Source organism: Halomonas sp. AOP25-F1-15, assembly GCF_052378675.1.
GTDB classification, from domain to species: Bacteria; Pseudomonadota; Gammaproteobacteria; order Pseudomonadales; family Halomonadaceae; genus Vreelandella; species Vreelandella casei.
In genome coordinates this window covers 57,672-168,155 of the sequence record NZ_JBQSXV010000007.1, presented here as the reverse complement: position 1 = coordinate 168,155, position 110,484 = coordinate 57,672, and the positions used below count along the sequence as shown (strand labels likewise).

Below are 110,484 nucleotides of genomic sequence, written 5' to 3'. Positions count from 1 at the left end.
CACAAAGTGGGTGAAGTGCACGACGGTGCTGCGACGACAGACTGGATGGAGCAGGAGCAGGAGCGTGGTATCACTATCACCTCTGCTGCTGTTACTACCTTCTGGCAAGGCATGAGCAAGCAGTTTCCTGAGCACCGTATCAATATTATCGACACCCCAGGGCACGTTGACTTCACGATTGAAGTTGAGCGTTCTCTGCGCGTACTCGATGGTGCCGTGGTTGTACTGTGTGGTTCTTCCGGCGTTCAGCCCCAGACCGAAACTGTATGGCGTCAAGCCAACAAGTATGAAGTTCCGCGCATGGTGTTCGTCAATAAGATGGACCGTACCGGCGCTGACTTCTTCATGGTTGTTGAGCAGCTCAAAGAGCGTCTAGGTGCTAACGCTGTGCCGATCCAGATTAACTGGGGCACGGAAGAAGACTTTAAAGGCGTTATCGACCTTCTCCAGATGAAAGCCATCCTTTGGGATGAGGCAAGTCTGGGTATGAACTATGAGCTCGTCGATATTCCTGCTGACTTGCAAGAAACGGCTGAGAAGTATCGCGAAGAAATGGTTGAAGCCGCTGCCGAAGGCTCTGATGAGCTGATGGAGAAGTATCTCGACGGTACTGAACTCAGCATCGAAGAGATCAAGGCTGGTCTGCGCGCGCGTACTCTGCGTAACGACATCGTGCTGGTCACCTGTGGTTCTGCCTTTAAGAACAAAGGCGTTCAAGCAGTGTTGGACGGCATTATCGAATACATGCCTTCGCCGACTGAAGTTAAGGCGATCGAAGGTGAGCTTGACGATAAAGACGGTACCATTGCCACACGTATCGCCGATGACAGCGCGCCGTTTGCGGCGCTGGCGTTCAAGATCGCGACCGACCCCTTCGTTGGTACGCTGACCTTTATCCGCGTCTATTCGGGTGTTCTGAAATCTGGTGACGGCGTTTATAACTCCGTTAAACAGAAGAAAGAGCGCGTTGGTCGTATCGTTCAGATGCACGCCAACTCACGCGAAGAGATCAAAGAGATCCTGGCTGGCGATATCGCTGCTTGTATCGGTCTGAAAGACGTCACCACCGGTGACACACTGTGCGATATCGACAACAAAATTGTTCTCGAGCGTATGGAGTTCCCGGATCCGGTTATTTCGGTTGCTGTTGAGCCGAAGACCAAGAGTGACCAAGAGAAGATGGGTGTTGCTCTGGGCAAATTGGCTCAGGAAGATCCTTCCTTCCAAGTTAAAACCGACGAAGAAACCGGCCAGACGATTATTTCTGGTATGGGCGAGCTTCACTTGGACATTATCGTTGACCGTATGCGTCGCGAGTTCAAGGTTGAAGCTAATATCGGTAAGCCTCAAGTAGCCTACCGCGAAACGATTCGCGGCAGCGTTGAGCAAGAAGGCAAGTTCGTGCGTCAGTCCGGTGGTCGTGGTCAGTATGGTCACGTTTGGCTGCGTATCGAGCCGCTGACTGCAGCAGAAAAGGGTGAAGGCGAAGATGAAATTTTCTTCAAATTCAACTCTGAAGTCGTGGGCGGTACGGTTCCTAAGGAATACATCCCCGCGGTTGAGAAGGGTGCTTATGAGCAGCTCAAAAACGGCGTCATCGCGGGTTACCCGATGATCGACGTTAAAGTGTCGCTGTTCGATGGCTCTTTTCACGACGTGGACTCTAACGAGACTGCGTTCAAGATTGCTTCTTCTATGGCCGTTAAAGAAGGTGCCAGGAAGGCCAAGGCCGTGCTGCTGGAGCCGGTGATGAAGGTCGAAATCGTGACCCCCGAAGAGTTTATGGGTGACGTCATGGGCGACCTGAGCCGTCGTCGCGGTCTGGTGCAGGGCATGGATGACTCTTCCGCAGGTAAAGTCATTCGTGCAACGGTACCGCTGGGTGAGATGTTCGGTTACGCAACCGACCTACGCTCGCAATCCCAGGGCCGTGCGAGCTACTCTATGGAGTTCTCGAAGTACGAGGAGGCGCCCTCCAGCGTCGTTGAAGCCGTCATCAATCAAAACGGTTAACCGTTAGCTAACGTAAAGAGGTTATAGCAGTGGCTAAGGAAAAATTTGAACGTTCCAAACCGCACGTCAACGTCGGCACCATTGGTCACGTCGACCACGGTAAAACGACTCTGACAGCGGCCCTAACCCGCGTGTCTGCTGAAGTTTTCGGCGGCGACTGGAGCGAGTTCTCGTCTATCGATAACGCTCCTGAAGAGCGCGAGCGCGGTATCACGATCGCTACGTCGCACGTGGAATACCAGTCTGAAATGCGCCACTACGCGCACGTTGACTGCCCAGGACACGCTGACTACGTCAAGAACATGATCACCGGTGCTGCGCAGATGGACGGCGCGATCCTGGTATGTTCTGCCGCTGACGGCCCGATGCCGCAAACTCGCGAGCACATCCTGCTGTCTCGTCAGGTTGGCGTACCGTACATCGTTGTGTTCCTGAACAAAGCGGACATGGTTGATGACGAAGAGCTGCTCGAACTGGTAGAGATGGAAGTTCGTGAACTCCTCGACCAGTACGACTTCCCGGGCGACGACACGCCGATCATCACAGGTTCTGCGCTGATGGCGTTGAACGGTGAAGATGAGAACGGCATGGGCACCACCGCCGTTGCTAATCTGATCAAAGCTCTGGATGATTACATTCCTGAGCCGGAGCGTGCGATCGACCAGCCGTTCCTGATGCCGATCGAAGACGTGTTCTCTATCTCTGGCCGCGGTACTGTTGTAACCGGTCGTGTAGAGCGCGGTATCGTGAAAGCGGGCGAAGAAGTTGAAATCGTCGGTATTCGTGACACCACTAAAACGATCGTTACTGGCGTTGAAATGTTCCGCAAGCTGCTCGACGAAGGTCGTGCTGGTGAGAACGTTGGCGCCCTGCTACGTGGTACTAAGCGTGATGACGTCGAGCGTGGTCAGGTACTGGCCAAGCCAGGCAGCATTCATCCGCACACTACCTTCGAAGCAGAAGTTTACGTTCTGTCCAAAGAAGAAGGTGGTCGTCATACGCCTTTCTTCAAGGGCTACCGTCCTCAGTTCTACTTCCGTACCACCGATGTAACGGGTACTTGTGAACTGCCGGAAGGTGTTGAAATGGTTATGCCTGGTGACAACGTGCAAATGGTTGTTACCTTGATCGCTCCGATTGCCATGGACGACGGTCTACGCTTCGCAATTCGCGAAGGTGGTCGTACTGTCGGTGCTGGCGTTGTAGCTAAGATCGTCAAGTAAACTATTTGCTTGAATGATGAAGGGGGCTCTGATGAGCCCCCTTTTCTGCGCACCATCAGCAAATGTTTGACATGGGCTTGTGGCGTGCCTATAATGCGCATCCTTTGAATGCGTGGGTAGACGGCTCGCGCCGTCGACATCCATTGGAGTTTAGGGCAAATGCAGAACCAAAAGATTCGCATTCGGTTGAAAGCGTTCGACCATCGCCTGATCGATCAGTCCACAGCGGAGATTGTTGAAACCGCTAAGCGTACTGGTGCTCAGGTTCGTGGGCCGATCCCGCTGCCAACCAACCGTGAGCGCTTCACCATTCTGATCTCGCCGCACGTCAATAAAGATGCGCGTGACCAGTATGAGATTCGTACTCACAAGCGTGTGCTCGACATCGTTGAGCCGACTGAGAAAACTGTTGATGCACTGATGAAGCTCGATCTCGCTGCTGGCGTTGACGTGCAAATCAAGCTCAACTAATTACACTAGTCACTTTGCGGCCCAGCGTTCATCGCTTGTTTTAAACAAGCTTAGTATGATCAGCAGCCGCCACGCCGTGAGGCGCCATACAATGTGCTAGTGGAATGCTCTGGAAAGGGCAGCCATAGCGGGTGATAGCCCCGTACACTATAGGAGACTGAGTATGACTATCGGTTTAGTCGGTAAAAAGGCCGGGATGACCCGTGTCTTTACCGAAGACGGCGCGTCTGTGCCCGTAACCGTTATTGAAGTTGATCCTAATCGTGTTACACGCGTTAAATCTGTCGAGTCTGACGGTTACGCAGCGATTCAGGTCACATCTGGTTCTCGTAAAGCCAAGCACCTCACCAAAGCGCAAGCTGGACAGTTTGCCAAGGCGGGTGTTGAGGCTGGTCGTGCACTGATGGAATTCCGTCTTGCAGAAGGCGAAACAATTCCTGAGGTGGGTGGCGAAATCACCGTATCCCTCTTCGAAGCTGGTCAAATGGTTGACGTGACTGGCACCTCTAAAGGTAAGGGCTTCCAGGGTGCTGTTAAGCGCTGGAATTTCCGTACCCAAGACATGACTCACGGTAACTCTCTGTCGCATCGCGCGCCGGGTTCTATCGGCATGTGTCAGACTCCGGGTCGCGTTTTCAAAGGCAAAAAGATGGCCGGTCAAATGGGTAATGCCCGTTGCACCGTTCAAAGCCTTGAGATCGTCCGTGTCGACGCCGAGCGTAACCTGCTGCTGATCAAAGGCGCAGTGCCGGGTGCTCCCGGTAGTGACGTTATCGTTCGCAGCGCCGTGAAAGCTGGCTGAAGGGGATAATTACCAATGAATCTGAATCTTGCTGCAGGCGCGGGTACCGTTGAAGTAGCCGACGCCACTTTTGGCAAAGAATTCAACGAAGCGCTCGTTCACCAAGTGGTTACTGCCTATTTGGCTGGTGGCCGTCAGGGAACTCACGCACAAAAGAGTCGTTCCGATGTTCGTGGCGGTGGTAAAAAGCCTTGGCGTCAGAAAGGCACCGGTCGTGCACGTGCCGGTACTATCCGCTCTCCGCTATGGCGTGGCGGCGGCGTAACCTTCGCGGCTCGTCCGCAAGACTACACTCAGAAGGTTAACCGCAAGATGTACCGCGCAGCGATGCGCTCCATCCTGTCTGAGCTGGTACGTCAAGAGCGTCTAGTCGCGATTGAAGAGTTCAGCGTCGATGCGCCTAAGACCAAGCAGGTAGCTGCCAAGCTGAAAGAGCTCAACCTTGAAAAAGTGTTGATCGTCACTGAAGAAGTTGACGAAAAACTCTATTTGGCCGCACGCAACCTTCCCCACGTTGATGTGGTGGATGTCGCGGCAGCTGACCCGGTAAGTCTGGTAGCCTTTGATAAGGTCCTGATTACCGTCTCCGCCCTGCGTAAATTCGAGGAGAAGCTGGCATGAACCAGGAACGCGTATTCAAGGTTCTGCTTGGGCCGCACGTGACCGAAAAGGCCGCGATGGCAGCCGAGCGCAACCAGTACGTTTTCAAGGTGGCACGCGATGCTACCAAGCCCGAGATCAAGAAAGCCGTAGAAGCACTTTTCGGCAAGAAGGTCGGCAGTGTTCAGGTACTGAACATGAAGGGTAAAACGAAGCGTACTGCGAACGGTGTTGGCCTACGTAAGGGTTACCGCAAAGCGTATGTGACCCTGGCTGCGGGTGAAACGCTCGAAGACTTCACAGGCGCCGAATAGGGCAGGAGTACGGATAATGGCAATCGTCAAGACCAAACCCACTTCCGCCGGTCGTCGCCACGTCGTCAAGATCGTTGGCGAGGAACTGTTCAAGGGCCGTGCTTATGCACCGCTTTTGGAAAAACAGTCCAAGTCCGGTGGCCGTAATAATAACGGTCGCATCACCACTCGCCACATAGGCGGTGGTCATCGTCACCACTATCGGTTGATCGATTTCAAACGTACCAAGGATGGCGTTCCAGCCACCGTTGAGCGTTTAGAGCACGATCCCAATCGCAGTGCGCACATTGCACTGCTGATGTATGCCGATGGTGAGCGTCGTTACATCATTGCACCGAAAGGTGTCAGCGCGGGTGACGTGCTGGAATCTGGTGTTAATGCGTCGATCAAGAAAGGCAATGCATTGCCGCTGCGCAACGTCCCATTGGGTTCTACGGTGCACTGCATCGAACTCAAGCCGGGTAAAGGTGCGCAGATTGCACGCAGTGCCGGTACAAGCGCCCAGTTGGTAGCTCGTGAAGGTAACTACGCCACGCTACGTCTTCGCTCTGGCGAAATGCGTAAAGTATTGGCTGAGTGCCGCGCGACGTTGGGCGAGGTGAGCAACTCTGAGCACAGCCTGCGTCAACTTGGCAAGGCCGGTGCGAAGCGCTGGAGAGGCGTGCGTCCGACTGTTCGCGGTGTCGCGATGAACCCGGTGGATCACCCACACGGTGGTGGCGAAGGCCGCACCAGTGGTGGTCGTCACCCGGTCTCCCCTTGGGGTGTGCCGACTAAGGGTCACAAGACGCGTAAGAACAAGCGCACCGACAAGCTGATCATCCGTCGTCGTAATAAGACGCGCTGATCTAAATTGCCCAGACACTAAGAGGTAACGGCTGTGCCACGTTCACTAAAGAAAGGTCCCTTCATTGACCTTCATCTTTTGAAGAAGGTAGAGGCTGCAGTGGAGAAGAACGATCGCAAACCAATTAAGACTTGGTCGCGCCGTTCAATGATCCTGCCAAACATGGTAGGCCTCACTATCGCTGTCCATAATGGTCGTCAACACATCCCGGTGCACGTATCCGAGGAAATGGTTGGCCACAAATTGGGCGAATTCGCTGCTACTCGCACTTATCGCGGGCATGCGGCGGATAAAAAAGCCAAACGGTAAGCCAGAGAGGATTGAGAGATGGAAGTCACAGCTAAGCTGCTTGGCGCTCGTTTATCCGCCCAGAAGGCCCGTTTGGTGGCTGACCAGGTGCGCGGTAAACCTGTCGCCGAGGCACTCGACCTGCTGACCTTCTCACCGAAGAAGGCTGCTAAGCTGGTTAAGAAGGTGCTGCAATCCGCCATAGCAAACGCGGAAGAAAATAACGGCATGGATATTGACGAGCTGCGTGTCTCGACCATCTGCGTCGATGAGGGCATGACGCTCAAGCGTATCAAGCCGCGTGCCAAAGGGCGTGCGGATCGTATCTTGAAGCGCACGTGCCACATCACCGTCAAGGTAGCCGAGAAGTAGGAGTCGACCGATGGGTCAGAAAGTCAATCCAACAGGCATTCGACTGGGCATCGTCAAAGACCATGCTTCTGTCTGGTATGCTGAGCGCGGCGCTTACGCCGATAAGCTCAATAACGATCTCGAAGTGCGTAGCTTCTTGGAAGAGCGTCTTAAAAGCGCTTCTGTGAGCCGCATCCACATCGAGCGTCCGGCGAACAACGCCCGCATCACCATTCACACCGCCCGTCCGGGTATTGTGATTGGTAAGAAAGGTGAAGATGTCGACCGTCTGCGTCGCGATCTCACCCAGATGATGGGTGTCCCCGTGCATGTGAACATCGAAGAAGTTCGCAAGCCGGAGCTGGATGCCAAGCTAGTCGCTGCTAACGTAGCGGGTCAGCTTGAGCGTCGCGTGATGTTCCGTCGTGCTATGAAGCGCGCGGTACAAAACGCAATGCGTCTTGGCGCTGGTGGCATCAAGATTCAGCTGTCAGGTCGTCTTGGTGGCGCTGAAATCGCACGTACCGAATGGTACCGCGAAGGTCGCGTTCCGTTGCACACGTTGCGTGCGGATATCGACTACGCCACTTACGAAGCTCACACCACCTATGGCGTTATCGGCGTCAAAGTGTGGATCTTCAAGGGTGAAATCCTCGGCGGTATCGAGGAAGTACGTGCCAAGGCCAAACAGCCTGCCGGCAACGCGCCCAAGAAGAAAGGTTCCAGGTAAGGGGAGAGCGAGTCGATGTTACAGCCCAAGCGTATGAAATTCCGCAAGATGATGAAAGGCCGCAACCGTGGCCTGGCGCATCGCGGAAGCAAGATCAGCTTCGGGGAATATGGCCTTAAAGCTACCGGTCGCGGCCGCATCACTGCGCGTCAGATCGAAGCAGGCCGTCGTGCGATCACACGTCACGTTAAACGTGGCGGTAAGATCTGGATCCGCGTCTTCCCTGATAAGCCGATCTCTAAGAAGCCGCTCGAAGTTCGTATGGGTAAAGGTAAAGGTTCTGTTGAGTACTGGGTAGCCCAGATCCAACCGGGTCGGGTCCTTTATGAAATAGAAGGCGTGTCGGAAGAGCTCGCTCGTGAAGCGTTTGAGCTCGCCGCACAGAAAATGCCCTTATCCACCACCTTTGCGAAACGGACGGTGATGTGATGAAAGCCCAGGAAATTCGTGAAAAGTCCGCAGGAGAGCTCCAGGAGCAACTCCTCGAACTCCTCCGCGAGCAGTTTAACCTGCGCATGCAGAAGGCCACTGGCCAACTGAGCCAGACTCATCTGCTCAAGCAGGTCCGTCGGGATATCGCCCGCGTTAAGACTATGCTCAACGAGAAGGCAGGTGATTGAGATGGCCGAAGAGAAAACAACGCGTACGCTCACCGGTAAAGTGGTGAGCGATAAGATGGACAAGTCCATCGTCGTTATGATCGAGCGGCGCGAGCGTCACCCGATCTACGGAAAATACGTTAAGCGCTCCACCAAGCTGCACGCCCATGATGAGGCGAACCAGGCAAAGGCAGGCGATACGGTTTCCATTCAGGAGTGCCGTCCGCTTTCCAAGAAGAAAGCCTGGACGCTCGTCGAGGTGGTTGAACACGCCAAGGGTTAATCCCGAGGCTGTCCAATCAGTGTAGTCAGATTAGGTTTGGAGAAAACCGATGATTCAGACTCAGACAATGCTGGATGTCGCCGACAACAGCGGAGCGCGCCGGGTGCAATGCATCAAGGTGCTAGGCGGTTCACACCGTCGCTACGCTCGTATAGGTGATGTCATCAAGGTCACGGTTAAGGAAGCGATTCCGCGTGGCAAGGTCAAAAAAGGCCAGGTGCTAAAAGCGGTCGTGGTCCGGACCCGTAGTGGCGTCCGTCGTCCCGACGGTTCGCTCATCCGTTTCGATGGAAATGCGGCAGTTTTGTTGAATAACACCAACGAACAGCCCATCGGTACCCGTATTTTTGGGCCGGTGACTCGTGAACTTCGTAATGAAAAGTTCATGAAGATCATTTCCTTAGCGCCTGAAGTGCTGTAAGGAGCGAGGCGGATATGCAAAAGATCAAACGTGACGATGAAGTCATCGTCATCGCCGGGAAGGATAAAGGCAAACGTGGCACTGTTAAGCGGGTATTAGAAAGCCGCTTCTTGGTGTCCGGTGTGAACATGATTAAACGTCACACCAAGCCAAATCCCATGGCGGGTAATCAGGGCGGTATCGTCGAGCGTGAGGCTCCGATTCACGCGTCCAACGTAGCCATCTTCAATTCGGAGACCGGTAAGGCGGATCGCGTCGGCTTCCAAGTTAAGGAAGACGGTACCAAGGTACGTATCTACAAGTCGACGCAGACGCAGATCGACGCCTAACGCGAGTCGGGTAGCAAAATGGCGAACTTGAAAGAACGTTATCAAAACGAGGTAGCAGCTGAACTTAAAGAACAGTTTAGCTATGCCAACGTTATGCAGGTACCCCGGATCACGAAAGTGACTCTGAATATGGGTATCGGCGAAGCAGTCAACGATAAAAAGTTGATTGACAATGCCATCGGCGACCTAGAGAAACTCTCTGGTCAAAAACCGTTGGTGACCAAGGCACGTAAGTCCATCGCGGGCTTTAAGGTGCGCGAAGGTTGGCCAATCGGCATCAAGGTAACTCTGCGCGCTGAGCGTATGTGGGACTTCTTGGACCGTTTGGTTTACATCGCAATTCCCCGCGTGCGTGACTTCCGTGGTCTCAACCCGAAGTCCTTCGACGGTCGCGGCAACTATTCTATGGGTGTGCGTGAGCAGATCATCTTCCCGGAGATCGAGTATGATAAAATCGATCGCATCCGTGGGTTGGACGTCACTATCACTACTACCGCCAAAACCGATGAGGAAGGTCGTGCGCTGCTAGCGGCGCTGAACTTCCCCTTCAAGAAATAAGGGTGGGATCATGGCTAAGAAAAGTATGATAGAGCGTGAGCTCAAACGTACGCAATTGGTGGCGAAGTATGCCACCAAGCGTGCCGAGCTCAAGAAGATCATCTCAGGCGTTGATTCGTCTGAGGAAGACCGCTTCGAGGCGACGCTGAAGCTGCAGCAACTGCCGCGCGACTCAAGCCCGGTGCGTCAGCGTAACCGCTGCCGCATCACTGGTCGTCCGCACGGTTTTTACAACAAGTTCGGCCTCGGCCGTAACAAGCTGCGTGAAGCCGCCATGCGTGGCGACGTCCCTGGACTCAAAAAGTCCAGTTGGTAACGCCACGTAGAATCATCAGGAGCGCACATTAAATGAGCATGCAAGATACTCTAGCGGATATGATAACTCGTCTCCGCAATGCGCAGATGGCCACCAAGGAGACGGCTACCATGCCGTCCTCCAAGTTGAAAGTGCAAGTGGCCCGAGTGCTAAAGGAAGAAGGCTACATTGCCGACTTTACGGTTGCAGAGGGTGTTAAGCCTGAGCTGACCGTGACTCTCAAATACTTTGAGGGTAAGCCGGTTATTGAGCATATTCAGCGGGTTTCCAAGCCGTCCCTGCGCCGCTATATGGGCAAGGACAACCTGCCTAAGGTCGCCGATGGTCTTGGTATTGCGATTGTCACTACGTCAAGTGGTGTCATGACCGATCGTGCCGCGCGCCAAGCCGGTGTGGGTGGCGAAGTCATCTGCACCGTATTCTAGGAGGCTGGAATGTCCCGCATAGCGAAATATCCGGTTAAAGTGCCCGCCGGTGTTGATGTTAAAATCAATGCTGACCAGCTGACCGCCAAGGGCGGCCAGGGCACGCTATCTTTGACCATCCACTCAGATGTAGTGGTCGGTCAAGAAGATGGCCAGCTGACCTTCGCCCCGAGCGAATCTGCCAAGAGCTGGGCCATGGCCGGTACTACCCGCGCCTTAGTTCAGAACCTGGTAACGGGCGTATCCGAGGGTTTCACAAAGACTCTCGAAATTGTTGGCGTCGGTTATCGTGCCCAAGCTAAGGGCCAGACGCTCAATCTTTCACTGGGCTTCTCGCACCCGGTCGACTACGAACTGCCTGAAGGTGTCTCAGCGGAAACGCCGAAAAACACCGTGATCGTGCTGAAAAGCGCGAACAAGCAGCAGCTCGGTCAGTGCGCCGCGGAAATCCGCGCTTTCCGTCCGCCTGAGCCATATAAAGGCAAGGGTGTACGGTACGCCGACGAGCAGGTGCGTCGCAAAGAAGCCAAGAAGAAGTAAGGCAGGGTTATGAACGCGAAGAAAGAATCTCGTCTCCGTCGTGCCCGCCGCGCTCGCGCAAAGATCCGCGAGCTGGGCGTGTATCGCCTGTGCGTCAACCGTACCCCGCGTCACATCTATGCGCAGATTATCTCGCCGGATGGTGGCAAAGTGTTAGCCAGTGCTTCTACGCTGGACAAAGCACTGCGCGAGGGTGCGACCGGTAACTCAGATGCTGCCTCTAAAGTAGGTGCACTGATTGCCGAACGCGCTAAAGAAGCAGGCATCACCCAGGTGGCCTTCGACCGTGCTGGCTTTAAGTATCACGGCCGCGTCAAGGCTCTGGCCGACGCCGCACGTGAAGGCGGCCTGGAATTCTAAAGGGTTTTACGATGGCGAAGAACGAACAGCAAAGCGGTGATCTGCAAGAGAAGTTAGTGCAGGTCAACCGCGTCGCCAAGGTGGTCAAGGGTGGTCGTATTTTCGGCTTCACCGCACTGACCGTCGTTGGTGATGGTAAAGGTCGTGTCGGTTTCGGTCGTGGCAAGGCGCGTGAAGTGCCGGTCGCAATCCAGAAAGCGATGGATCAAGCTCGTCGCAATATGGTCAAGGTGAACCTTGCTGGCCACACGCTGCAGTACCCGATTAAAGCCCGTCACGGTGCTTCTAAGGTGTACATGCAGCCGGCTTCCGAAGGTACCGGTATTATTGCCGGTGGCGCCATGCGCTCTGTATTAGAGCTCGCTGGTGTCCACGATGTACTGGCCAAGTGCTACGGTTCCACCAACCCGGTTAACGTGGTACGAGCGACTGTTAAAGGTCTCTCCTCCATGCAAGCACCGGAAGACATCGCCGCTAAGCGCGGTCTGTCTGTCGACGCGATCACGGGGTAAGACACCATGGCAGCAACGATCAAGTTTACTCAGATCCGCAGCACCATCGGCATTTTGCCTAAGCACAAGGCCACTATGAAAGGCCTGGGTCTGCGTCGCATCGGTCAGACGGTTGAACTGGAAGACACCCCAGCCGTACGCGGCATGATCAACAAGGTTAACTACCTTGTGCGCGTTGAGGGAGAGTAATCCATGAAACTTAATACCTTAAGCCCGGCACCGGGCTCCAAGCACGCTGCAAAGCGCGTTGGTCGTGGTATCGGTTCCGGTCTTGGTAAGACCGGTGGCCGTGGTCACAAAGGTCAGAAATCACGCAGTGGCGGTAGCGTCAAGCCTGGTTTCGAAGGCGGTCAGATGCCTTTGCAGCGTCGTTTGCCGAAATTCGGTTTTACGTCTGCAAAATCATTAGTATCTGAAGAAGTACGCCTGGCCGAACTTGCTAAAGTAGCCGGTGGCGAAGTCACTATGGCGACATTGAAGCAAGCCAACGTGCTGAAGGACTCTACGCTACACGCGAAGATTATCCTTTCTGGCGAATTGAAAACGGCAGTTACCGTTCGCGGAATCAAGGTCACCAAAGGTGCCCGTGAAGCGATCGAAGCTGCTGGCGGCAAGGTAGAGGACTAAATGGCCAAGTCAGGAAAAATGCCGGCGATGGGCAGCGGTCTGAGTGAACTGTGGGCGCGTTTGCGCTTCGTGCTCCTCGCCATCGTGGTGTACCGTATTGGTGCCCACATTCCCGTTCCCGGTATCAATCCTGACCAGCTTGCTGCCTTGTTTAGGGAGCAACAGGGTACTATCTTAGGCATGTTTAACATGTTCTCGGGTGGTGCCCTGGAGCGCATGAGTGTCCTCGCCCTGGGTATAATGCCCTATATTTCGGCGTCGATTATCATGCAGCTCATGACTGCGGTCTCCCCTCATCTTGAGCAGCTCAAGAAAGAGGGTGAGGCTGGCCGCCGCAAGATCAGCCAGTACACCCGCTACGGCACGGTGATACTGGCATTTGTCCAGGCTACCGGCATGTCCGTCGGTCTGGCTAGCCAAGGTATCGCGTACAGCGCTGACTTCAGTTTCTTCTTCACCGCCGTGGTTACGTTTGTATCAGGCGCGGTGTTTATGATGTGGCTGGGTGAGCAAATTACCGAGAAGGGCATCGGCAACGGTATTTCGCTGCTGATCTTCTCCGGTATTGTCGCTGGGCTACCGAGTGCCGTGGGCCAAGCCTTTGAGCTTGCCCGTAACGAAGGCGCCTGGAATGTTCTGCCGCTGTTAGCGTTGTCTGTGTTAGGTATTGCCACTGTCGCTTTCGTGGTTTTCATTGAGCGCGGCCAACGCCGTCTTAAGGTTAACTACCCGCGGCGTCAGGTGGGCAATAAGATGTATGCAGGCCAAAGCAGTTACCTGCCTTTGAAGGTTAATATGGCTGGCGTTATTCCAGCTATCTTTGCCTCCAGTATTCTACTCTTCCCGGCCTCTATTGGTCAGTGGGTAGGTGCCGGTGAAGGTATGGAGTGGTTGCAGCGTGCATCCCAGGCATTAGGTCCAGGTCAACCGCTTTACATCTTGCTTTTCGCGGCGGCAGTGGTATTCTTCTGCTTCTTTTACACAGCGCTGGTCTTCAACCCCAAGGATGTGGCTGACAATCTTAAAAAGTCAGGCGCTTTCCTGCCGGGCATTCGCCCCGGCGAGCAGACCGCTCGCTATATCGACAAGGTCATGACACGCTTGACCCTGTTCGGTGCCTTGTATATCACTGCGGTTTCCTTGATGCCCCAGTTCTTGATTGTGGCGTGGAACGTGCCGTTCTTTTTCGGCGGTACCTCGTTGTTAATCGTAGTCGTGGTCATCATGGACTTCATGGCCCAGGTGCAATCGCATCTCATGTCGCATCAGTATGACTCAGTGATGAAGAAGTCCAACCTGAAAGGCTACGGTAGCGGCGGTATCATGCGCTGAGAGGCGCCGCCCACCCCTATTAAGTTAGTTAAGGTGGCGAGCCGCGAGCCGGTTTTTGGAGAAAGATCGATGAAAGTTCGAGCTTCCGTAAAGAAAATGTGCCGTAACTGCAAGATCATTCGTCGCAATGGCGCTGTCCGCGTCATTTGCAGCGAACCACGGCACAAACAGCGCCAGGGTTAATACCCCTGGGTTGTTTTAAGCGGGTGCCAGCATACCCCTTGCCCTCGGGCAAATGAAGGGGTATGCTGTTGCGCCTTTTGTAGATGAATAAACGAGCAAGCCGCTCAAATTTCGGAGTAAGCTGATGGCCCGTATTGCAGGCGTCAATATCCCGGACAACAAGCATGCGGCGATCTCGCTGACCTATATCTTCGGGATTGGCCGTACTCGTGCTGAGCACATCTGTGCAGCAGCCGGTATCGCCACTACTGCCAAGATCCAGGATCTGTCTTCTGAAGAAGTCGACACCCTGCGTTCTGAAGTTGGCAAGTACACCGTAGAAGGTGACCTTCGTCGTGATGTTACGCTTAATATTAAGCGTCTCATGGACTTAGGTTGCTACCGTGGTCTGCGTCATCGTCGTAGTCTTCCGCTGCGTGGTCAGCGGACTAAGACTAACGCGCGCACCCGTAAGGGCCCGCGTAAGCCGATCCGCAAATAATACGCAGGCTCTTTAATAGAGAGCCGGCGTAACGACAGGAATAGACATCAACATGGCTAACCCGCGTAGTAACCGTAAAAAGGTTAAAAAGCAGGTAGTGGACGCGATTGCGCACATCCATGCCTCTTTTAACAACACGATCGTGACGATCACAGACCGCCAGGGCAATGCGCTTTCTTGGGCAACTGCCGGTGGTTCGGGTTTTCGTGGTTCTCGCAAGAGCACCCCGTTCGCTGCTCAAGTGGCAAGTGAACGTGCAGCAACTGCTGCAGCCGAGTATGGTGTGAAAAACGTAGACGTACTGGTTAAAGGCCCCGGTCCTGGTCGTGAATCCGCCGTGCGTGCACTTAACGCCGCCGGCTTCCGCGTGCAAAGCATCACAGACGCGACGCCCATTCCTCACAATGGCTGCCGTCCGCCTAAGAAACGCCGCGTTTAAGGAGACAGATTCATGGCTCGTTATATTGGACCGAAGTGCAAACTGTCTCGTCGTGAAGGCACCGATCTCTTTTTGAAGAGTGGTGTGACTCCCTTCGAGAAAAAGTGTAAATCCGAGCAAATCCCGGGTGTACACGGCCAACGTCGTCAGCGTCTTTCAGACTACGGCTTGCAGCTTCGCGAGAAGCAAAAAGTACGTCGCATGTATGGCGTACTCGAAAAACAGTTCCGCAACTACTACAAAGAAGCTGCTCGCCTGAAAGGCGCGACCGGTGAAGTATTGTTGCAGTTGTTAGAATCCCGACTGGATAACGTCGTCTATCGTATGGGCTTTGGCTCGACTCGCTCTGAAGCGCGTCAGCTAGTAAGCCACAAGGCGATTTCAGTGAACGGACGTACCGTTAACGTGGCTTCCTATCAAGTTAAGCCGGGTGACGTTGTTTCCATTCGCGAAAAGGCGAAGAACCAAGCACGTATTCAAAGCGCACTGTCCATTGCGGCAAACCGTGGCGATATTGTTTGGATCGAGATCGACGCCAAGAAGATGGAAGGCACTTTCAAGGCTCTGCCTGAACGCGGTGACCTGACTGCCGACATCAACGAAAACCTGATCGTCGAGCTGTACTCCAAGTAAGCAGCGTTAATTAAGTAAGAGTCTGCTTCTTGAAGCCCGGACGGGTAGCGTAGCTCTCCGTCCGGTTGCTCTTGAGTACATGCTCTTGAGCCTATGCTCTTGAGACTGAGTATCCGTTTGGCAGCCTGAAAGGTGTTCATATGCAGCGTTCAGTGACAGAGTTTCTCCGCCCTCGCGACATCAAGGTCGAAGAAATCAGCGCACATCACGCCAAAATCGTACTCGAACCATTCGAGCGCGGATTTGGTCACACCCTTGGGAATGCACTGCGTCGCATTCTGCTTTCGTCTATGCCCGGCTGTGCCGTGGTAGAGGCTGAAATTGCCGGTGTAGAGCATGAGTACAGTGCGCTCGAAGGGGTGCAGGAAGATGTTATTGAAATCCTCCTGAACTTGAAAGATGTTGCGATCAAGATGCACAGCCGCGATGAGGCGGTGCTCACGCTGAACAAGCAGGGCCCAGCCGTCGTCACCGCTGGCGACATTGCGCTTGATCATAGCGTCGAAATCGTCAACCCGGACCACATCATTGCTCATGTCAATGAAGGTGCCGAGCTGAAAATTCAGCTTAAGGTAGCGCTGGGTCGTGGCTACGAACCGGCTGACGCCCGCGGCTCTGATGAAGAGTCACGTGCTATTGGCCGCCTGCAGCTGGATGCCACCTTCAGCCCTGTCCGCCGTGTTTCCTACTCGGTTGAGGCCGCTCGTGTTGAGCAGCGCACCGACCTCGATAAGCTAATTATCGATTTGGAAACCGACGGTACCCTGGATCCGGAAGAGGCTATCCGTCGCAGTGCGACCATTCTGCAAGAGCAGCTGGCCGCCTTCGTCGACCTGGAAGCTGATAAAGAACAGGAAGTCGAAGAAGAAGAGGATCACGTTGATCCAATTCTATTGCGCCCCGTAGACGATCTTGAGTTGACCGTTCGTAGCGCGAACTGCCTAAAAGCCGAGAATATTTACTACATTGGTGATTTGATTCAGCGCACAGAAGTTGAGCTGTTGAAAACACCTAACCTCGGTAAAAAGTCTTTGAATGAAATCAAAGATGTATTGGCGGCGCGCGGCTTGTCCCTCGGCATGCGGTTGGAAAATTGGCCACCGGCAAGCCTGAAGGACGACAAGGCCTCCGCGTGAGTGTCGACTTGAGTCCCAGTTTGGTAAGGAATTACAACCATGCGTCATCGTAAGAGTGGTCGTCATCTGAATCGTACCAGCTCGCATCGCCAGGCAATGTTTAAAAACATGTCTGTCTCGCTGGTCGAGCATGAAGTCATTAAGACAACCCTGCCGAAAGCCAAGGAACTGCGTCGCGTTATCGAGCCGCTGATCACCTTGTCTAAGCAGGATAGCGTTGCAAACCGTCGCTTGGCGTTTGCCCGTACGCGTTCTAAAGAAGCGGTCGGCAAACTGTTCAACGAATTAGGTCCGCGTTACGCTGAGCGTCCGGGTGGTTACATCCGTATTCTTAAGTGCGGTTTCCGCACCGGCGACAACGCGCCTATGGCGTATGTTGAGCTAGTTGATCGTCCCGTTGTTGAAGAAGCCGCAGCAGAAGAGTAATCCTCTGTCGTCAGCGTCTTGAATAGCGAATGAAAACCGACCCTTTGGGTCGGTTTTTTTATACCTCTCAGCTAACACTCTCTAGGTGAGCCGAACTGGGTATATACTGCGCCTATTATAGATAGCCATAATGACTACCTTGCCGCCATGGGAAAGCCTTGCGTTGCGCCTTGAGTGTGGCATGGTAGTGGAACAGTACGAGCGCGTTGATAACGAGCAAGGGGCAGAGGCATGTATGCGAGGGTAAAACACGCTGTCGGTAAAGCATCGGCAGCATGGGCAGTGAGTATGGGGCTACTACTCATGCTGTCGTTGATCACCAGCGCTCACGCTGATAATCCGCGCTACGCGGGCATTGTGGTCGACTTGGATAATGGTGAAGTGCTGTATGCCGAAAATATTGATGATCAGCGTTATCCTGCATCGCTGACGAAAATGATGACGCTGTATTTAGCCTTCGAGGCGCTTCAAGCCGGTACCCTGCGTATCGACCAGCCCTTACCCGTTTCTAGCGTTGCCGCTGCTAAGCCTGCCGTAAAACTCTGGCTGGCGGCGGGCAGCTCTATTCCTGTTGATACGGCGATACGTGCACTGGCGGTGCGTTCAGCTAACGATGTCGCTGCGGTGATAGCGGAAGCGCTGGGCGGCACCGAAGAGCGCTTCAGTGACATGATGACGACCAAAGCCCGCGAATTAGGCATGCACGCCACGACCTTTCGCAATGCATCCGGTTTACCAGATGACGGCCAGGTGACAACCGCGCGCGATATGCTGACGCTTTCTGTACGCGTGATGCAGGATTTTCCTCAGTACTATCATTATTTTGGCCTGCAAGAGTTTACTTACCGTGGCACCCGGCATACCAGCCACAACCGCTTAGTGCGTGATTACCCCGGGGCTGATGGCCTGAAAACTGGATTTATCCGCGCCTCTGGTTTTAACGTGGCGACGACGGCCGTGCACGGCAATCGCCGGCTGATGGCTGTGGTGATGGGCGGCTTTTCCGCTCAGTCTCGTGATACCCATATGGCTAACTTGCTCGATCGCGGCTTTTTACGCGCGTCACTACGCGACCAGTCAACCTGGATGGCCAGCACCAATGTCGCGCAGGAATTTATGACATTTGGCCCGGCTGCTTTGACGCCGCCTCAACCGGCTACGCCGCCGGCGCAGCGCCAGCCCATGCTGGCCGTCGTGGAAACCACGCCGGCAGCATCCCCATCGCCCTCACTGTCGTCAACGCCTGCTCAAGATCTCGATGCTCAGCTGGCTGATGTGTCGAATATACAGCGCCCCAATGAGCAGCAAGCCGCGCCGCAGCAAGATCCCTTACAGACGTTTATTGAGCGTGAGCAGCAGATGGCCTCGGTATCTGAATCCGGTGGCAGTTGGGGAATTCAGGTAGGCGCCTTTAGCCAAGAAATGCAGGCAAGACATCTTGCCCAGCAGGCGGCGCAGCGGGTAGACCAAAGCGTCGGTGGCCGTGTTGAAGTAGATACCATTGCTGGTCAAACGCCTGTTTACCGTGCCCGTGTAGTCGCGCTTGATGAGCAGCGCGCGCGTCAGGCATGCCGCCAACTGCACTCTCAAGGCATGGACTGCATGGTGGTCAACGCCAGCTTATAGCGCATTTCACTGGCATATCACCCCGCCAATCTGCATTGGCGGGGTTTTTTTTGGGCGATTAATAAATAGGAGGCTGCGGTGACAACGTCGCTAAAGGGCATACTCAGCATGTGTATCGGCGTATTTTTTCTAGCGCTGGGTGACGCCGTCGCCAAGTGGCTTGGTGAGGTGCACTCGCCCCTGCAGATTATTTTCTTTCGTACACTGATATCGCTGCCGCTGATTGCGCTGCTGGCCCATTTTTCGGGAGGGCTGCGTAAACTGGGTACTCGAAGGCCAGGGGTGCATGCCGTTCGAGGTTTGATTTATACCGGCACCATGGTGTTCTTCGTGGTGGGCTTAACACTGCTTCCGCTGGCTGAGGCGACGGCGATTGCCTTTGTCGCTCCGCTGTTTGTCACACTGCTGTCGGTGCCTTTGCTTGGCGAGCGAATTGCACCGCCGGTGCTCGCTGCCTCATTGGTGGGTTTTATCGGTGTGCTGGTCGTGGTTCGTCCTGGCGAAGGTGCGTTTCACATTGGTACGCTCAGCATGATAACGGCGGCCCTGTTTTATGCACTGATGATGATTACGGCGCGTCGCTACGGCGCTCGCGAGAATCTCTGGGCTATGGTGTTCTATGTCACGCTAGTGCCGTTTATAGTGACCGCGGTGAGCCTGCCTTGGGTGTGGCAAACGCCCCAACTCTGGCACTGGGCAGGTTTTATGGCATCGGGCGTGCTTGGCGTGGCGGCAACGGTGTTTATCACGTTGGCCTTTCGGTTTGCTCCGGCGGCCATCGCCGCACCGTTTGATTACACCGCCATGCTGTGGGCAGTGATACTGGGCTGGTGGTTTTGGGGTGAAATGCCGGACATCTGGGTGTGGGTGGGCAGCGCCTTGATTGTGAGTAGTGGGATTGCCGTGGCGTACTACGACCGTCGGACTACCTTAAAACGCCGCCCAACCTCTTAATCTGCCCTCAAGCAAACTGGTAGACATCCATCGCCAGCACGCCGTGCTCAACGCTGTGATGCAGCTGAGTTGCCTCGTTACCGGCGCCCATCGCGACAAGCAGCGGTTGAAAGTGCTCAGGCGTAGGGTGATTTCTATTGGCCTGCGGCGCCTTTTCCCAGTGCAGCAGCGCGTCACGATCATTGGCGACTATATGGGTCGTCACCCAGCTTGAAAATTCATCTACCCAGGTAGGCATTTGACTGCCCATCGGCATCAGCTCATACAAGTTATGGGTCAGGCTGCCTGAGCCGATAATCAAAATACCTTCTTCTCGCAGTGCCGACAGCTGTTCGCCGAGTGCGACAAGCTCGCTATTACGCCAGTGCACGGGCAATGATAGTGACACGACGGGCACATTAGCAGCTGGAAACATCAACGAAAGTGGCACCCAGGCACCGTGGTCCATGCCACGCTCTACTCGCTCGGCATCGAGTAACAGCGCCAGCCGTTCGGCAAGCTCAGGGTCGCCTGAAGCAGGGTACTGACATTCGAAAAGCGCCCGCGGAAATCCTCCGAAGTCATGAATCGTTTCTGGCTTGGCGGTGGTGTTTACTTTGAGTGACGAACTCTCCCAATGTGCCGATATCACGATGACGGCTTTAGGCGAGAGACGTTTGCCCAGTTCGCGTAAAAAAGCATGAGCGGGAGTTTTGTTCAGCGCCAGCATAGGCGAGCCGTGGGATATAAACAGGCTAGGTAACATGAGTGACTCTCCATCGCAGTGCCAGCGCTAGCGGTAAGCAAGCGCCGGCGATAACGTTAGGCAAAGCGGCGATCTAACACCCAGCGCCCACTTCCTAGGCCGGCTTGAACCATCAGCGCCAGCGTCCAAAATACTGGGAATTCCCAACCGCCTCCGGCATTAGAGAACATCCAGCCGTTGCCGAGGTGTACCCAGGTGGCGCCCAGTAGCACCGGAATTAACGCCAGACTCACCCAGCGGGTATACACACCCAGCAGCAGCGCAGCGCCGCCGCCAATTTCCGCAGCGATAGTCAGGTAGGCCAAAAACCCCGGTAACCCAAGTGACTCAAAGTAGCCGACAGTGCCGGGCAGGGTAAATACAAATAGTTTGAGCGAGCCGTGGGCGAGAGCCATCACGCCTAGCGCGACGCGCAGCAGCGAAATAGCATGAGGCTGTAGAGAGGTGGCTGTCGCAGGCGGTGAGAGAGTGGTCATATGAGTCGCTTCCATCAAGGGTGGTCGATGGAGCTACTTTACCGCTGGACTTAGCTGAGATAATCAGCGCGCATTGCACATCACTGTTGCGCTGGCTGCGACAATCCGATCTGTTGTTCCCAAATAGGGGGGTCGCCCCATGCTACTGATAGCTGCTCGACAAAGCGTTCCACTTTGGCAGGTAGGTAGCGCCTAGCGGGATAAAGGGCGTGAACATCGAGTCGCACGGTGGGCTCATCGATCAAAATAGGCACTAAACGGCCACTGGCGATACTCTCAGTGACTAAAAAGCTGGGCTGCTGGGCGATACCCAGCCCGGCTTCTGCTGCGTGGGTTAATACATCGCCATTGTTGCTTTCCATCGGGCCACGAACGCTGATGGGCTGCGTTGCTAGCTGCCAGTCCGCGGTATTTTGGCCGCTGCGATAACGCAGGCAACGGTGGTGTGCCAGCGCTTGAATACTTTTGGGCTCCCCGTGGGTGGCCAGATAATCCGGCGATGCGCAAAACAGTAAACGGCAGCGGGTTAGGCGGCGGGCGATTAAGCTGGAGTCGGGCAGGCTGCCGATGCGAATTGCGACGTCATAGCCTTCTTCCAATAAATCAACGCGGCGATCGTTAAGATCCAGGCGAACTTCAAGCGCTGGATGCGCGAGCATAAACTGAGCGACCAGCGGCGCCAGGTAGCGAGTACCGAAGCTCATGGGCCCATTGACGCGCAGCTGCCCGCGCACATCGCTGGTGCCCTGGCCGACCTCCGCGGCGGCTTCGTCAAGCGCCTGTAAAATGCTTTGAGCACGTGCCAGATAGCGCTCTCCGGCCTCAGTGAGATGCAAGCGTCGCGTAGTGCGCTGAATCAACCGCGCCCCCAGCGATGCTTCCAGTGCCATGACCTGACGCGACACTCGAGTGCGTGAAAGATCCAGCGCCTGCGCTGCTTGTGTATAGCTACCCAGCTCGGCAACGCGCACAAACGTAACGAGATGCTCTAGCTGGTTCATGAGGCTGTTGCCGCTTTAAACGCCCGCGCGGCTTGAGCCGGGTCAGGCTGGCCGCAAATAGCCGAAATGACCGCTAAGCCGTCTGTGCCTGCGCGCCGTACATGGTTCGCGTGTTCAGCCTTTAGCCCGCCAATGGCAACGCTGGGGAGCCGGCATGCGGCTACCAGCGTGGCTAAGCCGTCAAAGCCAATTGGCTGCGCGTGATCTTGCTTACTTCCGGTGGCAAACACCGGGCCAATCCCTACATAGTCGAGCAGTGCCAGTGGCGCTGCATCAAGCTGGGCATGCGTGTTGATCGAAAGGCCAATAATCGCCTGCTCGCCCATCGCCGCACGCGCCGCTTGCACGGCGGTGTCGCTTTGCCCTACGTGCAAACCGTCTGCCTGGCTTTCTAGCGCCACCGTTAAGCGGTCGTTAATAATCAGCGGTACGCCGGTGCCTGCCAGTACGCTTTTCAGCCGTTTTGCTTGCGCAATCATCTGGGTGTCGCTGGCGTGCTTATCGCGTAGCTGGACGATCGTCACGCCGCCGTTTACCGCGGCTTCGACCGTGCTTTCCAATCCGTAATCGTGGCATAGCGCAGCATCGGTGACTAAATACAGCGACAGATCAAACGACATAGACCGCCTCCAGATGAGTATGAGTAGTGAGATCCGCAGGGGTGAGCTGGTAGAGCGCATCCAGAAGGGCTACTTGAAAGCTACCGGGGCCTTGCGCGTGGCTGCCTGCACGTTCGCCGGCAACGGCAAAACAGGCCAATGCTGCCGCTGTTGCGCCCAGTGCCGCCTTGCGATTAGCGGCCACAAAAGCGGCTACTAGCGCGCTCAGCCCGCAGCCCAGCGTCGTGACATGCGGCATCAATGAGTGGCCGCCCTCAATTCGATAATGCTGTGTGCCATCGGTCACCCAGTCGCTTTCACCGGTCATGGCCACCACGCAGCCGTGCTTTTGAGCCAGCGCGATTGCAGCCTCGACGGCTTGTCCTGTGGTGGCCGTCGCATCCACGCCGCGGCCCTGGCTGGTCAAGCCATTGAGGGCGAGAATTTCAGAAGCATTGCCGCGAATAACGCCAGGCTTCAAGGCCAGCAGTCGTGTGCAAAGCGTTTGACGATAGCGCGTTGCGCCAACGGCGACAGGGTCTAACACCCACGGGATAGCGTGTTGATCGGCGGCAGCCGCAGCGATCAGCATAGCATCGGCCCAGTGAGCAGAAATCGTACCAATATTGACAGACAGTGCCGCAGAGATAGCGGTGAACTCAGCCACTTCCTCAGGCGCATGCAGCATGGCGGGCGAGGCCCCCGTGGCTAGCAGCAAGTTAGCGGTGCTATTCATCGCGACGTAGTTCGTCATGCAGTGAACCAGCGGTGTCTCTGAGCGAAGTGCCTCAAGATAATCGCCAAGCGGGCGGAGGGGCATAGTCTGTTCCTATAAAGCGGCCAGCGTTACTGGCTGAATGCCAGCATGGTAACGATTATTCATCATCAGTACTGAATGAGGGTAATAAAAGCCTATAGACTTGCCATAGAATCAATCTGCGAAGCAGCGATACATGAGGAAAACCAATGGCTGAACTACTGTTCCGGCTGCGCCACGTGACCGATGAGGAAGCGATGGAAGTGCGCGATCTATTCGCAGCGCACGGCTTTGATACCTATGAAACCCAGGCGGGCTTTTTCCGCTTGGGTGTCGATGCCATTTGGCTGCGTAACCCACATCAGCATGAAGCGGCGACCGCTGCGTTGAACGCTTATCAAGCCGAGCGCTTTGAGCGCGTGCAGCGTGAGCACCAGGCGACGGTTGAGCGCGGTGAGGCGGCAACGCTGTGGCGCCGCCTAGCCGCGCACCCGGTACAAGTCGTGCTGGTGTTGATAGCGGTAGTACTTATTGCCGCCCTCACGCTGCTCCCTTTTGTAGGTCTGTCGCACGCCTAAGCGGCCGGTAAATGACCGCGTTTAAGATACATCATGACGCCTTCGCTACCGGCGGTGAGCGCCGGGGCCGCGCCGCTAGGGTAGCGGCACCAAGTACCCGCAGAGTAGCTTTGCTCAGTATCGCTGAGGGTACCTTCTAAGACCAAAAACTCCATGCCCCCCATCAGGGTCGGGTACGTAATAGACGTGCCCGCAGCCCAGTTTTCTAGGCTGATGCGCTCCTGCTTATAGGTGTGCAGCATTTTGTAGACAATGCGCGGGCGCCTATCAGGTTGCCAGGGAAGCCGGTGGGCAGGCACTGCCAGCTGTAGCGTGTCGTTAGGATCAAACTGATGCAGTTTGACAAAAATCAGCGCGCCTTCCTCGCCAATCTGCGGCGTATGGCCGGTACCCACAGGGTTTCTTAAGTAGCTACCCGCTGCGTAGCGGCCATGTTCATCGGCAAAGACACCCTCTAACACCAAAATTTCTTCACCGCCGCCGTGCGTGTGCCGCTCGAACTGCGAGTGGGGGGCGTAGCGAACCAGGCTAGTCGCACGTGCGACTTCGTCACCAATCCGGTCAAACATCATGCGTTCTACTCCCGGACTGGGGGAGTCGACCCATTGATACTCTTCCGGGGTAACACAGGCAAAGTGGCTAAAATCAGCGTTTAGGCGCATAGGAAGGCTCTTCGCAGGGGACGTAAAGTAAGGGGGAAGGGGTGCTAGTCTCCTTATCGAGAGCCGAGAATGCAACTTTCAGTGGTGCGATACGCGCGGTGACGGCATAAAAATACCGCCCGAAGGCGGCATTCTTTTAAGCATATGTGAAGATTACTTCAGGGCGCGTCGGTCAGCGCGGTAATAATATGATGAGCCGCTTCAATACGCGCACTGTTGGGGTAGCTACGATTAGCCAACAGTACAATGCCTATTTTCTCGCTAGGCACAAAGGCCACGTAGGCGCCAAAGCCGTTAGTCGAGCCGGTCTTGTTGTACCACATGGCTTGGTTTGCCGGTAACGGCGGCTGCAAACGACTTGCTTCATTGGCTTCCATAACCATTTCAAGCGAATTCCCTGCACGCAATTGCTCAAGCTGCACAGGATAGCTATAGCGCTCCCAACCCAGGCCTTGGGTCATGTCGCCCATATTGAAATAGCCCATTCGCGTCGTTTCTAGTGCCTCACGCAGAACCTCGTCCAGCGCTGAATCGTCCATGTTGGCTTCAACGAATGTCAGCATGTCAGCGGCATTCGACTTCAATCCGTACGCCTGGGCGTCCAGCACGCCAGGGTTCACCCGAATAGGCTCATCCTGCTTTGAATAACCAAAGGCATAATTCGCCTGCTCCTCTTCGGGCACCTGCAGATAGCTATGCTCAAGCCCAAGCGTTGAGAACAGGTGCTCTTGCATCGATATAGCATATGGCTCATCAAGGCTTTGGGCCGCCAGATAGCCTAGCAAGCCAATGCTTGGGTTAGAGTACCGACGGTAGGTGCCAGGAGCGTACTCAGGCGTCCATTGACGATAGTAGGTGATCATATCATCTTCATCTTGAACGTCTTCTGGGAACTGCAAAGGCAGCCCACCTGCCGTGTAGGTGCCGAGTTCAAGCAAACTGACGTCATCGAAGGCGCTACCTTCAAGCGCAGGCAGATACTGGCTAGCGGGGTCAGAGAACGATAGAGCGCCGCTGGCCTGAGCATAGGCAGCCAGCGCGGCGGTAAAGGTCTTACTCACCGAGCCCAGCTCAAACAGCGTGTCTGCCGTTACCGGTACTCCGGCCGCTTGATCGGCAACACCATAATTAAAGTAATAATGCTGCCCCTCAACACTGAGTGCCACCGCCATGCCCGGAATGCGATATTCCGCCATCAGGGCCGTTATGGTGTCATTGACCATGGCCTCGGTTTGGGAGCTGCTCAGCTTTTCGGTAGCCCAGCTTGAGGTACCGAGAAGTAGCGAACCTGCCACGATAAAACCTGCTTTGGCTGCTAGCATCCTATCCATATGAAACCTGCCTTCTTGTTTGTGAATACCGCATGATACGTCCTAGCAACGATAAAGCGTGGCCAGTAAGTCGTCGACAAACGTAAAAAAGCGCCCGTAGGGCGCTTTGGTTATCATTTTTCGCTACATTGTTCAGTTTAGTGGGCATGCTCGCTGTGATCGTGATCGTGATCGTGATCGTGATCGTCGTCAGACGCATGATCATCATGACCTGCTTCTGCCAGCGAGTCGTGCAGCACGCGAGCATTGTGGCGCATCATACCCAGATACGTGCTGGCCTCGCCTTCACTTGCTAGCGCGTCCGCGTACAGCGTGCCTGCAATGGGCAAGCCGGTTTCTTCGGCTAGCTGGGTGATGATCGACTGGTTGGTCATGTTCTCGTGGAACAGTGCCTTAACGTTCTCTTGATTAATCACGTCTACCAGCGCTGCCATGCTGGCGCCACTAGGATCCGCTTCCGTGGAAAGTCCCACTGGAGACAGGAAGTTAACGCCATAAGCGTTTGAGAAGTAGCCAAACGAGTCATGGCCGGTAATCACGCTAGTGGAGGCCGGAATCTCGTCAATCAGCGCATGAATCTCGGCGTCTACCTCGGCTATTTCCTGTAAATACTGCTCCGCATTGGCGCGGTACGCATCGGCGTTGTCAGCATCAGCGGCGATTAATCCATCGCGAATGTTGGCAATATACACCTCGGCTTGGTGCATATCCTGCCATGCGTGCGGGTCCTCATCACCATGATCATGACCGGCATGGTCGTCGCCATGATCGGCATGCTCATGCTCATGCGCTTCGTGATCGTGTCCTTCATGATCGTGGCCGTGATCGTCATGTCCGGCATAAGAGAGGGGCTCAATGCCGTCGGTCGCGGTGACCAGGGCGCCATCGTAGTCACTGGCGCTAATTAGCCGCTCCATCCAGCCTTCAAATAGCAGGCCGTTAAACACGACTAAATCGGCATCGGCCAGTGAGCGTGCATCGCCAGGGCTGGGCGAGTAAACATGGGCGTCGCCATCGGCCGCGACCAGGGAACTTACCTCAACATGGTCACCGCCTACGTTTTCCACCATGTCCGCCAATATAGAGAAACTGGTCACGACCTGAATACGCTCATTAGCCATGGCAGCAGGCAGTGCCAACAGGGCAGAAACACCGACTAACCAGCGTGCCGACCGGTGTGATAACCGGTATGAAACATGGCTAAGCGACATATAAAACTCCTTACGATTAAGCGTGAACGGGCGCCATTAACACCCGTGATCGACGGCCAGCGGCGTCGTTTTACGCCGTAGCTTGGCTGCTAAACTGTGATAACGGCCAAACAGCGCCGAGAATAGATAACCCGCCCCGGCCAGCAGAATAATGCTCGGGCCTGAAGGGATATCCAGGTGGAACGAAAGCAGTAGGCCGCCGGTGCTAGACACCATGGCCAGCACAATCGAAATACCGATCAGCCCTTCTAAGCGCTTGCTCCAAAAGCGTGCCGAGGTGGCGGGAAGCATCATTAAGCCCACCGCCATCAGCGTGCCTAGAGTTTGAAAGCCGGCCGTTAAATTCAGCACCAGCAGCCCCAAAAACACGCTATGCACCCAGCCGCTACGGCGGCTTTGGCCGCGCAAAAATAGCGGGTCTAAACACTCCACCACTAAGGCACGAAAAACCACCGCCAGCGTCACCACAATCAGCGTACTGATACCGGCAATCAGCATTAGGGCGGTGCCATTAATCGCCAAAATAGAGCCAAACAGCACGTGGGTTAGATCCACGCTGCTACCGCCTAGCGAAATCAGCATGACGCCCGCAGCCAGCGAAATAATAAAAAAGCTCGCCATGGCCGCATCTTCACGCTGGCCGCCCATTTTCGATACCGCGCCCGCCAGCAGTGCCACCAGCAAACCAAACAGCACGCCGCCAATACTCATAATGGGTAGCGAGAATCCTGCCAGCAGAAAGCCGAGCGCCACACCGGGGAGAATCGCGTGAGCCATGGCGTCGCCAATCAGGCTCATCCCGCGTAACACCAAAAACACCCCCAGCGGAGGGGCCGCCAGCGAAAGCGCTAAACCGCCCACCACCGCACGGCGCATAAAGCCGTAGTCGAATGGCGCGACAAACCATGCATTCAGTAGGTCAAGCATGCTGATCCCCCACGCTAAACGGCATCGCCTGAACGGGCGCATGCTGATGAGTCAGCGCAGCGGGGGCAACCCAGCGCGCGTGGCCGCCGTTGAGCATCAGCACTTCATCGGCAAGACGGCGCAAATGATCCATATCGTGTAACACCACAATAATCGTCGCGCCGTCATCGGCCATCTGACGCAGGATACGAATCAAAATGTCGACCGTTTCACTGTCCACATTGGCAAACGGCTCATCCAACAGTAATAGCTCGGCTTCCTGCATCAGCGTGCGCCCAATCAGCGCACGCTGGCGCTGGCCGCCGGAAAGCTCGCCCAGCGGGCGGTGGGCCAAGTGCGAAATACCCAGCCGCGCCATAATCTCGCGGCCTTTTCGATAATGCCCGGCGCAATAGCCGGTTAGCGCGCCGTGGCTAGGCCAGCTGCCGGTCATGACCAATTCTTCCACGCTCATTGGGAAGGTAAGGTCCAGCGCTAGCTGCTGGGGCAGCCATGCCCGGCGCTCTTTTGCTACCGTGCAGACCACTTCGCCGCTAATCGGCCGAAGCTCCCCCATGATCGCCTGAATCAACGTGCTTTTACCGGCACCGTTAGCGCCAATCAGTGCGGTAATGGCGCCTGGCTTGAAGTCGCCTTCAATGTGTTCCAGCACCGTGCGGCGCGCCTGGGCCAAATGTAGATCGTGCAGCTGAAGACGAGAGACTAAATGCTCACTCATCCCCACCACCCGCCAGCCCAACTCACTAAACCCCACAGCGCTAGCAGCGGCACGGCAACAAACAACAGCCGTTTAACCGCCGACAATGACATTAAGGAGAAGTGACAAGGACCTTCCTTGTTATGGCGGTGCGTATGCTCACTCATTAAATGGCCTCGTGTAATATCAAATAGGTTATAACATAACATGTGGCAAAGCCAAAAAATTGCTGGATATTTTACGCCTAAACGCCGCGCTGGCAATCATAAAGCTCAGGGTTAAGTAGTGCCGTAAATGCCGCCCCAGCCCGCCTGCCAAATAATGGCCGGGTACGCACCGTTCTCAAACACCGAATCGTATTCGCGCCGCTGCGCTTGTGCAGGATGAATCCGGCTGTGGATAAGTCTTTGGGTAAGGGTGTGAATAAGGCTGTGTATAAGTCAGAAGAGTAATAATCGGAGAAATAACCAACGCCGCTAACAAGCGGAAAAGATACAGGCGTACTGATGCATTTAATGGCGCTAAGAGTAGCACGGCGCTGGCACGTATCTAACGTGGAAACAGCATTGGCTAAGTAAGACTAAGTTTAATAGCGCTTAAGGGTAAAGAATGGTTTGATGAGGAAAGGTGATGACTAGGAGCGTGCCATGGATGATTTTTCGCCGTCTGATTTGAAAACGATACTCCATTCCAAGCGTGCAAACCTCTACTACTTACAGCATTGCCGCGTGCTGGTGAATGGTGGCCGGGTCGAGTACGTCACCGATGAAGGTAGTAAGTCGCGCTACTGGAACATCCCTATTGCAAACACCACGTCGATACTATTGGGCACCGGCACTTCTATCACTCAGGCAGCCATGCGTGAACTAGCCAAGGCCGGGGTCTTAGTCGGGTTTTGTGGTGGCGGGGGAACACCGCTGTTTGCGGCTAATGAAGTCGATGTTGACGTCGCGTGGCTCACCCCGCAAAGCGAATACCGGCCTACAGAGTATCTCCAATACTGGGTGCACTTCTGGTTTGATGATGCAAAGCGCCTGGATGCCGCCCGTGCATTTCAGCAGGCGCGCCTGACGCGCATTGAAGCTCTGTGGGCAAGCCGTGTGATGAAAGATGCAGGCTTTAGCATTTCAACAGATCAACTGCATAGCGCCCTTAGCTACCACCGTGAAGCGATCCAGAAAGCACCTAGCACCGTTGACCTGCTCACCCTGGAGGCGCGCTTAACCAAAATGCTGTTTAAGCTGGCGGTGAATGCTACCGAGTATGGCGACTTCACCCGCGCCAAGCGCGGAACTGGCGTAGATCCTGCCAACCGCTTCCTTGATCACGGCAATTACCTCGCCTACGGATTGGCCGCCACAGCCACCTGGGTGCTGGGTATTCCTCACGGGCTTGCCGTGCTACACGGTAAAACTCGTCGGGGCGGCCTGGTGTTTGATGTCGCTGATTTAGTCAAAGACGCCGTTATTTTGCCCCAGGCGTTTATTTCCGCTATGCGCGGCGATGAAGAGCAGGAGTTTCGTCAAGCCTGCATTGAGCGCCTGACCCGCACCGAATCCCTCGACTTCATGATCGATACGCTCAAGGAAGTGGCTCAGGCGTTGGGGAGCGCCAAGCAATGAACGTGCTGCTGATTTCCCAATGCAATAAAAATGCGCTGAAAGAAACCCGCCGCATTCTTGACCAGTTTGCCGAGCGCCGCGGTGACCGCACCTGGCAAACGCCCATCACCCAAGCCGGGTTGGATACCTTGCGCAAACTGCTGCGCAAAAAAGCCCGCAAAAACACCGCCGTTGCCTGCCACTGGATTCGGGGTCACGACCACAGCGAGCTGGTGTGGGTGGTGGGGGACGCCTCGCGGTTTAATATCAATGGCGCGGTGCCCACCAATACCACTGCCCGAGATATCCTGCGCCGCCGCGATGAAAACGACTGGCACAGCGGTGAAGACATTCTCCTGCTCACCGCCTTCGCTGCGTTACTGCACGACCTGGGCAAAGCCTGCGACGCCTTTCAGCAGCGGCTTAAAGGCAAGCTGGAAGGGCGCAACTTATACCGCCATGAGTGGATATCGCTTCGCCTGTTCCAAGCGTTTGTAGGCAGTGACGGCGACGCCACCTGGCTGGCACGACTGGCCGAAGGCAACTATCAAGAGCAGGACTGGCTGGATGGTTTAGAGCGTGACGGATTAGATAGCCCCACATCGGCGGTATTTAGTCGTTTGCCGCCGCTGGCTGCTACGCTGGGTTGGCTAGTGCTTAGCCACCACCGCCTGCCGTTAAAACCGCCGGAACAGGATGGCAATACTGAAAGGCGCTGGGGCAGAGGAAAGGCGCCACTACAGGCGGAGCAGTTGGGCGAACTGTTTGCTTCTATCCATGCCGAGTGGAATGAAATTCCCGAAACCCAAGACTCTAAGCGTATTGCCCCATACTGGCAGTTCAGCGGTGGGTTGCCGCTGAGTACCTCCCGCTGGCGTGAACGCGCTGCTAAGCTCGCAACGCGGCTACAGGCACGGCTAAAAGCGGATCGTCACTGGCTGGAAAGCCACTACGTCATGCACTTAGCGCGGCTAAGCCTAATGCTCGCCGACCATTACTACTCAAGCCTGGAAGATCTCCAGCACCGCGTGCGCGGCGAACCCAACTATCCGCTAATAGCCAATACCGTGCGTAAAACCGGCAAGCCCAACCAGCCGCTTGATGAACATATCCTGGGGGTGGAAAAACACGCTGCGGCGGTCGCCCGGGCACTGCCCAGTGTCGATAGTCACCTACCCCGTTTAGCGCGCCATAAAGGCTTTCGTAAGCGCAGCAGTCACCCGCGCTTTCGTTGGCAGGATAAAGCCTTTGACCTGGCCCAATCGCTAAGGGAGCGCAGCCAACGGCAAGGCTTTTTTGGTATCAACATGGCCTCCACCGGCTGCGGTAAGACCCTGGCGAATGGGCGCATCATGTATGCGCTGGCTGACCCTCAACAGGGCGCGCGTTTTAGCATTGCGTTGGGGCTGCGCACCCTGACCCTGCAAACTGGCCAAGCCCTTCGTGAGCGCTTGCATCTGGGGGAGGATGAACTTGCCGTGCGCGTAGGCGGCAGCGCCAATAAAGCGTTATTTGAGCATTACGAACAAGAAGCCGAAGCCAGTGGTTCGGCGTCTAAACAGGCGCTAATCGAAGAAGACGCCCACGTGGTGTTTGACGGCAATTTTGATAGTCATCCGGTGCTGCGCCGTTTGAGCGATGAGCCGGGCACTCGCGCGCTTATCGCCGCACCCATTTTGGTATGCACCGTTGACCACCTTGTGCCTGCCACGGAAAGCACACGAGGCGGGCGGCAGGTCGTGCCCATGCTGCGGCTAATGAGCAGTGATCTAGTGCTCGATGAAATCGACGACTTCGATATCAACGACCTGCCTGCGCTTACTCGATTAGTGAATTGGGCAGGGCTGTTGGGATCGCGAGTGCTGCTGTCATCGGCCACCTTGCCACCCGCATTGGTCGAAGGGCTGTATGAAGCTTATCGCAGCGGTCGCGAAGCTTTTCAACGCCATCGTGGCGAGCCGGGATTAGCGACGGATATCTGCTGCGCCTGGTTCGACGAACATGATCGTCAGCATGCAAACTGCGCCAGTAGCGAGACCTTCAAGGCCGCGCATCACGCCTTTGCCAAGCGCCGGTTAGAACGCTTATCTATTAGCCCGGTGCGCCGCCGTGGCGATATTTTAGCGTTGCCAGCGTTGGGTAAACGGCCAGAAGAAATAAGGCCCGCGGTTGCAGCGTTGCTACGCGAGCATGCGCTGGCGCTGCACCAGCAGCACCACTCCATTGACCCCCACACCAGCAAACGCGTTAGTTTTGGCCTTATTCGTATGGCCAATATCGACCCATTGGTGGATGTAGCCAGGGCACTGTTTCAGCAGGGCGCGCCAGAAGGTGTGCGCATTCACCTCTGCGTTTACCACTCCCGCCACCCGCTGGTGATGCGCTCGGAGATTGAACGCCGCTTAGATAAAACGCTGCAACGAGCCGAACCCGAGCGCGTGTTTCAGCAGCCGGATATCCGCCGCCTACTCGACAGTAGCGAAGAACACGACCACCTGTTTATTGTGCTGGGCTCGCCGGTCACCGAAGTTGGCCGCGACCACGATTACGACTGGGCGATAGTAGAGCCTTCTTCCATGCGCTCGATTATCCAGCTAGCAGGCCGGGTGCGCCGCCACCGCGAACAGGCGTGTGAATCGCCTAATATTTTACTGCTTGATACCAACCTCAAACATTGGGAGCAATCGGGAAAGCCCGCGTTCCACAAGCCTGGCTTTGAAACAGACAGTTATTGGCGGTTAAGTAGTCACTTCCTTAGTGAGCTATTAACTAAAGATGAGTACCAGGTGATTGATGCCCGCCCCCGCGTGCTGGCGCGGGAAGTGCTGCACGCTAAAGAAAGTCTCGTAGATTTGGAGCATGAGCGGTTGCACCAGTTAATGATTGAACAGCCCGCCGAGCCGTTAACTAAAAAAGAGATAAGAATAGGTAAAACGCCTAAGCCGCCGCCATTGGGTGCCTATAGCTGGCATGTCATGCCGCAGCTGCATTTAACCGGTGTATTGATTCAGCGTGACCCATTTCGTAAGCAGCTCGAACCTGAAATAACCCTAGCGCTGCTGCCCGATGAGGGCGGTGAAACCTGGACGCTGCACCGCGTAGACGATGGCGCAAGGCGGGGTGAAAAGCTCTATGTGCCGGTGGAGGAAAGCCTGCTGGTGCGGGTAGACCTGGCAAAAGAGCAGGGCGAGCGGATTCAACCCTGGGGTGCTAGCGACTACTTAACAGCCCTGGCGGACTTAGCAGAAGACCTGGATATCTCCCTTGATCGCGCCGCCCGTACCTTCGGCACGGTGACAGCCTCGGCTAGAAATCAGCGCTGGGGGTATCACCCGGTGCTGGGGTTTTGGCGGAGCAAATGAAGTTAAGCATGCTCGTTAATATCCGCGAGCGTTTCGCAAACCAGCGCTTGTATGCCAGCAAGCGCCTCAGCGCTGTCATTAGCAAGCCATGAAAGACTTGGAAATTGTGAGCATAAGCCTACAAATTGTTGGTCTTCTTCAGGCCAAAGAATACTAAAGATGTGATCGCTGTGATTTATCATCATTTCTATGCCAGCAGAGTTTGATAACCAAAGGGAAAACGTATGGCAGATAATAGCAGAGCAGCAGAAATTCGCTCTGGGATTAAAGCCTTCTTAAAAGAGCGCTTCGATACCAAAGCGGAAAAGCTAGCTCCCGACGATCCAAAATACCAGGCATTGGTTGAGCAATTTCAATTCGATACCTGGATCAACGATGCGGCAAGGCGCGTTGGTCAACTGCAAGTCGTAACCCACTCGCTAAAACCTATCCACCCAGATGCCAAAGGCTCCAATCTTTACGCCCCACCCGAATCGCTACATGCCCACAACCTAGTAGGTAGTCATGTGCTATCCGCTGATTTTGCGGGCGATGTGGTGGGGAACGCCGCAGCCTTGGATGTTTATAAGTTCTTGAAACTGCAATTTGAGGAAAAATCGCTGCTTGAGCGTGCGCTAGAAAATGACAGCGATTTTGCCAAAGCGTTAAGCGATAACCCCGAACAAGCCCAGGCATGGATCAACGCCTTTGCGGCGATTACCGAACCACGTGGTGAGCACGCCTCACATACCCGAGGCAAACAGCTCTACTGGCTGGTGGGTGATGATGCAGCAGACCTAGAAAATGACGCCGAGAACTTCCATTTACTAGCCCCACTCTATGCCACCTCGCTGGCCCACTGCATCTTCCAAACCATTAACCATGACCGCTTTAGCGAAGAGGCCAAAGAAACACGTAAGGCAAAACGGGAAGGCAAATACGCCGAGCAACCCGTGCACAGCTACCCCAACCTAGCCGTACAGAAAATGGGCGGCACCAAGCCACAAAATATCTCACAGCTGAATAGTGAGCGGGGTGGGAATAACTATCTATTAGCCTCAATGCCACCTAGTTGGAATGTGCGTGACATCCGACTGCCGATGAAAGTGGATTCAGTATTTAAACCGTTTGGTATTTTCTATTACACAGGCGGCGTAAAAGGTTTGGTTAAAGACCTAAAGCAGTTTCTTGAGACCAACCCCTCCACGGACATGCACACCCGCGACCTGCGCGATGACTACACCGCCATGCTGATGGATGAACTGGCGCTGTTTGCCATGCAAATGCACAGCCTACCCGCCGGGTGGAGTGCGAATGAAAAATGCGAATTGGTCGTCGAAGAAGCCTTCTGGCTAGATCCTGGCCGTGCCGAAGAAGATGCTGCTTTTCGTGAGGCGCGCAACAGCGAGGAGTGGGCTGATGACATTCGTCACCGTTTTGCTAACTGGCTCAATGCGGCGTTGGGTGAAAAGCTCCCATTAGGCGATGTGGAATTTCGTCACTGGCAGAAAACACTGGCGAAAGATGCTACCCATCAACGTCTGCTAGATCGTGACCGCCGCTGGATGGAAAGCCTAATGGAAGACTTACACAACCTGCCAGGAGGTGATGACGATGAGTAAAGTGAAAAACCTCCTAGTCCTGCCGCGCCTGCGGGTACAAAACGCCAACGCGATTTCCAGCCCAATGACCTGGGGCTTTCCTGCCATGAGCGCTTTTGTGGGCTTGATGCATGCGCTAGAGCGGAAGTTAGCAGATGCGAGTCTTCCCATTTCATTAGGTCGTGTTGGGGTTATTTGCCATGACTTTGAAGCCCAAGCCACTGAAGGCGGTTATATCCGTGGTTTTCATCTCACCCGTAACCCGGTGGATAAATCGGGTGGTACAGCAGCGATTGTGGAGGAAGGGCGCGTTCATTTAGATATCACGCTGATCTTGACGATTGATACAACTGCTGCAGAAAGTGAGCATTATGATATTGCCCAAAAAATCGGGGAGATCGTTGCGGGTATGCGTATTGCTGGTGGCAGCGTCATCCCTAACCGAACGGTGCCAAGCCACAAGCAACGCCCACAATGGGTCACTCTTGATGACAATGAAGAAGAACGGCAAAAGCAGTTCGCCCGCCTAAAGCGACGCTGGCTGCCGGGCTTTGCGCTAACCCTGCGCGATGACTACCTAACCCAACATCACCAAACGCTGCAACAGCAAAACCCGGAAGCCAGTTTACTGGATGCGTGGCTAGACCTTTCTCGTCTTAACCATGCCTGCACATTAGAAAATGAGGGCGAACCCAACGAGAAGCCCGTTTGGCAGGTGCAGCGCCCCTATCGCGGCTGGCTGGTGCCTATTCCCGTGGGTTATGGCGCCATTTCCGATCTTTTTAATCCCGGCGAAGTGGCTAATGCCCGTGATGCCACGACTAAGTTTCGCTTTGTCGAAAGCCTCTATTCTATTGGCGAATGGGTCAGCCCCCACCGCATGAAGCAACCGGAAGACCTGCTTTGGTACGTTGATAACGACGAAGAAGCGGGACTTTACCGACTTAATAACGATTACCACCTTCGCGCCACTGCACAGTAAACCAGGAGCTTTATCATGGCTAAAAACGATACCCTTAAAACCGCTTCCGTCCTCGCCTTTGAGCGCAAGCTCGACCCTTCCGATGCCCTGCTTTACGCCAGCAGCTGGGAAAGGCGGCAAGATAATCAGCAGTGGCAGCCGGTAGAAGTGCGCGAAAAGTCGGTGCGCGGCACCATTTCCAACCGGCTGAAAGCCAAAGACCAAGACCCTGCTAAGCTAGACGCGGCGATTGAAAATCCCAATCTACAAACTGTCGATGTCGCCACGCTGCCCCACGATGCAGACACCTTAGTTGCTCGTTTTACGCTGCGCGTACTGGCGGGTGCCGGAACGCCTTCGGCCTGTAATAACGCTGAGTACCAAGCCAAGCTGGAACAGGCAGTTGCTGAGTATAAACAAGCGCAAGGTTTCGGCGAGCTGGCGCATCGCTATGCCAATAACCTCGCTAATGGCCGCTTTCTGTGGCGTAACCGCATGGGCGCAGAGCAAGTTGAGGTAAGCGTTCGCCAATTGGCGCAGGGTAAAACCACCAAAGAGTGGACGTTTGATGCACTGTCGCTTTCGTTGCGGGCCTTCGAGGAAACCGCCGAGCTTAAAGAACTCGCCGGTGTTATCGCCTCCGCGTTGGCGGGTGAGCAGCACTTACTGCTAGAAGTAGTGGCTTATGTGCGTGTGGGCAGTGGCCAAGAAGTGTTCCCTTCGCAAGAGCTGATTCTTGATCGGGGCCGGGGTGATAAGAGCAAAACGCTTTATCACGTTAGCAAGGTTGCTGGTATTCACTCGCAGAAACTGGGTAACGCCATTCGTACCATCGACACCTGGTATCCCAATGAAAACGATGAAGATCTAGGCCCTATTGCCGTTGAGCCTTATGGCTCAGTAACCACACAGGGCAAAGCGTACCGCCAACCCAAGCAGAAGGCTGATTTCTACTCTCTGCTAGATAACTGGATGATCAAGGATCAAGTGCCTACGAAGGAAGATCAGCACTTTGTTATGGCGACTCTGATTCGCGGCGGTGTATTCGGCGAAGCGGGGTAAAGCATGGATCACTATATCGATATCCGCCTAAGGCCCGACCCTGACTTTGCCCCGGCAATGTTAATGGGCGCGCTCTACAACAAGTTGCACCGGGCGCTGTTTGATTTACAGGCTGTGGATGTAGGCGTCAGTTTTCCTGGCCATAAACACGGTGTACGCGCTCGCACACTGGGCGATCACCTTCGCTTGCATAGCACGCAAGCGCGTTTGCAGCAGCTAATGAGTGCAGACTGGTTAACCGGCATGCGCGACCACTCCCAGGTGAGTGAAGTGATTGCGGCGCCTGCTGGTGCTCAGCATATCAACGTGGCGCGTAAGCAGTTTAATACGGGCAGTGAAAGCCGGGCCAAACGCTACGCCAAACGGCATGATATCTCGGCAGATGAAGCGCGGAAGATTTATGCCAAGCTGGCTGAACGGCGCATTGAGTTTCCCTTTGTGCAGATCAATAGCCGCTCCACTCAACAGCGTTTTAGCCTGTTTATTGAACATAGCAAACCAGCCATGTCTGCAACGAAGGGCGAGTTTAGCCATTACGGACTAAGCCCTAACGCCACGGTGCCCTGGTTTTGACCCTTTTTTCTAGCATGAAAATAGGCCGCCAATAATCAACCACTTAGCGGTGTCGCTCCGAAAAGGGTGATACCGTTTTTTTTGGCTAAAGCTCTTTAACAATCAGCACATTAATTTTGATATGCTCTAGTGCGCTGCCGCCCAGGCAGCTCAGAAACACGCGGAAGCATGATAGTCGCTTCAATCCTGGTGCGCTGCCGCCCAGGCAGCTCAGAAATGAAGACCCAAGACCCTGGCCTTGCGCATTGCGTGCGCTGCCGCCCAGGCAGCTCAGAAAAGCGGTGCTAGTGGTTCCTACGCAGAGCAGAGGTGCGCTGCCGCCCAGGCAGCTCAGAAAAAAATCGAACAACACCAACGCTAGGTCGGTACGTGCGCTGCCGCCCAGGCAGCTCAGAAAGAAAAACAGCGCTGATTTGTCCGGCCATCCCTGTGCGCTGCCGCCCAGGCAGCTCAGAAACTGACCTTGGCCGCCTGCAGCAATTGCAGCGCGTGCGCTGCCGCCCAGGCAGCTCAGAAAGCGACGCAAGCGTTCAACTTGGCGCTCTTGAGGTGCGCTGCCGCCCAGGCAGCTCAGAAAGGTATACCACACGCTGGAAAGCTACCTAGCAAGTGCGCTGCCGCCCAGGCAGCTCAGAAATTATAGGATCTTACTGGCTAAGCCATCCGGTAGTGCGCTGCCGCCCAGGCAGCTCAGAAACAGGCCACCGCTTGAAGCTGGGCATCTTTAGCGTGCGCTGCCGCCCAGGCAGCTCAGAAAGTGATCAATGGGATAAAGATCAAGAAGCCCGCGTGCGCTGCCGCCCAGGCAGCTCAGAAAGCGCGGGCTTTTTACTTTTAATATGTCCCCCAGTGCGCTGCCGCCCAGGCAGCTCAGAAAATCAGCGGCTTGTATGAATTGCGGGCGGTCTGGTGCGCTGCCGCCCAGGCAGCTCAGAAAGTAATGACCCGCCATTGATTATCGCAGGTGCTGTGCGCTGCCGCCCAGGCAGCTCAGAAAACCAGCAGCATCGATACGCAAACGAGAGCGATGTGCGCTGCCGCCCAGGCAGCTCAGAAAAAGCGCTTGAATTGGCGTCTCACCGATGCGGAGTGCGCTGCCGCCCAGGCAGCTCAGAAAAGGAAGGGCGCGACAGCATTGAAGAAGCATTAGTGCGCTGCCGCCCAGGCAGCTCAGAAATCGAGTGCGCTAGTGTTGCGGTAAGTCTACAGGTGCGCTGCCGCCCAGGCAGCTCAGAAATGCAGCGCCGCATCAGCGGCAGCCCTAGCGACGTGCGCTGCCGCCCAGGCAGCTCAGAAAAGTATGGCGGGTGCTGGGGTGGATATTTCTACGTGCGCTGCCGCCCAGGCAGCTCAGAAATATGATAATCGCGACCCTAGCTCTAATGATCTGTGCGCTGCCGCCCAGGCAGCTCAGAAAGCAACCTAAAGCCGTGGCGAACCGCTGCCGAGGTGCGCTGCCGCCCAGGCAGCTCAGAAACGGTAGGCGGCTAAGAACCTGTCCAGCAGCGAGTGCGCTGCCGCCCAGGCAGCTCAGAAATGGGCGCGCTGCGTAGCAGGATCGAATGCCATGTGCGCTGCCGCCCAGGCAGCTCAGAAACTGCTCTCTAGTGGCCGCTGACAATACAATAGGGTGCGCTGCAGCCCAGGCAGCTCAGAAATGAATGACGGTAATGCGATTGTTTAAATCTTCGTGCGCTGCCGCCCAGGCAGCTCAGAAAGCTTGCCTATTGCAGCGCCGCGCGCGCTTAACGTGCGCTGCCGCCCAGGCAGCTCAGAAAACCGGCATGCAGCCGATTAGCGATGCGCTTAAGTGCGCTGCCGCCCAGGCAGCTCAGAAAAACATCATCGGCGGCGTCAGCGAAACCGGCCAGTGCGCTGCCGCCCAGGCAGCTCAGAAAACATCACTAATCCCGGCTCTGTAACACCTGCCGTGCGCTGCCGCCCAGGCAGCTCAGAAACAGCTGGCACCACGGTGGCACTGAGGCAAGCTGTGCGCTGCCGCCCAGGCAGCTCAGAAAATTACCGAACGCAACACTAGCTACGTTAGATAGTGCGCTGCCGCCCAGGCAGCTCAGAAAAACGGGCTGAATGATCGAGGAGAGCAGGACGAGTGCGCTGCCGCCCAGGCAGCTCAGAAACAGGTGCTAGCCATTTTAGTTCTCAGAATCTGGTGCGCTGCCGCCCAGGCAGCTCAGAAAAACTCGGCACCGCCCTGAACGGTTTTTTAACAGTGCGCTGCCGCCCAGGCAGCTCAGAAAGTTGCGCTAACAGCAAGACCACCCATATATCGGTGCGCTGCCGCCCAGGCAGCTCAGAAAGGGCCACGGTACATACCAAAGTCACCGGGATGGTGCGCTGCCGCCCAGGCAGCTCAGAAAATCATTGAGCGGTGCTTTCGCAAAAAGCGCATGTGCGCTGCCGCCCAGGCAGCTCAGAAAACGAGCGCTTGAGGCGTTGGATGATTACATTCGTGCGCTGCCGCCCAGGCAGCTCAGAAATGACATATCACGTCAATTTATAGCTGATCCTGGTGCGCTGCCGCCCAGGCAGCTCAGAAAGAGTCCGGCGACCGCGACGCCCTGCAGTCAATGTGCGCTGCCGCCCAGGCAGCTCAGAAATCGATGACCGGTGCAGGGATCTACGATAATGAGTGCGCTGCCGCCCAGGCAGCTCAGAAATATCGAGCGCGTTAGCAGCGCGTTGTCCATGAGTGCGCTGCCGCCCAGGCAGCTCAGAAAGACCCCAGTCGGTCTGTTGTACTGCAAGCGGGGTGCGCTGCCGCCCAGGCAGCTCAGAAATAAATGGAAATGTAGAACGCCCTCTATCCCATGTGCGCTGCCGCCCAGGCAGCTCAGAAAATCTAGGTCTTGGAGTTCATTAACTCTCAGTATGTGCGCTGCCGCCCAGGCAGCTCAGAAACTATTACTAACCCGTGGGGTGGGAGATTTAGCGTGCGCTGCCGCCCAGGCAGCTCAGAAATGAGTAACAAGTCAGACCTTGCCGCATATTACGTGCGCTGCCGCCCAGGCAGCTCAGAAAGACCGAAGATTCAGCCGCGTCATCCGTTGCGCGTGCGCTGCCGCCCAGGCAGCTCAGAAAACTATCTGCGCCAGTGGCTCAACAGCAAGCGAGTGCGCTGCCGCCCAGGCAGCTCAGAAAATGTGATAGGCAAGCCATCGCGACGGGCGATCGTACGCTGCCGCCCAGGCAGCTCAGAAAAGCGGACGCGTAGGGGCTGTCTGTGCAGATCAGTGCGCTGCCGCCCAGGCAGCTCAGAAATGCACCGGCGCTGCCGATGGCGGCGTATAGATGTGCGCTGCCGCCCAGGCAGCTCAGAAATGCATCAAAGGCGCTATCGATAGATGACCAAAGTGCGCTGCCGCCCAGGCAGCTCAGAAATCAAGCCTCATTGGATGAAGCGCAAATCGGATGTGCGCTGCCGCCCAGGCAGCTCAGAAACATTAATGCCATCGCACCAGTGGCGCCCTTAGGTGCGCTGCCGCCCAGGCAGCTCAGAAATCAGATAGGAGGTAGCTAGCCTTCCTATGACGGTGCGCTGCCGCCCAGGCAGCTCAGAAAACCATCGGGGCGCAGCAGAAGGAAGGGCGGCTGTGCGCTGCCGCCCAGGCAGCTCAGAAAGTGAGCAAGAAGTAGCCGAAATGAGCCGGTCCGTGCGCTGCCGCCCAGGCAGCTCAGAAAGCGAGATGCGCGATATGGATTTACCCACTCCGGTGCGCTGCCGCCCAGGCAGCTCAGAAAATCCGCACCGGAGAGGAAGCAAGGGTTGCAATGTGCGCTGCCGCCCAGGCAGCTCAGAAAATGGCGAGGTCGGCCATCGCGTCTTCGACGAAGTGCGCTGCCGCCCAGGCAGCTCAGAAAACCGCATGGATCATCACCGAAGTAACCCACAAGTGCGCTGCCGCCCAGGCAGCTCAGAAAAATCGGCGGTTTGGCTAAGGCCCAGCGACGTTGTGCGCTGCCGCCCAGGCAGCTCAGAAATTCATTGGTTAGCACGGCCTCGCCATTCACATGTGCGCTGCCGCCCAGGCAGCTCAGAAAAATGAAAATGCTAGGGCGAATCCCGGTGATGCGTGCGCTGCCGCCCAGGCAGCTCAGAAAAAGGAATCTAGGCAAGAACGTGCAATGCTCGCGTGCGCTGCCGCCCAGGCAGCTCAGAAATTATCGATGTTGCAGATATAGCGTCTCAACAAGTGCGCTGCCGCCCAGGCAGCTCAGAAAACGGCAAGAAGCGGAGAGCATTCGTGTGCGCGGTGCGCTGCCGCCCAGGCAGCTCAGAAAAGACAGAAACGCTGTTCATGAATAACGGAAACGTGCGCTGCCGCCCAGGCAGCTCAGAAATCTACTTCTAGCGTTACCCGATATATCCCCATGTGCGCTGCCGCCCAGGCAGCTCAGAAAGACCAGCTAGACATCGTGCTAACCGACGATGAGTGCGCTGCCGCCCAGGCAGCTCAGAAAACAGCAAACATCATCGGCGGTGTCAGCACCACGTGCGCTGCCGCCCAGGCAGCTCAGAAACGGGCTATTGATTGCCCGCTGCATGCGTTTCAGTGCGCTGCCGCCCAGGCAGCTCAGAAAGATAACAAAGCCCAGCTGGTCGCGTGTTGCATGTGCGCTGCCGCCCAGGCAGCTCAGAAATATCAGCCGCTGAAATACGACGATATAACAGTGTGCGCTGCCGCCCAGGCAGCTCAGAAAGCCGGGGATGCTCGTTATGCGTATTTATCGAGGTGCGCTGCCGCCCAGGCAGCTCAGAAATTGGACGCAGAGACTAGCGCCGCTCAGTACCTGTGCGCTGCCGCCCAGGCAGCTCAGAAAACCACCGGACGCCCCCACCTCCGGCGCTGAATGTGCGCTGCCGCCCAGGCAGCTCAGAAACCGCCCAGGCGCAAATGCCGCCTCTGAAATTGGTGCGCTGCCGCCCAGGCAGCTCAGAAACCGCCCAGGCGCAAATGCCGCCTCTGAAATTGGTGCGCTGCCGCCCAGGCAGCTCAGAAAAAGCCCGGCACATGGCTCGGAAAACGCTACATGTGCGCTGCCGCCCAGGCAGCTCAGAAATAGTGCCGTCACAGCTCCCGCAACTAGGATTAGTGCGCTGCCGCCCAGGCAGCTCAGAAAACGCGCAATCATCATGATCAGTTGCGCATGTGCGCTGCCGCCCAGGCAGCTCAGAAAGTCCAGCTATTTTCGTCGAGGTATTCCACGTCGTGCGCTGCCGCCCAGGCAGCTCAGAAAGTTAGGCCGTGGTTTTCGGAGTGGCTTCTGCCGTTCGGCTCAGAGCAACACCACCCACAAAAAAGCCACCCCGTAAGGTGGCTCTCAGTGCTGCGTTATCAACGCTAGTGCGTTTAACCTTCTTTCGGTGACGTTTCCATGGCGCGTTTGTCGTCGGGCACTCTGACCATGTTGCCGACTTCCAGTTTTTCATGGCGCTGGTGGCGGCCGCCGTTGGCGTCAATGATCGCGGCCACTTCGCCAATGCTAACGGCGTCATCTTCTCGATAGGCTTCTACTTTGACGCGAACCATCGCGCCTTGGTAGCGCGCGGAAATAATATCGCCCGAGTCCGGGGCGTGATGGTCAGGGTCGTTCTTAAAGTACTCAGATACGCTGGCGCTGCCTGGGGCGTCCCATTCGATATGTTGATGCATCGCTGTTTTCCTTATCGTGTTGGGTGTTTCTGCAGTGTAGTGCGTTCAGCCGCTCACTTCCTCTGTGCTTTGCTCCTCCGCTGATTTTTCTGTTGTTTCCACGCTGTTTTCTTGCCCAACGTATTGAAATAAGAAGTTGAGCGCGGCGGGTAAGCTGGCGCGCCAGACTTGCCAAGTGTGGCCGCCAGGATACAGGTCGAGACGCACGTCGTTAGGTTGAATGCGCTCCATGGCTTGGCGCATTAGGCGGGCATGAAACTCAGCGTCGTAAACGTCACTGCGCCCCGCGCTGATATACAGCGGCACGGGTGGAGTCTCGGCCTCTTGTCCAGCGCCGCGAGGTGTTACGCGTAGCCGGTACTCCTCAAGATGAGCGGTATAGTTGAGCGATTCCCACAGGTCAGGATCAAACCGGCCCTGTTCATCGAGAAAGGCCGGATGACGATGGGCTGATGAGTTGCGCGGTGGCTGCGGTGAGTAGCTGGCAGGGCTTAACGCTGCAACAGCGGCGAATAAGTCAGGCCGTTCCAGCGCGAAGTTAAGCGCGCCATAGCCACCGGCTGAAAGGCCGGCAACGCCACGTAGGCGGCGTTCTTGGCCTACACGGTAGGTAGCTTCCACGTGGGGCATTAAATCGTTAAAAAACGCGCTGCGAGCGGGCTCGTTGTAGCCATCTACCCACCAGCTGCGGCTGCCGGGCATAATATAAACGGCAGGAGGAATGTGCCCTGCGCTAATTAACCTGTCGGCGACTTGCTGCAGGTTGCCGCGTGACACCCAGTCGCGGTCGGTTCCAAACGAGCCGTGCAGCATATAGATAACCGGGTACGCGTCTGTCGCCTGAGCGTCATAATGATCGGGTAAATAAACGCTGTACGGATAGTCGTAGCCGAGCGTGGGTGAGAAGAATTGATGATGCTCAACCTCGCTGGCCAAACTGTGGCCGCTAAACGTTAGCCACCCAATTAGCGCTGTTAAAAGGGCTTGAGATCGGTACGAGCACAGCGATAGCTTGAGTTTGGGCACCTTGCCTCCGGGAATTAAAACGGTTCAATAAGGTCGGACAACGGGACGGCATTAGATGTTCATTATAGTAAGGATGGCGTTGTGTAGCGGCGGGAGGCCCAATGCGGAAAGTTGAAGAGATTTATTGGCTGCGTGCTTACGGCTGCATCGCCGTTTTTTTATTTCACCTATTAGACCATGTGAATCAACGCGTTGATAACGTTGCCACCGATCTCTTGCGCTTGCCCCTTGTGTTGGGTACGCCCATTTTTCTGTTTATTTCGGTGTTTGTTTTTGCCGTTCGCTACGATAAATCGGTGCCAGAAGGTTTTCTCATCCAGCGCGTAAAATATGTGATGGTGCCGTATTTTGTGTACGGCTTTATTTACTCAACGGCCGAGTGGGTGCGCTTACAAGGATCGGATGAGCCAGTGGGGTTTATCGCCAATGCCATTGAGTATTTTGTCTACGCGGGTTGGCACGGCTATTTTTTAATCATTGCGATGCAGTTTTATATGGCGTACTGGCTGTTTACACGCTTTCAGCTGTGGCGCTTAAATCCGGTGCCATGGTTATGGGGCTCTTGTGTGATCAGTATGGCCTACTGGGGGCTTGCTTACTGGTTGGGTATTGACCTGCCCGGCTACTTGCTGTGGGTCGCGCCACTAGGTTGGATCTATGTGTTTTTCTTAGCATTGGTGCTGGTACGTTATTACCCGCTAGCGCCAGAAAGCGTGCTTGCCCTACGGCCAACTTGGATGCAGCGGCTGGCTCAGCCCGTTTGGCTGGCGCTGCTCGTTGCGCTGATCATTGCGGGCACTTTCGCGGGCCAGCTGGCCTTTTCATCGAAAGAAGTATGGGTGATCCCTTTCTTTGTGCTGTTTACGCTTTGCGCGATGCGCTACTTAGCCGGGCGACCGGTGCCGGTGTGGGTACGTCACGTGAATGCGCATTCGTTTGGCATTTACTTAGCGCACCCCATGTTTTTTGTGCTGGCCGATTTGGCCGTTGCGCCGCTGGCGTTGCCGGTTGTGGTATATGCCTTGGTGCTTATCGTGGTGGGCATAGTGGGGTCGGTAGCGCTGAATAAGCTGGCGAATACCTTTACGCTGGGGGCGATGTTGTTTGGTAAACAGCTTAAAGTGGCTTAAGGGCGGAAGGCGTAAAATAGGCATTAAAGGCGCAGCGTGTATGCAGTACTAAGCGTGTTTGACGCAGCCGACTCCGCGTGTGTTAATTTCTCATAATGTAACTTATTGTAGTGTCTTGTTTCTTTAGGCAACAAGAAAAAATGTGCGAGCCAAACAAGAGCACCATCATGTCGAGCGCCCCTTTTTGGGGCATTGACGGGTGTTTTTGCTTTATTTTGGTGCATTGGGCGTGTTTTTAGCCCCTGCCTGGCTTCAGTGAGCGCGCTATGCGCCATCACGAGGCACTAAAGAGTATTTTTTAATGGTTATAAAACAAATGGTTGTTGTTTTTTAATACCATAATGGTGCAGTGTTGGCATGATCTATGCTTTCTCCTGTGCAGTAGGTTTTACAGCGGCTACAGGTCGTAGGCAGAAGCCTTGCGGCATGATAAAACGATAGCCGGCCTGAAAGGCTCGCTCAGCGCTTTGTTTATATTTTTCAGCAAGCGCTTGGGGAGCAAAAAATGACAGGCGTGCGTTTTTGCACGTATTTTGTCGCACAACACTTTTATCGGTAGCTTACTGTCGTTAGCTTTAAGCCACGCTCATACCGGAGGACACTATGTCAGCCAAGACCATAGCGCTAATTGAAGAACATGATGTTAAGTGGGTAGACCTGCGTTTCACTGATACGCTCGGTAAAGAACACCATGTCACCGTGCCTGCTCGCGACGTGACCGAAGAGTTTTTTGAAAATGGCCAGATGTTTGATGGTTCTTCCATCGGCGGCTGGAAGGGCATCAACGAATCCGACATGATTCTGAGCCCAGAGGACGGCTCTGCCTACCTCGATCCTTTCACTGAAGACGCTACGCTGGTGCTGCGTTGCGACATCATCGAACCTGCGACGATGCAAGGCTATGATCGTGATCCGCGCTCCATCGCTAAGCGTGCAGAAGCGTTTCTGCAGTCTACAGGCCTTGGCGACACCGCCTTCTTTGGTCCTGAGCCTGAATTCTTTATCTTTGATGAAGTACATTGGAAAACCGACATGCAGGGTTCCATGTACAAAATCTCTTCTGATGAAGGCGCTTGGGCGACTGACAGCGTCGTGGAAGGTGGTAACTTGGGCCACCGTCCGCGCCTGAAAGGCGGCTACTTCCCGGTTCCGCCGGTTGATAGCTTCCATGATATTCGTGGCGCTATGTGTAATACGTTGGAGGCGATTGGCCAGACCGTGGAAGTTCATCACCACGAAGTTGCCAACGCAGGTCAGAACGAAATCGGCGTTAGATTCAACACGCTGGTGAAGAAAGCTGACGAAGTGCAGGAAATGAAGTACGTGATCCACAACGTGGCGCACGCTTACGGCAAAACGGCCACCTTCATGCCCAAGCCGCTAGTAGGCGACAACGGTTCTGGTATGCACGTCCACCAGTCGTTCTGGAAAGATGGTAACAACCAGTTCGCCGGTGATGAGTACGCAGGCCTGTCTGAAATGGCGCTTTACTACATTGGCGGCATCATCAAGCACGCTCGTGCGTTGAACGCGTTCACCAACGCTTCTACCAACTCGTACAAGCGTCTGGTGCCTGGCTACGAAGCGCCGGTAATGCTGGCCTACAGCGCGCGTAACCGCTCAGCTTCTATTCGTATTCCTTACACCGCTAGCCCGAAAGGCAAGCGCGTAGAAGCTCGCTTCCCTGATCCGACCGCTAACCCGTACCTGGCGTTCTCTGCCATGTTGATGGCTGGTATCGACGGCATTAAAAACAAGATTCACCCTGGCGACGCCATGGATAAGAACTTGTACGATCTGCCGCCAGAAGAAGGTAAGGCGATCCCTACGGTCGCGAACAGTTTGGACCAAGCATTGGAAGCGCTCGACGCTGACCGTGCGTTCTTGACCGAAGGTGGCGTGTTCACTGACGATATGATCAATGCTTACATTGAGCTCAAAATGGAAGAAGTTAATCGTATTCGTATGACGACTCACCCGATTGAGTTTGATATGTACTACAGCTGCTAAATGACAATAGCTGCTAAACGACAGCTGCTCAGAGCGCATTAGCCGTCTACTGTTGCTGACGAGATGTTAATAGCAGTGATAAACCCCGCTTCGGCGGGGTTTTTTTATAGCGAGCACCAAGTTGGTGCAATAATAAAAGCGTTAGTGCAGTGCGATGCGATAAAAGGGCTCGATTCTTGGTATTACGTTGCTCGCAGGCCGTGCAATCGGGCATAGGTGCGTAATTGGCGCGCTTATTGCAGTCTCTCATTCATCATCCACCTGTAGGTCTGTAATGGCGATGGAAGACGCGATTTCTCAGGACGGTTTCTCAGAGCATGCAATGCACCAGCGCTTGCTCGAACATCTCACTACGGCAGTATTGCTGCTAGATGGCGAGCTGAGCGTGCGCTGGATGAATCCAGCGGCCGAGGCGCTGTTAGCGGTTAGCCTGAGCCGTGTGCGTGGGAGCAGCCTGGATACGTTACTAGGCGGTGATGAAAGCATTGATGAGGTGTTGGCCAAGGCCCGCGATGCCTTTCACCCTTATACCCAGCGCGAGGCGCGTATTACGCCGCTGAATAGCGACCCGCTGACGGTCGACTATACGGTCACGCCGCTATCAGACAATGAGCTGTTGCTGGAAGTAGAGCCTCGCGATCGATTGATGCAGATCTCCCGAGAAGAGGCGCTGACCACGCGCCAAGAAACCATCAAGATATTAGCCCGAGGGCTTGCCCACGAAGTTAAAAACCCGCTAGGCGGTATTCGTGGTGCCGCACAGCTGCTAGAGCGAGATTTAGACGATCCGGCGCTGCGCGAATATACCCACATTATTGTGGAAGAAGTGGATCGGCTTCGCGATCTGGTCGATTCCATGCTGGGCCCCAATCGGATTCTTAAACATGAGCCGGTGAATATTCACCGGGTGCTGGAACGCGTACGCACGCTATTAATGGCTGAGCATCCCGATGTGGCTATTAATCGCGACTATGACCCTAGCTTGCCCGATCTTTCCGGCGATGAATCGCAGGTAATTCAAGCCGTGCTCAACGTGGCGCGTAATGCGGTGCAGGCCATGAGCGATGCCCAAACGCCTGAGCCCACCCTAATACTGCGTACTCGTGCCCGGCGCCAGTTTACCCTCGGTGCAGAGCGTCACCGTTTAGTCAGTGAAGTTGCGGTTATTGATAACGGCCCTGGCGTTCCCGATGCGCTACACGAAACGCTTTTTTACCCCATGGTATCGGGGCGTGCTGAAGGCAGTGGCCTTGGGCTATCTATTGCCCAGTCGATTTTGCACCAACATCAAGGGTTGATTGAATGCGATTCCCGAGCCGGACATACCGAGTTTCGCTTACTGATTCCATTGGTCTTAATTTCACCGGAGAAACGTCATGACTGAGGCGACACGTACTGATGTTGCGCGGGTGGTGATTGTCGATGACGATCGCGCTATCCGTTGGGTACTTGAACGCGCATTAGCGCAACCCGATCTTGACGTTGAATGCATCGAGCGTGCGGATGTTGCATTGGCCCGCGTGCTGGAAAGCCCGCCGGATGTGTTGGTGACCGATATTCGTATGCCGGGTATCGATGGGTTGGATTTAATGTCGCGAGTCCGCGAGGCGCATCCTGACCTGCCGGTCATTGTAATGACGGCGCACTCCGATTTAGACAGCGCTGTCGCTTCTTATCAAGGCGGCGCGTTTGAGTACCTGCCCAAGCCGTTTGATGTTGATGAAGCGCTGGCGTTAGTACGCCGCGCGGTGGCGCATGCCCGTGAGCGCGAACGTCAGCGCCCGGCCACTGTGCCGGAAGGCTTAAATACCGAAATTATTGGTGAAGCCCCGGCGATGCAGGAAGTATTTCGCGCGATTGGCAGGCTTTCACACTCGCATATCACGGTGTTGATTAACGGTGAGTCGGGCACCGGCAAAGAGCGCGTCGCCCAGGCGCTTCATCAGCATAGCCCACGATCAGGAAAGCCTTTTATCGCCTTAAACATGGCGGCCATTCCACGCGACTTGATTGAATCGGAGCTGTTTGGCCATGAGAAAGGCGCCTTTACAGGGGCCGCGCAGCAGCGCCAAGGGCGCTTTGAACAGGCCAACGGCGGCACGCTGTTTCTAGATGAAATTGGCGACATGCCCGCTGAAACCCAAACGCGCTTGCTACGTGTGCTGGCCGACGGTGAGTTTTATCGCGTTGGGGGGCATACGCCGGTCAGGGTCGATGTGCGCATTATCGCCGCTACTCATCAAAACTTAGAGGTATTGGTGGACGATGGTCGCTTTCGCGAAGATCTATTCCATCGCCTGAACGTGATTCGCATTCATCTGCCCAAGCTTGCCGAGCGCCGCGAAGACATTCCCCGGCTTACGCGGCATTTTTTAGCCGAAGCGGCAAAAGAGCTAACCACCGATATTAAAGTGCTCACCAGTGAAGCAGAAACGCATCTGACGCATTTGCCGTGGCCTGGCAACGTCCGTCAGCTAGAAAACATCTGCCGCTGGCTGACCGTCATGGCCTCAGGGCGTGAAATTCTTGTTGAGGATCTGCCTCCCGAGCTGCGTTCGCCCAACGCCACGGATAGTCGTGTTCACGGCGACTGGCGCACGGCGTTTCGCGATTGGGCCGACCGTGCGCTGGCAGAGGGCCACACGCATTTGCTGGAAGAAGCGGTGCCGGATTTCGAACGGATTTTAATTGAGACTGCCTTGAAGCATACCGGCGGTCGCAAAGGGGAGGCAGCAGAGCTGCTTGGTTGGGGCCGCAATACGCTGACCCGTAAATTGAAAACGCTATTACCGGCGCTGGCAGATGAGTGAGCGCTATTGTTGCGCTTCTATACGCAGGATCTCGGCCCTGATGGCCTCGGCTTCTTCCGTCAGCGTGGCGTTGGCGCGCATGTCGCCATTACGTGATGCCTCCATCGCCGCCTGAAGTTTGCGTTCATAACCTTGCTGCAGTTTCTTTTTGGGGTCGCGCTTAAACATGCCTAACATGAGCAAACTCCGCACTGAAATGTATACTATTTGTATAGCTTTTTAAGGCTCGTGTCGAATGTTTGTTGTATGTTGGCCGGCAAGGGCTTGACGGGCATCGGCACCGCACTGATGTAAGAAGCGTTCGAAATCGAGCAATATCGTATCGAGGCAGGCATGCAGACGATGATCGTCATCGACCATGCGTAGCGACAGCCGCTGAAGGCGGGCGCGTTCGATCACTGGCCCCGGAGCAATCACATCATCACGCCAGCCGTGAATAATGTGAGTATGGCGTGCTTGAATGTTGGGGGACGTTTCAGGGTAATCAATTAAACCCAGAGCCGGGGCCAAGAGAAAACAGCCCAGCACCGGCTGCTGGGCACTGACCGTCGCACTTAGCCAGCCACCTAAGCTTGAGCCTGCTAGCACGCAGCAGGCGGGGTCATCTCCACGTTCGGCCAACACCGCCAGCAGGTGAGTTAGGCGTTGCTGCGGTTCTGCCATACCCCGGTAGTCCATGACGACGGGTTCGCAGTCGTCCAGCTTTTCGGCGATGCTCTTCAGTGCTTGAGTTTTCAATGCACCCGGCCCGCTCTCCAAGCCGTGAGACAAGTAAACAGTCATCATCATCGTTATTCCGCTGAGCGTTGGATAGCCTGGCCACCCTGTTCAATGTCTTCCCCTGCGCCGCGAATAGTATTGCAGCCGCTGAGAAGCAGCGCGGTGATGATGAGAATACCAATGGCAACAGCTGATTTCATGGCGGCCTCCTTGAAGGCATAGTTTGCTAATAGTATTGACTGAGCGCTAACGGTTGGCACCCCTTGGCGAGGGCACTCTTTTCACCATCAGATACTTTTCACCATTAGATAATAAACTAATCCCTGTCGCGTCGTTTCGCTACGGCTGAGTGAAAGAAATGCGCACTTATGTCGTGTGCTTATGTCGCATGTGTCAGTTCTATACATTAATTAGGTATTTTAAAAGACGTTTTTTAGCGTGATTTGTTTTTTAAGAATATGTTTTTAAATGTTTTATTTTTTTATACGGTGAATTGGCCCAGCGTGTGCAACAACTAATTTGTAGCGATAATCGCAGCCATCGATAGGTAGTCAAAGATTTGCATTCAAAGACAGGCATCGCTAAACAAGGTTAGGCAACAGTTATTGAGCATCGTTATTAAGCGTCGTTTTTTCATTTTAATGAGTCATGTCTAAGTCGTCCTTATGGGGCGGGCTAGATTTTAGAAGTTAAGAACTTAGGAATTGAGAACTTAGAAACCAAAAATTCAAAAACCGAGTGAGTGGGCTGAGTACATAAGGAAGGCAGGAAGCCGAGTAAAAGTACAGGGAGCAAAAGGACAACCCGCTTACTCATTGGTTGCAGCGCAAAGAGGCGCTGTTCATCAACGCCAGGGACCGGAATCGATGCGAAACAGCCATCTCATGAAAATGAGGTGGCTTTTTTGCGTCTGGCGTTTACTAGGGTAAATAAATATTGTTCTTTATGTTTTTTGTGCATAGGTTTTGCATAAGTAAAAATTTTGTACAGATTAACACCTTGTTTTGGTCTATCCTTTTAGCAAGTGTAAATATGCTGCGGTTAGAAGGCGTCAACGTCACAGCCGCACACTGACAGGGACAAGACTATGGCCATGGCATTGATGTTGTGCATGTTTTTTTTGTTCTTAGGATTTTCGGGCGTTGGGCTGTATATGATGTTTAAAACATCTTTTATGGCGCGGCTGGATGAGCGCGACGACATGCCTCCCGGTATGTAATCCACCACGGTTCCAGTATGGCTCGTGTCTTCTAGTAATTTGCCCGTATTTTGAGATTTTTATAGGCATATGGAAAACGCCCGCTTAGCGGGCGTTTTGCGTTTAGCCCACCCAATAAAGACTGATCAGCGCAAATGCGTAGCCCAAGGCGGCGCCTGCCAGCACATCGCTTACGTAGTGCAATCCCAAGCCCACGCGCGAAATCGCAATTAGCAGGGTTAACGGCACAATCACCGGCAGCAGCCAGGGAGTGTGCGCGGCGACTAATACGCTAAACATGACTGCATGCATGGTATGGCCGCTAGGAAAGCTGTAGCGATCACGCGCGGGTTCGCAGCACTGAATATCCTCACCGTAGGTAATAAACGGTCGCTCGCGGCATAGCCGTGTTTTCACCAGTCGATAAACGGCCATGGCAAACAGCGCGACGACGCTGTACTGCATGACTCGCCAAGCGCCATCCGGTTGAAGCCAGGGTTGGGCCATGATGAGCAGCGCCCAGGCAGGCCAGTCGCCTAAACGGCTGGCGGCCTGCAGCGTGAAACGCCACGGCGAGTACAGCGATAGGCGTGAGATACGCTGGCAAAACTGCCATTCCAGCAGGTCAAGACGATCGAATACGACAAGCGGACGCGGGCGCATGGTGTGCCTCCTGGGCTTGGTGTAAATAACGCAGAAACTGCTCGGTAATACCTGACCAACTTTGCTCAAGCGCGCGTAAGCGTGCCACGCGGCCTAGGCGTGCGTAGTCAGCGGGATGCTGGCACAGATCTACCGCTGCCCGGCGAAACGCAGCACTATCTCCTGCGGTGACGGTGACGCCATTGCGGCCGCTGCTGATGAGCTCAGCGCTGGCGGCGTGATCATAGGCCATCACTGCCAAGCCGCTAGCCATGGCTTCCCCCACCACGTTGCCCCAGGTTTCTGAAAGCGAGGGAAAAATAAATAAGTCGGCACTGGCATAGTGGCGAGCGAGGGCCTCCTGGTTAATGAAGCCAGTGAAATGCACATCGGGTAGAGCCCTTTGTAATTGTGCCCGAGCGGGGCCATCGCCCACGATTACCTGGGCCATGTCGGGGCGCACTTCACGCATAGCGTGAAAGCTTTCTTGCAATAAGGTGAGATTTTTCTCTGCGGCTAGTCGGCCAACGTACAGTGCGACAGGCTGGTGCTCGCTAACGCCCCAGCGCTTTCGTAACTGTGTGTCACGGTACGCGGGCGAAAAGCGTTCGCCGTCTAACCCCCGTGAAAGCACGTGAACGCCTCGAATGCCTTGGTGCGTTAACGCAGCAGCCTGCGCGTGAGTAGGCACCAATGTTGAGGCGCAGCCGTTATGAAAGTAGCGAAGATAGCGAAGGGCCGTCGACGCTAGCCATGTGACGCCGTAATCTTTGCAGTAGTGGTCGAAATTGGTGTGCCAACCGGCCACCAGGGGAATGTTGAGCCGCTTTGCCGCTTGGCGCGCCGCCCAGCCTAGAGGGCCTTGAGTGGCCAAATAGATCACATCGGGACGATGTGTTCGCCAAAATCGTCGCAGCGCGGCCGGTGTTGCCAAGCCCACCTGGACATCGGTATAGCCGGGTAGTGCAACGCGTGAAACCTGTAGCTCGTGGTTAATGCGCGTGGTATTTCCAGCCACGCGCGGGCGGGGGCGAATAACGTCAACCGGCACTCCTTGCCGATTGAGCTCACAGCTTAGCCGGCTCAGCGTATGGGCGACGCCGTTGATGTCCGGTGACCATGTTTCACTAACGATACAGAGCCGCATGAGCGATTCATCCCTTCATCACGTTTATACGCAGTGTGGGAGAGGAGAATGACACTGCTGAGTCAAACCGATGAATAAGCGATGACACGCGGGCATTAGTCCGGAAGAAACAGGGTGGCTGACCGGGAACAATGCGGGATGGACTTAGATTTAGATGACCTTGTCCTGAAGAATTGATCAAGACGATGAGCATGAAGTTCCGTTTTTTACTCCCCCTGCCCGGCACTAATCTTCAAGCGCTAATTGGAATGCCCCAGCTTCGCCGAACCGAGATATCTTAAAAAAGGCCGCCCGGTACTACGCAAGCCTGCCCGAGTGAAGTAGCGGTTTATTGCTGACAACAGTGACGACTTTCCTGTGCGCACAATGTGTAACCTGCTTCATGTCTCACGAAGTGGCTACTACGAGTGGCGCTTCAGGCCGTTATCAGAGAGGACTATCGACGACGCCCTGGCTACTCTGGTGGTGGGGAGATTATCCAATGACCGTATCTTTCATTCTAAACCTCAGGGTAAATAAATCGTAAAATATAACATCACCTACCTGTGGTAAGAGAAAATTTTACCTAACCCTAGGAGAGGCAGTCAAAGAAACACATTGCCTTTTAGCTTCACGCTCTTGTATTTTTAATGACCTCATATAAGCTTCTCTACTCCTTAGCTTATCCCAGTATTTTTTAATGCCATCTCCAAACTTTTCTTCCATATCTAAATATGAGGCTAGCATTAGGGAGTAACCAACGGATACGTCGGCAGCAGTGAACCTCCCGGAACAAATATAATCTTCGGACAATAGTCTATCGTTAATAAATTTAAGCCTTGAAAGAAACCAGCGTTCATAATCGTTCGCCACTTGTTCTATTCTTCTTTCTAACGATTCAAAGTACTTGTATCTAAGGATAAGGGTCTGCGGAAAAGTAAGTGTAGCTTCTCCGAAATGAAGAAAATTTAAATAGCAGCCATAACTTGGTTCCGCTACTCCAACCCCCATTTTATTAGCAGAGTAGCGGTCGGCTAGGTATTGGCACACTGCCGATGACTCTGTCATAAAGGTGTTATCATCATAGAATGCTGGAACAGTTCCCAAGGGGTTTGTTTTTTTGTAATCTTTTTCTAAATGCCTTGGGGGAAAGTCATGCATAACCAAATCATACTCCATCCCCAGCTCTTCCAGCATCCATAAAATCCGAAATGACCTAGCACTCATACAGTGGTGTAAAGTAATCATAAGTACTCCTAAAAATTATATTGAATGTAAAAACTAAAAATTACTTAAAGACCATTTCCAGCAGCAATAATATAATTGCTAGTAATAGGGCTATCAGCACACAGGCCAATGTGATTAGAGCCACAAAGGGATTGCCGCGCGGTAAAGGCCAACGATCTCCACCCCAGGCGGCGCCGATGGAAAATACTCCGGTAAAGGCAGTGTCTTCCCACCACCAGCATTACCATAGTGGTGGTCTTGCTGGCCTCGATCAGCGTGATAACAGCAAACAGCGGGGCCATTAGGCGGCCGAACCACTCATTGAGTGCATCTATACCCCTGGCAATGGTGTTCATGAAAAGGCTCTCTGAAACGAGTGAATCAAACGTATCGGGGTGTTGGAGGTGCCAGAAAGAGGCCGGGGCGCGTAAGCCCCGACCTGATTACTGGTTTATACAAGCTTCAAGTTCTTCAAGGGAGGGTAGGTTGTCTGTGGTGCGGCTCATGTTGAAGGGCACGGTCAAGTCGCGCCAGATGGAGTAGTGCTCTAGATAGCTGACCATGGAGTGATACACTTGTGCTGTCATTGGATTTTCACATGCACTTTGAATAATAACTTGATTAGTGATTTCTTGGATTGTTTCTAAGTCTTCCTCTGATAGCCTATGAATCTCAACTCCTGCCTCAAGAAAACTTTCAGCCCCTTCAGTTGATTTTCTTTCAAGCCACGAGAGCGACCAAGCCATAGTGGATTCAGCGGCAATTTTTAGTTTATCTTGGGTTTGCTCTGAAAGATTATCCCAGGCATCCTTATTGATCATTACGCCCAGAACACTTCCTGTTTGATGCCAGCCAGGAACAGTCCAATGTTCAACGACCTCTGCAAACCCAGCGTCGTAATCTACTCCAGGAGTATTAAACTCCATTGCGTCTACAATGCCTCGCTCAACAGCTTGATAAATCTCAGCGCCAGACAGCGATACTTGAGAACCTCCCAGGCCACTCAAGACTCTTCCTTGATCTCGCCCAGCCAGGCGAACCCTTTTTCCGTCAATGTCATTTAAACTAGTAATTGGAACCCCTCCCATCAAGCCAGATTCGCTACCAACAATGCCATAAGGGAGATAGACTATATTATATTCCCCATAAACCTCTTGATAGAGTTCCCAACCGCCCCATTGCATTATCCAATTAAGGTAGTCAACACCATTGAACAACATGGTTGTAGTGCCTAACGGAGAAAAGGCCGAGTCAGTACCTGCCCAATAACCTGGCCAGTCACCAGAAGCTTCGATGCTTCCTGTTTCTGTGGCATCGAAGACTTCTGTGCTTGGCATAAGGGTTCCGCCAGCACGAAATTCAATAGACAACTCGCCATCCGTAAGCTTATTTACAGTCTCGACCCAGTGTCGATCGATCTCAATTAACCCCAAGCTCTCTGGCCAAGTCGATGTCATAGTCCATGTATCTTGAGCATTTGCTGTTGCCGATAAGCTCAGCAAAACTGTTGAAATGATCGTTTTAATTAAATTTGTTTTTTTCATGGCCATCTCCAGTTGTTATAAAACATCGTCTTTTGGGTAGTTTTTCAACATGATAGGAGCTAATTAATTTTCTTAAGTTGCAATAAAGTCTCCAGATGGATTAAAATTCATCGTCGTTTTGGTCCTCTTCAAATCAGTGCCATGAGCAATGATATTTATGTTGGAATTGTTCGTAAATACTAGATAAGCAATGCAGTTCCATATAATTTTTTGTTACATTCTTTTAAGCTTCCCACGTATAATTTTTCCAGTAGCTGTCTGCGGAAGCTCATCGATGAATGTTATTTCACGCGGATATTCATGTGCTGCTAAACGCTTTTTAACATGACTTTTAAGCTCTTCCGAAAGTTCCTCGGTTGGCTCATACCCTTCCGCCAACACAATAAATGCCTTTACTATTTCAGTCCTCAGTGCGTCAGGCTTTCCTACTACAGCAGCAAGTCGTACAGATGGGTGTTTAAGTAAACAATTTTCAATTGGTGCGGGGCCAATTCGATAACCCGCACTAGTTATGACGTCGTCATCTCTTCCAACAAACTTAAAGAAGCCATCTTCATCTTGCACACCCAAATCACCGGTTACCAACCAATCGCCAATAAATTTTTCTTTAGTGGCCTTGGGGTTGTTCCAGTATCCAATAAACATAACAGGGTCAGGGGATTTGATAGCTATACTTCCTAACTCACCACTTTTAAGAATATTTCCCTTGTTATCTATAACTGCAACTTTATGACCTGGTACAGACTTACCTATATGCCCTGGCTTATGAACGCCCATCTGTGCGCTAGATGAAACCACAATATTGCATTCAGTCTGCCCATAAAATTCATTTATTGTTACATCAAAAATTTTGCGCCCCCAGTCAAGAAGTTCTTCCCCTAGTGACTCTCCGCCACTTGCAATACTTCTAACATTCAGATCCCACTTATTCTTAGGGCTCTTCTCTTGCCGCATAATCTTAAGTGCTGTTGGGGGAAGAAATATATTTCTTACCCCAAAACTTTCAATGAGAGAGAATGCTTCTTCAGCATTAAATTTTAACATTCGCCTAGCAATTACAGGGACACCAAAATACAGCGATGGCAATAAGACATCTAATAGGCCGCCAATCCATGCCCAGTCCGCAGGTGTCCACATCACATCTCCGGTTTGTGGAAACCCATCATGTGAAATTTGAACACCGGGGATATGGCCAATCAGCACCTTATGAGAAAGAACAGCACCTTTCGAGCTCCCTGTAGTACCTGATGTGTAAATTATCATGGCCGGGTCATCTGCTGACGTTTTCTTCGCTGAAAAATGCTCATCAAACAGAGATATATCTTTATGAAAATCAATAGAACTAATATCTGACTTACAGGGTTCTATAGAATAAATTATCTTAATGCTATTAAGATCATTGATAATGGGTAATAAATTCTCGCCTCCCCTAGCATCCGTTATAACCACACGCATGGAGCAATCATTCATTCTATGAAAAACAGCATCCGGACCAAACAAGCTAAACAAAGGAACAGCAATAGCGCCTAATTTATAACAAGCAAAATGAGAAACGGCCGTTTCAGAACACTGTGGCAGGTAAATGCCAATTCTATCTCCAGACACCACCCCCTTTGCAGCCAAACTATTTGCTAACCTATTTGACTTTTCCTGCAACTCTTTGTAGGTTATCTCTTTACTCCCCCCTTGGCCGTCGACCTCTATCAGCGCAACTCGTGAATTATCTTTGTTAGCCCATTTATCACAACAAACATCCGCGATGTTAAAATCTCGACAACTCGGCCAAGAGAAATTGCTTACAATATCTTCATAATTTGAAAAAGAACTAATCATATCCCCTCCTTAAAATTATTATTGAAGCCTGATAATTTTTGATATCATCTCCGCCATATTTCGACAGCCAAGCTTTTTCATAACCTTAGATCTATGCGCTTCAACTGTCCTGTAGGATATACCAAGCTCTTTAGCTATTTCTTTACACGTCATCCCGTTAGCAATATATCCTGAAACCTCTCTTTCCCTAGCTGATAGGATCTTACTTGGCCCAGAGAAATCTTCAGCTTCAGAAAAGCTCCAAACTGCCAGCTTGAAAGGATCTTGTGGAGTTAATGTTCTACCCGAAGCTCTAGCCCAAAAGATCTTGCCCCCCTTGGTTTGCATAAACCTCTCATCTACATAAGAGGCAGACTCCATCAGTTCTGAATAACTTTTCTCACCAATCTTGTTGAAGTCGGCAACGGAGGGATAAAGCTTCAAAATCAATTCTCCTAAAAGCTCCTCCTTTTCATACCCAAACAACTCGCAAAATTCTGCATTACAAATTTTTATTGATCTACGCTCAGTCAGCACAAGGGCAACAGGAGCATATTCAAAAACTAGGTTCTCAACTTCATCACTAAGCACAGAGCTCATGGGCGGCATCATCTAGTCATTTGATAGCGTGACTTGTTTTTAGTTACGCGCTTCAATCCAATGTTGGTTCATTAGAGATTATCAGCACGCACTACGTTCCTCTATACGTAGTACTACGTATAGAGGAACGCATAATCTTCTACTATTGCATATCTTTTCAATGGTCAAGTAAAAACAGCCTGCGATTTATAATTAACCCTGTGCTTTTTCGCCATCTCGGCGATACTGCGCGTACCCGCAGATCCTTCGCTCTCGCGAAAGAGCTCTTTGACCTTGGCTATTTCCTTTGCCGTTGTGACATATGTAGGCCTTTTTGAACGTTGTACCCAGTATTTAAAGCAGCTGCTATGTACGCCAAACACGCCAAACAGCTTTTTCACTGGATAGCTCGTCTTGAGTTTCTCGATTAGCGAAAAGTGTTCAGGGAGTCCGACATCAAGAGAGCGGTAGCTTTTTTAGGATGTCTTTTTCCATCTCAATATCACGGATGCGCTTTTAAGCGCGCGAATATTGAGCTGATCGGGTGTCATGGGCGTTGCTTTAGGGCGTTGGCCATCGCGCTCTTGGCGACGTCAACCCTTGATCGAGATTCGGCGGTCTCAAGTTCAGGGCCGTCGACGCCAGCCATGTGACGCCGTAATCTTTGCAGTAGTGGTCGAAATTGGTGTGCCAGCCGGCACTCCTTGCCGATTGAGCTCACAGCTTAGCCGGCTCAGCGTATGGGCAACGCCGTTGATGTCCGGTGACCATGTTTCACTAACGATACAGAGCCGCATGAGCGATTCATCCCTTCATCACGTTTATACGCAGTGTGGGAGAGGAGAATGACACTGCTGAGTTAAACCGATGAATAAGCGATGACACGTGGGCATTAGCCCGAAGAATGCAGGGTGGTCAGACCGAGAAAGATGTGGAATGGGCTTATATTTAAATAACGTTAATCTGAATATTAGTTAACATCTATATGTTAACGTTTTATGGCGTTTTTATTTTTTCATTATAAATAAAATTAAGTCCAGAAAAATTAAAACGTTAAAATTAATGAAATATAACTGCTTTAAGGTTCCCGGCGCTAAGGCGTTATTTGTTCTTCGCCGTGACTAGCAATGCTCAAGTATTGACTACTTCAATGGGAACACGCATGTTTAAAAAAATGACTCTGGCCCTAGCCGTTAGCAGCTTATTAGGAGCCACTGCAGCACAAGCAGCCACCGTTTATGATCAAGATGGTACTGATCTGGAGATCTATGGTCGTATCGCGATGGGTTTTGAAGGCGGTGGTGTTAAGAACGGTGTAGACAACGGTGAGGAGTTCCGTAACTTTGGCTCACGCCTACGGATTACCGCTGGCCACCAGGTCTCTCGCGATCTGCGCGCTTTTGCTCGCGTTGAGTGGCGCTTTAGAGCCGATGAGCGAAGCAGCCCTGGTTTTGATGAAGTCCGCAACAGCTACCTTGGTTTAGAAAGTAAGCAGTTCGGTACCTTTATGGCCGGTAGCTACAATAGCTTCTACGATAACTACGTGATGGCACCGTTCGACGTTTACGTTGAGCGTGGCTATGAATTCGCTGGCGGTGGCTTGCAGTCACGTGGTGACTCTGTTGGCTACAAATCACCTAAAATCAATGGCTTTCAAGCTATGCTGTCTGCGAAACACTTTTCTGAACGCGGCTTAACCGACGTTGAACAGAACGGTGAAGGTAGCGCTATCGCAACGCAAGGTGGCGTGGTTTATGAAACGGGGCCGGCTCGTTTAGCGCTAGGCTACGTTGAAGACACTGTGCGTGGCGGCGGTAACGGTGACATGCGATATGGTGCTACAGGCGAGTTTGCCATTACCGATGGTGTCTCTGCTCGTGTTGGTTATGAAACCCGCGGCGATGATGATGTCTACGGCGGCGGTTTCGATAAAATCGGTGTTGGTGCTACTTTCGCGATTGATTCATGGAAGTTCTTTGCCGATTACTACAACATCGAGGTGGACGGTGCTAGCAGTGATCGCAACGCTTGGGCGTTAGGGTCAATGTACAAGCTGTCTAGCAATTTCGATATGTTCCTTGAGCTTAATGATCGTAATCTAGATGCTGTTAACGATTACGAAGAAGATATGTACTTCGCATTAGGCGCTCGCTACCACTTTTAATTAACAGAATGTTTTTAGCAGTGGCGTTATTTTAGTTCTTTGCTCTTAGTTAGCTCGCATGTTTCGATCTTTACCGGTGTGGATGCTTCCACACCGGTTTTTAGTGTGTCCGAAAAGTTATTTAAGTGATGGGGTATTTTTTTGATAATATTATAAACTCGATATAAAAGGAGCCGTTAAAATGCATTTTAATCGATATAGTCTTGCGCTAGGGACAGCACTGTTCATTACCGCCTCCCCTGTGTTGGCCGATAGCTACACGCTGACGATTTTTCATACCAACGATCTCCACGGGCGGACCGATCAGTATCCCTATTTGATGACCGCGCTGAATCACGCGCGTGAGCAGTATGGCGAAGGGCTATTACTCGATGCTGGTGACATCTTTTCTGGCACGCTGTATTTCAATGAGTTTCAGGGCCAGGATGCGCTGGAGTTTATGAATCTCATGGGTTACGACGCCTTGGTTCCCGGTAATCATGAGTTTGATTTGGGTGACCCGGAAGAAGGGCATCAGGCGCTAGCGGCGTTTTTTGCGGGTGCCGACTTTCCTATTCTCGGCGCCAATCTAGATTTCTCCGCAGCACATGAATTTGCTGACTCGCTGGGCGAGTCGCTTAGCGCAGACGCGCAAGCGGGCAAGCTTTATGACGGTATTATTATCGAACATCGCGGTGAGCGAATCGGCATCTTTGGGCTAAGTACTCAAGATAGCGAGACAATTTCAAGCCCCGGCCAAGTCGCTATCAGTGATTATCAACAAGCTGCTGAGGACATGGTGACAAGCTTTGAAGATCGAGGCGTGAACAAGATTATTGCGCTGACTCATTTGGGTTACGACAGCGACCCAAGCGTGGGCAATGACCTGCTGTTGGCCCAGCACGTGGAAGGGGTGGACGTGATCATCGGTGGGCACAGCCATACGCGCCTTGAATCACCCGTTACGGTGGACGAGAGCGACCTAGGCGAGCCCAAAGCATCGACGGTGATCGGCCAAGCGAACGAGTACGGCAAGTACCTGGGCGTGATGCAAGTCACCTTCGATGACGGCGGCTTGGTGCTCCATGCCAGGGGCGAACTGCTGGCGGCAGAGGATTTCAAGCCTGATGCTCAAGCGCTTGAGATGCTCGAGCCGTACACCGCTCGAATCGAAGAAGTACGCGATACCCAAGTGGGCGCTCACCTGAATACATCGCTTCCCAACCCGCGTCATGGCAATGGCGATGAACAAAGTGTGCGTGCCGATGAAACCGCGCTGGGTAACCTGATTGCCGATGGTCAGCTTGCGGCCGCCCGCCGGGTGAACCCGGACACCGTGCTGGCGCTACAAAACGGTGGCGGCATTCGCGAGCCGATTGCCGAGGGCGATATCACCGTTGGCGAGCTGATCGCGGTGCAGCCCTTCGGTAACCGGTTGACGCTGATGGACGTGACCGGCGCCGAGCTTCTAGAAACCTTCGAGATTGCACTGGCGGGCGCGCCGGAAGAGAGCGGCGCCTTCCTGCAGGTATCTCGCGGCACCCAGGTGGAATATGACAGCCGCGAACTCGCAGGCGAGCGCGTGATAAGCCTGAAAGTAACGCAGAACGGTGAGCTGCAGGACGTTGACCCTGCGCGTACCTACACAATCGCCACCAATAACTTCACCGCTGCCGGCGGCGACAGCCATGCTGCGCTTAAGGCCGCCTATGATGACGAACGCAGCACCATCGTGGGTAACACCGATTGGGAGATGCTGCGTGACTATATGGTGACGGTTGGCGAAGTGGACTATCACGTTGAAGGCCGGATTATCGACCTTGCTGCCAGCGAGTCTTAAGACTACTTGCGGCGTTAACTTATGGACTAATCCCCCATGCGTTGCCCAGTTGTGCTGTTGAAAGGATGCAGGGCGTCGCGGGTTACAAAAAATCGCAGTGTTTCACCTTCGGCGACCGGCGGCTGGCCTGAAACGCGAATGACGATGGGCTGGTCGCTTTCGGCAAGCGTCACGTACAGATGGCTTTCGGCACCGGCGGCTTCAAATAGCGCAAGGGTTGATTCGACGATTAAGTGGGGCGCGGCAGGGGGTATTAAGTGCATGTCATCAGGACGAATGCCGACGATATCGGTGCCTTCTGGCAAGTCATCCAGCAGGCCGCTGGCGCCTTTTTCCATTAGATAGTTCACCGGCAGCATGTTCATGGCGGGGGAGCCGATAAATCCCGCAACGAATAGGGTTGCCGGTCTCGCATAAATTTCCATTGGCGTGCCGACTTGCTCAATCCGCCCGGCATTTAAAACGACTAAACGGTCACCTAGCGTCATGGCTTCTAGCTGGTCGTGGGTGACGTACAGGCTGGTCGTTTTCAAGCGCCGTTGGAGCTGCTTAATTTCGACACGCATTTGCACGCGCAGTTTGGCATCCAGATTAGACAGCGGCTCGTCGAACAAAAACGCGGCGGGGTCGCGGACCAGCGCCCGTCCCATCGCAACGCGCTGGCGCTGGCCGCCGGAGAGCTTGCGCGGTTTGCGTTCTAGGAACTCCTCTATTTCGAGCATTTTGGCCGCTTTACGCACGCGCACTTCGATCTCGGGCTTTTTGAAGCCACGGTTCTTTAATCCGTAAGCGAGATTGTTGTACACCGTCATGTGTGGATAAAGCGCATAGTTCTGAAACACCATGGCAATATCGCGTTCGGCGGGTTCGAGTTTATTGACCACGCGATCACCGATCTTAAGCGTGCCCTGAGTAATCGTTTCCAGCCCTGCGACCATGCGCAAAAGCGTCGACTTTCCGCAGCCTGAAGGGCCTACCAGCACCACAAACTCGCCGTCTTTAATCGCTAGATCAATGCCCTTTACCGCATGCACATCGCCCGCGTAGGTTTTCTCAAGCCCTTCCAAGGTAATACTGGCCATGTTATTTCTCCGTCTCGGTCAGGCCTTTCACAAACATTTTTTGCATGAACAGCACCACTAATACTGGTGGCAGCATGGCAAGCATCACGGTCGCCATAATCAGGTTCCAGGCGGGTACGCGGTCGGATGATGCCATCAGCCGCTTGATGCCCAGCACGATGGTATAGAAGTCTTCGTCGGTGGTGACCAGCAGTGGCCACAGGTACTGCACCCAGCCGTAGATGAACATGATTACGAAAAGCGCGGCGATATTGGTGATCGATACCGGAAGCAGAATGTCCTTAAAGAACTTCATCGGCCCGGCGCCGTCCACCCGGCTCGCTTCCATCAGCTCTTCAGGCACCGTCATGAAGAACTGACGGAATAGGAAGGTCGCAGTAGCTGAGGCAATCAATGGCAGCGTCAACCCCGCGTAGGAGTTGAGCATGCCCAGGTCGGCAACGACCGCATAGGTGGGGATGATACGAACTTCGACCGGTAGCATTAGGGTGATGAAAATGATCCAGAATGCCAGCATGCGAAACGGAAAGCGGAAATAGACAATCGCAAAGGCGGATAGAATCGAAATGGCGATCTTGCCGATGGCAATGGTCAGCGCCATGATCAGCGAGTTGCCCAGCATCAGCAACACCGGCGGCGTGCCGCCCACCTGCCAGCCGGAGCCCAGCATCTGTTTATAGGAGGCCCACATATTTTCGCCGGGCACTAGCGGCAGCACGCCGCGCACGAAGGCGCTGGATTCGTGAGTCGAGGCGATAAACGCCACGTATACCGGAAACGCCACGACCAGCACGCCAGCGATCAGCACCAGGTGGGTCAGGAGGTTCAGATAGGGTCTATTTTCAACCATGTCGATACTCAAATAAGTGAATAGCCTTAACGCGCTAGTAGTTGACCCGACGCTCCACATATCGGAACTGGATAAACGTCAGAATGATCACAATGCCCATCAGCAGCACCGACTGCGCGGATGAGGAACCAATATTCAGCCCCGCCACACCATCGGTGTAGACCTTGTAGACCAGCGTCATGGTCGCCTGGCCTGGCCCGCCGGCAGTGGTGGCATCAATCACCCCGAAGGTGTCGAACATCACATAGTTGATGTTGATGATCAGCAAAAAGAAGGTAGTGGGCGATAAAAGCGGCAGCACGATGGTCCAGAAACGCTTGAAGGGCCCCGCGCCATCAATGGCTGTCGCCTCCATCAGCGACTGTGGCACCGATTGCAGCCCGGCCAGGAAAAACAGAAAGTTGTAGGAAATCTGCTTCCAGGCGGCTGCAATGGTGATCAAAATCATCGCCTGAGTGCCCGAAACGCGGTGGTTCCAGCTGATGCCGAACCAATCAAGCAGATGCGGTAAAAGGCCGATGGTGGGATTGAACAGAAACCACCACAGCACCCCGGCAACCACCGGAGCGACGGCGTAAGGCCAGACCAGCAGCGTGGTGTAGAACTTGGCGCTCTTCAGTACGCGGTTGACACAAACGGCGAGTAAAAGCGCCAGACTCATCGAAAGAACCGTCACCGAGAGGGAAAAAATCGCGGTGCGCCCTAGTGCATTCAGGTAGCTGGGGTCGGCCAGAATACGTGCATAGTTCTCAAGGCCGATGAACGTCGTCTTGAAGCCAAACGCATCGGTACGCTCGAAACTCGATTTGACCGCCTGGCTTGCCGGCCAGATAAAAAACACCAGCGTGATCGCTAATTGCGGCGCCAAGAGTAAAAAAGGGAGCCACCGATTTTGATAGGTGGAGCGTTTGGTCTGCATGGCACATCCTGTCTTACTATCGTTGGTGCGGCTGGCCGCTGTGGACAGCTGCCAGGAAGTAAGCCATCCCATAGGCTCCGGTGATCAGGGCGTATGGGATGGCTCCTATAACAAACCCCGGCTATAAAAGCCGGGGCCTTTTTACCAGTAACGAGAAGGGCTTAGTTATTGGCAGCCTCGAAGTCGCGCAGGATCTGATTGCCGCGACGAGCCGCATCATCCAGCGCTTGCTGGCCGCTCTTGTTGCCAGCCAGTACGGCCTGGAACTCTTCGTCCAGAACCATGCGCACCTGTGGGTAGTTGCCAAAGCGCAGGCCCTTGGAGTTTTCCGTAGGCTCGTTTAAGTTGATCTGCTCGATGGCGATATCTGCGCCCGGGTTCTCGTCGTAGTAACCCTGCTCCTGGCTCAGCTCATAAGCGGCGGCGGTAATCGGCAGGTAGCCGGTGCCCTGGTGCCATTCGGCCTGAACTTCGGGTAAGGAGAGATACTCGAGGAATTCGGCAACGCCTGCGTACTCGCTTTCTTCGTGGCCGGAAAGCACCCACAGGGTCGCGCCGCCAATGATGGAGTTCTGCGGTGCGCCGTCCACGTCATCATAGTAAGGCAGCATGCCAAAGCCCACGTCGAAGTCGGAGTTGGCCAGAACGTCGGCCCGCGACGCTGACGAGTTCATGTACATCGCGCAGTCGCTTGAGTAGAACGAGGGCGCCGCGTCCGGGCCGTTCGCCGGGCCTGCGTAGCTGTAAACGCCGCTATCCGACCACTCCTTCAACTGATCCCAAAAGCGCGCTTGCACCTCACCGTTGAAGACGAACTCGGTATCCAGTCCGCCGAAGCCGTTTTCCTGGGTGCCGATGGGCTGATTGTGCAGCGCTGAGAAGTTCTCAAGGCCCACCCAGTTGGCGGCATAGGCCATGGTGAAGCCACAGGAGGCTGCGCCCTCGTCGACGATTTGCTGGCCCATCTCGCCCATTTCTTGCCAAGTGGTCGGTGGCGTTTCCGGGTCGAGGCCAGCGGCTTCAAAAATGGCTTTGTTGTAGTAAAGAATCGGCGTGGACGAGTTGAACGGCAGGGAGAGCATGTTGCCGTTGGTGTCGGTGTAGTAACCCGTCACTACGGGCAGGTAGTCGTCCGCGTCAAAGGTGTTGCCGTGCTCTTCCATCAGCTCGTAAACCGGGTATATGGCGCCCTGGGCGGCCATCATGGTGCCGGTGCCCACCTCATAAATCTGTACGAGGTGTGGCTGCTCGCCTGCGCGGAAGGCGGCAATGGTGTTGACCATGGTCTGTTCGTATTCGCCCCGGTAGGAGGGCGTGACACGGTACTCATCCTGGGTGGCGTTGAAGTCCTCGGCCAGCGCGCTCAAACGATCGCCCAGCTCGCCGCCCATGGAGTGCCACCAAGTTATTTCGGTCGCTGCGTGAGCCGACAAGCTAAGGCTTGCCGCTGCGATACCTACTGAGAGGGCGTGCAACGTAAAACGAGACATAACAGCTCCTTGTGAGCCTGAATTTCATCAGGCAGTGCAGTACGTTTTTTAAGATTTTTGAATGCACTGAACAATAGAGAGTGTAGGTGACGTTTTGATGAATGCGAGGTGAATACGAAATGAAATTCAGCATTAGGTAAGCAGAGTAGGTTTCATAAGGTGGGAGTGGTAGGGTTAGCGCCATATCACTTGAGAAAGAGAAGATCATGTCTGACACCATCGCGCTTTTGGAAAAACTGGTCGCCTTTGACACCACCTCTAGCGAATCTAATTTAGCGCTGATTGAGTACGTTGAAGGTTACTTAGCTGGGCATGGCGTTAGCGCTGACCGTGTGATGAGTCCTTGTGGCACCAAAGCTAACCTAGTCGCCAGAATTGGCCCTGATGCACCGGGTGGCGTCATGCTTTCTGGGCACACTGACGTGGTGCCGGTGGCCGGACAGCCGTGGTCGAGTGACCCGTTTACGCTGCGCGATGGTGGCGATGGGCGTTTGTATGGGCGTGGCACTTGCGATATGAAAGGCTTTATTGCCTGCGTGTTGGCCAGGGTGCCTACCTGGGTGAAAGCACCGTTGCAGCAGCCGATTTATCTAGGCTTCTCGTACGATGAAGAAATTGGCTGTGTCGGCGCGCCGGACCTTATCCGTTTCTTCTGTGAACACTACTCACAAACGGCCAACGTCATTGTGGGTGAGCCAACCAGCATGCAGCCGGTGGTAGCGCAAAAGGGCGCAACGAACCTGCGTACCACGGTGATTGGTCGTGAAGCGCACAGCAGTCAGGTCAACCAGGGTACGTCAGCGATTCATGTGGCGGCGCGGCTAGTAACCGTTATTGAAGACACAATGGCAGCCTTAGTCGAAGAAGGACGTGTGGATGAGACCTTTAACGTGCCGCATACCAGCCTGCATGTAGGAAAAATTAAAGGCGGTACGGCGATCAATATTATGGCGCGAGAGTGTCAGTTTGATTGGGAAATCCGCCACCTGCCCACCGAAACGTTTGAGTCGGTCTATGCGCGTTTCGATGCATTTTGTGCACAGTTAACCGCTGAACTACAGGCGAAAGGCAAGCACGTTGAGATCACCACTACGCCCCTTAGCCCGACAGTGCCGGGGCTGGCTGATCGTGATAATGACTACGTACTACGTTTAGCCAAAGATCATTTGCCAGCTGCCTGCTGCAACCACGCAGTGGCTTACGCCACCGAGGCCGGGCAGTTTCAAGGCCAAGGCTTGCAAACCATTATTCTCGGCCCTGGCAGCATCGCCCAGGCGCACCAGCCCGATGAGTATGTCGAGATAGAACAGCTGCAAGCCTGCGATGATTTTCTAGCTAAGATGGGTAAAGCGCTGGAGCAGCCGGCTTAACAAGCGCGCTGCCTGATAACAAAAATCCCACCCTGTTAAAGGGGTGGGATTGTTTTCAAGCACACATTAAATAAGATGTTTATAGCGCATCAGTGCTGAGAGTGTTGCTCATAAAGCTCGGCTTTGGCATGACGCATCACGTCTTCGCACGCCTGCTGCTGGGCTAACTGCGTTAGCAGACGCTGAGTGACTTCAAAGCCTTTACCTAAACACGTGTCTACTTCTTGGGGGCTAACCATTGGCGTCACGCGGTAGTCAATTTTTACCGTGCGCCCGCCGCCTTCCAGTCGATCCGCAACACCCCTGAGCCGCCATGCGACTCTCTCTTTCCAAGTGGCTGATTCTTCCGCGCCTTCGTTTACGCTAAACGTGCACTGCCATTCCGGTTTGTAAACCTTCATAGGGAGAACCTCCAAAATTTTGGAAAGAATGATTGGTCGTTATTCGTACTCCGTCGTTTAAATATTTTGCGTTACCACTATATACCCAACCCAGCGGAAATATCGACACAAAACGTATACATGCCGGGCGACGCGCATAGCACCTTTCGGTTAGGCTATGAGCGATGTTGTGAAAGAGCACCTGTTATGACCTTAACGACCCCTAAAACGTGCCCCTGTGGTAGCGATTTAACGCTGGATAGCTGCTGTGGTCGCTATCATCACGGTGAGGTGGCGCCTACACCTGAAGCACTGATGCGTTCTCGCTATGCCGCCTTTGCGCTAGGTCTTAGCGACTACTTACTCGCGACATGGCACACCTCAACGCGGCCAAGCAGCCTGCCGCCTGACCCCGATACCGAGTGGAAAGGGCTCACTATCGTGGCCGCCGAGCCGCCGCTTGCGAATGTCGGTTACGTACATTTTCGCGCCTTTTTTTGTGAACGAAAACGAGAGCATGGCCGTTGGCATGTGCTTGATGAAGTGTCTCGCTTTACGCACGAAGAACAGCGCTGGTGGTATGTGGACGGCACGCCCACGCTAACGCGTTTAAAGCCGCGCCGTAATGATCCGTGCCTATGTGGTAGCGGGCGTAAATTAAAGGTTTGTTGCGGTGAATAGTGGCATCGTTGAGCCTCAGCAAGCCGGTACTCAATGGTATCTGTACTTACTTGAGTGCCAGCGCGGCACCTATACCGGGATTACCAATAACCTAGCGAAGCGTTATCAGGCGCATTGCCTTGGTAAAGGGGCGCGTTACACGCGGGCGAACCCTCCCGTTGCGCTATTAGGCGCCGAGCCGTTTGAAGATCGCGCCGCCGCTAGCCGTGCTGAATACCAGTTAAAGCAGCAAACAGCGAGCCAGAAACGCCGCTGGGCCAAACAGTGGCCGTATCAATTAGATGCCGATTAAGGAACCTGCATGCTGACGTTTTACTCAGAAAAAAGCCGTTTGCGCCAAGCGCGTACCGAGTTACATGATGGCGCGTTGGTCACACCATTTGAGTGCCCTGAACGCCTTGATCTGGTGCTTAAAAAAATCCGTCAATCTGGCCTTGGCGATATTTGTACGCCCAACGATTATGGCCTGGCACCGGTACTGGCGGTGCATGACGAGCACTACGTCACGTTTTTAGCTAACTGTTGGAAAGAGTGGGGAGCGGCAGGGCACGAAGGTGAGGCGATTCCCAACATCTGGCCGGCGCGGAGCATGCGTGGTGACCGCATTCCGCGCTCTATTAGTGGTCAGCTAGGTTACTACGCTCTGGCGGCGGAAACGTCGATTTCTGAAGGCACCTTTGAAGCCGCCATGGCGAGTAAAGATGTGGCACTTGGCGCGGTGGAGCACACTCTACAAACCGGTGAACCAAGCTTCGGACTATGCCGACCGCCCGGCCACCACGCCGCTTATGATCAGTTCGGCGGCTACTGCTTTTTCAATAATGCCGCGGTTGCTGCCCAGCGAGCGTTGGATGCAGGCAAGCGCCGCGTTGCAATTCTGGACGTGGATTTTCACCACGGCAACGGCACCCAGCAGATCTTCTATAGCCGTGACGATGTGCTGTTTATATCGCTGCATGGCGATCCCGAGGTCACCTTTCCCTATTACTTGGGCTACGCTGATGAACAAGGCGAAGGTAATGGCAAAGGCTATAACGTCAATTACCCCATGCCTCCAGGCACCAGCGTCGCTACCTGGATGGCGACCTTGGAAACGGCATTGGCGCAGATTAAGGCCGCTGAATGCGATTGCCTAATTGTGTCATTGGGGGTCGATATCTTTGAGGGCGATCCGATTAGTGCCTTCACCTTTGCGAGCGCCGATTTTGTCGCGCTAGGTAAACGCCTCGCGGAGGCAGGCCTGCCTAGCGTGTTTCTGATGGAAGGGGGCTATGCGGTGGATGCAATTGGTGTCAATGTAGTCAATGTGTTACAAGGTTTTGAACAAGGTCTTCACTAATATTCAACAACGGACAAAGTTTAACCAGTGACAGCGGCCAGTAAATCGGGCAGGCTGACGCCCTTTAAACGGGGCAGGGAGCTTAAGCGTGGCAGTGTATGGCGGCATTCAGGCACATGAATTGGAACGTTGGCTCAACGCGTTGACCAACGCAGCGTATGATCGACGCTGTCCGCTGGCAAAAGTACACGGTGGTAATGCCCGCGCACGCACTGCCCGGCAGAATTTATTACTGTTAGCCCATGATTACCGCAGTGGCCAGCGCACCCGCGAAGAGAGTGCTTTTATCCTGGGGCGCTGGTGCGAAACGTACCTTTCCGAAGCGGAATGGTACGTGCTGGTCGGCACCCGCCAGGCACCTTCCCAGCCCCAAAATGAAGAAGAACGCAGCCTTACCGTTCTCAAGCAGCACCGGGTGGGATAATTTCGTGTGCATGCAAAGCGTATAGGTACGCAGCTTTCAAACTCCCGAAATGGGAGTTTTTTGTGCGTGTACTGAAATTTTCAGGTGTTAACGGCGGGATGAATTCGCGGGTGTTATACGATTATAAATTGACAAAAGTTTAACAATATAAGTAGTTTGAAGTAATTACTACATACGACTAATGGTTTACGAACGCTCTGGGCAGCCTACATTGACGCTGATCAAAAGACAGCGCTGCCCACGAGCAGGGAGCATGGCATCTTGTGATAACGACACCCGCGCTATCGGTTCGCTCCTTGAGCGTGAATTTTGGTTCTAACTGCGTTGTTAATAATCTAAGTTTTGATGTTTATCCTGGCAAGACAACCGCCATCGTCGGTGAGTCAGGTTCAGGAAAGTCGGTGACGTCACTTGCCATCATGCGTTTAGTTGAATACATGAACGCTGAGATTACCCAAGGCTCGATACATTTTTGTCGCGATGCCGAGGGTGGGCAAACGCAAGACCTCGCGCAGCTTTCCGATAAGGCGATGCGCAAGATACGTGGCAAGGAAATTGCCATGATCTTTCAAGAGCCGATGACGTCGCTGAACCCGGTTTACACTATCGGTGACCAAATTACCGAAGTACTCGTCCTGCATGAAAAACATACCAAGGCCACGGCACAAGCTGAGGCGGTCAAATTGCTTAAGTTGGTGCGCTTGGCCGATGCAGAAGCACTGCTGAAGCGCTACCCTCACCAGCTATCGGGCGGCATGCGCCAGCGGGTAATGATCGCCATGGCGTTAGCTTGCCGACCCAAGGTGCTGGTAGCCGATGAGCCTACCACGGCACTGGACGTGACGATTCAGGCCCAGATTCTTACCATCATGCGCGACCTTCAGCAGGAGCTGGGGATGGCGGTTATCTTTATTACGCATGACATGGGCGTAGTGGCAGAGATGGCCGATCAAGTAGTGGTCATGCGCCATGGCGAGAAGGTAGAGGAAGCCACAGTGGAGGAGATATTTGCCAATCCGCAGCATCCCTACACTCAAGCCTTGCTCGCCGCAGTGCCAACGCTGGGGAGTATGCGAGGCGAGCCGCTGCCACGAATGGACCCTTTGGTTGAATTTAAGGCGAATGCAGCGGTTACGCGGGGTGAAAGCAAAACGCAGGATACCGCTAAAACCGATGCCACTCCGGTGGTAGAGGTGGAAAACCTAGTGACTCGCTTTGATATTCGTAAGGGTTTCTTTGGCGGCATTAGCCATCGAGTGCATGCGGTAGAAAATGTCAGCTTCACTATTTTCCCTGGTGAAACCTTGGCGCTAGTCGGTGAGTCAGGCTCTGGAAAATCGACTATCGGACGCACTATTCAGCAATTGCAAGAAAGTACCAGCGGCACGATACGCTTTAACGGCCAGGCGGTAGCAGACATGTCGCGCGCCGAAAAAATGCGCCTGCGCCAGGAGGTGCAGTACATCTTCCAAGACCCGTTCGCCTCCTTAGATCCACGCAAAACGGTGGGCTTTTCGATTGCTGAGCCGATCCGCACCCATGGTTTGTTGCACGGTACAAAAGCGATACGCCAGCGGGTTGATCAACTGTTGGAACGCGTTGGGCTAAGCGCAGAGCAGGCTGATCGCTATCCTCACGAGTTCTCGGGCGGCCAGCGGCAGCGAGTCTGCATCGCGCGTGCGCTGGCATCCAAGCCTAAGCTGATTATTGCGGACGAAGCGCTGTCTGCACTAGATGTGTCAATTCAGGCGCAGATTATTCATCTGCTCATGGAGTTGCAGCAAGACGAAGGCTTGGCCTATCTATTCATTAGCCATGACATGGCGGTGGTGGAAAAAATGAGCCATCGCGTTGCAGTGCTGCACTTAGGCCAAGTTGTCGAGCTGGGTGAGCGTCAAGCGGTATTCGATACACCTCAGCACTCTTACACCCGCAAGCTCTTGAACGCTGTGCCAGTGGCGGACCCTGGCCATCGGCGAGAGCGAGTGTTGCTACAAGGCGATATCCTCAGCCCCATTCGCAAGGTCGGTGATGAGCCTGAGCATGTGCCGTTAGTGCAGGTGAGCACCGGTCATTTCGTTGCTCAGGAAACCGACACTGACGCGCGTTTGGCATCTTAGTTGCCTGTTGAGCGACCGCCCGGCAGATAGTGCTCTAAAAAAACACCTTGCTCGTTATTTTCTAGCAAGGTTAGTGACAAAAAACAGGAGTGAACCTCATGCAAAAACCTAACATGCTAAAAACTAAAACGGTGCTCAATAGCGTGATCGCGAGCCTGGCCTTAAGCGTTGCCTTTTCAGCATCGGCACAAGCGGGTTCGTTAACTATCGCATCACCCCAGGACCCTGGTACCTGGGATCCTATCGATACTTTTCTAGTCAATTGGGCGTCGGTTGCCACCAATATTTTCGATGGCTTAACGTATCGCGGGCCTGATTTGGAGCTGGTGCCCGGCCTGGCTACCGAGTGGGAGGAGCTGGATGACGGCACCCGTATTCGTTTCACGCTACGCGAAGGCGTCACCTTCCATAACGGCGAACCCTTCAATGCCCAAGCGGTAAAGTTCACTTTTGATCGTTTACTGGGCGAGGAAGGTTCGCGAGGGCCGCAGCGTTCTAACTACACCGCGATTGAAAGCGTAGAAATCATTGATGATTACACCGTTGACTTCCATCTCAATGAGCTGGATCCGGTGTTATTGACCAAGCTTGCTGGTTACGGTGCAATGATCGTACCTCCGGCTTACCTGGAAGAGCATGACGACGAGTATTTCAATACTCATCCCGTTGGCACTGGGCCCTTCAAGGTGGTGGCGTACAATCCTCGTGAGGATATCCAGCTGGAAGCCTTTGCCGACCATTGGGGCGGGGCGCCGAAGCTGGAAAATGTAACCTATCGCTTTATTTCTGAACCCTCCACCGCTGTTGCTGAGCTGCAGGCAGGGCGTGTTGATATCGTCATCCCACCGACTATTCCAATCGGTATGATTGATACGATCCAAAATCACGACGGTGTGAGCATTGTCAGCGTACCTTCACCGACCGTGGAAGCGATTCGTTTTAACACCCAGTCAGGTATTACCGCCGATGAGCGCGTGCGTAAAGCATTAATCATGGCCGTCGACCGCCAGGCTATTATTGACGCAATTTTAGCGGGTGAAGGCGAGATGATTGCCAGCTTCCAGGGCGCTCAGTCGTTTGGTCATGATCCTGAAATGGAACCGCTGCCCTATGATCCACAGCAGGCTCGCCAGCTGTTGGATGATGCCGGCATCGAGCCTGGCGCTACCGTGCAGATTGATGTGCGAGGTAACGACGCGACCTTTGGCGAGGTGGCTCAAGTCGTCGCTTCCTACCTGCAGGCCGTAGGCGTGACCGCCTCAATCCAGCCTTATGAAACCAATGTGCTGCTGAATGACATTATTCCCGCAGGGCGTACGGGCGAGATGTTCCAACAAAAGTGGGGTGGTTGGACGTTCGATTTCGATAATACGGCCTACCTGATGTACCACAGCGGCGAGCGCTGGAATCCTTACGACAGCGACCCTGAATTAGATGAAATGCTAGAAGCACAGCGCAGTATTTCAGACAAGGATGAGCGTGAAGAGCTGCTTCAGGCGATTGCACGCTATACCCAAGATCGCGCGCTGGAAATGCCGCTTTACAGTATTAATGCCTTGTACGGTGTGAACGATCGCGTCGAGAACTTTGAGCCTGCTCCGGATAACCGTATGCGCCTGACCGATGTCGATGTCGCTGACTGAAACGTGATGCAACCTGGCCGCTTGAAAGAGCGGCCGGATACGTGACAGCAGGCACTTCATCTAACGGCGATACGCGCTTAAGAGCAAAGGGGTCATAGTGGCAAAGTTTCTTTTATATCGAATACTGCAGGCTATTTTCGTGGTGATTGCCGTTACGCTAATCGTGTCTTTTGCGATTCGGCTTACCGGCGACCCAGCGGTGATGCTAGCGCAGGGCGCGGGCAGTATTACCGAGGCAGACCTGGTAAAAATTCGTGAAGCGTTAGGCTTGAATCAATCATTCCTGGCGCAGTATCTGGAGTTCTTGCGTGGCTTATTAGTGGGCGATTTTGGCCGCAGCTTTATGGGTGGCACCCCGGTAAGTGACCTCATCGGGCGTGCTTTACCTGCGACCCTCGCGTTAGCCTTCGTTTCATTGCTGTTGTCTATTGTGATCTCTATTCCGTTAGGCATTAAAGCGGCAGTATCGCGAGGCAAGTGGCCGGATCAAATGATTAGGATTTTTTCCCTGATAGGGCTCTCTTTTCCTAACTTTTGGCTAGCTATCATGCTTGTGCTGCTCTTCTCGATTACCTTCAATCTATTGCCGCCCAGCGGTATGGAGGGGATCGCTAGCTTTATTATGCCCGCTGCCACAATGGCGATCATTTTGACCGCTACTAACGTACGCCTAGTGCGAACGACCATGCTGGATACGCTGCGCTCACAATACATTATGGTGGCGCGTGCCAAAGGGCTTTCTAATAACGTGGTGCTCTACAAGCATGCGCTACGCAACTGCTCTATCCCGCTGATTACTTATTTCGGTTTGCAGTTTGGCGGGCTGCTGGGCGGTATTGTCGTGGTCGAGCGAGTCTTTAACTGGCCGGGGCTGGGCACGCTAGCTTTCGAAGCGGTGTCGTCGCGTGACTATCCCGTCTTACAGGGCGTAATTACGGTGCTCTCGTTAATGATCATCTCTATCAATCTGATCGTTGATATCGCTTATGGCTTGGTCGACCCTAGGGTACGTAAGGAATAACCATGATGGCTGCTCTCAAAACCGATAAATTAAAACGTTTTAAAAACCTAGAGTTTATTCTCGGTGTGCTGCTATTTGGTGGTATTGGCCTGGCGGTTATTTTCTCTGGCTGGTTGTTTCCGGGCGGCGGCTCGGAGTTAAATTTAGCCTATCGCTTAACGCCGCCGTTAACAGAAGCTGGCTTTCCCTTCGGCACGGACCCGCTAGGTCGGGATGTACTGGCTCGGGTCATTATCGGCGGAGAAATCTCGCTGAAAGTCGGGGTGTACTCTGCACTTGGTGCGGTAGTTATCGGCATTATTATGGGCTTAATATCCGGCTACTACGGCGGATTTGTAGACATGATTGTCATGCGCTTTGCCGATGTACAGCTCGCGCTGCCTTTCATTCTATTGGCGATTACCTTTATTGCGGTGATTGGTGGTGGCCTGACCAACATGATCATCTTGCTGATTATTTCCCAGTGGGTGCAGTACGCGCGCCTAGTTCGGGGGTCGGTGCTTTCGCTACGAGATCGCGAGTTTATCCTGGCGGCCAAAGCGATCGGGGTAAAAGATATCCGCATTCTCTTCCAACATCTGCTGCCCAATTTGATTGGCCCCGTCATCGTGCTGATGACCCTTAACGTGGCGAATAACATTTTGTTGGAAAGCAGCCTGACCTTTTTAGGGCTAGGCGTAGACCCAGTCATTCCTAGCTGGGGCGGCATGTTGGCGGAAGGGCGCACTTATCTGCAAACGGCGTGGTGGGTTAGCGTGTTTCCTGGCCTAGCTATTTTGTTAACCGTGCTAGGGCTTAACTTGCTCGGCGACTGGCTGCGCGATGCGCTTGATCCCACCGGACGTACCTCGCTATGAATAGGCCCAATAGCACCCAGGTCAAGACGCTGCTTGAGCGCTCTTTCCCCCGCACCACGCGTGCCTTGCTGGAAACATACGCCACGCCCGCCTATCAAGGATATCGCCTAGAGGCCTGGGTGTTTGATGACGAAGCCGAGCGTCAACGTACGCAGGCTGCTTTCAAAGCGGCCGGGGTCAGCGCTTGCCTACGCAGTGCCTACAAGCCGCTAGTGCATTTCTTTTTGGAAGAGCTTAGTTGGGTGTCACTGACGTCACTGGTGATTGAGTATCCGGTGTTGGAGCCTTCGTCGCGTCGGTTTCTTCTAGAAGCTTATCCGCTTGCCGCACTGCTTCCAAAAGACGTTACGTTACGCTGGGAGGGCGTTGAGACATCGGCGACCCACTACAGCGTTAAGGTGGAACGCAGCTCAGGTAATCAGGAAACGTATCGTGTCGCCGCGCCCAACCGGTATCATCAAGATCATGTTGGCGAGGACCAGTATTCACCCTGCGGTTGGCTGTGGCTAACCTCGCCTGAGGGCGAAATGAGTGAATCGGTGATTGAGACAGACTACGAAGCGCTCTATCAGGCGGCGATGTCGACGTTAGTGTCAGCGCGGTGGCAGAGCGCATCGCCGTACTTCGAAGAACTCAATTTCACGGTGCATTTGCCCAGCAGCGACCGCCGCTTGGCGTGGGACGATGAGCATATTAGCCTCAGCGAAGCGCTCCACGAAGAGCTGTATTTTTCTACTCTGGAGTATTTTCAGCGTCAAGCGGGCCTAGCATTGGGAGATCGTTCGATTCAGCCTGGCCAGATTGTGCCGGAAGTGTCGACCCAGGGTGAAACTGCCTACTTGCGAGTGAGCTTACGGCCCTTGGACTCATCGCCGTCGCCACGTGCCGCCGTGGCGCTAGGTACTGCTTCGCAGGCTATTGGTGCTGAGCAGGTCAAGCAGACGTTGGCCGCGCTGAGCGGCCAAGCGCTGTATGCAAGTACTCGTGCGGGCAGAGCGGTAGAAGCGCGCTATGTCGTCGGCAGTGACCGTGCTGTGATGATCAGCGCTGGGCAGCACGCCAACGAAACATCGGGTGTTGTCGGGGCACTGCGTGCGGCTGAGCAGCTTGGCGCGCAACCGCACGCACACTTTGTTATTTCTCCTTTAGAGAATCCCGACGGCTACGCTCTGCAGAATCGGCTCATCGCCACGCAGCCGCGTCATATGCATCATGCCGCTCGCTATACCGCTTTTGGTAATGATCTGCAGAGTCAGCCGCTAGGCCAACCTTTCGAACACGCTATTCGCGAACAGGCTTTTGCGGCCAGCGGTGCCGGGCTGCATGTTAATCTGCATGGCTATCCTGCTCATGAATGGACGCGACCATTAACGGGCTACGTGCCCCGTGGCTTTGAAATGTGGACGATTCCTAAGGGATTCTTTTTGATTCTTCGCCACCAGCCAGAGTGGGAAGTGGCGGCGATGCAATTAGTCGAAGCCGTTACTCAGGCGCTTGCGCAAGTGCCGGGGCTTGTCGAGCTTAATGCCACGCAAATCGCGCTGTTTGAAACCCATGCGGGCGCGCTCACGTTTCCGGTGCTGAATGGCTTTCCTTATCTCATGTCGGAAGATGCTGATCAGCTAACACCATTAATGCTGATTACCGAATATCCTGACGAGACCGTAACCGGCGATGCATTTGTGCAAGCGCATACCGCCCAAATGGCAACGGTAGTGGCGGCCTATAAAGCTTTCCAAACACTCGTATTGAACGACTAAGCACTAGCAGCAGGCGGGATGACATTGAAGCGCCCGGCGATTGGAGCTAACCCCAATCGCCGGGCGTTTTGCTTAGCTTAAGCGATGCGGCGCTTAGTTTGCGTTTTGCTACCCGCAAAACCGGCAGCGCTGCTGATCAGTGCCGCGATAATCATGGCAATGAAGATCATCAGAGCAGAGTTGCGGATGCTCTCGGTGGCATTTTCGGCAGTTTCACGCAGCGATTGCTCTGCCTGCGCAAGTTCTTCTTGAGCCTGCTGAATGCGGGATTCTAAGCGGTCGATTTGACGCTCAAGCTCATTAATACCTGAATCAAGACGCGCCATGGACTCATCGACGAAGTTTTCAGCTTCGGGCTCGGTCATATCCGTGTTGCTTGTTAGGGCATTGACCAGTGCATCGCGATCTACGTCCTGCTGGATATTTTCAAGCCGAGCGCGCTCTTTTTCAAGCAGCTCATTGAGGATGGCTTCGTACTCCATAGGGTTATTGGCAAGGCTTCTAACGGCTGTTTGAATATCGCCGACGGCATCTTGCGCTTGGTTACGTAGGTGCTCTGGCTGCAGTGACTCAGCGCCGGTGTCGCGCAGTATCTGGTTAACCTGATTACGAATGTTCTGGTCATCCAACGGTGAGTCAGTGCCTGGGTAGAAGTCGAAATTCTCGCTCAGCTGTTCGCCAAGTGACGATGTTGCACTGCCGATGCCTTGCGCAACGCTCCCCGTCACCTGCCCGGCGCCTGATAAAATCGAGCCAATAGCGCTAGCGCCACTCGATGCTACTTGACCAGCAGCGAAGCCAATCAGCGCTAAAGACAGGATGGTTGCGGTTGCCCAGCTCAAAAATCCGTGTATGAAGCCGTTACTATTGGCCAAGCGGCCAGCCACAAAACCACCTGCGGCAAAGCTTACAATCAAGAAAATGGCAGAAGAAATGCCAAAGGCAGTACCCAGCCCATCAAAGGGGTTGTCGGACATCGGGTCAATCACGCTAGAGCCGATCGCCGTCCCAAGAAGTGATAGCAGAGCAGAAAGGGCGAGGACTGTCACAACACCAGCAATGACGCTTCCCCATGACACGCGGTCGATTGACTCGCGAAACGATCCAATAGTGGTCTCTGGCATGGTCTACTCCTTTTATCGAGCACTTACTAAGGTGCCCTTCAGCAAGTCGGCACTGGTGGGCAGCGACCTGTCGTCCGTTGAAATAAGCCGTATTCGTGGTTGGTCGTATTGACGCCCTCATACATTTTCAAGATAGCAAAGGATGTGACGATAAGAGTTGTTATTTTTGTTTTGTTTTCTTTAATCTTTAAAGGGCTGAGGATTGAACTGCTTTATGACCTGAGAAGGTACAGGCAAGGCCTCTTGGACAACGCTGGAAAGCCACTCTTTTTGCGTGCGCTGGGCGATTACTTTCACTTATAAAGACCAGTAAGCGAGCCAATGACCGATTTATTCTGGTACCAGTATCTTCTTATCGGGTTGATTTTCGCCTGGAGCGGCTTTGTGAGAACCAGCCTGGGTTTTGGCGGTGCGGTGCTGGCGCTACCATTTTTGCTGTTAGTGGTGAACGAGCCACTCGTCTTTCTGCCGATTATCGCTATTCATCTGATGATTTTTTCCAGCTGGATTGCATGGAGCGGGCATCGCCAACTGCAAAAAGAAGGGCTGGGGGCTCCAATTGCAGAGAGCAATATTGACTGGGGCTATCTTTTCAAAGCCTTGAAAATCATGATCATCCCTAAGCTTATTGGCGTGATAGGGCTGCTGACGCTGCCCGCTCAGGTCATGACCAGTATTATTTTTGGCATTGTTTTCATTTATGCCATTGGCTACGTACTCAATAGACCGTTCAAGAGTAAAAATAAATACGTTGATTACGTACTGTTGGCGCTCGGAGGGTACGTCAGCGGCACCTCGTTGATTGGTGCACCGCTGATTGTGGCGGTGTTCGCCACGCATGTGGCCAAAGAGCAACTGCGGGATACCATGTTTGTGCTGTGGTTTATCCTGGTAGTCATCAAGATGGTCTCGTTCCTGATTGCAGGCGTAGATCTTCAGCTAATCCATCAACTATGGCTGCTGCCCTGCGCTTTTCTTGGCCATCTTCTGGGCGAGAAGGCCCACCGCTATATGCTTAAAGCGGATACGGGCCTATTCTTTCGCATTCTGGGTGGGGTATTACTGCTGGTTAGCGTGGTGGGGCTGGTTCATCCGCCAGCGTAACGTGGGCTAAAGCGCCGCAGCCTAAAGCTGGCTGTCGGCGCGTAAATAGGTGTTGCTCAGTATCAGCAGCGCGGCTGCTAATAGGCAGCAAAGCACCGCCATTGCGGTGTAAACATTGCGCAAGGAGTCGAGCCAAATCAACGCGGGGGCGACCACGACCGGCGACACAAACTGCCCGAAAAAGAAGGTCGAGGTAAAGCCGCCAAACACTCGGCCGCGCACCCGTTGAGGCGTAATGCGCATTAGCCAGGTGGTGGTGTTGGGCATAAAAGCGCCCAGCCCCAGGCCGGAAATAGCCGCACCGACGATCGCCATGGCATAGCTTGTGGTTAATCCCACCACCAAAAATCCGGCGGCTGCCAGCAAGAAACCTAAGATATAAATCGTCATGACCGATAGGAAGGGCTTGTAGTAACCATAACCAAAGGCAACGATACTGGCCGTAAGAGCGGCCATGGAAAGCGCAATACCGATCAGCAAACCGCTGATTTCGCCTGACTGAGAAAGCAAAAAGGGAAGTTGCGCGGGAAACATGTAAAACATCATCATACTTATCATGGCGATAAAATAAGCCAGCCCGGTACGCCAATAGTCCACGGTAACAGGCGCATCGCTTACGCCACTGCTGGTGATGCCAGTGTTTTTGGGCTCCTGAAGTACTGCCAATGCGTACGGCAGCAGCAGAACGCCGGTTAGATAAAGTAAAAACGGTCCGCGCCAGCTCCAATCGGAAAGTATTCCCCCCAGATTAATGAAAACTACTCCGCCCAGCGCCATACAGCTACTTTGCAGCCCCAGAAAGCGCATGCGCTCGTGGCCATCGAAATAATCGCCCACCAGCGTGGTGCTGATACTGAGAATGCCTGCCACCGCTATGCCCATTAAGGCCCGTGAGCTTAAGAGTAAATCCACGCGATCGATAAAAAAGCCCGCCACCCCTGCAAAACCATAGATAAACAGCATCATCAGCAGCAGTTTCTTGCGCCCAAACCGATCGGCCAGATAGCCCATGAGCGGGCTAAACAGTGTAATCATCAGCGCAGGAATAGTCAGAATTAGCTGGATCAACACCTGAGGCTGGTCAGGAAAATGCCGGCTGATACCCGGTAGCGCCGGCGCAATGATTGCGCCCGACATCACCGTCATGGTGCTGGCAAACAGCAGCACGGCTTTAATATGCGTTAATGAGCTAATAGTCGGTTTCCACATCAAGAGAGAGGGAGAAGTGTTTAGAGCGAAGGCTACAATCTTAACATGTTTATTAGCAGGCTAGTTATCACCTGGGGTGAGCCCGGCATCAAGGCCTAAAGGCTAGCCGTTATGTCTGGAGGCCCAACGATTATCCAAAAAAAACGGCCATCGCTTGATAAGCGAAATGGCCGTTTTTAGTAATTCTATGGTCGGAATAGCAGGATTCGAACCTACGACCTCTGCCTCCCGAAGGCAGCGCTCTACCAAGCTGAGCTATATTCCGAAAGCTGCCGAGCACTGCTCAACAGCGGGAGTGGATAATACTTATTCAAGGTCATTTTTTCAAGCCCTTGATAGCGTGATCGAGCAGTTTTTATGCTTTACGATCAACGGCTAAACGGGCTAGCTGCGCCATGCTGTCGCGATAAGCACTGGGCGGTAGAGCGTCCAGTTGCTCAAGGGCTTTGTCGGCCATTTCTTCGGCGCGCTGGCGGGTGTAGTCGAGTGCGCCGGTGGCATGAACAATTTCCAGTACGGCGTCTAGCTGCTCAAGCCCGCCTTGGCGAATCACCTGGCGAATGAGTTTGGCCTGCTCCGGGGTGCCTTGCTCCATGGCGTGAATCAGCGGCAGCGTCGGCTTGCCTTCGGCCAGGTCGTCGCCAACGTTCTTGCCCATGGCGTCAGCGTCGCCCTGATAATCCAGCAGGTCATCAATCAGCTGAAACGCGAGGCCCAGATAGCGGCCATAATACTGAAGCGCGTGCTCTTGTTCGGGAGTAGCTTGGGCCAGCACGGCACCACTGTGGGAAGCCGCCTCAAACAGCATGGCGGTTTTACCCAAAATGGTCTCGAAGTAGTCCGCCTCAGAAATGCTGGGATTGCCAATGTTGGTGAGCTGCAGCACTTCTCCTTCGGCGATGATGCAGGTGGCGCCGGAGAGAATCGCCATGATGCGCATGGAGCCCACGTCGACCATCATCTGAAAGGAGCGGGCATAGAGAAAGTCACCCACCAACACCGACGGCGCATTGCCCCAGGCATCGTTAGCGGTTTTCTTGCCCCGGCGCATGTGTGATTCATCAACCACGTCATCGTGCAGCAGCGTCGAGGTATGCATAAACTCAATCAGCGTTGCCAACGGGATATGTTTTTCGCCGGTGTAGTTGAGCGCGCGCGCGGCTAAAAGCGCCAATAGAGGGCGTAGGCGCTTACCGCCACTTTCAATGATGTACTGGCCGATGGTTTCGACCAGCGGCACTTTAGACGTGAGCTGCTCAATAATTGTCCGATTGACGGCTGCGAAGTCATCGGCCACCACGGCGTGCAGCGGTGAAGGCGTTGGGCTGACGGGTTGGGCTGAGGAGACGTTAGCGGTCATTGGATCCGTTCATCGCGGCAAGTGGAGGCGGTAAGTGCCGCCCGTAGTTATGTCATTCGTTAGGGTGATGCGTTGGGCTCATGCTATGGCGCTGCCTGTTGGGCGTCAAGGCGCGCTCAGCCGTGATGGCTTCTCCCAACCATTGACGAGTACAGGTAGTCTTGTGGTAAGAGGAGATAGTCGTTATAATCCGCGACCCACTCATCATGCTCCCTGTCAGATGGCTCCAGAAGGGGCGCCACTCGCAGCAGGTCGATAAGAGCGGAAGGCGATGAGCGCTGGTTACGCGGGGCGTAATTGGCATTAACGACAAGTCCGGAGAGTGACATGTACGCAATTATTAAAAGCGGTGGCAAACAGTACCGCGTTCAAGAAGGTCAGACCCTCAAGCTCGAAAAAATCGAAGTCGCTACCGGCGAAACGATTGAGTTTGATGAAGTGCTGATGGTTGCAGACGGCGATGACTTCAACATTGGCGCGCCAATGATTGGCGGCGCTAAAGTCTCTGCCGAAGTGGTTTCCCACGGCCGTGGCGATAAAGTGACGATCATCAAGTTCCGTCGCCGTAAGCACAGCATGAAGCGTCAGGGCCACCGTCAGTGGTTCACTGAAGTCAAAATTACCGGAATTTCCGCGTAAGCGGTTTGTCCCTTTAGGAGGTTTTTGCAATGGCTCATAAGAAGGCAGCTGGCTCCACGCGTAACGGTCGCGATTCCGAGTCTAAACGCTTAGGTGTGAAACTGTTCGGTGGCCAATCGGCGACTGCGGGTAACATCATCGTGCGTCAGCGCGGCACGCGCTTCCACGCTGGCACAGGCGTTGGCCTAGGCCGCGATCACACGCTGTTCGCGCTGAGCGACGGTTTTGTGAAATTTGAGACCAAAGGTCCCAAAAACCGTAAATTCGTTAGCATCGTTTCTGCATAAACGAAAAACGCAGCGCTAGATAGATGCTGCGTAAAAAAGCCCCGCTATGGCGGGGCTTTTTTGTCGGTTAAAACTCTTTTCGCATACGCTTTGCTACCACGATGGTGGATAAAAGCGCCGGTGAAAAAAAGTATTGCATATTAGGGCGGCGGAAGCGGCCGGGAGAATCCAATGCAGTTCGTCGATGAAGCCTCGATTATTGTTGAGGCGGGCAAAGGCGGCAATGGCTGTCTGAGCTTTCGCCGCGAAAAATATGTGCCCAGGGGCGGCCCCGATGGGGGCGATGGCGGCCACGGTGGTAGCGTTTACCTGATTGGTGACGATGCGCTTAACACCTTGATCGACTTCAAATTCCAGCGTTTTTATAAAGCGCAAAACGGCCAAGGCGGCATGGGCCGTCAAATGAGCGGCAAGGCCGGCGAAGACCTGCACGTAAAAGTGCCGGTCGGCACCACGGTAATTGACGAAGATACCTTGGAAGTCATCGCGGATGTGACCGAGATCGGCCAGGTGGTATTGGTGGGTGAAGGCGGTCGGCGTGGATTGGGTAACATCCACTTTAAGTCTTCGACCAACCGCGCGCCGCGTCGTACCACAACCGGTACCGACGGTGATCGCCGTAACCTGCGTTTGGAAATGAAGGTAATGGCCGATGTGGGTCTGCTGGGTATGCCTAATGCGGGCAAGTCCACGCTGATTCGCTCCGTGTCTGCCGCCAAGCCCAAGGTCGCTAACTATCCGTTCACTACGCTAGTGCCCAATTTAGGCGTGGTGAAGCTGGGCATGCACGAACACTTTGTAATGGCCGATGTGCCGGGTCTGATCGAAGGGGCTTCTGACGGTGCCGGCTTAGGGCTGCGCTTCTTGAAGCACCTGACGCGTACGCGGCTGCTGTTTCACGTCGTCGACGTAGCGCCGTTTGATGAGTCTGATCCGGTCGCGGCATCGAAGGCGATTGTGCGCGAGCTGGGGCAGTTCTCACCGGCGCTTTCTGAGCGTCCGCGCTGGCTGGTCTTGAATAAGTTTGACCTGCTGCCGGAAGACGAGCGCGAAGAGCGCGCCCAGGCGATTATTCAGGCGCTTAACTGGGAAGGCCCGGTGTTCCGTATCTCGGCCATCAGTAGCGATGGCACCGATAAGCTGGTTCAGGCGGCGTATCGCTGGCTGACCGAACAGCGTCGCCTTGAGCACGAAGATGAAGAAGCGCTGATTCGTGAGCAAGAAATGCGCCGTCGCATGGAAGAAGAATCGGTCGCGCGTACTGAAGCGCGTCTGGGTCGTCGGCGTAAGCGTGACGATGAAGACGACGAAGATTTCGACGACGATGATTATGATGTTGAAGTTGAATACGCCCCATAGCTTGGCAAAATAGCGTGACCTAGCTAAGGGTGTAAGATAGTAAGCTAATAAGGGCTGCGTTCGCGCGGCCCTTATTGTGTCTGATAAAGGTGGGGCGGATGGAAAGTAACGAGCAAATTCTCGGACGCAGCGCATTGAGTCGGGCGCGTCGAGTCGTGGTAAAGATCGGCAGTGCGCTACTGACTAACGATGGTCGCGGCCTGGACGAACCGGCCATCGGCGGCTGGGTGAATCAAATAGCAGCCTTGCATCAGCGCGGTGTTGAGGTGGTGCTGGTTTCCTCTGGCGCCGTGGCTGCTGGCATGGTGCGCCTTGGCTGGCAGGTGCGGCCCAGCGCGGTGCATGAGCTTCAGGCCGCTGCGGCGGTGGGTCAAAACGGACTCACCCAGTGCTATGAGCAGCATTTTGCGCGCCACAATATGCTCACGGCGCAGGTGCTGCTCACCCACGACGATCTTTCTAACCGCAAGCGCTACCTCAATGCGCTGTCGGCGCTGCGCACGTTGGTGGAAATGCGCGTGGTGCCGGTGATCAATGAAAACGATACCGTGGTCACCGATGAAATTCGTTTTGGCGATAACGATACGCTCGGAGCGCTGGTTGCAAATCTGTTGGAAGCCGATGCGCTGCTGCTGTTGACCGATCAGGAAGGTCTGTTTGATGCCGACCCGCGGCATAATCCGAATGCTCAGATGATAGCCGAAGGGCGCGCCGACGACCCTCGTTTAGCGGCTGTTGCAGGCAGCGGCGGTGCGCTAGGGCGTGGTGGCATGAGTACTAAAGTGCGTGCGGCGCAGCTGGCGGCGCGCTCCGGAGCGGTCACGGTGATTGCGAGCGGGCGTCAGCCTGACGTTATCAATCGGATAATGGCGGGTGAGTCGCTGGGCACGCTGCTGCGACCTGATCAGGTGCCGATCGCGGCGCGTAAGCGTTGGCTGGCGGGGCAGCTGCAGGTGCGCGGCACGCTGGTGCTGGATGCCGGCGCGGTGAAAGTGCTGCGCGATAAAGGCTCTAGCCTATTAGCCGTTGGGGTGCGCAATGTGCAGGGCAGCTTTAAGCGTGGCGATATGGTGATATGCGTGGACGAGCAGGGCGCGTCAGTGGCCAAAGGCTTAGTGAACTACGGCGCTGATGAGGCGCACCAGCTAGCGGGGCAGCCCAGCCATCAAATTGAAGCAATCCTTGGCTATGTGGAAGCCCACGAGTTGATTCACCGCGATAATCTTGTGGTCTTATAAGCGAGCTGGCGGCGGTAAAGGCACTTGGTGCGGCCAGTCGTCAGGCACCAAAAAAACGCGCTCATAGCGCCGTTCATTCTGGTAATACAGCATGACCTGCTGGGGTGAGCGCCAAGCTTGTACTCTACCGATGACGCCGGGCAGCACTTCATCAATGGGGCGAAAAACGCTGGGTAGCGGTGGTGCCAGCCAGTGCGGTTTTTCCAGCCAGGCTATCGTGGGTACTGCAGCTGAGCTGGCGACAAACGCAGGCCAGTCGCGACAATAGCACCAGCGGCCACGGCGGTGATCCAGCGTGGCGCCCTCTGGTGGAGGCATCTCTGTGTGCCAGGGCGTTTTCCAGGGGTAGTACAGAACGCCCGGTATGGCTAGCCGTTGCGTTAACTGCTCACCCAGCGTTAGTTTAGAGGCGCCCAGGTCACGCGGTGCCAGCCAATGATTCAGGGTTGCCAACGCAGGTAGCGTTGTGGAAAGCGGCAACTGGTGGCGCTGTAAATGGGCACACTTAAGCGCTAGGCTATCTGCTCCGCCAGGGCCAATCCAGCGGCTTTGGCTACGCAACTCCCCAGGCCCTTCCGGCAAACCCAGATAGAACTTAATCGCCACCTCCAAATGTATCGGTGCCGGGTTGTCGCGAGTGCGATAAAGCATATCCAGCTCACCCAGCGTAATGCGCTGACGCGTAATGCGTACGTTGTGCGCTAGCATGCGTGTGTTGGGGGAGTGATCGAGCAACGTGTGCCAAAGGCGTTCGTGATAATGCCCCATGCGATTGGCCCGCGACCCCGTTAAAGCTGTTAGCGAAGGTGTTGGGAGTTGACGCAGCCAGGGCAACAGCGAGTTTTCCAGCCCTAGTTCTTTAAGCGTCGGGCGTCCTGCGCAGGGAATCGGTGGCGCCATCTCAATAAGGTCCGGCGTGGCGGCTAGCCAGGCTAAATCACGCAGCGCCGCGGTGGGTAGCGTGTCGCCGGGGGCTTGGCCATCAATGTCGTCATTTTGCACGGCGTTCTCCTCAGTCTGCGGCTATATTCGCTTCCTGCTGAGGCCATTATGACGCTTGGCTATTGCTGGGGCTATAACGCAGCGGGCTCCCTTGAAGGGAGCCCGCAGGGCGGCTTAAAACACCGCTAGTAGAGATGATGCGATAGATTAGTCGCGATCAATCTCGCTGACTTGATCAGCGCCTTGGCGTACGCTGATTTCCAGCTCACGGCCATTTTCGTCACGGCCTTCAACATCGATCATGCCGCTTTTATCCATGTCGAGGTCTTCAAACTCCACCATGCCTTCCTGGCTGGCAACATTCAGCGCTTGGCGAATATCGTCTTCGCTCATACCCCAGGCACCGGTGACTAGGCGCTCGCGTTGCTCTTGCAGCGTTTCGCCGTCATCTAGTGAGAAATCAATATCGGCATACCACTCATCGTCCAACCAGCCTTCTACTTCCACACGGCCACGGTTTTTAATGCTAATTTCTTCGTAATGGGTGAAACCGTAGTCGCTTGCGTGGGTCAATACGTCATCAATACGATCCATTGGCAGTGAATCAGCCTGAGCACTGCCAGCCGCAGCGGCAAGTAGTAGGGCAGAGGTCGGGATCAGCAGCATTTTTTTCATGGTGTTCATAGCAAATTCCTTCTTTACGTGACGAATCATTTACGTGAATCAATGGCACTCAGCCAATGCGACAGGGAATTTATACCACTGGGATACTTTCCTTAAGCTGACAAAACCGTTCATCTAACGTTCATGTTGTCTTAGGCATTCTGGCACTATGAGTAATGTCGTACGTCACCTTATAACGCCACTAGGCCGCTTCCAAAAAAGCGCTTGCCGCAGTGTTGCCAGTTTAGCCTTAGCGCTATTACTGGTCAGTAGTGCAGTGGGCGATCAGCCCTGGGAATCTCTGCATGGCGAGGTGAATCGTGGTGAAGTGGTGCCGCTGGACACTATTTTAGATTGGCTTGAAGCTCACTATATTGGTGAGGTGCTCGAAGTTGAGGTGGAGCGTGAGCGCGGGTTTGTAGAGTATGAAATTAAGCTGCTCGGACCCCAAGGCCAGATCGTTGAATTTGAATTTGACGGCCAAAGCGGTGAGCTAATGTCTATTGAAGGTGTGCGCATTAACGATATGCGCCGTTAGCTTTTTTATATAAGAAAAGGGTAGTCAGTCATGAAGTGTTTGCTGGTAGAAGACGACCACGCGCTCGCCCGCGAGCTAAGTCAGGCGCTGCGCGACGGCGACTGGCTTGTAGAGCATGCGGCCACGGGCCAAGATGCCGATTTCTTGGTGCGCACGGAAGCTTATGACACGCTCATTTTGGATGTAGGCTTGCCCGACGGTGACGGTACTCGCTGGCTAGCGGCTTGGCGCGAAGATGGTATTGACCTGCCCGTGCTCATTCTTACCGCCCGTGAGCGCTGGGCCGATAAAGCGGCAGGCTTTACCGCAGGTGCCGATGACTATGTCACTAAGCCTTTTGAACCGGCGGAAGTGCTTTTTCGCCTGCGCGCCCTGGTTCGCCGCAGCCACGGGCATGCACACCCGATATTGAAAGCCGGCGAGCTCAGCTTAGATACGCATACGCAGCACGTCGCGTTGGCGGGGCGTCCGGTGGGCTTAACCGCCCAAGAGACGCGCCTGCTCGGCTACTTAATGCATGCCGCACCGCGCGTGGTGAGTCGTACCGAGCTTTCAGAGCACGTATACGACCGTGACCATGAGCCGGACTCTAACGTGATCGACGTGCAGGTCAGCCGCCTGCGCCGTAAGTTGGGCAGCTGGCGCATTGCCACGCTGCGGGGGCAGGGGTATCGGCTCTTGGAAGAAGAGCCCGCCAGCGAATGAGTCACCCCCGTTCTGCGTGGCGTAATCAATGGAAAAAGCGTTGGGCCGGGCGTTCCATCGGCGTGCGGCTACTATTGGCGGTGCTGCTGATGGTGGGGCTGGCCCTTCCTGTTGCCGGTACGCTGCTTTCTCATCATTACCATTTATCAGCGACCCAGGCCTTTTATGAGCGCCTGGAAGCCACGCTCAATGTGATCATTGCCGGCGTCACCTATGACCGCACCACCCAGCAGCTTGTCCACGATCGGGCGCTGGGTGACCCACGGTTTGATAACGTTTACTCCGGCTGGTACTGGCAAATAACCGATGCTGGCCAGCATACGTTGGCTTCCCGCTCGCTGTGGGATCAACGCCTGCCGGTTATTGCCAATGACACTCTCAGCGCGCGCTCATTGTCAGGCCCGCGCGGGCAATCGCTGCGCGTTGTTGAGCGTGATATCTATTTAGCGCCTTTGGAAAGACCCCTGCATATCAGCGTTGCCGCGCGGGACGATGTATTAGCTGCGGATATTCGCGAATTCCAACGTCTTCTTTGGGGCGGTTTGGCGGGCCTAGGCATTTTGCTATTAGGCGTTTTGGCGCTGCAAGTTCGCTGGGGGTTAGCGCCGCTGCGGCGTATGCGTGCCAACCTGCATGAGGTAGAGCAGGGGCATGCAGAGCAGCTGGACACCCGCTTGCCCGACGAGCTGGCGACCCTGGCCGCCTCAATGAATGCGGTGCTGGCGCGGGACCAACGCTTAATTGAGCGCGGGCGTCACACGGCCGGTAATCTGGCCCACGCGCTGAAAACACCGCTGAGTGTGATGCGTCTACAGCTTCGCCAGCTGCCGGAAGACAGCCGTGCTGCCTGGGACGTGGAGTTAACGCGCTTAGACAGCGCGGTACGCCATCATTTAGCGCGTGCATCGGCGGCGGGCGAGGGCGCTCGCTTTGCCCCCATTGATCTGCATGCCACGTTAGCGCCGCTGCTAACCGGGCTGGCCAAGCTTGGCCAGCGTCGCGGCATTACGCTGCGCCAAACATGGCAGCGTGACGTGAACGTGCATATGGATGGGCAAGATATTCAGGAGCTGGTAGGTAACTTAATGGATAATGCGCTGCGCTGGGCGCACAGCGATGTTCAGCTGCAGGTCCAGGTTAACGAACAACAGCTCACTATTATCGTGAGTGATAATGGCCCCGGCATGTCTGACGCGCAGTGCCAGCAGGCGGTGCAGCGAGGAAAGCGTCTGGATGAGCAGCGCTCTGGCAGTGGTTTGGGGCTGGCTATCGTCACCGACCTTGTCGCTTTGTACAACGGCCATATGCAGCTTTCCCGCGCCAGCGAAGGCGGCTTAAATGTAGAAGTTGGGCTGCCCGTGGTGGCGAATGGATAACGGAGATTTCATTGGATGCATGGCACGGATACGCTGCCCGATATTTTAGTGGGTCCTTTATTACGGCGCATCAGCACGACCCGGCTAGTAATGTGGATTGTCGCCACTCGGCCACTGACCATGACGCTGGTGCTACGGCCTGGCCAGCATAACGCCGAGTCCATTGGTTTGGCGCACCACCATCAGTGCGTTGCCATCGGTAAGCGCGCTTTTATCCATCTGATTGATATTGAACTTGATACGCCGCTGCCTTGCGACGAGCGTATCGAATACGACCTGCAGATTGAAACGATGCAGGGTAGCGTGCAGTCGTTGCCTGAGTGGGCGCCCTGGCTGCGCTATGAAGGCGCCGATTACCCTGCCTTTGTAATTGCCTCGCGCCATCATCGGCTGATGCATGGCTCTTGCCGTAAGCCACATCACGATAGCCCCGATGGTTTGGTGCGTGCCGACAGCTGGCTTGCCGATCAGCAGGCAGCGCCTACCGAGTGGCCTGCCTGGCTACTGATGACCGGTGATCAAGTCTACGCCGATGACGTTGCTGGGCCGATGCTGCGCGCCGTACATGCGTTGATTGAACGCGTAGGATTAGTCGACGAACAGTTAGAAGGCGCCACGGTAGACGATAGCCAAGCGCTGTACGACTCGCCTGACAGCTATTATTGCCGCGCAGCGCTGCTGCCGGATTTCACCAGTAACGCCGCGCTGCGCGAGCGCTTTTTCGGCGGTGTCAAAAAGCCGGTGTTTACGTCAGCCAATGCCCACAACCATTTAATGACGCTGGCGGAAATGCTCGCCATGTACTGTTTGGTGTGGTCGCCGGTGGCCTGGCAAGTGATTGCTCCCACGCCGCCCGCATTAGATGAAAAAGATGCCGAGCTTTATCGCCAAGAGCAGAAGGTGATCGATACCTTTGTTGAGGGCTTGCCCCAGTGTGCGCGGCTGATGGCGCACTTGCCGAGCCTGATGATCTTTGATGATCACGACGTAACCGATGACTGGAACCTTACCGCTGACTGGGAGCAAACCGCCTACGGCCATCCGTTCTCTAAGCGCATTATCGGTAATGCCCTGGTCGCGTATTCGCTCTGCCAAGCATGGGGTAATGATCCGGATAAGCTCAATCCATTAATTCACCATGCCGCTACGCTGCTGGGCGATGGCCGCGAGGTGCTCGCGCGTGCTGAGCAAGATGGATTCATTGAGCGGTTGCTGCGTTTTCAGGGCTGGGAGTTTCAAATCCCCGGTACGCCTGCGCTTATTGTGCTCGACACCCGCACCCGCCGTTGGCGCAGTGAGCGCAGCCCCAAGCGGCCTTCTGGCCTCATGGATTGGGAAGCGCTGATGGAAATGCAGCAGGCACTCATGGGCGCTAAAAGCGCAGTGATTATTTCGCCTGCGCCGATGTTTGGCGTCAAATTAATTGAAAGTATTCAAAAGCTATTTACCGCCGTGGGTAAGCCGTTAGTGGTGGATGCTGAGAACTGGATGGCGCACCGAGGCGCTGCTAACGCGCTGCTGCAAATTTGGCAGCACTCTAAAACGCCGGGCAATTACGTGATTCTTTCTGGCGATGTGCACTACTCGTTTGTCTACGACATTGTCGTGCGCCATCAGCGGCGCGCTCCTCACCTGTGGCAGATTACTTCAAGCGGGATCAAAAACACTTTTCCCAAGAATCTTCTCAATACCTTTGATCGACTGAACCGCTGGATGTATGCCCCGTGGTCGCCGCTTAACTGGTTTACGAAGCGCCGCAAACTCAGCGTTCATCCCCGTGACCCTGACCGGGCGAGTGCCGGGGAGCGGCTTTGGAACGCCAGCGGCATTGGTTTAGTCACACTCGACGAGAAAGGCTACCCAACGGATATCCGCCAGCTCGATGTGAACGGTAGCGATGTGGTGTTCCCGCCGCCCGAGCGCCTCAAGCAAAAAGGCGGGCGTTAATCGTTGGTGAGTGGGTCTTGCCGCGATGGCGCCACCCGTTTGCTAAAGCGTCATTAAGTCGTCATAGAAGTGCCCCGCTGTTGTCATCTGAAGGGAGCAGGATACCGCTATCTGCTGACTACATTTAAGCGCGCTGATGCGTTAAAAAACCAGGGGCCTAAAATGCGTTTTTCTGATGCAACCGCTACCACCATTGATTTGTTACGTCATGGTGAGCCGGTGGGTGGGCGTATGCTGCGGGGCTCAACTGACCATCCTCTGAGTGACGCAGGATGGCAGCAGGTGAAGGATGCGGTCATGCGCCATACGGTCGAGGGCCATTTACCTTACGATGCGATTGTCACTTCGCCGCTGATGCGCTGCCGTGAGTTTGCCCTGTGGCTAGGCGAAGAGTTTGATCTCCCTGTGCAGGTGGAAGACGACCTCGCCGAGCTACACCTGGGGCAGTGGGAAGGTAGAACTTATGCAGAGGTAACCGCCGTAGAAGGCACCGCACGAATGAGTGCGTTTTGGCATAATCCGGCCGAGGTCGCGCCCCCTGATGGCGAGACGCTGCAAGCATTTGATGCCCGGCTCGCTGAGGTATGGCAGCGGCTACTTCTCCAGCCGCCCGGTCAGCATGTGCTGGTCGTGGCCCATCTGTTTGTCTGCAACGGCCTGCTGCGCCAGGTTCTTGAACAGCCGCTTTCACGAGTGCTGGCGATGGATCTGCCCTATGCGGCGATGAGCCGAGTGCGCCATGAACGCCATGCGCTTGGCGACACCAGCTTTATTGAGTGGATAGGGCGTTAAGCATTGTTGGCGGCTAGGCATGCTTTACGCCATTATGAGGACAGTTAGCTTACCGGAGCGCCTGTCCATGTCATTGGTTCGCCTGTCGTCTTTACCTTATGCGGTTATATCGCGCAGCGGATGGTGGCTGCCCTGCCTATTCATGCTTGTGTTGGCGGGCTGTGCCAGCCGCGAGCTGACGCCGATAGATGCACTACCCGACCGCGCCGGTATTTCTATGGAGCGTGCGCTCATTCTTTCCCATGCCCAGCAAGCCATTGGCACGCCGTACCGCTTCGGAGGCAATACGCCAGAAGGTCTAGACTGCTCGGGGCTGGTGGAAATGACCTATCGAGCGGCGGGCATTCGTGTACCGCGCACCGCCAATGAACAGTTTCAAGCCTTGCCAAAGGCCGATGCCCCGCGCCCCGGCGACCTGCTTTTCTTTGGTGAGCGCCGCAAAGCGACCCATGTCGGTATCTATCGTGGCAACGGCCAAATGATTCATGCGCCCGGTAATGGTCGTCGCGTGGTGAGCGTGCCGTTAGAAATCGATTACTGGCAGGCGCGCTTTTTAGGTGCCGCCAGCCCTGCCCCTTAAGTAACCGTGCTCTCTACCGATATATTGCTTTGCAGCGTCTCATAGGTGAGCGCTCCAAGGGAAGCCCATTCGTGCGGGGCATACCTTTCTCATCCGCAGTAGGTTTTTGCGTTTCTGGCATAACATGGCATCAACATTGCTTGTATAATGTGTCCATTGGACTTTCAGGCTTATCCGCTTGAAAGCAAACAGCCTGCCTACCCGGCCTGCGCTGTCAGCACATCAGGAGATATACCATGTCTGCCTCACCTGTCACATTGATGGTGGCTCGGCGCGTTGAGCACGGCCGCTATTTCGATTTTAATCGTTGGCTTAACGAGGGGCGGGAGCTAGCGGCTGATTTTGCTGGTTATCTCGGCTCTGGCGTATTGGCGCCACCTGTTGACGATGATGAATATCAGATCATATTTCGCTTTAGCAGTAGTGAGACCTTAGCAGCCTGGGAGCATTCCGCTTCACGCCATGCGTGGCTCGAACGCGGGGCAGGGCTCTATGAGGCGCCCCATGAACATCGCGCCACGGGGCTGGATACTTGGTTTCAAACTAGCGTTAGCAGCATTCCACCGCGCTGGAAACAGGCGGTGGCCGTCTGGCTGGCGTTTTTCCCTATCTCACTGCTGTTTCAGTGGTTATTTGGCGGCGTATTAGCCGAGTGGGCACTAGTGCCGAGGGTAGTAGTGAGCACCTTAATGCTAACGCCTGTCATGGTTTTTGTGTTTATTCCACTCTCTATGCGCCTATTAGCGCCCTGGCTGCAGGGTAAATGGTCACCGCTTGATATGCTGGCGCGCTGGCGCCAAACGTCTCGATCATAATCATGCTTGGCAGCACTGAGATGATGCTAGTCTTGGCCCATAGGTTCTATGTAAGCTGACCTTGATAATCGTGGTTTCAAGCAATAGGCGCAATGTACTAGTAGAAATGTACTGGCAGAAAAGGATCGCTGTCGCTGGTGCAATGCGTGCGGCTAACTCAGTCCCAAGGAGCTTTTATGATTCATGTTCATCATCTGGAAAAATCGCGTTCTCATCGCATTCTGTGGCTACTCGAAGCCCTTGAACTGGACTACGAACTGGTTGTTTACCAGCGTGATGAGAAAACGCAGCAGGCGCCAGCATCGCTGAAAAAAATTCATCCGCTGGGCAAGTCGCCGGTGATTACGGATGGTGATCTGACCGTGGCCGAGTCGGGGGCTATCATTGATTATCTGCTGCAGCGCTATGGGCAAGGCCGGCTACAGCCTGCCCAGGAAGATATGCATGCGTGGGTAGATTATCGGTACTGGCTGCATTATGCCGAAGGCTCGCTGATGCCGCTGCTGGTGATGCAGCTTGTGTTTGGACAGATACCTAAACAGTCGCCGTGGCTGATAAAGCCGCTAGCGAAAGGCATTAGCGATACGGTGAGTAAGCGCTTCTTAGCGCCTCAAATTAAGCAGCATCTCAGCGTTATTAACGAACACTTATCTGCGCACGGTAATTTTGCCGGGCCGTGGCCGAGCGGTGCCGATATTCAAATGAGCTTCCCGCTGCAGGCAGTTGCTGCCGTTCAGTCGCTGGATAAATATCCGGCCATTGCCGCCTTTGTGTCGCGTATTGAACAAGACGCTGCGTGGCAGCGGGTGGTAGCGCGAGCCGGCCCGCTCACGATGCCGGGCCAGTGATTCGCCGTCATGGGCTTAATGTCGCTTGGGCCGCTAGCCTGAGTTAATTGAAAAGCGCAAAGCTATCAGCATTGATCCACATGTGGACCAGGATGCTAGCGATATAGCCGAGCAGAATCACCGGCGACCAGCGTAAATGCCCCATAAACGTATATGACCCACGTGCCTGCCCCATCACTGCCACGCCGGCCGCTGAGCCAATCGACAGCAGGCTGCCGCCAACCCCCGCGGTTAAGGTGATGAGCAGCCATTGGCCGTGGGACATGTCGGGATCCATGGTCAGCACGGCAAACATTACCGGAATGTTGTCGATCACCGCGGAGACAACGCCTAGCGTAATGTTTGCCGCGGTAGGATTCCAGCCGGTATATAGCGCTTCTGACAGCAGGCCGAGATAGCCCATAAAGCCTAGCCCGCCCACGCACATGACGACCCCATAGAAGAATAGGAGCGTGTCCCACTCGGCGCGCGCCACGCGATTAAAAACATCGAAGGGAACCACGCTACCCAACTGCGCCAACTTACGGTTATCGCCTTCCCGGCTGTAAATCTCACGTTTGCGCTTTAGTGAACGAGGCAAGCTACGGCGCAGGTAATAGCCAAAGAATTGCAAATAGCCCAGGCCTGTCATCATGCCCAGTACGGGCGGCAGGTGAAGCACTACATGGCAGAGTACCGCGGTGATAATGGTCAATAAAAACAGCGCCACGATGCGTCGCGCACCGCGCTTCATCCAGACGTCTTCATGAACGCTGGCGGGCTTCTCATCCTTGATAAATAGACTCATGATGGTGGCGGGGATCAAGAAGTTGACCAACGCCGGAATAAAGAGAATGAAGAAATCTTGAAACGCGACCATGCCTGCCTGCCACACCATTAGCGTGGTTATATCGCCAAAAGGGCTAAAGGCGCCGCCTGCGTTGGCGGCAATCACAATATTGATACATGCCATGTTAATAAAGCGCTGATCTCCTTCGGCAACTTTCGTCACGACGGCGCACATGAGTAAAGCGGTGGTAAGGTTATCGGCAACGGGAGATAGCACGAAGGCAAGGCCGCCCGTTAGCCAAAAAAGTGTGCGGTAGTTGAAGCCTTTGCGCAGCATCCATGACCGCAGCGCGTCGAACACGTGACGCTCTTCCATCGCATTGATATAAGTCATCGCAACCAGTAAGAATAGCATCAGCTCGGTGAACTCTAACAACGTCATTCTAAACGCGTATTCTGATGCCTCAGACATGCCATTTTGGACATACACCCAGCCGATAAGCCCCCAAATAATGCCGGCGGCTACTAGTACGGGTTTTGACTTGCGCATATGAATCTTTTCTTCTGCCATGACTAACGCATAGGCCAAGACAAAAATAGCGACGGCAAAAAAGCCCACGAGTGAGGTGGTTAAATTTAATTCGCCGGTGACGGCAAAAACGCTAGGACTGATGAATAACAGTAAGGCTGCTAATAAAAAAAGCCAGCGACGATGTAATCGTGGCTGGCAAGAGTGTTTGCTCAACGTAGACATGTGAGGTCTGTCCCATGGTTAAGTTATTAGAAATTGTTTAAAAGGGATTCCATGTTATCAGCCTGTGTTGCGGCGCAATACGTTATAAAAACGAATGAAGATCGTCGTTATTAAAAGAATCAGATCTTTTTTTAGTAAATTAATCTTTTAGGTAATGGCAACTTTAGAAATAATGATTCTGGAAGTTAATTCATTATCTTATCAATATGATACTAAGTGTTAATAGTGAAGCTGATTAAATTTTATTTTTAGATGCTTTTGTTAACGTCGCTAGTGTCGTTTTTAAAATGCAGCGTGCAGAAATGGATGAAGTGGTTTGATGGCCGGTGGCGTTAGAGTACATTCAACAGGGGAGTGCCCGATTAAGCACAGTCGTGCTATTTTGAGGCGCGCCACGCTCACGGCTTGGTAAGATAAAAATGAGGCCGGCTAGAAAGCGGCTACTGGACACGTTGAGGAATAAAAGAATGCGCAACCCATTTCGCTCCCTAAACCGCACGCTTGGCATGTCAGTAGCGACGTTAGCCCTAGCCAGTGCCGCGTTTTCCGCCCATGCCGAAACGCGTGTGACCTATAAATCGGCTTCTGCAGGAACCGCCTATTACCAGATGGGCGTAGAGCTTTCTGAGGCGATTCGCCAGGGCACGGGCGACGACATTATTCTTACGCTGGAAGAAAGCCAAGGCTCCGTACAAAATGTAATGGAAGTCATGGCCCGTCAGGGTAACTACGTTTTCACGACACCTCCCGCGCTAGTCGAACAGGCGATGGCGGGCGAAGGCCCCTTTGCTGAGCGGCAGAGCCCTCGCTTTCAAGAGATACGCGGCTTATTCCCAATCCCTTCTATTACCATGCACTTCGCGCTTGCGGGCGATGAAGGCGTGACCGATATTTCCGCCTTGGAAGGTAAGCACCTGTTGATTGGTAAAGGCACGTTTGGTGCCCGTGAAGCGGCTCGCTATCTAGAGCTGTTCGGCCTGGCAGACGACGTTCAAATTGCCGATGCTGCTATTGGTAGTGGCCCTGATGCGCTTAAAAATGGCCAGATTGACGGTTTTGTGACCGCCAGCTCGTTCCCGTCACCTAACGTGATTGAGACGGCTGCCAGCATGCCTGTCTCTATGGTAAGCCTGACCGATGAGCAAATCGAACAGACGGGTGCGCCGCGTCAAACCATTCCTGGCGGCACTTACCCAGGTGTGGAGAAAGATGTTGAAACGACGTCACTGCCGGTCATTGCCTACACCACTACGCAGATGGATGACGACACCGCTTACCTGCTGACGAAGACGTTCTGGGAGCGTCGCGATGCCATGGCCGAAGAGGCCGCCTGGTGGGGCAGTATTACGCCGGAAATGCTTGAAAATATGTTGGGTACGCTTCACCCCGGTGCACTGCGTTACTACGATGAAGCGGGTATCGATATACCGGATGCCCTGCGCTAACGCTGTTCGATAGTCCTGTGCGATAGTCCTGTGCGATAGCCCTTTTCGATAGCTTCTTTCGTTCCTCTTCCCACTGCCACGGCGCTTGTGCCGTGGCAGTGCTGTATCAATAGGCAACTTGGCATGCGTTTTTCCTTTTCGTCGCAAGCAGCGACGCCCTCCGCAGCGGACAACGCGATAGCGCCTGGCTGGATAGCGCTTGGGGCAGTCAGTGTTGTATTCCACCTTGGGCTGATTTTTTACGGCTTAACGCCTGCGCTGGTGAGTCGGCCGCTGCACATGGCGCTGCTGTTGCCGTGGGTATTGATCTTTATGGCGAAAACGCCGGCTCAGCGCATAAGCGGTTGGCTTTTAACGCTGCTGGGCATTGCGGCGTGCAGCTATATCGCCTTTAACGAAGCGGCGTTGGCCAATCAGTATGGCTTTATCGATACGCATCTACAGATGGCGATTGGCGTGTTTTTAATTGCGCTGGCGCTTGAGGCTGCCCGCCGAGCGATTGGCTGGCCGCTGCCGCTAGTAGCCTTATTGGCACTGATGTACGGTGCCTTTGGCCAGTATGTGCCCGGTGCCTTTGGGCACCCAGGTCTGCCGCTGCAGAGCATGGTCGGTACGCTGACCATTGCCGAAGGCGGCCTGTGGGGATCATTGACCGGCGTGAGCGTGAGCGTTGTCGCTATTTTTGTGATTTTTGGCGCAGTGCTCAATGCCGGCGAAGCTGGACAGGGCTTTATGAATTTAGCCAGCGCTGTGGCGGGCCGCCTGACGGGCGGGGCTGCCAAAGTGGCGGTGATTTCATCGGCATTGATGGGATCCATCTCTGGTTCAGCCTCGGCCAACGTGGCCTCAACCGGGGCGATCACCATTCCTTCGATGGTGCGTTTGCGTTATCCGCGTTCGTTGGCCGGTGCGGTGGAGGCGGTTGCTTCTTCCGGTGGGCAGATTATGCCGCCGCTGATGGGCGCGGGCGCGTTCGTGATGGTTGAGCTTACGGGAACGCCCTACACGCAGATTATGGCTGCCGCTATGCTGCCGGCGGTGCTGTATTTTCTGACCGTTTGGGTAGGCATTAATGCGTATGCGACGCGGCATGATTTACAGCCAGTCGCTGAGAGTGAGCGGCCCCATGCGAAGGAGGTGCTGATTACCTCACTATTTTTCGCGATACCGTTCGTACTGCTGTTAGAGCGCATTTTTCACGGTGGCTATACCCCGCAATACGCGGCCAGTATCGCGATTTTTGCAGGCATTGCGCTGCTGTTGTTCAATGTCAAACTACGCTTCTCGCTGCCTGATTTTGCGCATCGCTTAGCGGAAGCGGCGGTGACCGCCGGACGCCAGATCGCGGTGATTGGCGCCATTATTTTGTGTGCTTCTCTGGTGGTTGGGGTGCTGTCGCTGACGGGGTTAGGCGTTAAAATTACCTCGGGTATTTTGTCGCTTTCCAACGACGCCCTGTGGCCGGCGCTGCTCTTGACGGCGTTGGCGTGTTTGATTCTCGGCATGGAGGTGCCGACCACGGCTGCCTACGTAATTTGTGTTTCGGTTGCCGGGCCCGCATTAACCTCTTTAGGTTTAGAGCCGCTCTTGGCGCATCTTTTCGTGTTTTGGTATGCGCTGCTCTCAACCATTACGCCGCCGGTGTGCGGGGGTGTGTTTATTGCAGCGGGCATGGTTGGCGAGAACTGGCTCAAAGTGGCGTTTAAGGCGATGGCGCTGGGTATTGGGCTGTATATCATTCCGTTGGCGATGGTTGCCAACCCTGAGATAATCCAGCTAGCTTTTAATCCTTCGGGCGCTCTGCTTTACGCGTTGAAAGTGGCGGTTGGGTTAACGGCCATTTCATTTGGCGTTATTGCACGCAAAGCCCTATGGCATCGCGTGGCGTTAGTCGCAGCGGGCATCATCATCATCTTTGTGATTTAGCCGCAGCGGTGAAGAGGCGGGCAGGGGACTATTAGCAAACATCACCCAGGTATCTAGCGCAGGGCCAAGCGACTGCACCATACGCAGTTGCTCAGGCGCCAGCGCTAGTACTTCTTCAGCACAGATGCCCGCTTCAAAGCGGCCGTCTAACAAACCTTCGGCTACCGCCACGGTGGTAGGGGCCTCAATGATGGCTGGATAGCGGCTTATATCTGCGTAATAGCGCGTTGCTGGCTGCAGCGCGACGTGAGCGGGCTGAGCAATAGCGCGCTGTGCGAGCAGCGCCAGGGGTTTGCTACCAGCAATAAAGGTGTCCACGGGATAGGCTCGGTGCATATAGCGGCCGACGCAATCGCTGTGCGAGGCATGGGCAGTGCATTGCAGTACGTGGCTTACCTGCCCCCTCATAAGCGCTTGGAATGCGTCTTCAAACTGCGTGAAAAGCACCACGCTTCCCACGTCTGAGCAGCGCATTTTAAGATAGCGTTTGGCAATCAGTTCGTGATTGTTACCACTCGGCCCTAGCGTCGCGATTTGCACGATAATTCTTCTCTGTAAAAAGTGGCTTAAATGAATAAGCCAAAAGCGCAGGGTGCTTTTGGCTCAATGCAATCAGCGAGCAGATGCGCTTAGAAGATAGTAAAGCTTAGCACTAAGTAAGCGGCATAGCCTGCCAGCAGCGCAGCACCTTCCCAGCGTGCTAGGCGCATGCCAGTATATAAAAACAGTACCAGCAGGCCTGCCGCGCCCAACATGACCCACTGATCAAACATCGCCACTCGCGGTGCCAGCGGAAGCGGCTGTAAGAACGCTGAGATACCTAAGATGCCAAGCAGGTTGAAAATATTACTGCCAAGAATGTTCCCGACGGCAACATCGGCATGACGCCTTAGCGCTGCAATCACTGATACCGCCATTTCAGGTAGCGAAGTACCCACGGCGACGATGGTTAAGCCGATAACCGTCTCGGAAATCCCCATGGCCTGGGCCAGGCCAATGGCGCCATAAAGGAGTAACTGCGAGCCACCAATCAGCATGCCTAGGCCGGCAATCAGCGCTAAGGTCATCATCCAGCCTGTGGTGGGTAGCTTGGTCATTTCCTCCGCTTCTGAGGTGTGCATCTCGGTCGCCGGAACATGCTGGCGGCTTTCGCTTACGTAGGCCCAAACGAGATAGCAGACTAGGCCGGTAAGAAAAATCCCGGCATCAACGCGTCCTAATGCCCCGCTAAACGAAAGTGCTATAAACAGCAGGCTGGCCAAAACGACGACCAGCCCATCACGGCGCAGTGCTAAAGGCTGTACGACCATTGGGCAGATAACCGCGCACATTCCCAAGATCAATAAAATATTGCCAATGTTGCTGCCCACTATATTGCCAATAGCAATGTCCGGCTGCTGGTTCATAGCGGCATGGATAGAAACGACCAGCTCGGGCGCCGAGGTGCCAAAGCCGACCACGACAAGCCCTGTCAGCAAGGGCGAGACACCCACTCTTCTAGCGCCCGCTACTGCGCCGCGAATAAGTGATTCCCCTCCTAGGGTGAGTAGTACAATGCCTGCTAACAAACTAAGTCCGTATAGCATGTTCAAGACCTCTTCCTGAGTACCTCCCCGACCGCGAGTGACGCGGGGTTTGTCGGGTCGGTTAAGCGCGCTAGGCGATCGGATTAATAGTGCCCAGCTCACTGGCAAGATTACGGCTATTTTTATGTCTTTGCTCTTTTTTACTGCGGTTGTCAGAAAGAAAAAGGTGAAAGGCTTTGACCTAGTTGGGTATCCGTGGCAAGGTGTGCGCAGTAAGTTAGCAAGCAGCATAGTTCCAGAAACATTCGAATTCTTTCGGTAGTCTGTAATTGTATTCCTTGTTCTACTCACTATTTATCTGGGTAATACCAGGATTTTTACAATTCGCAAATTGCGAAAAGGATTTATAACATGGCAACTGGCACAGTTAAGTGGTTCAACGATTCTAAAGGTTTTGGTTTCATTGCACCGTCTGACGGCAGTGACGACGTTTTTGCTCATTTTTCTGAAATTCAGTCTGATGGCTTCAAAACCCTTCCAGAAGGCGCTAACGTTTCTTTTGACGTTACCCAGGGTCAGAAAGGCCTTCAAGCTTCAAACATCAAGCTGCTTTCTTAATCCTAGCTAGCTAGTGATTATGTAAGTGTTCGAATCGTTTAGATTCGATAATCGGGCCCCACTTCGGTGGGGCCCGATGCGTTTGTGCTGTCAGAAAATAATTTTCTCCCCACTTAGCAATGCCACTCCTCTAAGATTAGAATTGATAAAGTGCTGGGGTCGATGCCTTGGCTTAGCTGGCATTTTATTTTTATCAGACATAAGGGGTATCACTATGCGTCTATCGCCACTCTTTCTTGGTATGGGCTTATTGATCGCAAGCGGTTTCACTATGGCCAGTGAAGGGTGCGAGAGCCCTACCACTCAGCTGGAAATGACCGAGTGCTCGGCTCAAGCCTATGAAGCAGCCGATACGGAGCTGAATGAGTCCTACCAAGAGCTTGTTAGCCAACTGAAAGGTAATGCGCCTGCGTTAGAAAAGCTGAGGTCGGCGCAGCGGGCATGGATTGGGTTCCGCGACGCTGAGTGTACATTTGAAAGCAGCGCCGTTGAGGGCGGTAGTGCCCAGCCTATGGTGCGCAATGGATGCCTTGAAAAGGTGACCGCGGCACGTGCAGAAAGGCTGCAAGAGTATGCTAGTTGCGAGGAAGGGGATCTAAGCTGCTCGCGCTGAGTGGTGCTTCAGCGTTGCGTACGATGACTCTCAGAAACGACAAAAGCACCCGAGGGTGCTTTTGTCGAAGGAGTGTCTGGTGGAGGCGGCGGGAATTGAACCCGCGTCCGCCAGCACGCGCCTATTGGCTCTACATGCTTAGATTCCGTCATTTAGTTTAGCGCGACTGACTCCGACGGTCAGGATTCAGCAACGCGAGCCTTCTAAAGTTTAACGATTGGCGAGAAGACACCACCAACCGCGGTCCTATCAGCTTTGGCTCATATCCCCGCAGAGATGAATAGGCACATCACCTTGGGGCCAGACAAGAAGCTAACAGTTTAAGCTGCTAGCGCGCCTTGAGCGTAGTTTTCGTCATTTGCGACTATTTTTTCGTGATGTGGGATTTACGAGATACATCACGCTCTCGGCATGCACCGCAAGGGTTGTCACCGGCGTCGAAACCATGTCGCCCCCTTATTACAGGTGAGCATTCTAACGTGCTCACTTCCAATTGACCAGTTATGCCTTGGTATGTTCCCGCATGATTCGCCCTTTTTGACGATTCCAGTCGCGATCTTTTTCCGTGGCACGTTTGTCGTGCAGCTGTTTACCGGTCACGAGCGCCAGTTCGCACTTCACCTTGTTACGTGTCCAGTAAAGTTTTAAGGGCACGCAGGTGTGTCCTTTGTCCTGAGTGATCGAAAAGATTTTGGCAATCTCTTTGCGATGTAGCAGCAGTTTGCGGGTACGCGTTGGGTCAGCAATTTCGTGAGTGCTGGTGGTATTGAGCGGCATGAAATGGCTACCCAGTAGAAACGCTTCGCCGTTACGAACCAAGATATAGGTGTCGGTGAGCTGGGCTTTTCCTGCGCGCAGGCTTTTGACTTCCCAGCCAGCAAGCACTAATCCTGCCTCAAAGGTCTCGTCGATATGGTATTCAAACCGCGCCTTCTTGTTCTGGGCGATAACGCCGCTGCCAGATACTTTGCTTTTACCTTTCTTAGTGGCCATGGAACCTCATATTTAATCTGTCAGTGGCATCCCCTTCGTTATTGGGGGAGGCGTGATACCATTTAGGGTCTGAAAAATGTTTCCCATGATACGCTTTGGGCACTGTGAAGTCAGCGGAGAGGTCAATGCCAACCGTCAATCGTTCCGCCCTAGTGCGGCACACCCCCCAGAAAATGTTCGACCTGGTCAACGACTTTGAGCGCTACCCTGAGTTTTTGCCTGGGTGTCGTCAAGCGCGTCTGGTAGAGCATGATGATGTGCATCTCATCGGCGAAATGACCCTTGGTCGCGCCGGTGTTGAACAAACGATTACTACCCGTAATGATCTTTTCGAGCCTGAGCGGATAGATATGTCGCTAGTAAAAGGACCGTTTAAGCAGCTCAAAGGTCGTTGGATGTTTACTCCTATGGGGGAGGGCGCCTGTAAAGTCAGCCTGGAAATGGAATTCGAATTTACCAACCGGTTTTTAGGCATGGCCTTTGGAAAGATCTTTCAACAAATAGCGGGGCAGCTCGTTGATGCCTTCACCAAGCGCGCTAACGAGCTATATGGCCGCTGAAACGCTTGCGGTTGAAGTTGCCTATGCCTTGCCGCACAAACAGCGCCTGGTGGCTCTACGCGTGCCTGAAGGCACCACGGCGCGCCAAGCCGTTGAGCGTGCCGATTTGCCCGTGCTGTTTCCGGAATTGCCCAGCGGCACGTTCGCACAAGCGCCGCTGGGTATTTTCGGTAAAGCGCTACGTAGCCCCGACACCCAGGCCCTGCGTGAGGGCGATCGAGTCGAGGTATATCGGCCGCTGGCCATCGACCCCAAGGCAGCTCGCCTAGAGCGCGCAAAGCGCCAAGCGAGCGACCAGGGGCGCTAGCGCCGCATCAAAGCTGTGAGGCGGGCTGTGTGCTTATGGGCGCGACGTTTTGCGTGCTTTCATCAGGCTGCATAAGCATTGGGTTAGACCCTTCGGTTGCGGGCCCCATGTTACTGTCCACATCTATGGGCAGCTCTTGGGACAAATCGCCTTCTTGCTCAATATTGGCTAAACGGCCCTGGGGGTCGAAAGCAAGGGTGACGCGGCGCTGCTCGACACCGCCATAGGCTTTGTCTACGCGGAATACATAGTCCCACTGGCTAGCGTCGAAGGGCGCTTCCAGCAAAGGTCTGCCCATCACATAAACCACCTGTTCTTGGGTCATGCCCGGCTGAAGCTGGCTCACCATCTCTTGGGTTACCAGATTACCTTGGGGGATGTCGCGTTTGTACACGCCGACGTAGCTGCAGCCACTCACAACGGTAAGGGCGACGGAAAGTGTGATGATTCGAGTCAATTTTTGCATTTGGGCCTGTTCTTCACTATCGTGGTTTCGGTTGATCATACCCGACCTAACCTGTTACTGCGAAGAGCGACCATGGCCGATCAGAACCATGAATTGCGCAAAGCCGGTCTGAAAGTGACCCTGCCGCGCGTCAAGATACTTCAAATTCTCGAAAATGTTTCGGGCCAACACCATCTCAGCGCTGAAGAAGTGTACAAAACACTGATTGACGCGGGCGAAGATGTTGGCTTGGCAACCGTGTACCGCGTATTGACTCAATTTGAGTCAGCGGGTCTGGTTATTCGTCATAATTTTGACGGAGGCCACGCGGTATTTGAGATGACTCAAGAGGATCACCATGATCATATGGTGTGCCTTGAAAGCGGCGAAATCATTGAATTTGTAGATGAAATCATTGAGCGCCGTCAGCAAGAGATTGCCGAAGAGCATGGCTACGAGTTAGTAGACCATGCGCTGGTGCTTTATGTTCGCCCGCGCGGGTCTGACGTAACGCGCCAGGACAGTGGCCCGACGAATAGGAAGTAATATTCGTAGGTCGGATCTGTTTGTGAAGAGAAAGCATAAGCGCCCTGCCTATTTGGTCGAATTCCCTAAGCATGGAATTCGCCAAGTAGGCAGGGCGCTTTCTTGTTTGTGTAGATTGTTTGCGTAGATTGTTTGTGTGAAGCGCCGCGCTAATGTTGAAAAATGCGTGCGTTTAAAGCAATTAGTGCGTCGGACGTTGGCTGGCGTGAAGCATCTCACGGGCGTGTGCGAGCGTTTGATCAGAGAGCGTGACACCGCCAAGCATGCGCGCTAGCTCGCTGATACGGCCGCGTTCATCGAGCAGTGCCATTTGAGTGAGAGTGGTGTCGCGTTTTGCCTGCTTTTCGATATGTAAGTGTTGATGCGCCTGTGCCGCCACCTGGGGCAGGTGCGTAACGGTCATTACCTGGCCGTTTTGGCCTAGCTTGCGCAGCAGTTGGCCAACAATTTCTGCGGTGGCGCCCGAAATGCCTACGTCTACCTCATCAAACACTAGGCTGGGGACGGTTGAGTGCGTCGCGGCAACCACTTGAATCGCCAAGCTGATCCGCGATAGCTCGCCACCGGAGGCCACCTTGGTGAGCGGTCTCGCGGGCTGCCCAGGGTTGGCGCTGATCAAAAACTGCACGCGGTCCAGTCCTTCTGGGCTAGGCGCATCTTTCGCAATGACGCCTACTTCAAAGCGTGCTTTGCCCATGGCTAAGTAGCCCAACTGCTGCTGGACCTCTTTGCTCAGGCGAAGCGCGGCTTTGTGACGGCTATCACTAATTTTTTTGGCTTCTTGACGATAGCGCTCACGATATTCGACGACTTGAGCGCTTAAGGCTTCAAGATCATTGCCCCCTCCATTGAGCTGCGCAACTTCTTGCTGTAAATCGGTATGCAGGGCGCAGAGCTCTTCAGGGGCAACATGATGTTTACGGGCAATCCGATGGACATCGGTCATTCTTTCCTCAACCCAGGCGAGCCGTTCAGGGTCTAGCTCGGTGGTGCTGGCGAGGCGGTTTAGCTCGCTAGACGCTTCTTCTACCTGAATGCGCGCATCGCTGAGCATGGCGAGCGTATTGGCCAAGGTGCCTTTGTCGCTGCCTGGCAGCGCGCTTAAGTGCGCGAAGGCTTGATTTAATAACGACAGCGCGCCGCTTTCATCACCGGCGCAGCAGTCGGCGGCAAATTGCGTTTCACGCAGGGTCTCTTCAGCATGGGCGAGCGTGTGCTGCTCTTCTTCTAATGTTGCCAGCTCACCTTCCGCTAACGCCAGCTGGTCAAGTTCTTCAACTTGGTAGCGCAGTAGCTGGCGTTTGGCCTCTACTTCACTGCCTTCTTCGCTGAGTTTTTTAAGCTGGCGGCGCGCGTTGCGCCACTCACGAAACGTCTCCGCTAATTGAGAGGTTGCGCTATTGAGACCGGCATAATCATCCAGTAAGGCAAGGTGCGTCTCTTCGCGCATTAGCGCATGGTGAGCGTGCTGTCCGTGGATCTGAATAAGCTGTTCGCCGAGCGATTTTAGATCCGAGATAGTGGCGGGATGACCATTGATCCATGCTTTGGAGCGGCCGCTGGCGGTCACGACGCGACGCAGCAAGCATTCTTCAGAAGGCAGGTCGCGTGCGGTTAGCCACTCAATGGCGGCGGGCAGGTGCTGAATGTCGAAGCGTGCAGAGAGGTCGGTGCGTTCGCGTCCGTGGCGCACGCAGCCGGCATCGGCACGTTCGCCCAGACACAGCCCGAGGGCGCCTAAGAGAATCGATTTACCCGCCCCGGTTTCCCCGGTAATGGCGGTCATGCCACCGGTTAAGTCGAGCTCTAAGTGATCGACAATGGCGAAATCTTGAATAGCTAGCTGAGTGAGCATGACGCCTCCTGAGGCGGTACGGCGCAGAAGCTGGATACTTATCCAATAGTTGTTGATTTATACAGTAGTTAATAACTCACTTCAATGCACCTCTTGAGATGGCGTTTATGGCCCCCATATAGCGTGCATAGCTAATTATGAACTTGTCTCTTTGCGCGCAACTCGGTGTAGAAGCGCCTTACTTTCTAGGAGCACAACATGGCGAAAGAACCGCAAACTCCGTTGGATGACGAACTGAACCGCCACGAGCATGAAGCAGACGGCGCTGAACAGGCGGCTGAAAAAGCCGCCGAAGAGCGTTTGCTGGAAGGCGAGCTGGAAGGGCTAATTAACGACGACGAGCCGTTAGACGGCGGTCTTGATAACCCAGAAGCTGAAATGCTAGCCGCCAAGGTTGATGAACTAGAGCAAAGCTTAGCCGAAGCGAAAGACCAAGCGCTGCGCGCCGCTGCCGAAGCACAAAATGTGCGCCGTCGTGCCGAGCAAGAAGCCGACAAAGCCCGCAAGTTCGCGCTCGAAAAGTTTGTCAAAGAGCTGCTGCCGGTGGTGGATAGCCTTGAGAAAGCGCTGGAAAACATGGAAGAAGATGCTTCCGATGTGCACCGTGAAGGTGTTTCCATGACGTTAAGAATGCAGCTGGATGCGCTCAACAAATTTGGCGTTGAGAGTATCGAGCCCCATGGCGAGCCTTTCGACCCTCAAGTGCATGAGGCGATGGCCATGGTACCCAATCCGGAGCTTGATCCTAATACCGTGATGGATGTCATGCAGAAAGGTTATTTGCTTAACGGACGCCTTGTGCGCCCGGCGATGGTCATCGTGAGCCAGAAAGCCAATTAAGCAATTGGTGACACAAGGTGTGAAAAAACCCTTGAAAAGCTAGCGGCGGCCCCCAGATATAGGGCAACCCCGCGGGGAAACCCGCAGTTATGTTTTAAATTTTTTGTTTATAACTACCAAATTCGAGGTTATTGCTATGGGACGTATTATTGGTATCGACCTGGGCACCACTAACTCTTGTGTGGCCGTGCTTGATGGTGACAGTGCTAAAGTTATTGAAAATGCCGAAGGTGGTCGTACCACGCCTTCCATCATCGCCTATACCGACGATGGTGAAACGCTGGTCGGCCAGGCCGCCAAGCGTCAAGCGGTCACCAACCCAGAAAATACGCTGTATGCCATCAAGCGCCTAATTGGCCGTCGTTTTAAAGACGACGTTGTCCAGAAAGACATCAAGATGGTGCC

At 54.2% G+C, this 110,484-nt stretch carries 116 protein-coding genes, 1 tRNA gene, 1 other RNA gene, 1 pseudogene and 1 CRISPR repeat array (2 of these 120 running past the window's edge); of the genes and pseudogenes, 77 read left to right on the top strand and 42 right to left on the bottom strand.

Going from position 1 to position 110,484, the window contains the following annotated elements; genetic code table 11:
- The 32 genes from fusA to ACT3TF_RS14145 form a co-directional block, all read left to right on the top strand.
- Positions 1–2,013: the 3' portion of an elongation factor G gene (fusA, locus tag ACT3TF_RS14300; protein ID WP_444625741.1), read on the top strand. 111 nt of this gene lie to the left of the window's left edge; the window shows 2,013 of its 2,124 coding nt (coding positions 112–2,124); its start codon lies beyond the left edge, outside the window; it ends in the stop codon at positions 2,011–2,013.
- Between the two features lie 29 nt (positions 2,014–2,042).
- Positions 2,043–3,236 (top strand): elongation factor Tu, encoded by a 1,194-nt coding sequence (gene tuf, locus ACT3TF_RS14295; protein ID WP_444625742.1) that lies wholly within the window; start codon positions 2,043–2,045, stop codon positions 3,234–3,236.
- A 159-nt stretch (positions 3,237–3,395) separates the two neighbouring features.
- On the top strand, positions 3,396–3,707 hold the full coding sequence (rpsJ, locus tag ACT3TF_RS14290) for a 30S ribosomal protein S10 (RefSeq protein ID WP_096276530.1): 312 nt from the start codon (positions 3,396–3,398) through the stop codon (positions 3,705–3,707).
- Between the two features lie 163 nt (positions 3,708–3,870).
- Positions 3,871–4,509 carry a 50S ribosomal protein L3 gene (gene rplC, locus ACT3TF_RS14285; RefSeq protein ID WP_008959169.1) on the top strand — a complete coding sequence of 213 codons (639 nt, stop codon included), beginning with the start codon at positions 3,871–3,873 and terminating at the stop codon, positions 4,507–4,509.
- Between the two features lie 15 nt (positions 4,510–4,524).
- On the top strand, positions 4,525–5,130 hold the full coding sequence (gene rplD, locus ACT3TF_RS14280) for a 50S ribosomal protein L4 (RefSeq protein ID WP_444625743.1): 606 nt from the start codon (positions 4,525–4,527) through the stop codon (positions 5,128–5,130).
- The gene (gene rplW, locus ACT3TF_RS14275) at positions 5,127–5,423 is read left to right on the top strand and encodes a 50S ribosomal protein L23 (RefSeq protein WP_444625744.1); all 297 of its coding nucleotides are present in this window, start codon (positions 5,127–5,129) and stop codon (positions 5,421–5,423) included. Before rplD ends, rplW begins: the two co-directional genes overlap by 4 nt.
- Positions 5,424–5,439: 16 nt before the next feature.
- The gene (gene rplB, locus ACT3TF_RS14270; protein WP_444625745.1) at positions 5,440–6,270 is read left to right on the top strand and encodes a 50S ribosomal protein L2; all 831 of its coding nucleotides are present in this window, start codon (positions 5,440–5,442) and stop codon (positions 6,268–6,270) included.
- 33 nt (positions 6,271–6,303) lie between these two features.
- Positions 6,304–6,579: a 30S ribosomal protein S19 gene (gene rpsS / locus ACT3TF_RS14265; RefSeq protein WP_096276522.1), complete on the top strand. Its 276-nt coding sequence runs from the start codon at positions 6,304–6,306 to the stop codon at positions 6,577–6,579.
- An 18-nt stretch (positions 6,580–6,597) separates the two neighbouring features.
- On the top strand, positions 6,598–6,930 hold the full coding sequence (gene rplV / locus ACT3TF_RS14260) for a 50S ribosomal protein L22 (protein ID WP_007112002.1): 333 nt from the start codon (positions 6,598–6,600) through the stop codon (positions 6,928–6,930).
- Positions 6,931–6,940: 10 nt separating this feature from the next.
- Positions 6,941–7,639, top strand: a complete 699-nt coding sequence (rpsC, locus tag ACT3TF_RS14255; RefSeq protein ID WP_008959164.1) for a 30S ribosomal protein S3 — start codon at positions 6,941–6,943, stop codon at positions 7,637–7,639.
- A gap of 15 nt (positions 7,640–7,654) precedes the next feature.
- Positions 7,655–8,068, top strand: a complete 414-nt coding sequence (gene rplP / locus ACT3TF_RS14250) for a 50S ribosomal protein L16 (RefSeq protein WP_007112000.1) — start codon at positions 7,655–7,657, stop codon at positions 8,066–8,068.
- Positions 8,068–8,259, top strand: coding sequence for a 50S ribosomal protein L29 (gene rpmC / locus ACT3TF_RS14245; protein ID WP_096276518.1), 192 nt, complete (start codon positions 8,068–8,070; stop codon positions 8,257–8,259). The genes rplP and rpmC overlap by 1 nt, the downstream gene beginning before the upstream one ends.
- A gap of 1 nt (position 8,260) precedes the next feature.
- The gene (gene rpsQ / locus ACT3TF_RS14240) at positions 8,261–8,521 is read left to right on the top strand and encodes a 30S ribosomal protein S17 (RefSeq protein WP_096276515.1); all 261 of its coding nucleotides are present in this window, start codon (positions 8,261–8,263) and stop codon (positions 8,519–8,521) included.
- 49 nt (positions 8,522–8,570) lie between these two features.
- Positions 8,571–8,942, top strand: coding sequence for a 50S ribosomal protein L14 (rplN, locus tag ACT3TF_RS14235; RefSeq protein ID WP_096276513.1), 372 nt, complete (start codon positions 8,571–8,573; stop codon positions 8,940–8,942).
- Between the two features lie 14 nt (positions 8,943–8,956).
- Positions 8,957–9,271 (top strand): 50S ribosomal protein L24, encoded by a 315-nt coding sequence (gene rplX / locus ACT3TF_RS14230; protein WP_096276511.1) that lies wholly within the window; start codon positions 8,957–8,959, stop codon positions 9,269–9,271.
- Positions 9,272–9,289: 18 nt separating this feature from the next.
- Positions 9,290–9,829: a 50S ribosomal protein L5 gene (gene rplE / locus ACT3TF_RS14225; RefSeq protein WP_096276508.1), complete on the top strand. Its 540-nt coding sequence runs from the start codon at positions 9,290–9,292 to the stop codon at positions 9,827–9,829.
- Between the two features lie 10 nt (positions 9,830–9,839).
- Positions 9,840–10,145 (top strand): 30S ribosomal protein S14, encoded by a 306-nt coding sequence (gene rpsN, locus ACT3TF_RS14220; protein WP_096276506.1) that lies wholly within the window; start codon positions 9,840–9,842, stop codon positions 10,143–10,145.
- A 32-nt stretch (positions 10,146–10,177) separates the two neighbouring features.
- Positions 10,178–10,570, top strand: a complete 393-nt coding sequence (gene rpsH, locus ACT3TF_RS14215) for a 30S ribosomal protein S8 (protein ID WP_096276504.1) — start codon at positions 10,178–10,180, stop codon at positions 10,568–10,570.
- Between the two features lie 9 nt (positions 10,571–10,579).
- Positions 10,580–11,110 (top strand): 50S ribosomal protein L6, encoded by a 531-nt coding sequence (gene rplF / locus ACT3TF_RS14210; protein ID WP_444625746.1) that lies wholly within the window; start codon positions 10,580–10,582, stop codon positions 11,108–11,110.
- A gap of 9 nt (positions 11,111–11,119) precedes the next feature.
- Complete coding sequence (gene rplR / locus ACT3TF_RS14205; RefSeq protein ID WP_008959159.1) at positions 11,120–11,470, top strand: 50S ribosomal protein L18; 351 nt, start codon at positions 11,120–11,122, stop codon at positions 11,468–11,470.
- A gap of 11 nt (positions 11,471–11,481) precedes the next feature.
- The gene (gene rpsE / locus ACT3TF_RS14200) at positions 11,482–11,982 is read left to right on the top strand and encodes a 30S ribosomal protein S5 (protein ID WP_096276500.1); all 501 of its coding nucleotides are present in this window, start codon (positions 11,482–11,484) and stop codon (positions 11,980–11,982) included.
- A 6-nt stretch (positions 11,983–11,988) separates the two neighbouring features.
- Entirely contained in the window at positions 11,989–12,171 is a 183-nt protein-coding gene (rpmD, locus tag ACT3TF_RS14195; RefSeq protein WP_096276498.1) for a 50S ribosomal protein L30, read from the top strand.
- Positions 12,172–12,174: 3 nt separating this feature from the next.
- On the top strand, positions 12,175–12,609 hold the full coding sequence (rplO, locus tag ACT3TF_RS14190) for a 50S ribosomal protein L15 (RefSeq protein ID WP_096276496.1): 435 nt from the start codon (positions 12,175–12,177) through the stop codon (positions 12,607–12,609).
- Positions 12,610–13,941, top strand: coding sequence for a preprotein translocase subunit SecY (gene secY, locus ACT3TF_RS14185; protein WP_444625747.1), 1,332 nt, complete (start codon positions 12,610–12,612; stop codon positions 13,939–13,941).
- Between the two features lie 69 nt (positions 13,942–14,010).
- Positions 14,011–14,124 (top strand): 50S ribosomal protein L36, encoded by a 114-nt coding sequence (rpmJ, locus tag ACT3TF_RS14180; protein ID WP_008959154.1) that lies wholly within the window; start codon positions 14,011–14,013, stop codon positions 14,122–14,124.
- A gap of 124 nt (positions 14,125–14,248) precedes the next feature.
- A complete protein-coding gene (gene rpsM, locus ACT3TF_RS14175) occupies positions 14,249–14,605 on the top strand; it encodes a 30S ribosomal protein S13 (protein ID WP_008959153.1) in 357 nt (118 codons plus the stop codon).
- A gap of 52 nt (positions 14,606–14,657) precedes the next feature.
- Complete coding sequence (rpsK, locus tag ACT3TF_RS14170; RefSeq protein ID WP_096276490.1) at positions 14,658–15,044, top strand: 30S ribosomal protein S11; 387 nt, start codon at positions 14,658–14,660, stop codon at positions 15,042–15,044.
- A gap of 12 nt (positions 15,045–15,056) precedes the next feature.
- Positions 15,057–15,677: a 30S ribosomal protein S4 gene (gene rpsD, locus ACT3TF_RS14165; RefSeq protein WP_096276488.1), complete on the top strand. Its 621-nt coding sequence runs from the start codon at positions 15,057–15,059 to the stop codon at positions 15,675–15,677.
- A 140-nt stretch (positions 15,678–15,817) separates the two neighbouring features.
- Positions 15,818–16,813, top strand: coding sequence for a DNA-directed RNA polymerase subunit alpha (locus tag ACT3TF_RS14160; protein WP_113269833.1), 996 nt, complete (start codon positions 15,818–15,820; stop codon positions 16,811–16,813).
- A gap of 39 nt (positions 16,814–16,852) precedes the next feature.
- Positions 16,853–17,239, top strand: a complete 387-nt coding sequence (gene rplQ, locus ACT3TF_RS14155; protein ID WP_096276486.1) for a 50S ribosomal protein L17 — start codon at positions 16,853–16,855, stop codon at positions 17,237–17,239.
- A 231-nt stretch (positions 17,240–17,470) separates the two neighbouring features.
- The gene (locus ACT3TF_RS14150) at positions 17,471–18,865 is read left to right on the top strand and encodes a D-alanyl-D-alanine carboxypeptidase (RefSeq protein ID WP_444672397.1); all 1,395 of its coding nucleotides are present in this window, start codon (positions 17,471–17,473) and stop codon (positions 18,863–18,865) included.
- A gap of 78 nt (positions 18,866–18,943) precedes the next feature.
- Positions 18,944–19,819 (top strand): DMT family transporter, encoded by an 876-nt coding sequence (locus ACT3TF_RS14145; protein WP_444672396.1) that lies wholly within the window; start codon positions 18,944–18,946, stop codon positions 19,817–19,819.
- A gap of 7 nt (positions 19,820–19,826) precedes the next feature.
- Here the strand turns inward: ACT3TF_RS14145 and ACT3TF_RS14140 are convergent, their stop codons facing one another.
- The 5 genes from ACT3TF_RS14140 to thiM all read right to left on the bottom strand — a co-directional run bounded on the left by ACT3TF_RS14140 (position 19,827) and on the right by thiM (position 23,460).
- A complete protein-coding gene (locus tag ACT3TF_RS14140) occupies positions 19,827–20,564 on the bottom strand; it encodes a DODA-type extradiol aromatic ring-opening family dioxygenase (RefSeq protein ID WP_444672395.1) in 738 nt (245 codons plus the stop codon).
- A gap of 56 nt (positions 20,565–20,620) precedes the next feature.
- Positions 20,621–21,055 carry a DoxX family protein gene (locus ACT3TF_RS14135; RefSeq protein ID WP_441686758.1) on the bottom strand — a complete coding sequence of 145 codons (435 nt, stop codon included), beginning with the start codon at positions 21,053–21,055 and terminating at the stop codon, positions 20,621–20,623.
- A gap of 65 nt (positions 21,056–21,120) precedes the next feature.
- Complete coding sequence (locus tag ACT3TF_RS14130; protein ID WP_441686757.1) at positions 21,121–22,041, bottom strand: LysR family transcriptional regulator; 921 nt, start codon at positions 22,039–22,041, stop codon at positions 21,121–21,123.
- On the bottom strand, positions 22,038–22,661 hold the full coding sequence (gene thiE, locus ACT3TF_RS14125) for a thiamine phosphate synthase (protein ID WP_444672394.1): 624 nt from the start codon (positions 22,659–22,661) through the stop codon (positions 22,038–22,040). The genes ACT3TF_RS14130 and thiE overlap by 4 nt, the downstream gene beginning before the upstream one ends.
- Positions 22,651–23,460: a hydroxyethylthiazole kinase gene (thiM, locus tag ACT3TF_RS14120; RefSeq protein ID WP_444672393.1), complete on the bottom strand. Its 810-nt coding sequence runs from the start codon at positions 23,458–23,460 to the stop codon at positions 22,651–22,653. Before thiM ends, thiE begins: the two co-directional genes overlap by 11 nt.
- Before the next feature lie 146 nt (positions 23,461–23,606).
- On the opposite strand from thiM, the gene ACT3TF_RS14115 reads away from it, so the two are divergent.
- Complete coding sequence (locus tag ACT3TF_RS14115; protein ID WP_441686754.1) at positions 23,607–23,975, top strand: DUF6164 family protein; 369 nt, start codon at positions 23,607–23,609, stop codon at positions 23,973–23,975.
- Here ACT3TF_RS14115 and ACT3TF_RS14110 read toward each other — a convergent pair.
- The 6 genes from ACT3TF_RS14110 to ACT3TF_RS14085 form a co-directional block, all read right to left on the bottom strand.
- Positions 23,972–24,637 (bottom strand): cupin domain-containing protein, encoded by a 666-nt coding sequence (locus tag ACT3TF_RS14110; protein ID WP_444672392.1) that lies wholly within the window; start codon positions 24,635–24,637, stop codon positions 23,972–23,974. The genes ACT3TF_RS14115 and ACT3TF_RS14110 overlap by 4 nt on opposite strands.
- A 158-nt stretch (positions 24,638–24,795) precedes the next feature.
- Positions 24,796–25,959, bottom strand: coding sequence for a class C beta-lactamase (ampC, locus tag ACT3TF_RS14105; protein ID WP_444672414.1), 1,164 nt, complete (start codon positions 25,957–25,959; stop codon positions 24,796–24,798).
- 146 nt (positions 25,960–26,105) lie between these two features.
- On the bottom strand, positions 26,106–27,179 hold the full coding sequence (locus tag ACT3TF_RS14100; RefSeq protein WP_444672391.1) for a metal ABC transporter solute-binding protein, Zn/Mn family: 1,074 nt from the start codon (positions 27,177–27,179) through the stop codon (positions 26,106–26,108).
- A gap of 36 nt (positions 27,180–27,215) precedes the next feature.
- Positions 27,216–28,106: a metal ABC transporter permease gene (locus tag ACT3TF_RS14095; RefSeq protein WP_096276464.1), complete on the bottom strand. Its 891-nt coding sequence runs from the start codon at positions 28,104–28,106 to the stop codon at positions 27,216–27,218.
- Positions 28,099–28,824 (bottom strand): metal ABC transporter ATP-binding protein, encoded by a 726-nt coding sequence (locus tag ACT3TF_RS14090; RefSeq protein ID WP_444672390.1) that lies wholly within the window; start codon positions 28,822–28,824, stop codon positions 28,099–28,101. Before ACT3TF_RS14090 ends, ACT3TF_RS14095 begins: the two co-directional genes overlap by 8 nt.
- Positions 28,821–28,970, bottom strand: coding sequence for a hypothetical protein (locus tag ACT3TF_RS14085; protein ID WP_176483343.1), 150 nt, complete (start codon positions 28,968–28,970; stop codon positions 28,821–28,823). Before ACT3TF_RS14085 ends, ACT3TF_RS14090 begins: the two co-directional genes overlap by 4 nt.
- A gap of 480 nt (positions 28,971–29,450) precedes the next feature.
- Between ACT3TF_RS14085 and cas1f the strand changes: the two genes are divergently transcribed.
- The 6 genes from cas1f to cas6f all read left to right on the top strand — a co-directional run bounded on the left by cas1f (position 29,451) and on the right by cas6f (position 37,942).
- Positions 29,451–30,425, top strand: coding sequence for a type I-F CRISPR-associated endonuclease Cas1f (gene cas1f / locus ACT3TF_RS14080; RefSeq protein WP_444672389.1), 975 nt, complete (start codon positions 29,451–29,453; stop codon positions 30,423–30,425).
- Positions 30,422–33,766 carry a type I-F CRISPR-associated helicase Cas3f gene (gene cas3f / locus ACT3TF_RS14075; RefSeq protein ID WP_444672388.1) on the top strand — a complete coding sequence of 1,115 codons (3,345 nt, stop codon included), beginning with the start codon at positions 30,422–30,424 and terminating at the stop codon, positions 33,764–33,766. The genes cas1f and cas3f overlap by 4 nt, the downstream gene beginning before the upstream one ends.
- Before the next feature lie 224 nt (positions 33,767–33,990).
- Entirely contained in the window at positions 33,991–35,367 is a 1,377-nt protein-coding gene (gene csy1, locus ACT3TF_RS14070; RefSeq protein WP_444672387.1) for a type I-F CRISPR-associated protein Csy1, read from the top strand.
- Positions 35,360–36,328: a type I-F CRISPR-associated protein Csy2 gene (csy2, locus tag ACT3TF_RS14065; RefSeq protein ID WP_444672386.1), complete on the top strand. Its 969-nt coding sequence runs from the start codon at positions 35,360–35,362 to the stop codon at positions 36,326–36,328. Before csy1 ends, csy2 begins: the two co-directional genes overlap by 8 nt.
- Positions 36,329–36,343: 15 nt before the next feature.
- The gene (gene csy3, locus ACT3TF_RS14060) at positions 36,344–37,369 is read left to right on the top strand and encodes a type I-F CRISPR-associated protein Csy3 (protein ID WP_444672385.1); all 1,026 of its coding nucleotides are present in this window, start codon (positions 36,344–36,346) and stop codon (positions 37,367–37,369) included.
- A 3-nt stretch (positions 37,370–37,372) separates the two neighbouring features.
- Positions 37,373–37,942 carry a type I-F CRISPR-associated endoribonuclease Cas6/Csy4 gene (cas6f, locus tag ACT3TF_RS14055; protein WP_444672384.1) on the top strand — a complete coding sequence of 190 codons (570 nt, stop codon included), beginning with the start codon at positions 37,373–37,375 and terminating at the stop codon, positions 37,940–37,942.
- 129 nt (positions 37,943–38,071) lie between these two features.
- Positions 38,072–43,198: a CRISPR direct-repeat array (repeat unit 28 nt; unit sequence GTGCGCTGCCGCCCAGGCAGCTCAGAAA).
- A gap of 113 nt (positions 43,199–43,311) precedes the next feature.
- Here the strand turns inward: cas6f and ACT3TF_RS14050 are convergent.
- On the bottom strand, positions 43,312–43,614 hold the full coding sequence (locus ACT3TF_RS14050; RefSeq protein ID WP_441686441.1) for a hypothetical protein: 303 nt from the start codon (positions 43,612–43,614) through the stop codon (positions 43,312–43,314).
- Positions 43,615–43,659: 45 nt separating this feature from the next.
- Positions 43,660–44,640: an alpha/beta hydrolase gene (locus tag ACT3TF_RS14045; protein ID WP_444672383.1), complete on the bottom strand. Its 981-nt coding sequence runs from the start codon at positions 44,638–44,640 to the stop codon at positions 43,660–43,662.
- A gap of 101 nt (positions 44,641–44,741) precedes the next feature.
- Between ACT3TF_RS14045 and ACT3TF_RS14040 the strand changes: the two genes are divergently transcribed.
- The 4 genes from ACT3TF_RS14040 (at position 44,742) to ntrC (ending at position 50,590) form a co-directional block, all read left to right on the top strand.
- Positions 44,742–45,770: an acyltransferase family protein gene (locus tag ACT3TF_RS14040; RefSeq protein ID WP_096276450.1), complete on the top strand. Its 1,029-nt coding sequence runs from the start codon at positions 44,742–44,744 to the stop codon at positions 45,768–45,770.
- 603 nt (positions 45,771–46,373) lie between these two features.
- The gene (glnA, locus tag ACT3TF_RS14035; protein ID WP_444672382.1) at positions 46,374–47,780 is read left to right on the top strand and encodes a glutamate--ammonia ligase; all 1,407 of its coding nucleotides are present in this window, start codon (positions 46,374–46,376) and stop codon (positions 47,778–47,780) included.
- 322 nt (positions 47,781–48,102) lie between these two features.
- Positions 48,103–49,164, top strand: a complete 1,062-nt coding sequence (glnL, locus tag ACT3TF_RS14030; protein WP_096282218.1) for a nitrogen regulation protein NR(II) — start codon at positions 48,103–48,105, stop codon at positions 49,162–49,164.
- Positions 49,157–50,590, top strand: coding sequence for a nitrogen regulation protein NR(I) (gene ntrC / locus ACT3TF_RS14025; RefSeq protein ID WP_444625764.1), 1,434 nt, complete (start codon positions 49,157–49,159; stop codon positions 50,588–50,590). The genes glnL and ntrC overlap by 8 nt, the downstream gene beginning before the upstream one ends.
- Positions 50,591–50,593: 3 nt before the next feature.
- Here the strand turns inward: ntrC and ACT3TF_RS14020 are convergent, their stop codons facing one another.
- The 11 genes and pseudogenes from ACT3TF_RS14020 to ACT3TF_RS13970 all read right to left on the bottom strand — a co-directional run.
- Positions 50,594–50,767: a DUF6435 family protein gene (locus tag ACT3TF_RS14020; protein ID WP_441686420.1), complete on the bottom strand. Its 174-nt coding sequence runs from the start codon at positions 50,765–50,767 to the stop codon at positions 50,594–50,596.
- A 42-nt stretch (positions 50,768–50,809) separates the two neighbouring features.
- Positions 50,810–51,376 (bottom strand): YqiA/YcfP family alpha/beta fold hydrolase, encoded by a 567-nt coding sequence (locus ACT3TF_RS14015; protein ID WP_444625827.1) that lies wholly within the window; start codon positions 51,374–51,376, stop codon positions 50,810–50,812.
- A gap of 5 nt (positions 51,377–51,381) precedes the next feature.
- Complete coding sequence (locus tag ACT3TF_RS14010; RefSeq protein WP_441669175.1) at positions 51,382–51,510, bottom strand: entericidin A/B family lipoprotein; 129 nt, start codon at positions 51,508–51,510, stop codon at positions 51,382–51,384.
- Between the two features lie 1,121 nt (positions 51,511–52,631).
- Positions 52,632–53,171, bottom strand: coding sequence for a phosphatase PAP2 family protein (locus ACT3TF_RS14005; protein WP_444625765.1), 540 nt, complete (start codon positions 53,169–53,171; stop codon positions 52,632–52,634).
- Positions 53,134–54,297, bottom strand: coding sequence for a glycosyltransferase family 4 protein (locus tag ACT3TF_RS14000; RefSeq protein WP_444672381.1), 1,164 nt, complete (start codon positions 54,295–54,297; stop codon positions 53,134–53,136). The genes ACT3TF_RS14005 and ACT3TF_RS14000 overlap by 38 nt, the downstream gene beginning before the upstream one ends.
- Positions 54,298–54,858: 561 nt before the next feature.
- Positions 54,859–55,524: a glutathione S-transferase family protein gene (locus tag ACT3TF_RS13995; protein WP_444625767.1), complete on the bottom strand. Its 666-nt coding sequence runs from the start codon at positions 55,522–55,524 to the stop codon at positions 54,859–54,861.
- A gap of 44 nt (positions 55,525–55,568) precedes the next feature.
- Complete coding sequence (locus ACT3TF_RS13990; protein ID WP_444672380.1) at positions 55,569–55,859, bottom strand: hypothetical protein; 291 nt, start codon at positions 55,857–55,859, stop codon at positions 55,569–55,571.
- 87 nt (positions 55,860–55,946) lie between these two features.
- Complete coding sequence (gene dctP, locus ACT3TF_RS13985) at positions 55,947–57,047, bottom strand: TRAP transporter substrate-binding protein DctP (protein WP_441686431.1); 1,101 nt, start codon at positions 57,045–57,047, stop codon at positions 55,947–55,949.
- A 213-nt stretch (positions 57,048–57,260) separates the two neighbouring features.
- Positions 57,261–58,880, bottom strand: coding sequence for an acyl-CoA synthetase (locus tag ACT3TF_RS13980; protein WP_444672379.1), 1,620 nt, complete (start codon positions 58,878–58,880; stop codon positions 57,261–57,263).
- An 18-nt stretch (positions 58,881–58,898) separates the two neighbouring features.
- Positions 58,899–59,459 carry a LuxR C-terminal-related transcriptional regulator gene (locus tag ACT3TF_RS13975; protein ID WP_441686435.1) on the bottom strand — a complete coding sequence of 187 codons (561 nt, stop codon included), beginning with the start codon at positions 59,457–59,459 and terminating at the stop codon, positions 58,899–58,901.
- Between the two features lie 316 nt (positions 59,460–59,775).
- Positions 59,776–60,028 (bottom strand): annotated as a pseudogene (locus tag ACT3TF_RS13970) (IS3 family transposase); the annotation flags it as partial.
- Positions 60,029–60,600: 572 nt separating this feature from the next.
- Between ACT3TF_RS13970 and ACT3TF_RS13965 the strand changes: the two are divergent.
- Entirely contained in the window at positions 60,601–61,602 is a 1,002-nt protein-coding gene (locus ACT3TF_RS13965) for a porin (protein ID WP_444672378.1), read from the top strand.
- A 181-nt stretch (positions 61,603–61,783) separates the two neighbouring features.
- Positions 61,784–63,421, top strand: coding sequence for a bifunctional metallophosphatase/5'-nucleotidase (locus ACT3TF_RS13960; RefSeq protein ID WP_444672377.1), 1,638 nt, complete (start codon positions 61,784–61,786; stop codon positions 63,419–63,421).
- Positions 63,422–63,447: 26 nt separating this feature from the next.
- On the opposite strand, the gene ACT3TF_RS13955 is transcribed toward ACT3TF_RS13960, so the two are convergent.
- The 4 genes from ACT3TF_RS13955 to ugpB form a co-directional block, all read right to left on the bottom strand.
- Entirely contained in the window at positions 63,448–64,503 is a 1,056-nt protein-coding gene (locus tag ACT3TF_RS13955) for a sn-glycerol-3-phosphate import ATP-binding protein UgpC (RefSeq protein ID WP_444672376.1), read from the bottom strand.
- 1 nt (position 64,504) lies between these two features.
- A complete protein-coding gene (gene ugpE / locus ACT3TF_RS13950) occupies positions 64,505–65,353 on the bottom strand; it encodes a sn-glycerol-3-phosphate ABC transporter permease UgpE (RefSeq protein WP_444672413.1) in 849 nt (282 codons plus the stop codon).
- 34 nt (positions 65,354–65,387) lie between these two features.
- On the bottom strand, positions 65,388–66,272 hold the full coding sequence (gene ugpA, locus ACT3TF_RS13945) for a sn-glycerol-3-phosphate ABC transporter permease UgpA (RefSeq protein ID WP_444672375.1): 885 nt from the start codon (positions 66,270–66,272) through the stop codon (positions 65,388–65,390).
- Between the two features lie 161 nt (positions 66,273–66,433).
- Positions 66,434–67,762, bottom strand: coding sequence for a sn-glycerol-3-phosphate ABC transporter substrate-binding protein UgpB (gene ugpB, locus ACT3TF_RS13940; protein WP_441686898.1), 1,329 nt, complete (start codon positions 67,760–67,762; stop codon positions 66,434–66,436).
- A 206-nt stretch (positions 67,763–67,968) separates the two neighbouring features.
- On the opposite strand from ugpB, the gene argE reads away from it, so the two are divergent.
- Positions 67,969–69,132 (top strand): acetylornithine deacetylase, encoded by a 1,164-nt coding sequence (gene argE, locus ACT3TF_RS13935; protein ID WP_444672374.1) that lies wholly within the window; start codon positions 67,969–67,971, stop codon positions 69,130–69,132.
- Positions 69,133–69,221: 89 nt separating this feature from the next.
- Here the strand turns inward: argE and ACT3TF_RS13930 are convergent, their stop codons facing one another.
- Positions 69,222–69,533 (bottom strand): hypothetical protein, encoded by a 312-nt coding sequence (locus ACT3TF_RS13930; RefSeq protein ID WP_096276403.1) that lies wholly within the window; start codon positions 69,531–69,533, stop codon positions 69,222–69,224.
- A 186-nt stretch (positions 69,534–69,719) separates the two neighbouring features.
- Between ACT3TF_RS13930 and ACT3TF_RS13925 the strand changes: the two genes are divergently transcribed.
- The 9 genes from ACT3TF_RS13925 to ACT3TF_RS13885 all read left to right on the top strand — a co-directional run bounded on the left by ACT3TF_RS13925 (position 69,720) and on the right by ACT3TF_RS13885 (position 79,357).
- Positions 69,720–70,193, top strand: coding sequence for a YchJ family protein (locus tag ACT3TF_RS13925; protein WP_441686405.1), 474 nt, complete (start codon positions 69,720–69,722; stop codon positions 70,191–70,193).
- Positions 70,186–70,485, top strand: coding sequence for a GIY-YIG nuclease family protein (locus ACT3TF_RS13920; protein WP_096276399.1), 300 nt, complete (start codon positions 70,186–70,188; stop codon positions 70,483–70,485). The genes ACT3TF_RS13925 and ACT3TF_RS13920 overlap by 8 nt, the downstream gene beginning before the upstream one ends.
- Before the next feature lie 9 nt (positions 70,486–70,494).
- Complete coding sequence (locus ACT3TF_RS13915; RefSeq protein ID WP_444672373.1) at positions 70,495–71,532, top strand: histone deacetylase family protein; 1,038 nt, start codon at positions 70,495–70,497, stop codon at positions 71,530–71,532.
- Positions 71,533–71,620: 88 nt separating this feature from the next.
- Complete coding sequence (locus ACT3TF_RS13910; RefSeq protein WP_096276395.1) at positions 71,621–71,956, top strand: hypothetical protein; 336 nt, start codon at positions 71,621–71,623, stop codon at positions 71,954–71,956.
- A 263-nt stretch (positions 71,957–72,219) separates the two neighbouring features.
- On the top strand, positions 72,220–74,076 hold the full coding sequence (locus ACT3TF_RS13905) for an ABC transporter ATP-binding protein (RefSeq protein ID WP_441686400.1): 1,857 nt from the start codon (positions 72,220–72,222) through the stop codon (positions 74,074–74,076).
- A 113-nt stretch (positions 74,077–74,189) separates the two neighbouring features.
- Positions 74,190–75,719, top strand: coding sequence for an ABC transporter substrate-binding protein (locus ACT3TF_RS13900; protein ID WP_444672412.1), 1,530 nt, complete (start codon positions 74,190–74,192; stop codon positions 75,717–75,719).
- A 97-nt stretch (positions 75,720–75,816) separates the two neighbouring features.
- Complete coding sequence (locus ACT3TF_RS13895; protein ID WP_096276391.1) at positions 75,817–76,740, top strand: ABC transporter permease; 924 nt, start codon at positions 75,817–75,819, stop codon at positions 76,738–76,740.
- A gap of 2 nt (positions 76,741–76,742) precedes the next feature.
- Positions 76,743–77,597, top strand: coding sequence for an ABC transporter permease (locus ACT3TF_RS13890; protein WP_441686398.1), 855 nt, complete (start codon positions 76,743–76,745; stop codon positions 77,595–77,597).
- On the top strand, positions 77,594–79,357 hold the full coding sequence (locus ACT3TF_RS13885; RefSeq protein WP_444672372.1) for a peptidase M14: 1,764 nt from the start codon (positions 77,594–77,596) through the stop codon (positions 79,355–79,357). Before ACT3TF_RS13890 ends, ACT3TF_RS13885 begins: the two co-directional genes overlap by 4 nt.
- A 77-nt stretch (positions 79,358–79,434) precedes the next feature.
- Here the strand turns inward: ACT3TF_RS13885 and ACT3TF_RS13880 are convergent, their stop codons facing one another.
- Positions 79,435–80,481 (bottom strand): hypothetical protein, encoded by a 1,047-nt coding sequence (locus ACT3TF_RS13880; RefSeq protein ID WP_444672371.1) that lies wholly within the window; start codon positions 80,479–80,481, stop codon positions 79,435–79,437.
- Between the two features lie 321 nt (positions 80,482–80,802).
- Here ACT3TF_RS13880 and ACT3TF_RS13875 point away from each other — a divergent pair, with 321 nt between their 5' ends.
- Positions 80,803–81,585, top strand: coding sequence for a TSUP family transporter (locus ACT3TF_RS13875; RefSeq protein WP_441686392.1), 783 nt, complete (start codon positions 80,803–80,805; stop codon positions 81,583–81,585).
- Between the two features lie 21 nt (positions 81,586–81,606).
- Here the strand turns inward: ACT3TF_RS13875 and ACT3TF_RS13870 are convergent, their stop codons facing one another.
- The 3 genes from ACT3TF_RS13870 to ispB all read right to left on the bottom strand — a co-directional run bounded on the left by ACT3TF_RS13870 (position 81,607) and on the right by ispB (position 84,154).
- Positions 81,607–82,752, bottom strand: coding sequence for an MFS transporter (locus tag ACT3TF_RS13870; protein ID WP_444672370.1), 1,146 nt, complete (start codon positions 82,750–82,752; stop codon positions 81,607–81,609).
- 230 nt (positions 82,753–82,982) lie between these two features.
- Positions 82,983–83,059: transfer RNA gene (locus tag ACT3TF_RS13865), tRNA-Pro, on the bottom strand.
- A 90-nt stretch (positions 83,060–83,149) separates the two neighbouring features.
- Positions 83,150–84,154, bottom strand: a complete 1,005-nt coding sequence (ispB, locus tag ACT3TF_RS13860; RefSeq protein WP_441686388.1) for an octaprenyl diphosphate synthase — start codon at positions 84,152–84,154, stop codon at positions 83,150–83,152.
- A gap of 327 nt (positions 84,155–84,481) precedes the next feature.
- Here ispB and rplU point away from each other — a divergent pair, with 327 nt between their 5' ends.
- The 4 genes from rplU to proB all read left to right on the top strand — a co-directional run bounded on the left by rplU (position 84,482) and on the right by proB (position 87,677).
- A complete protein-coding gene (gene rplU / locus ACT3TF_RS13855; protein ID WP_235041063.1) occupies positions 84,482–84,793 on the top strand; it encodes a 50S ribosomal protein L21 in 312 nt (103 codons plus the stop codon).
- 29 nt (positions 84,794–84,822) lie between these two features.
- Positions 84,823–85,080, top strand: a complete 258-nt coding sequence (gene rpmA, locus ACT3TF_RS13850; RefSeq protein ID WP_096276340.1) for a 50S ribosomal protein L27 — start codon at positions 84,823–84,825, stop codon at positions 85,078–85,080.
- A 171-nt stretch (positions 85,081–85,251) separates the two neighbouring features.
- Positions 85,252–86,439: an Obg family GTPase CgtA gene (cgtA, locus tag ACT3TF_RS13845; RefSeq protein ID WP_441686386.1), complete on the top strand. Its 1,188-nt coding sequence runs from the start codon at positions 85,252–85,254 to the stop codon at positions 86,437–86,439.
- A gap of 98 nt (positions 86,440–86,537) precedes the next feature.
- Positions 86,538–87,677: a glutamate 5-kinase gene (proB, locus tag ACT3TF_RS13840; protein WP_441686384.1), complete on the top strand. Its 1,140-nt coding sequence runs from the start codon at positions 86,538–86,540 to the stop codon at positions 87,675–87,677.
- Here the strand turns inward: proB and ACT3TF_RS13835 are convergent.
- Together ACT3TF_RS13835 and ACT3TF_RS13830 are read right to left on the bottom strand one after the other, a co-directional pair.
- On the bottom strand, positions 87,672–88,679 hold the full coding sequence (locus tag ACT3TF_RS13835; RefSeq protein ID WP_444625783.1) for a DUF1853 family protein: 1,008 nt from the start codon (positions 88,677–88,679) through the stop codon (positions 87,672–87,674). The two genes, proB and ACT3TF_RS13835, sit on opposite strands and share 6 nt — an antisense overlap.
- Before the next feature lie 147 nt (positions 88,680–88,826).
- Positions 88,827–89,303 (bottom strand): PepSY domain-containing protein, encoded by a 477-nt coding sequence (locus tag ACT3TF_RS13830; RefSeq protein WP_441686380.1) that lies wholly within the window; start codon positions 89,301–89,303, stop codon positions 88,827–88,829.
- Between the two features lie 148 nt (positions 89,304–89,451).
- Here ACT3TF_RS13830 and ACT3TF_RS13825 point away from each other — a divergent pair, with 148 nt between their 5' ends.
- The 8 genes from ACT3TF_RS13825 to ACT3TF_RS13790 all read left to right on the top strand — a co-directional run bounded on the left by ACT3TF_RS13825 (position 89,452) and on the right by ACT3TF_RS13790 (position 96,883).
- The gene (locus ACT3TF_RS13825) at positions 89,452–89,820 is read left to right on the top strand and encodes a PepSY domain-containing protein (RefSeq protein ID WP_441672895.1); all 369 of its coding nucleotides are present in this window, start codon (positions 89,452–89,454) and stop codon (positions 89,818–89,820) included.
- A 30-nt stretch (positions 89,821–89,850) separates the two neighbouring features.
- Positions 89,851–90,525, top strand: coding sequence for a response regulator transcription factor (locus tag ACT3TF_RS13820; RefSeq protein WP_096276329.1), 675 nt, complete (start codon positions 89,851–89,853; stop codon positions 90,523–90,525).
- A complete protein-coding gene (locus ACT3TF_RS13815) occupies positions 90,522–91,901 on the top strand; it encodes an ATP-binding protein (RefSeq protein WP_444672369.1) in 1,380 nt (459 codons plus the stop codon). Before ACT3TF_RS13820 ends, ACT3TF_RS13815 begins: the two co-directional genes overlap by 4 nt.
- A gap of 15 nt (positions 91,902–91,916) precedes the next feature.
- Positions 91,917–93,848, top strand: coding sequence for an alkaline phosphatase family protein (locus ACT3TF_RS13810; RefSeq protein WP_444672368.1), 1,932 nt, complete (start codon positions 91,917–91,919; stop codon positions 93,846–93,848).
- A 162-nt stretch (positions 93,849–94,010) separates the two neighbouring features.
- Positions 94,011–94,640, top strand: coding sequence for a histidine phosphatase family protein (locus ACT3TF_RS13805; RefSeq protein WP_444625786.1), 630 nt, complete (start codon positions 94,011–94,013; stop codon positions 94,638–94,640).
- Positions 94,641–94,707: 67 nt separating this feature from the next.
- A complete protein-coding gene (locus ACT3TF_RS13800; protein WP_441686845.1) occupies positions 94,708–95,220 on the top strand; it encodes a C40 family peptidase in 513 nt (170 codons plus the stop codon).
- Between the two features lie 236 nt (positions 95,221–95,456).
- Complete coding sequence (locus ACT3TF_RS13795) at positions 95,457–96,035, top strand: antibiotic biosynthesis monooxygenase (RefSeq protein WP_441686844.1); 579 nt, start codon at positions 95,457–95,459, stop codon at positions 96,033–96,035.
- A gap of 176 nt (positions 96,036–96,211) precedes the next feature.
- A complete protein-coding gene (locus tag ACT3TF_RS13790; RefSeq protein ID WP_444672367.1) occupies positions 96,212–96,883 on the top strand; it encodes a glutathione S-transferase family protein in 672 nt (223 codons plus the stop codon).
- Between the two features lie 43 nt (positions 96,884–96,926).
- Here ACT3TF_RS13790 and nhaD read toward each other — a convergent pair whose 3' ends face one another.
- On the bottom strand, positions 96,927–98,405 hold the full coding sequence (nhaD, locus tag ACT3TF_RS13785) for a sodium:proton antiporter NhaD (protein WP_444672366.1): 1,479 nt from the start codon (positions 98,403–98,405) through the stop codon (positions 96,927–96,929).
- Between the two features lie 467 nt (positions 98,406–98,872).
- On the opposite strand from nhaD, the gene ACT3TF_RS13780 reads away from it, so the two are divergent.
- Entirely contained in the window at positions 98,873–99,850 is a 978-nt protein-coding gene (locus ACT3TF_RS13780; RefSeq protein WP_444672365.1) for a TAXI family TRAP transporter solute-binding subunit, read from the top strand.
- Between the two features lie 123 nt (positions 99,851–99,973).
- Entirely contained in the window at positions 99,974–101,776 is a 1,803-nt protein-coding gene (locus tag ACT3TF_RS13775) for a TRAP transporter permease (RefSeq protein ID WP_444625789.1), read from the top strand.
- On the opposite strand, the gene ACT3TF_RS13770 is transcribed toward ACT3TF_RS13775, so the two are convergent.
- Both ACT3TF_RS13770 and ACT3TF_RS13765 read right to left on the bottom strand, forming a co-directional pair.
- The gene (locus ACT3TF_RS13770) at positions 101,738–102,316 is read right to left on the bottom strand and encodes a hypothetical protein (RefSeq protein WP_444625790.1); all 579 of its coding nucleotides are present in this window, start codon (positions 102,314–102,316) and stop codon (positions 101,738–101,740) included. The two genes, ACT3TF_RS13775 and ACT3TF_RS13770, sit on opposite strands and share 39 nt — an antisense overlap.
- Positions 102,317–102,405: 89 nt before the next feature.
- Positions 102,406–103,362: a calcium/sodium antiporter gene (locus ACT3TF_RS13765; RefSeq protein ID WP_444672364.1), complete on the bottom strand. Its 957-nt coding sequence runs from the start codon at positions 103,360–103,362 to the stop codon at positions 102,406–102,408.
- Between the two features lie 351 nt (positions 103,363–103,713).
- On the opposite strand from ACT3TF_RS13765, the gene ACT3TF_RS13760 reads away from it, so the two are divergent.
- Together ACT3TF_RS13760 and ACT3TF_RS13755 are read left to right on the top strand one after the other, a co-directional pair.
- Positions 103,714–103,920, top strand: a complete 207-nt coding sequence (locus tag ACT3TF_RS13760) for a cold-shock protein (RefSeq protein WP_007111857.1) — start codon at positions 103,714–103,716, stop codon at positions 103,918–103,920.
- Between the two features lie 214 nt (positions 103,921–104,134).
- Positions 104,135–104,533 (top strand): lysozyme inhibitor LprI family protein, encoded by a 399-nt coding sequence (locus ACT3TF_RS13755; RefSeq protein ID WP_441686515.1) that lies wholly within the window; start codon positions 104,135–104,137, stop codon positions 104,531–104,533.
- 77 nt (positions 104,534–104,610) lie between these two features.
- On the opposite strand, the gene ssrA is transcribed toward ACT3TF_RS13755, so the two are convergent.
- Both ssrA and smpB read right to left on the bottom strand, forming a co-directional pair.
- Positions 104,611–104,989, bottom strand: a transfer-messenger RNA (tmRNA) gene (ssrA, locus tag ACT3TF_RS13750).
- 45 nt (positions 104,990–105,034) lie between these two features.
- The gene (gene smpB / locus ACT3TF_RS13745; RefSeq protein WP_235041110.1) at positions 105,035–105,526 is read right to left on the bottom strand and encodes an SsrA-binding protein SmpB; all 492 of its coding nucleotides are present in this window, start codon (positions 105,524–105,526) and stop codon (positions 105,035–105,037) included.
- A 125-nt stretch (positions 105,527–105,651) separates the two neighbouring features.
- Here smpB and ACT3TF_RS13740 point away from each other — a divergent pair, with 125 nt between their 5' ends.
- Positions 105,652–106,086, top strand: a complete 435-nt coding sequence (locus tag ACT3TF_RS13740) for a type II toxin-antitoxin system RatA family toxin (protein WP_441686520.1) — start codon at positions 105,652–105,654, stop codon at positions 106,084–106,086.
- Positions 106,076–106,393 (top strand): RnfH family protein, encoded by a 318-nt coding sequence (locus ACT3TF_RS13735; RefSeq protein ID WP_441686521.1) that lies wholly within the window; start codon positions 106,076–106,078, stop codon positions 106,391–106,393. The genes ACT3TF_RS13740 and ACT3TF_RS13735 overlap by 11 nt, the downstream gene beginning before the upstream one ends.
- A 7-nt stretch (positions 106,394–106,400) precedes the next feature.
- On the opposite strand, the gene ACT3TF_RS13730 is transcribed toward ACT3TF_RS13735, so the two are convergent.
- A complete protein-coding gene (locus ACT3TF_RS13730; RefSeq protein ID WP_441686527.1) occupies positions 106,401–106,859 on the bottom strand; it encodes an outer membrane protein assembly factor BamE in 459 nt (152 codons plus the stop codon).
- Positions 106,860–106,931: 72 nt separating this feature from the next.
- Here ACT3TF_RS13730 and fur point away from each other — a divergent pair, with 72 nt between their 5' ends.
- Complete coding sequence (gene fur, locus ACT3TF_RS13725) at positions 106,932–107,384, top strand: ferric iron uptake transcriptional regulator (RefSeq protein WP_096276274.1); 453 nt, start codon at positions 106,932–106,934, stop codon at positions 107,382–107,384.
- 181 nt (positions 107,385–107,565) lie between these two features.
- On the opposite strand, the gene recN is transcribed toward fur, so the two are convergent.
- Positions 107,566–109,239, bottom strand: coding sequence for a DNA repair protein RecN (gene recN, locus ACT3TF_RS13720; RefSeq protein WP_441686522.1), 1,674 nt, complete (start codon positions 109,237–109,239; stop codon positions 107,566–107,568).
- Positions 109,240–109,437: 198 nt separating this feature from the next.
- On the opposite strand from recN, the gene grpE reads away from it, so the two are divergent.
- Together grpE and dnaK are read left to right on the top strand one after the other, a co-directional pair.
- Positions 109,438–110,079, top strand: coding sequence for a nucleotide exchange factor GrpE (grpE, locus tag ACT3TF_RS13715; RefSeq protein ID WP_441686523.1), 642 nt, complete (start codon positions 109,438–109,440; stop codon positions 110,077–110,079).
- Between the two features lie 136 nt (positions 110,080–110,215).
- Positions 110,216–110,484, top strand: the 5' portion of a protein-coding gene (gene dnaK / locus ACT3TF_RS13710) for a molecular chaperone DnaK (RefSeq protein ID WP_441686524.1). 1,666 nt of this gene lie beyond the right edge of the window; the window shows 269 of its 1,935 coding nt (coding positions 1–269); the start codon lies at positions 110,216–110,218; its stop codon lies off the right edge, out of view.

What these genes read in the sequence shown, in the direction of transcription:
- rpsJ (WP_096276530.1), top strand. Translation starts at nt 3,396, where the DNA reads ATGCAGAACCAAAAGATTCGCATTCGGTTGAAAGCGTTCGACCATCGC.
- rplC (WP_008959169.1), top strand. Translation starts at nt 3,871, where the DNA reads ATGACTATCGGTTTAGTCGGTAAAAAGGCCGGGATGACCCGTGTCTTT.
- rplD (WP_444625743.1), top strand. Translation starts at nt 4,525, where the DNA reads ATGAATCTGAATCTTGCTGCAGGCGCGGGTACCGTTGAAGTAGCCGAC.
- rplW (WP_444625744.1), top strand. Translation starts at nt 5,127, where the DNA reads ATGAACCAGGAACGCGTATTCAAGGTTCTGCTTGGGCCGCACGTGACC.
- rplB (WP_444625745.1), top strand. Translation starts at nt 5,440, where the DNA reads ATGGCAATCGTCAAGACCAAACCCACTTCCGCCGGTCGTCGCCACGTC.
- rplV (WP_007112002.1), top strand. Translation starts at nt 6,598, where the DNA reads ATGGAAGTCACAGCTAAGCTGCTTGGCGCTCGTTTATCCGCCCAGAAG.
- rpsC (WP_008959164.1), top strand. Translation starts at nt 6,941, where the DNA reads ATGGGTCAGAAAGTCAATCCAACAGGCATTCGACTGGGCATCGTCAAA.
- rplP (WP_007112000.1), top strand. Translation starts at nt 7,655, where the DNA reads ATGTTACAGCCCAAGCGTATGAAATTCCGCAAGATGATGAAAGGCCGC.
- rpmC (WP_096276518.1), top strand. Translation starts at nt 8,068, where the DNA reads ATGAAAGCCCAGGAAATTCGTGAAAAGTCCGCAGGAGAGCTCCAGGAG.
- rpsQ (WP_096276515.1), top strand. Translation starts at nt 8,261, where the DNA reads ATGGCCGAAGAGAAAACAACGCGTACGCTCACCGGTAAAGTGGTGAGC.
- rplN (WP_096276513.1), top strand. Translation starts at nt 8,571, where the DNA reads ATGATTCAGACTCAGACAATGCTGGATGTCGCCGACAACAGCGGAGCG.
- rplX (WP_096276511.1), top strand. Translation starts at nt 8,957, where the DNA reads ATGCAAAAGATCAAACGTGACGATGAAGTCATCGTCATCGCCGGGAAG.
- rplE (WP_096276508.1), top strand. Translation starts at nt 9,290, where the DNA reads ATGGCGAACTTGAAAGAACGTTATCAAAACGAGGTAGCAGCTGAACTT.
- rpsN (WP_096276506.1), top strand. Translation starts at nt 9,840, where the DNA reads ATGGCTAAGAAAAGTATGATAGAGCGTGAGCTCAAACGTACGCAATTG.
- rpsH (WP_096276504.1), top strand. Translation starts at nt 10,178, where the DNA reads ATGAGCATGCAAGATACTCTAGCGGATATGATAACTCGTCTCCGCAAT.
- rplF (WP_444625746.1), top strand. Translation starts at nt 10,580, where the DNA reads ATGTCCCGCATAGCGAAATATCCGGTTAAAGTGCCCGCCGGTGTTGAT.
- rplR (WP_008959159.1), top strand. Translation starts at nt 11,120, where the DNA reads ATGAACGCGAAGAAAGAATCTCGTCTCCGTCGTGCCCGCCGCGCTCGC.
- rpsE (WP_096276500.1), top strand. Translation starts at nt 11,482, where the DNA reads ATGGCGAAGAACGAACAGCAAAGCGGTGATCTGCAAGAGAAGTTAGTG.
- rpmD (WP_096276498.1), top strand. Translation starts at nt 11,989, where the DNA reads ATGGCAGCAACGATCAAGTTTACTCAGATCCGCAGCACCATCGGCATT.
- rplO (WP_096276496.1), top strand. Translation starts at nt 12,175, where the DNA reads ATGAAACTTAATACCTTAAGCCCGGCACCGGGCTCCAAGCACGCTGCA.
- secY (WP_444625747.1), top strand. Translation starts at nt 12,610, where the DNA reads ATGGCCAAGTCAGGAAAAATGCCGGCGATGGGCAGCGGTCTGAGTGAA.
- rpmJ (WP_008959154.1), top strand. Translation starts at nt 14,011, where the DNA reads ATGAAAGTTCGAGCTTCCGTAAAGAAAATGTGCCGTAACTGCAAGATC.
- rpsM (WP_008959153.1), top strand. Translation starts at nt 14,249, where the DNA reads ATGGCCCGTATTGCAGGCGTCAATATCCCGGACAACAAGCATGCGGCG.
- rpsK (WP_096276490.1), top strand. Translation starts at nt 14,658, where the DNA reads ATGGCTAACCCGCGTAGTAACCGTAAAAAGGTTAAAAAGCAGGTAGTG.
- rpsD (WP_096276488.1), top strand. Translation starts at nt 15,057, where the DNA reads ATGGCTCGTTATATTGGACCGAAGTGCAAACTGTCTCGTCGTGAAGGC.
- ACT3TF_RS14160 (WP_113269833.1), top strand. Translation starts at nt 15,818, where the DNA reads ATGCAGCGTTCAGTGACAGAGTTTCTCCGCCCTCGCGACATCAAGGTC.
- rplQ (WP_096276486.1), top strand. Translation starts at nt 16,853, where the DNA reads ATGCGTCATCGTAAGAGTGGTCGTCATCTGAATCGTACCAGCTCGCAT.
- ACT3TF_RS14150 (WP_444672397.1), top strand. Translation starts at nt 17,471, where the DNA reads ATGTATGCGAGGGTAAAACACGCTGTCGGTAAAGCATCGGCAGCATGG.
- ACT3TF_RS14140 (WP_444672395.1), bottom strand. Translation starts at nt 20,564, where the DNA reads ATGTTACCTAGCCTGTTTATATCCCACGGCTCGCCTATGCTGGCGCTG.
- ACT3TF_RS14135 (WP_441686758.1), bottom strand. Translation starts at nt 21,055, where the DNA reads ATGGAAGCGACTCATATGACCACTCTCTCACCGCCTGCGACAGCCACC.
- ACT3TF_RS14130 (WP_441686757.1), bottom strand. Translation starts at nt 22,041, where the DNA reads ATGAACCAGCTAGAGCATCTCGTTACGTTTGTGCGCGTTGCCGAGCTG.
- thiE (WP_444672394.1), bottom strand. Translation starts at nt 22,661, where the DNA reads ATGTCGTTTGATCTGTCGCTGTATTTAGTCACCGATGCTGCGCTATGC.
- thiM (WP_444672393.1), bottom strand. Translation starts at nt 23,460, where the DNA reads ATGCCCCTCCGCCCGCTTGGCGATTATCTTGAGGCACTTCGCTCAGAG.
- ACT3TF_RS14115 (WP_441686754.1), top strand. Translation starts at nt 23,607, where the DNA reads ATGGCTGAACTACTGTTCCGGCTGCGCCACGTGACCGATGAGGAAGCG.
- ACT3TF_RS14110 (WP_444672392.1), bottom strand. Translation starts at nt 24,637, where the DNA reads ATGCGCCTAAACGCTGATTTTAGCCACTTTGCCTGTGTTACCCCGGAA.
- ampC (WP_444672414.1), bottom strand. Translation starts at nt 25,959, where the DNA reads ATGCTAGCAGCCAAAGCAGGTTTTATCGTGGCAGGTTCGCTACTTCTC.
- ACT3TF_RS14100 (WP_444672391.1), bottom strand. Translation starts at nt 27,179, where the DNA reads ATGTCGCTTAGCCATGTTTCATACCGGTTATCACACCGGTCGGCACGC.
- ACT3TF_RS14095 (WP_096276464.1), bottom strand. Translation starts at nt 28,106, where the DNA reads ATGCTTGACCTACTGAATGCATGGTTTGTCGCGCCATTCGACTACGGC.
- ACT3TF_RS14090 (WP_444672390.1), bottom strand. Translation starts at nt 28,824, where the DNA reads ATGAGTGAGCATTTAGTCTCTCGTCTTCAGCTGCACGATCTACATTTG.
- ACT3TF_RS14085 (WP_176483343.1), bottom strand. Translation starts at nt 28,970, where the DNA reads ATGAGTGAGCATACGCACCGCCATAACAAGGAAGGTCCTTGTCACTTC.
- cas1f (WP_444672389.1), top strand. Translation starts at nt 29,451, where the DNA reads ATGGATGATTTTTCGCCGTCTGATTTGAAAACGATACTCCATTCCAAG.
- cas3f (WP_444672388.1), top strand. Translation starts at nt 30,422, where the DNA reads ATGAACGTGCTGCTGATTTCCCAATGCAATAAAAATGCGCTGAAAGAA.
- csy1 (WP_444672387.1), top strand. Translation starts at nt 33,991, where the DNA reads ATGGCAGATAATAGCAGAGCAGCAGAAATTCGCTCTGGGATTAAAGCC.
- csy2 (WP_444672386.1), top strand. Translation starts at nt 35,360, where the DNA reads ATGAGTAAAGTGAAAAACCTCCTAGTCCTGCCGCGCCTGCGGGTACAA.
- csy3 (WP_444672385.1), top strand. Translation starts at nt 36,344, where the DNA reads ATGGCTAAAAACGATACCCTTAAAACCGCTTCCGTCCTCGCCTTTGAG.
- cas6f (WP_444672384.1), top strand. Translation starts at nt 37,373, where the DNA reads ATGGATCACTATATCGATATCCGCCTAAGGCCCGACCCTGACTTTGCC.
- ACT3TF_RS14050 (WP_441686441.1), bottom strand. Translation starts at nt 43,614, where the DNA reads ATGCATCAACATATCGAATGGGACGCCCCAGGCAGCGCCAGCGTATCT.
- ACT3TF_RS14040 (WP_096276450.1), top strand. Translation starts at nt 44,742, where the DNA reads ATGCGGAAAGTTGAAGAGATTTATTGGCTGCGTGCTTACGGCTGCATC.
- glnA (WP_444672382.1), top strand. Translation starts at nt 46,374, where the DNA reads ATGTCAGCCAAGACCATAGCGCTAATTGAAGAACATGATGTTAAGTGG.
- glnL (WP_096282218.1), top strand. Translation starts at nt 48,103, where the DNA reads ATGCACCAGCGCTTGCTCGAACATCTCACTACGGCAGTATTGCTGCTA.
- ntrC (WP_444625764.1), top strand. Translation starts at nt 49,157, where the DNA reads ATGACTGAGGCGACACGTACTGATGTTGCGCGGGTGGTGATTGTCGAT.
- ACT3TF_RS14020 (WP_441686420.1), bottom strand. Translation starts at nt 50,767, where the DNA reads ATGTTAGGCATGTTTAAGCGCGACCCCAAAAAGAAACTGCAGCAAGGT.
- ACT3TF_RS14015 (WP_444625827.1), bottom strand. Translation starts at nt 51,376, where the DNA reads ATGATGACTGTTTACTTGTCTCACGGCTTGGAGAGCGGGCCGGGTGCA.
- ACT3TF_RS14010 (WP_441669175.1), bottom strand. Translation starts at nt 51,510, where the DNA reads ATGAAATCAGCTGTTGCCATTGGTATTCTCATCATCACCGCGCTGCTT.
- ACT3TF_RS14005 (WP_444625765.1), bottom strand. Translation starts at nt 53,171, where the DNA reads ATGCGCCCGCGTCCGCTTGTCGTATTCGATCGTCTTGACCTGCTGGAA.
- ACT3TF_RS14000 (WP_444672381.1), bottom strand. Translation starts at nt 54,297, where the DNA reads ATGCGGCTCTGTATCGTTAGTGAAACATGGTCACCGGACATCAACGGC.
- ACT3TF_RS13995 (WP_444625767.1), bottom strand. Translation starts at nt 55,524, where the DNA reads ATGATTACTTTACACCACTGTATGAGTGCTAGGTCATTTCGGATTTTA.
- ACT3TF_RS13990 (WP_444672380.1), bottom strand. Translation starts at nt 55,859, where the DNA reads ATGAACACCATTGCCAGGGGTATAGATGCACTCAATGAGTGGTTCGGC.
- dctP (WP_441686431.1), bottom strand. Translation starts at nt 57,047, where the DNA reads ATGAAAAAAACAAATTTAATTAAAACGATCATTTCAACAGTTTTGCTG.
- ACT3TF_RS13980 (WP_444672379.1), bottom strand. Translation starts at nt 58,880, where the DNA reads ATGATTAGTTCTTTTTCAAATTATGAAGATATTGTAAGCAATTTCTCT.
- ACT3TF_RS13975 (WP_441686435.1), bottom strand. Translation starts at nt 59,459, where the DNA reads ATGAGCTCTGTGCTTAGTGATGAAGTTGAGAACCTAGTTTTTGAATAT.
- ACT3TF_RS13965 (WP_444672378.1), top strand. Translation starts at nt 60,601, where the DNA reads ATGTTTAAAAAAATGACTCTGGCCCTAGCCGTTAGCAGCTTATTAGGA.
- ACT3TF_RS13960 (WP_444672377.1), top strand. Translation starts at nt 61,784, where the DNA reads ATGCATTTTAATCGATATAGTCTTGCGCTAGGGACAGCACTGTTCATT.
- ACT3TF_RS13955 (WP_444672376.1), bottom strand. Translation starts at nt 64,503, where the DNA reads ATGGCCAGTATTACCTTGGAAGGGCTTGAGAAAACCTACGCGGGCGAT.
- ugpE (WP_444672413.1), bottom strand. Translation starts at nt 65,353, where the DNA reads ATGGTTGAAAATAGACCCTATCTGAACCTCCTGACCCACCTGGTGCTG.
- ugpA (WP_444672375.1), bottom strand. Translation starts at nt 66,272, where the DNA reads ATGCAGACCAAACGCTCCACCTATCAAAATCGGTGGCTCCCTTTTTTA.
- ugpB (WP_441686898.1), bottom strand. Translation starts at nt 67,762, where the DNA reads ATGTCTCGTTTTACGTTGCACGCCCTCTCAGTAGGTATCGCAGCGGCA.
- argE (WP_444672374.1), top strand. Translation starts at nt 67,969, where the DNA reads ATGTCTGACACCATCGCGCTTTTGGAAAAACTGGTCGCCTTTGACACC.
- ACT3TF_RS13930 (WP_096276403.1), bottom strand. Translation starts at nt 69,533, where the DNA reads ATGAAGGTTTACAAACCGGAATGGCAGTGCACGTTTAGCGTAAACGAA.
- ACT3TF_RS13925 (WP_441686405.1), top strand. Translation starts at nt 69,720, where the DNA reads ATGACCTTAACGACCCCTAAAACGTGCCCCTGTGGTAGCGATTTAACG.
- ACT3TF_RS13915 (WP_444672373.1), top strand. Translation starts at nt 70,495, where the DNA reads ATGCTGACGTTTTACTCAGAAAAAAGCCGTTTGCGCCAAGCGCGTACC.
- ACT3TF_RS13900 (WP_444672412.1), top strand. Translation starts at nt 74,190, where the DNA reads ATGCTAAAAACTAAAACGGTGCTCAATAGCGTGATCGCGAGCCTGGCC.
- ACT3TF_RS13890 (WP_441686398.1), top strand. Translation starts at nt 76,743, where the DNA reads ATGATGGCTGCTCTCAAAACCGATAAATTAAAACGTTTTAAAAACCTA.
- ACT3TF_RS13885 (WP_444672372.1), top strand. Translation starts at nt 77,594, where the DNA reads ATGAATAGGCCCAATAGCACCCAGGTCAAGACGCTGCTTGAGCGCTCT.
- ACT3TF_RS13880 (WP_444672371.1), bottom strand. Translation starts at nt 80,481, where the DNA reads ATGCCAGAGACCACTATTGGATCGTTTCGCGAGTCAATCGACCGCGTG.
- ACT3TF_RS13875 (WP_441686392.1), top strand. Translation starts at nt 80,803, where the DNA reads ATGACCGATTTATTCTGGTACCAGTATCTTCTTATCGGGTTGATTTTC.
- ispB (WP_441686388.1), bottom strand. Translation starts at nt 84,154, where the DNA reads ATGACCGCTAACGTCTCCTCAGCCCAACCCGTCAGCCCAACGCCTTCA.
- rplU (WP_235041063.1), top strand. Translation starts at nt 84,482, where the DNA reads ATGTACGCAATTATTAAAAGCGGTGGCAAACAGTACCGCGTTCAAGAA.
- rpmA (WP_096276340.1), top strand. Translation starts at nt 84,823, where the DNA reads ATGGCTCATAAGAAGGCAGCTGGCTCCACGCGTAACGGTCGCGATTCC.
- cgtA (WP_441686386.1), top strand. Translation starts at nt 85,252, where the DNA reads ATGCAGTTCGTCGATGAAGCCTCGATTATTGTTGAGGCGGGCAAAGGC.
- proB (WP_441686384.1), top strand. Translation starts at nt 86,538, where the DNA reads ATGGAAAGTAACGAGCAAATTCTCGGACGCAGCGCATTGAGTCGGGCG.
- ACT3TF_RS13830 (WP_441686380.1), bottom strand. Translation starts at nt 89,303, where the DNA reads ATGAACACCATGAAAAAAATGCTGCTGATCCCGACCTCTGCCCTACTA.
- ACT3TF_RS13825 (WP_441672895.1), top strand. Translation starts at nt 89,452, where the DNA reads ATGAGTAATGTCGTACGTCACCTTATAACGCCACTAGGCCGCTTCCAA.
- ACT3TF_RS13820 (WP_096276329.1), top strand. Translation starts at nt 89,851, where the DNA reads ATGAAGTGTTTGCTGGTAGAAGACGACCACGCGCTCGCCCGCGAGCTA.
- ACT3TF_RS13815 (WP_444672369.1), top strand. Translation starts at nt 90,522, where the DNA reads ATGAGTCACCCCCGTTCTGCGTGGCGTAATCAATGGAAAAAGCGTTGG.
- ACT3TF_RS13810 (WP_444672368.1), top strand. Translation starts at nt 91,917, where the DNA reads ATGCATGGCACGGATACGCTGCCCGATATTTTAGTGGGTCCTTTATTA.
- ACT3TF_RS13805 (WP_444625786.1), top strand. Translation starts at nt 94,011, where the DNA reads ATGCGTTTTTCTGATGCAACCGCTACCACCATTGATTTGTTACGTCAT.
- ACT3TF_RS13800 (WP_441686845.1), top strand. Translation starts at nt 94,708, where the DNA reads ATGTCATTGGTTCGCCTGTCGTCTTTACCTTATGCGGTTATATCGCGC.
- ACT3TF_RS13795 (WP_441686844.1), top strand. Translation starts at nt 95,457, where the DNA reads ATGTCTGCCTCACCTGTCACATTGATGGTGGCTCGGCGCGTTGAGCAC.
- ACT3TF_RS13790 (WP_444672367.1), top strand. Translation starts at nt 96,212, where the DNA reads ATGATTCATGTTCATCATCTGGAAAAATCGCGTTCTCATCGCATTCTG.
- nhaD (WP_444672366.1), bottom strand. Translation starts at nt 98,405, where the DNA reads ATGTCTACGTTGAGCAAACACTCTTGCCAGCCACGATTACATCGTCGC.
- ACT3TF_RS13780 (WP_444672365.1), top strand. Translation starts at nt 98,873, where the DNA reads ATGCGCAACCCATTTCGCTCCCTAAACCGCACGCTTGGCATGTCAGTA.
- ACT3TF_RS13775 (WP_444625789.1), top strand. Translation starts at nt 99,974, where the DNA reads ATGCGTTTTTCCTTTTCGTCGCAAGCAGCGACGCCCTCCGCAGCGGAC.
- ACT3TF_RS13765 (WP_444672364.1), bottom strand. Translation starts at nt 103,362, where the DNA reads ATGCTATACGGACTTAGTTTGTTAGCAGGCATTGTACTACTCACCCTA.
- ACT3TF_RS13760 (WP_007111857.1), top strand. Translation starts at nt 103,714, where the DNA reads ATGGCAACTGGCACAGTTAAGTGGTTCAACGATTCTAAAGGTTTTGGT.
- ACT3TF_RS13755 (WP_441686515.1), top strand. Translation starts at nt 104,135, where the DNA reads ATGCGTCTATCGCCACTCTTTCTTGGTATGGGCTTATTGATCGCAAGC.
- smpB (WP_235041110.1), bottom strand. Translation starts at nt 105,526, where the DNA reads ATGGCCACTAAGAAAGGTAAAAGCAAAGTATCTGGCAGCGGCGTTATC.
- ACT3TF_RS13740 (WP_441686520.1), top strand. Translation starts at nt 105,652, where the DNA reads ATGCCAACCGTCAATCGTTCCGCCCTAGTGCGGCACACCCCCCAGAAA.
- ACT3TF_RS13735 (WP_441686521.1), top strand. Translation starts at nt 106,076, where the DNA reads ATGGCCGCTGAAACGCTTGCGGTTGAAGTTGCCTATGCCTTGCCGCAC.
- ACT3TF_RS13730 (WP_441686527.1), bottom strand. Translation starts at nt 106,859, where the DNA reads ATGCAAAAATTGACTCGAATCATCACACTTTCCGTCGCCCTTACCGTT.
- fur (WP_096276274.1), top strand. Translation starts at nt 106,932, where the DNA reads ATGGCCGATCAGAACCATGAATTGCGCAAAGCCGGTCTGAAAGTGACC.
- recN (WP_441686522.1), bottom strand. Translation starts at nt 109,239, where the DNA reads ATGCTCACTCAGCTAGCTATTCAAGATTTCGCCATTGTCGATCACTTA.
- grpE (WP_441686523.1), top strand. Translation starts at nt 109,438, where the DNA reads ATGGCGAAAGAACCGCAAACTCCGTTGGATGACGAACTGAACCGCCAC.